The organism is Pseudoalteromonas luteoviolacea (assembly GCF_018100925.1).
Taxonomy (GTDB): domain Bacteria; phylum Pseudomonadota; class Gammaproteobacteria; order Enterobacterales; family Alteromonadaceae; genus Pseudoalteromonas; species Pseudoalteromonas obscura.
Genome location: NZ_JAGJEH010000013.1, coordinates 1 through 115,343, shown reverse-complemented (window position 1 = coordinate 115,343; position 115,343 = coordinate 1). Strand labels below are relative to the sequence as shown.

At 45.5% G+C, this 115,343-nt stretch carries 76 protein-coding genes and 1 tRNA gene (1 of these 77 running past the window's edge); 51 read left to right on the top strand and 26 right to left on the bottom strand.

The annotated features are described in order from the left end of the window. The 11 genes from J8M00_RS23385 to J8M00_RS23335 all read left to right on the top strand — a co-directional run. Positions 1–994: the final stretch of a Hint domain-containing protein gene (locus J8M00_RS23385; RefSeq protein ID WP_211012857.1), read on the top strand. Its footprint begins 1,031 nt before the window's first position; 994 of the gene's 2,025 nt are visible here — the last part of the coding sequence; the start codon falls outside the window, past its left edge; it ends in the stop codon at positions 992–994. 51 nt (positions 995–1,045) lie between these two features. After that, the gene (locus J8M00_RS23380; RefSeq protein WP_211012856.1) at positions 1,046–2,293 is read left to right on the top strand and encodes a hypothetical protein; all 1,248 of its coding nucleotides are present in this window, start codon (positions 1,046–1,048) and stop codon (positions 2,291–2,293) included. 10 nt (positions 2,294–2,303) lie between these two features. Further along, positions 2,304–3,176: a GEVED domain-containing protein gene (locus J8M00_RS23375; RefSeq protein ID WP_211012855.1), complete on the top strand. Its 873-nt coding sequence runs from the start codon at positions 2,304–2,306 to the stop codon at positions 3,174–3,176. A gap of 11 nt (positions 3,177–3,187) precedes the next feature. Further along, entirely contained in the window at positions 3,188–4,666 is a 1,479-nt protein-coding gene (locus J8M00_RS23370) for an internalin (protein ID WP_211012854.1), read from the top strand. A 57-nt stretch (positions 4,667–4,723) separates the two neighbouring features. After that, positions 4,724–5,791, top strand: a complete 1,068-nt coding sequence (locus tag J8M00_RS23365; RefSeq protein WP_211012853.1) for a hypothetical protein — start codon at positions 4,724–4,726, stop codon at positions 5,789–5,791. Positions 5,792–6,053: 262 nt separating this feature from the next. Further along, positions 6,054–6,764: a PKD domain-containing protein gene (locus J8M00_RS23360; RefSeq protein WP_211012852.1), complete on the top strand. Its 711-nt coding sequence runs from the start codon at positions 6,054–6,056 to the stop codon at positions 6,762–6,764. 402 nt (positions 6,765–7,166) lie between these two features. Continuing rightward, positions 7,167–8,714 (top strand): 2-isopropylmalate synthase, encoded by a 1,548-nt coding sequence (gene leuA / locus J8M00_RS23355; RefSeq protein WP_211012851.1) that lies wholly within the window; start codon positions 7,167–7,169, stop codon positions 8,712–8,714. Beyond that, positions 8,711–9,787 (top strand): 3-isopropylmalate dehydrogenase, encoded by a 1,077-nt coding sequence (gene leuB / locus J8M00_RS23350; RefSeq protein ID WP_211012850.1) that lies wholly within the window; start codon positions 8,711–8,713, stop codon positions 9,785–9,787. The genes leuA and leuB overlap by 4 nt, the downstream gene beginning before the upstream one ends. Positions 9,788–9,817: 30 nt before the next feature. After that, positions 9,818–11,221, top strand: a complete 1,404-nt coding sequence (gene leuC / locus J8M00_RS23345; protein ID WP_211012849.1) for a 3-isopropylmalate dehydratase large subunit — start codon at positions 9,818–9,820, stop codon at positions 11,219–11,221. Continuing rightward, positions 11,218–11,817 carry a 3-isopropylmalate dehydratase small subunit gene (gene leuD, locus J8M00_RS23340; protein WP_211012848.1) on the top strand — a complete coding sequence of 200 codons (600 nt, stop codon included), beginning with the start codon at positions 11,218–11,220 and terminating at the stop codon, positions 11,815–11,817. Before leuC ends, leuD begins: the two co-directional genes overlap by 4 nt. 91 nt (positions 11,818–11,908) lie before the next feature. After that, positions 11,909–12,511 (top strand): hypothetical protein, encoded by a 603-nt coding sequence (locus tag J8M00_RS23335; protein WP_211012847.1) that lies wholly within the window; start codon positions 11,909–11,911, stop codon positions 12,509–12,511. A gap of 49 nt (positions 12,512–12,560) precedes the next feature. Here J8M00_RS23335 and J8M00_RS23330 read toward each other — a convergent pair whose 3' ends face one another. Then, a complete protein-coding gene (locus tag J8M00_RS23330; RefSeq protein WP_247687527.1) occupies positions 12,561–12,902 on the bottom strand; it encodes a hypothetical protein in 342 nt (113 codons plus the stop codon). Positions 12,903–13,003: 101 nt separating this feature from the next. Between J8M00_RS23330 and J8M00_RS23325 the strand changes: the two genes are divergently transcribed. After that, positions 13,004–13,462, top strand: coding sequence for a TerB family tellurite resistance protein (locus J8M00_RS23325; protein ID WP_211012846.1), 459 nt, complete (start codon positions 13,004–13,006; stop codon positions 13,460–13,462). Here the strand turns inward: J8M00_RS23325 and J8M00_RS23320 are convergent. Beyond that, positions 13,459–13,980, bottom strand: coding sequence for an RNA polymerase sigma factor (locus tag J8M00_RS23320; protein ID WP_023401251.1), 522 nt, complete (start codon positions 13,978–13,980; stop codon positions 13,459–13,461). The two genes, J8M00_RS23325 and J8M00_RS23320, sit on opposite strands and share 4 nt — an antisense overlap. A gap of 282 nt (positions 13,981–14,262) precedes the next feature. On the opposite strand from J8M00_RS23320, the gene J8M00_RS23315 reads away from it, so the two are divergent. From J8M00_RS23315 to J8M00_RS23260, 12 genes are all read left to right on the top strand, one after another. Then, positions 14,263–16,695: a penicillin acylase family protein gene (locus J8M00_RS23315; protein WP_211012845.1), complete on the top strand. Its 2,433-nt coding sequence runs from the start codon at positions 14,263–14,265 to the stop codon at positions 16,693–16,695. A 56-nt stretch (positions 16,696–16,751) separates the two neighbouring features. Beyond that, a complete protein-coding gene (locus tag J8M00_RS23310) occupies positions 16,752–16,952 on the top strand; it encodes an MbtH family protein (RefSeq protein ID WP_211012844.1) in 201 nt (66 codons plus the stop codon). A 210-nt stretch (positions 16,953–17,162) separates the two neighbouring features. Continuing rightward, positions 17,163–22,409: a non-ribosomal peptide synthetase gene (locus J8M00_RS23305; RefSeq protein ID WP_211012843.1), complete on the top strand. Its 5,247-nt coding sequence runs from the start codon at positions 17,163–17,165 to the stop codon at positions 22,407–22,409. A gap of 2 nt (positions 22,410–22,411) precedes the next feature. Next, complete coding sequence (locus tag J8M00_RS23300; protein ID WP_211012842.1) at positions 22,412–26,782, top strand: type I polyketide synthase; 4,371 nt, start codon at positions 22,412–22,414, stop codon at positions 26,780–26,782. 335 nt (positions 26,783–27,117) lie between these two features. After that, positions 27,118–39,282, top strand: a complete 12,165-nt coding sequence (locus J8M00_RS23295; RefSeq protein ID WP_211012841.1) for an amino acid adenylation domain-containing protein — start codon at positions 27,118–27,120, stop codon at positions 39,280–39,282. Between the two features lie 296 nt (positions 39,283–39,578). Continuing rightward, entirely contained in the window at positions 39,579–42,746 is a 3,168-nt protein-coding gene (locus J8M00_RS23290; RefSeq protein WP_211012840.1) for an amino acid adenylation domain-containing protein, read from the top strand. Positions 42,747–42,813: 67 nt separating this feature from the next. Continuing rightward, on the top strand, positions 42,814–48,393 hold the full coding sequence (locus tag J8M00_RS23285) for a non-ribosomal peptide synthetase (protein ID WP_211012839.1): 5,580 nt from the start codon (positions 42,814–42,816) through the stop codon (positions 48,391–48,393). Further along, a complete protein-coding gene (locus J8M00_RS23280) occupies positions 48,390–52,202 on the top strand; it encodes a non-ribosomal peptide synthetase (protein WP_211012838.1) in 3,813 nt (1,270 codons plus the stop codon). The genes J8M00_RS23285 and J8M00_RS23280 overlap by 4 nt, the downstream gene beginning before the upstream one ends. Before the next feature lie 181 nt (positions 52,203–52,383). Next, complete coding sequence (locus tag J8M00_RS23275) at positions 52,384–53,916, top strand: PepSY-associated TM helix domain-containing protein (RefSeq protein WP_211012837.1); 1,533 nt, start codon at positions 52,384–52,386, stop codon at positions 53,914–53,916. After that, positions 53,900–54,208: a hypothetical protein gene (locus J8M00_RS23270; RefSeq protein WP_211012836.1), complete on the top strand. Its 309-nt coding sequence runs from the start codon at positions 53,900–53,902 to the stop codon at positions 54,206–54,208. The genes J8M00_RS23275 and J8M00_RS23270 overlap by 17 nt, the downstream gene beginning before the upstream one ends. Continuing rightward, the gene (locus J8M00_RS23265; RefSeq protein ID WP_211012835.1) at positions 54,208–54,480 is read left to right on the top strand and encodes a hypothetical protein; all 273 of its coding nucleotides are present in this window, start codon (positions 54,208–54,210) and stop codon (positions 54,478–54,480) included. Before J8M00_RS23270 ends, J8M00_RS23265 begins: the two co-directional genes overlap by 1 nt. Positions 54,481–54,683: 203 nt before the next feature. Beyond that, positions 54,684–56,771, top strand: coding sequence for a TonB-dependent siderophore receptor (locus J8M00_RS23260; protein ID WP_211012834.1), 2,088 nt, complete (start codon positions 54,684–54,686; stop codon positions 56,769–56,771). Between the two features lie 193 nt (positions 56,772–56,964). Here J8M00_RS23260 and dhbA read toward each other — a convergent pair whose 3' ends face one another. Genes dhbA through J8M00_RS23235 form a run of 5 tightly spaced genes read right to left on the bottom strand, consistent with a single transcriptional unit; the run spans position 56,965 to position 62,733 of the window. After that, on the bottom strand, positions 56,965–57,729 hold the full coding sequence (gene dhbA, locus J8M00_RS23255; protein WP_211012833.1) for a 2,3-dihydro-2,3-dihydroxybenzoate dehydrogenase: 765 nt from the start codon (positions 57,727–57,729) through the stop codon (positions 56,965–56,967). Positions 57,730–57,739: 10 nt separating this feature from the next. Continuing rightward, entirely contained in the window at positions 57,740–59,047 is a 1,308-nt protein-coding gene (locus tag J8M00_RS23250) for a condensation domain-containing protein (protein ID WP_211012832.1), read from the bottom strand. Then, the gene (locus tag J8M00_RS23245; protein WP_211012831.1) at positions 59,047–59,913 is read right to left on the bottom strand and encodes an isochorismatase family protein; all 867 of its coding nucleotides are present in this window, start codon (positions 59,911–59,913) and stop codon (positions 59,047–59,049) included. The genes J8M00_RS23250 and J8M00_RS23245 overlap by 1 nt, the downstream gene beginning before the upstream one ends. Positions 59,914–59,924: 11 nt before the next feature. Then, positions 59,925–61,523 carry a (2,3-dihydroxybenzoyl)adenylate synthase gene (locus tag J8M00_RS23240; protein WP_211012830.1) on the bottom strand — a complete coding sequence of 533 codons (1,599 nt, stop codon included), beginning with the start codon at positions 61,521–61,523 and terminating at the stop codon, positions 59,925–59,927. A gap of 4 nt (positions 61,524–61,527) precedes the next feature. Beyond that, entirely contained in the window at positions 61,528–62,733 is a 1,206-nt protein-coding gene (locus J8M00_RS23235; RefSeq protein ID WP_211012829.1) for an isochorismate synthase, read from the bottom strand. A gap of 289 nt (positions 62,734–63,022) precedes the next feature. Here J8M00_RS23235 and J8M00_RS23230 point away from each other — a divergent pair, with 289 nt between their 5' ends. Next, the gene (locus J8M00_RS23230; protein WP_211012828.1) at positions 63,023–64,648 is read left to right on the top strand and encodes a cyclic peptide export ABC transporter; all 1,626 of its coding nucleotides are present in this window, start codon (positions 63,023–63,025) and stop codon (positions 64,646–64,648) included. A 109-nt stretch (positions 64,649–64,757) separates the two neighbouring features. Further along, on the top strand, positions 64,758–64,955 hold the full coding sequence (locus tag J8M00_RS23225; protein ID WP_211012827.1) for a TonB-dependent receptor: 198 nt from the start codon (positions 64,758–64,760) through the stop codon (positions 64,953–64,955). A 60-nt stretch (positions 64,956–65,015) separates the two neighbouring features. On the opposite strand, the gene J8M00_RS23220 is transcribed toward J8M00_RS23225, so the two are convergent. The 5 genes from J8M00_RS23220 to J8M00_RS23200 form a co-directional block, all read right to left on the bottom strand. After that, positions 65,016–65,705, bottom strand: coding sequence for a 4'-phosphopantetheinyl transferase family protein (locus tag J8M00_RS23220; RefSeq protein ID WP_211012826.1), 690 nt, complete (start codon positions 65,703–65,705; stop codon positions 65,016–65,018). An 89-nt stretch (positions 65,706–65,794) separates the two neighbouring features. Next, positions 65,795–66,178, bottom strand: a complete 384-nt coding sequence (locus tag J8M00_RS23215; RefSeq protein WP_211012825.1) for a hypothetical protein — start codon at positions 66,176–66,178, stop codon at positions 65,795–65,797. Then, positions 66,179–67,801: a S41 family peptidase gene (locus tag J8M00_RS23210; protein ID WP_211012824.1), complete on the bottom strand. Its 1,623-nt coding sequence runs from the start codon at positions 67,799–67,801 to the stop codon at positions 66,179–66,181. Between the two features lie 187 nt (positions 67,802–67,988). After that, entirely contained in the window at positions 67,989–68,621 is a 633-nt protein-coding gene (locus J8M00_RS23205; RefSeq protein WP_211012823.1) for an endonuclease, read from the bottom strand. A gap of 66 nt (positions 68,622–68,687) precedes the next feature. Further along, positions 68,688–69,395, bottom strand: a complete 708-nt coding sequence (locus tag J8M00_RS23200) for a hypothetical protein (RefSeq protein WP_211012822.1) — start codon at positions 69,393–69,395, stop codon at positions 68,688–68,690. Positions 69,396–69,582: 187 nt separating this feature from the next. Here J8M00_RS23200 and J8M00_RS23195 point away from each other — a divergent pair, with 187 nt between their 5' ends. Then, complete coding sequence (locus J8M00_RS23195; protein ID WP_211012821.1) at positions 69,583–69,963, top strand: hypothetical protein; 381 nt, start codon at positions 69,583–69,585, stop codon at positions 69,961–69,963. Positions 69,964–70,393: 430 nt separating this feature from the next. Then, positions 70,394–71,578: a DUF3103 family protein gene (locus tag J8M00_RS23190; RefSeq protein WP_211012820.1), complete on the top strand. Its 1,185-nt coding sequence runs from the start codon at positions 70,394–70,396 to the stop codon at positions 71,576–71,578. 157 nt (positions 71,579–71,735) lie between these two features. On the opposite strand, the gene J8M00_RS23185 is transcribed toward J8M00_RS23190, so the two are convergent. Then, a complete protein-coding gene (locus J8M00_RS23185; protein WP_211012819.1) occupies positions 71,736–73,373 on the bottom strand; it encodes an endonuclease in 1,638 nt (545 codons plus the stop codon). A gap of 270 nt (positions 73,374–73,643) precedes the next feature. On the opposite strand from J8M00_RS23185, the gene J8M00_RS23180 reads away from it, so the two are divergent. The 4 genes from J8M00_RS23180 (at position 73,644) to J8M00_RS23165 (ending at position 78,715) form a co-directional block, all read left to right on the top strand. Further along, the gene (locus J8M00_RS23180) at positions 73,644–75,464 is read left to right on the top strand and encodes an assimilatory sulfite reductase (NADPH) flavoprotein subunit (RefSeq protein ID WP_211012818.1); all 1,821 of its coding nucleotides are present in this window, start codon (positions 73,644–73,646) and stop codon (positions 75,462–75,464) included. A gap of 51 nt (positions 75,465–75,515) precedes the next feature. Next, the gene (gene cysI / locus J8M00_RS23175) at positions 75,516–77,240 is read left to right on the top strand and encodes an assimilatory sulfite reductase (NADPH) hemoprotein subunit (protein ID WP_211012817.1); all 1,725 of its coding nucleotides are present in this window, start codon (positions 75,516–75,518) and stop codon (positions 77,238–77,240) included. Between the two features lie 38 nt (positions 77,241–77,278). After that, positions 77,279–78,019 carry a phosphoadenylyl-sulfate reductase gene (locus J8M00_RS23170; protein ID WP_023400611.1) on the top strand — a complete coding sequence of 247 codons (741 nt, stop codon included), beginning with the start codon at positions 77,279–77,281 and terminating at the stop codon, positions 78,017–78,019. Between the two features lie 186 nt (positions 78,020–78,205). Next, positions 78,206–78,715 (top strand): DUF4124 domain-containing protein, encoded by a 510-nt coding sequence (locus J8M00_RS23165; protein WP_211012816.1) that lies wholly within the window; start codon positions 78,206–78,208, stop codon positions 78,713–78,715. Positions 78,716–78,759: 44 nt separating this feature from the next. Here the strand turns inward: J8M00_RS23165 and J8M00_RS23160 are convergent, their stop codons facing one another. The 3 genes from J8M00_RS23160 to J8M00_RS23150 are packed head-to-tail and all read right to left on the bottom strand — an operon-like array spanning position 78,760 to position 80,732. Beyond that, the gene (locus tag J8M00_RS23160) at positions 78,760–79,863 is read right to left on the bottom strand and encodes an NAD(P)/FAD-dependent oxidoreductase (RefSeq protein ID WP_211012815.1); all 1,104 of its coding nucleotides are present in this window, start codon (positions 79,861–79,863) and stop codon (positions 78,760–78,762) included. A gap of 5 nt (positions 79,864–79,868) precedes the next feature. Beyond that, a complete protein-coding gene (locus tag J8M00_RS23155) occupies positions 79,869–80,327 on the bottom strand; it encodes a PaaI family thioesterase (RefSeq protein ID WP_211012814.1) in 459 nt (152 codons plus the stop codon). 18 nt (positions 80,328–80,345) lie between these two features. Next, the gene (locus J8M00_RS23150) at positions 80,346–80,732 is read right to left on the bottom strand and encodes an RNA-binding S4 domain-containing protein (protein WP_211012813.1); all 387 of its coding nucleotides are present in this window, start codon (positions 80,730–80,732) and stop codon (positions 80,346–80,348) included. 162 nt (positions 80,733–80,894) lie between these two features. On the opposite strand from J8M00_RS23150, the gene J8M00_RS23145 reads away from it, so the two are divergent. Beyond that, a complete protein-coding gene (locus J8M00_RS23145) occupies positions 80,895–81,167 on the top strand; it encodes a hypothetical protein (RefSeq protein ID WP_023400606.1) in 273 nt (90 codons plus the stop codon). Between the two features lie 82 nt (positions 81,168–81,249). Here the strand turns inward: J8M00_RS23145 and J8M00_RS23140 are convergent, their stop codons facing one another. Continuing rightward, the gene (locus J8M00_RS23140) at positions 81,250–82,239 is read right to left on the bottom strand and encodes an extracellular solute-binding protein (protein ID WP_211012812.1); all 990 of its coding nucleotides are present in this window, start codon (positions 82,237–82,239) and stop codon (positions 81,250–81,252) included. A 51-nt stretch (positions 82,240–82,290) separates the two neighbouring features. Here J8M00_RS23140 and J8M00_RS23135 point away from each other — a divergent pair, with 51 nt between their 5' ends. Continuing rightward, positions 82,291–85,014 (top strand): putative bifunctional diguanylate cyclase/phosphodiesterase, encoded by a 2,724-nt coding sequence (locus J8M00_RS23135; RefSeq protein WP_211012811.1) that lies wholly within the window; start codon positions 82,291–82,293, stop codon positions 85,012–85,014. Positions 85,015–85,084: 70 nt separating this feature from the next. Here J8M00_RS23135 and J8M00_RS23130 read toward each other — a convergent pair whose 3' ends face one another. Then, entirely contained in the window at positions 85,085–85,747 is a 663-nt protein-coding gene (locus J8M00_RS23130; RefSeq protein ID WP_211012810.1) for a DUF2959 domain-containing protein, read from the bottom strand. An 86-nt stretch (positions 85,748–85,833) separates the two neighbouring features. Between J8M00_RS23130 and J8M00_RS23125 the strand changes: the two genes are divergently transcribed. Genes J8M00_RS23125 through dtd form a run of 3 tightly spaced genes read left to right on the top strand, consistent with a single transcriptional unit; the run spans position 85,834 to position 88,105 of the window. Continuing rightward, complete coding sequence (locus J8M00_RS23125; RefSeq protein WP_023400602.1) at positions 85,834–86,706, top strand: virulence factor BrkB family protein; 873 nt, start codon at positions 85,834–85,836, stop codon at positions 86,704–86,706. A 9-nt stretch (positions 86,707–86,715) separates the two neighbouring features. Further along, positions 86,716–87,666 carry an alpha/beta fold hydrolase gene (locus J8M00_RS23120; protein ID WP_211012809.1) on the top strand — a complete coding sequence of 317 codons (951 nt, stop codon included), beginning with the start codon at positions 86,716–86,718 and terminating at the stop codon, positions 87,664–87,666. Position 87,667: 1 nt separating this feature from the next. Beyond that, on the top strand, positions 87,668–88,105 hold the full coding sequence (gene dtd / locus J8M00_RS23115) for a D-aminoacyl-tRNA deacylase (RefSeq protein WP_211012808.1): 438 nt from the start codon (positions 87,668–87,670) through the stop codon (positions 88,103–88,105). On the opposite strand, the gene J8M00_RS23110 is transcribed toward dtd, so the two are convergent. Then, entirely contained in the window at positions 88,102–88,797 is a 696-nt protein-coding gene (locus J8M00_RS23110) for a spermidine synthase (protein ID WP_211012807.1), read from the bottom strand. The genes dtd and J8M00_RS23110 overlap by 4 nt on opposite strands. Positions 88,798–88,960: 163 nt before the next feature. On the opposite strand from J8M00_RS23110, the gene J8M00_RS23105 reads away from it, so the two are divergent. Beyond that, on the top strand, positions 88,961–89,854 hold the full coding sequence (locus J8M00_RS23105) for a bifunctional GNAT family N-acetyltransferase/hotdog fold thioesterase (protein WP_211012806.1): 894 nt from the start codon (positions 88,961–88,963) through the stop codon (positions 89,852–89,854). 52 nt (positions 89,855–89,906) lie between these two features. Here J8M00_RS23105 and J8M00_RS23100 read toward each other — a convergent pair whose 3' ends face one another. The 7 genes from J8M00_RS23100 to cysG all read right to left on the bottom strand — a co-directional run bounded on the left by J8M00_RS23100 (position 89,907) and on the right by cysG (position 98,020). Then, the gene (locus J8M00_RS23100) at positions 89,907–90,926 is read right to left on the bottom strand and encodes a phospholipase A (RefSeq protein ID WP_211012805.1); all 1,020 of its coding nucleotides are present in this window, start codon (positions 90,924–90,926) and stop codon (positions 89,907–89,909) included. Positions 90,927–91,099: 173 nt separating this feature from the next. Next, a complete protein-coding gene (gene cysQ / locus J8M00_RS23095; RefSeq protein ID WP_211012804.1) occupies positions 91,100–91,870 on the bottom strand; it encodes a 3'(2'),5'-bisphosphate nucleotidase CysQ in 771 nt (256 codons plus the stop codon). A 12-nt stretch (positions 91,871–91,882) separates the two neighbouring features. Further along, entirely contained in the window at positions 91,883–92,479 is a 597-nt protein-coding gene (gene cysC / locus J8M00_RS23090) for an adenylyl-sulfate kinase (protein WP_211012803.1), read from the bottom strand. Positions 92,480–92,490: 11 nt separating this feature from the next. After that, positions 92,491–94,185 (bottom strand): SLC13 family permease, encoded by a 1,695-nt coding sequence (locus J8M00_RS23085; RefSeq protein ID WP_211012888.1) that lies wholly within the window; start codon positions 94,183–94,185, stop codon positions 92,491–92,493. 64 nt (positions 94,186–94,249) lie between these two features. Further along, a complete protein-coding gene (gene cysN / locus J8M00_RS23080; protein ID WP_211012802.1) occupies positions 94,250–95,665 on the bottom strand; it encodes a sulfate adenylyltransferase subunit CysN in 1,416 nt (471 codons plus the stop codon). Beyond that, positions 95,665–96,564: a sulfate adenylyltransferase subunit CysD gene (cysD, locus tag J8M00_RS23075; protein WP_023400592.1), complete on the bottom strand. Its 900-nt coding sequence runs from the start codon at positions 96,562–96,564 to the stop codon at positions 95,665–95,667. Before cysD ends, cysN begins: the two co-directional genes overlap by 1 nt. Before the next feature lie 34 nt (positions 96,565–96,598). Then, entirely contained in the window at positions 96,599–98,020 is a 1,422-nt protein-coding gene (gene cysG, locus J8M00_RS23070; protein ID WP_211012801.1) for a siroheme synthase CysG, read from the bottom strand. Between the two features lie 392 nt (positions 98,021–98,412). Between cysG and deoC the strand changes: the two genes are divergently transcribed. From deoC to fusA, 13 genes are all read left to right on the top strand, one after another. After that, complete coding sequence (gene deoC, locus J8M00_RS23065) at positions 98,413–99,171, top strand: deoxyribose-phosphate aldolase (RefSeq protein WP_211012800.1); 759 nt, start codon at positions 98,413–98,415, stop codon at positions 99,169–99,171. Between the two features lie 287 nt (positions 99,172–99,458). After that, positions 99,459–99,535: transfer RNA gene (locus tag J8M00_RS23060), tRNA-Trp, on the top strand. Between the two features lie 126 nt (positions 99,536–99,661). Then, positions 99,662–100,039: a preprotein translocase subunit SecE gene (gene secE / locus J8M00_RS23055; protein ID WP_023400589.1), complete on the top strand. Its 378-nt coding sequence runs from the start codon at positions 99,662–99,664 to the stop codon at positions 100,037–100,039. Positions 100,040–100,043: 4 nt separating this feature from the next. Continuing rightward, on the top strand, positions 100,044–100,601 hold the full coding sequence (gene nusG / locus J8M00_RS23050) for a transcription termination/antitermination protein NusG (RefSeq protein WP_023400588.1): 558 nt from the start codon (positions 100,044–100,046) through the stop codon (positions 100,599–100,601). A 186-nt stretch (positions 100,602–100,787) separates the two neighbouring features. Then, positions 100,788–101,216: a 50S ribosomal protein L11 gene (gene rplK / locus J8M00_RS23045; RefSeq protein ID WP_010387320.1), complete on the top strand. Its 429-nt coding sequence runs from the start codon at positions 100,788–100,790 to the stop codon at positions 101,214–101,216. Between the two features lie 6 nt (positions 101,217–101,222). Further along, positions 101,223–101,927, top strand: a complete 705-nt coding sequence (gene rplA, locus J8M00_RS23040) for a 50S ribosomal protein L1 (RefSeq protein WP_023400587.1) — start codon at positions 101,223–101,225, stop codon at positions 101,925–101,927. 337 nt (positions 101,928–102,264) lie between these two features. Beyond that, on the top strand, positions 102,265–102,759 hold the full coding sequence (gene rplJ, locus J8M00_RS23035; protein WP_023400586.1) for a 50S ribosomal protein L10: 495 nt from the start codon (positions 102,265–102,267) through the stop codon (positions 102,757–102,759). Between the two features lie 72 nt (positions 102,760–102,831). Next, positions 102,832–103,194, top strand: coding sequence for a 50S ribosomal protein L7/L12 (rplL, locus tag J8M00_RS23030; RefSeq protein ID WP_023400585.1), 363 nt, complete (start codon positions 102,832–102,834; stop codon positions 103,192–103,194). 264 nt (positions 103,195–103,458) lie between these two features. After that, entirely contained in the window at positions 103,459–107,484 is a 4,026-nt protein-coding gene (gene rpoB, locus J8M00_RS23025) for a DNA-directed RNA polymerase subunit beta (RefSeq protein WP_211012799.1), read from the top strand. Between the two features lie 104 nt (positions 107,485–107,588). Then, entirely contained in the window at positions 107,589–111,770 is a 4,182-nt protein-coding gene (gene rpoC, locus J8M00_RS23020; protein ID WP_211012798.1) for a DNA-directed RNA polymerase subunit beta', read from the top strand. A gap of 427 nt (positions 111,771–112,197) precedes the next feature. Continuing rightward, positions 112,198–112,572: a 30S ribosomal protein S12 gene (gene rpsL / locus J8M00_RS23015; protein ID WP_010387308.1), complete on the top strand. Its 375-nt coding sequence runs from the start codon at positions 112,198–112,200 to the stop codon at positions 112,570–112,572. Between the two features lie 101 nt (positions 112,573–112,673). After that, positions 112,674–113,144 (top strand): 30S ribosomal protein S7, encoded by a 471-nt coding sequence (rpsG, locus tag J8M00_RS23010; protein ID WP_023400582.1) that lies wholly within the window; start codon positions 112,674–112,676, stop codon positions 113,142–113,144. Between the two features lie 27 nt (positions 113,145–113,171). Beyond that, positions 113,172–115,286 carry an elongation factor G gene (gene fusA, locus J8M00_RS23005; protein ID WP_211012797.1) on the top strand — a complete coding sequence of 705 codons (2,115 nt, stop codon included), beginning with the start codon at positions 113,172–113,174 and terminating at the stop codon, positions 115,284–115,286. The last annotated feature ends 57 nt before the right edge of the window (positions 115,287–115,343 follow it).

The following is a 115,343-nucleotide window of genomic DNA, read 5'->3' as shown; positions in this document are numbered from 1 at the left end:
CTTTGACGACAATGGCAACCCAACTTATACCATTGATCCAAAAGGTGAAAGGCCGGTAGAGCTGTACCATGGTACTGAGATCTTTATCCAAACTAAAGAGCTTGGCGGTGCAACTGCACTCGGCGGTGGATATCAGGGCTCAAACCATTTGTTTTCTGATCATATTAACCTGAAATATTTTACCAAAAAAGTTGGTTCGATGACTTTTGATATGACGCGTATTTCGTGGAATATTCCTAGATCGAAAGGGATCTTTGGTGATGCGCGACTATATGGCCGTTATGAAGATGCACACTGGATCATGAACCTGTCAATTGAAAGTGAGGAGACAAGAGGGCCGCGCAAAATGACCAGAAGATATTCGTACGTTGTTGGTAGTGCGGATATGCCTGATGATCAGTCTTGGAAAGATATTGAGCATCCTCCGCTGCAAATGGTATTTAGCTGTTTGGCAAAAGGAACAATGATTAAGCTTGCCAACGGCAAAGAGCTAGCCATTGAGCAGTTGAGTGTTGGTGAAACAGTTTTAGGTGCTAGCCAGTTTGCGCCAAATGTTCATATACCGCTTGAAATTAAGGATATTTCCATCGGCTCTGAAAGTCAGCCAATGATCAAGCTAACGACTGAGTCTGGCAAAGAGTTATTACTCACTGAATCTCACCCAGTAGTTACACAGTCGGGTGTATCTTCATGGGCCAATAAAGTTCAAGTTGGTGATCGTATCCGCACGGCGTCAGGGCTGGAGTTGATCACTCAGGTTAAAGAACAGAAATACAATGAGCATGTATATAACTTGAAACTAGCCAGAACCGCAGATGACCCAAATCACAGTCCAGGTGAAACATTCTCAATGTTTGCAAATGGCCTACAGGTCGGTGATTTAGCAATGCAAACCGACAATGAATTTGAAGAGCTTGTTGAAACAGAGCAAGACGTCCTCAAGCGCATTCCTGAAGCATGGCACAAAGACTACCTTAATAGCCTCAACAAGTAGGACACAAACTAGCAGAGGCCTTATTCAGGCCTCTTCACGGAGTGAAAACAAATGAAAAAATACAATTTCATTAGCCTTGCGCTGGCTTTGTCAGCAGTTCCAGCCACTGCTCAAATATCTGAAACCCCAAAGACTTTAAGTGAATTGAAGGCGTTGTCTGGCGAGGCAAAGAGCATAGATCTAGTACCGCTCGGAACGGCATATCAAAGTAAAGGGGATGTTTTATTAGGCCTTCAGTCAGTTCAAGGAGTCGCAGTTGAACACCTTGGAAATACCAATATTGACTTTAGAGTCGGTGTTGATCTGAGTTATGAACAGGCACTTAAATTGATCGATGGTAAAGTGGATGCGGGCTTTAAGTTCCCCGCTGTACGCGTTGACGCTGGGGCAAATTACGCAAAAGATATCAGTGCTGATAGATATACGGGCACTTACAGTGTCTATTCGTCGGTAAAGCCTAAGTCTCGTATTTTGATGCCGACCGGCGATGCTGGCTATCAACCGACGCAAGCAGCCAAAGAGTTAGCTCAGGCTTATCCTGGAAACAAAGCGGCCAACTTGGGTGATGGTTTTGTGCAAGGTTTTGCATATGGGTCAAATGTTGTTATCAACATGAAGATAGAATATCGCAATGAGCAAGATAAGCGAAAAATTGGCGGTTATCTGAGTGTTGATTGGATCGGCAAAGTTAAGGTAGATGGACAGCTACAAAAAATTGATGAAGAAAAACGTCAATCGGTCAAAATCTCTATCAGTGGCTACCAAAGTGGTGGAGATCCTAACCGATTACTCAATATCATTCCAAATGGCATCATGCGCTGTACGCTGCTCAACCCTGAACCGTGTTTCAACCTATTTGAAGCGGCGGTCAACTACTTAAAAACTGACTACATTAATCAGTTTGACTCTTTAGATGATTACAACATCACTGAAAGCTATATCACTAAGTACTTAGATTCTGGTGCTGCGCTGCAGCAGTTGATCCCCGACGCGGGTTATACGCCAGTAAACTACCTAACGAAGTTGGTGATAAAAGAATTGACAGCACGTTGGATAGAAGAGCGCCTGACCTATCGCAGAGCGAAAAATCTACAGCGTTATTACGCTGCCCAATTCTCGCCAGAACAATTAAATCAACTCCAGCAAATCGAGAGCTCAAGCCGTGCAAACGCAAACTTGTTTGCAGATATGGTTGATTATTGCGAGCGCAATCCCGAGGGCAATTATTGCATCGACTATGAATCAGGCAATCTCGCTTACTATAGAGATTATAGTGCGATCAGCGATGTATTAAAGTAAGGACACCATTATGAAAAAGCTAACTAAGAGCAATTATGTTTCTTCAATTGCGCTTGCTTCATCGTTGCTCGCAGCAAGTGTACAAGCGCAAACTCCTGCGGACGAACTCATTGAAAATGCCAAGTACAGTGAGTTGGGCGATATGCTCACAACCACGGAGGCCCAAGGCCGGTTTGCTTGGATGAAAAAGTGTTATGACGGTCTGTTGGTTGAAATGTGGGAACAAATGTTTGATACCAGAGAGATCATTCCTAAAGAACAAAAGCTTCAACAGCTGCAACAGCTATGGCTATCTCAAACCAAGGTTGCCGCGGGCCAAGCGCAGTATGTGACCTTTGCCAACGAAGACTTTACTAACCCCTATGAGTGGACGGCAGGAACCAGCGAAAACCAAGCATGCACACTGATGCCGCCAGAGTATCAGGCGGTGGCTTTAAAAACAGCGGTTTTAAAACACAAATACTGCGCAAATACCAGCTTTGGTAGTGAGTGGGAGTGGATTGAAGGTGTCAAAATTGAAGAGTTTGAGCATATGTCAGGCTCTCACGAGCACACTGTGGTATCAGGAAAAGTCGTGACATTGCCTGCAAACCGGGCGGTAAAAGTAACCGTCATACCTGGCAATGTCATTCCTGAGTACCCTTCTTATGTTGCAGTTAGGCTTTGGGCTGATTGGAACCACAATGGTGAATTCGACAACAATGAATTAATGCATTCATCTGCGTCTGATGGGGTATTCCAGTTTGTGTTTAATGTGCCAAAGGATGTCCCAGAGGGCGTGACCTTGATGCGGGTCGCATTAGATGCTGGTGGTGGTTCCGATAATGCTTGTCGACGTATTCAGTATGGCGAAGTTGAAGACTACCTGATCACTGTTCGTTAAGGAAAGATGATATGAAACCTATTTATTTATCAGTTGTTGCGTTGGCACTAACTGGACAAAGTTTGGCAGCGCAAAGTGAAGCAACCGACGTTTCAAACTCAAATCTGTCAGGGTCGGTTATCTCGGGATTGATAAACGACCATGTTGCTATTGGCACTGCATATGATAGCCAAAAAAAGCGCTTTTTAAATGTGCAGCCTGTAGCAGGTGTAATTGATGAAACGTTTGGTAATACAGAGCTAAAATTTAAAACAGGCATTGATATGAGCTATGACGACATGCTCAATACCTTAAATGGCAGTGTTGATGTTGATGTGAATTTTCCAGTAGTACGTGTGTCTGCAGGCGCTTCTTTGGCAAAAGAAATGGCCTCTAGTACTTATTCGAGCTCCTATACATTCAGTGCCGCAAGCACGCCCAAAAAGCGTCTATTTTTGCCAAAAAGCCAAAACCAAGGCTATGTTCTATCACAAGTGGGCCAAGATATTGCCAATAACCATCAAACTAAATTACAAACTTTGGTGGGTGATGAGTTTGTAACGGGTGTTGAATACGGCGCAAACGTTCTCGTAAACCTCAAGATTGATTATGGCAGTAACAAGGACAAATCAGATATTGGCGGTTATTTAGATGTCGATTTATACGGTGGTGTGTTCAACGTGGGTGGGCAGCTTAGATACTTAAAGGACGAAACCAAATCTTCGGTAAAAATAACGGTTCGTGCAGTACAACAAGGTGGTGATCCTAAACAGCTACTGAGCATTATTCCAAATAATATCATTACCTGCTCACTGGACAACCCTAAACCGTGTTTTGATATGTTCTATGAAGCGGTCAAGTACGCGAAAACCGGATTTAATTCGCAGTTAAATAGTTTAAGTGACTACAATGTTGTTCGTTACTATACGACACGTTACGAAAACTCTTCGCTGGCGTTACGCAGTTTAGTTCCTGAGTATCAAATTGTACGCAATGCAACCAAATGGTTGATCAGTGAGCTTGAAGATGACTTTAAGCAAGCCATTCTCGATGAGCAGCGTGCTGACAAGTTGCTCAACAGCTATTATGCATATCTTCCAGAGCAGCAGCGAATTGCAGTCGAGCGGATCAAAAACCTTGCCTATGACAATGCATGGTTCTTCTTTAATGCGGCACAGTTCTGTCGTGATAACCCATTTGGTTATGCGTGTGAAAACAAAGTACAAGAGATGAAAAGTGCATGTGTTGAGCGCGGTAAAGCGTGCCCGGCTAGTTATAACGTCACGGATCTTCAGCTGCCTAGCACTGATAAACAAGACTGGAAGCAGTGTGAGTTAGCTAGACAAGAAGCTGTCAGAGCGGGAGTGGTCACAGAAGAGGAAAGTGCGCGATTCCGTAACTTAAGATGGGCACCAACTTTTATTGATGTTACAGCGCCTGCGCGTGGCATTTTAAATTGGCGTTTATGTGAAGGCGCATTGAGCACCTATGGCAACGCCTTTGCTCAATAACCTGAGTTTGGCCGCATAGTACTATCAGGTCGATGCGGCCTATTTCAAGGAGCGGATATGAAAATTTACTTGGCAGCCTTTGCCACGTTGTTGTCTTGTGTTGCTCATGGCAAGGTGTATTACAGTGAAAAAGCAAAAACAGCGGACTTAGGAAAGGCCTTTAATTTAAATACACACACAATTGAACAACCTTGTTTGCAAGGAGATGTTCAATATCATTCCAGCCTCTCAGGCAGTCTAAATTACTTTCAAAGAGTGGATGAAACTTTAATTCGTCGCCGTACATTTGGTGAAGTGCACGGTGGAATAAACTTATTCATTGTTGCCGGTAGTGTATCGACATCCATGACACACCGCAATGCGACGGATAGTTTGTCTTTGACTTCACAGCTGCATTTGAAATTTAACGAAGGATACAGCACGCTCGAAGAGCGAGCGCTGATCGATGGCGTGGATATTGGCAGCTGCGGGCACAGTTTTATTTATCAAGTGAATTATGGTCGAGATTTATTCGTAAATACTCGCCTGCACTTTAAAACCGTAGAAGATTACAAACGCTTTGTGATCAAGATAAAAATCCGTTTGCTGTTTTTCAAAAAAACCATCACTAAGGTAAAAGAAATCGAAAAGTATGCCGAGAATGCAGTATTCAGTGTTGATGTTAACTCTAATGGACCGTTACCTGAAAAGCTACAAAAGCAGTTAAATGAACGTCCAACCTATTGCCGGGGGAGCAACATAGGTCCTTGCCTAGAAACTCTACATGAATTGGTTGCGTATAGTTTTGATAGTAATGGGTTGGTGAAAGATTTGGCTGCACTGGATAAAGTACCTCGCAGTTTTGTCGTGAAAGGCTTTCGAGATTCTGGTCATTACGGCGCGCAGGATTGGGTAGCGTCACAGAGTAGTGGATATGACACCATTTGGCGCAGCGCTGACAGTCACTATGGTCAGGCAGTGCGTGACTTGGAACGCACTAAGGCATTTTTACAAGTAGCAACGGAATCTGAATATGAACTGGCAAAGCTTCGTTATGAACAGGCGCAGGCAAAGCTTGCTGATGCCGAGTTACTTAAATCTCGCTGTTTTTCGAAACCTTGGCTAGTAGAATGCAGCAGCCTTTAAACGTAGCACTTTAAGATTGGCCTTAAGGCTGATCTTTGTGTCTCTTCAATTAGGCTGGATAACATGCTGAGGATTACAGAAGGGACGTCTTTTTCTATATACGTACTAACTTTTGGAGTGTTAAGACAAAAAAATGATTATAAAGGATATTTTAGTTACTTATGTGCTTTTCTCGTAATGTTTTGTTAACTTTTGCGTAGGAGCTAAGATACACTCAACTTATCAACTGCACCGCTAAAAATACATATATCAAGGAACTGATATGAAAAAGCTATTACCTATTTTACTGTTCATGTTCGCCTCCCATTTAAGTGCTGCACAGCTTGATTACTTTTGGGACTTTGGTGATGGTACTATCTCCTATCTTGCAGAACCGGAACACCAGTATAAGGCTGCTGGAATTTATACCGTTAAGAGAGAAGTCTATCAAAATGGCATTTTGGTGATGGAAAGCGAGCAAATTGTCGATCTGGTAACGCCGAAGATAGTAGCGCTGGAAATTGCTTTGCCATCGCAAATAATTGCCAAACAAGGCACCGAGATATCCGCACTGTTAACAACCAGCGAGCCTATAGAGATGCTCAAATATCAATGGTTTTTAGATGAGGAATCACTCGGTGATGCCGTACAAGAAGCTGTCCTAGAACATGTATTTGAGAGATCAGGTAAGCATATGTTGAAGCTCCATGCACTTTGGGGCGCGACTATTGTAAAGTCGACAGAGATTGAGCTAGAGGTAGTTCGAGAAAGCGACAACATAGATCCGGGCGATGGTACTGACCCAGATGATGGAAATAAAGGGACAGATCCTGATGATGGTAACAACGTAACACCACCAGATAATGGCAATAAAGCACCTGACAATAGTGACAAGACACCAAACCATGGGGAAGGAGACAGTGGTGGAGGCGGGAGTTTAGGTATTGTGAGCTTATTTGGGCTGCTGTGTTTAATCAGTCGAAGACGTAAGTAAAAACAAAAAAACCGCCCTAATTGGCGGTTTTTTTACGTACAAAATTTAATTCAGATGTGACGTGATTTTGTAGTAAAGCACAGGTCCAAAAGGTCATTGCCTGCATTATTTAATCGTATTTGCGGTTTTATTGGGTGATTTTGTTTTTTGTTTTAGGTGTTTTACTTGGTTTGTTGAAATTTTTATGCTTGATCTGAGCTTTTTAGGCATGTTAAAACATATTTAATACATCAACAGGTACGATTGCTCTAAATGAAAAACATCATGTTACTGACAACTTTGCTTAACCTCTTACTGATTATTGTAGGTAAGGGCGGGGCTTAGTTGCGTGTTTTGAGCAACCAAATAGCAAACCCCGCCAACGAGCGGGGTTTTTTATTTTGCGCAAGCGAGGAAATAGGAATGCAGGACAAGGTTTGGATTTTTGATACAACGTTAAGAGATGGAGAGCAAGCTCTAAAAGCAAGCTTGACCGAAGAAGATAAGATTCAGCTGGCACACACCATAAGTCGACTTAACGTTGATGTGATGGAAGTGGGGTTTCCCGTGTCGAGTCCTGCTGATTTCAGAGCGGTACAACGCATTGCTCAAGAGGTAAAGGGACCCATTATTTGTGGTTTAGCCCGTGCTATGCCAAAAGACATTGAGGCCTGTGGACTCGCATTAAAAGGGGCTGAACGAGGGCGTATTCATACGTTTATTGCCACCAGCCCTTTGCATTTAGAGCACAAGTTACGTAAGTCCCTTGACGATGTTATCGAAATGGCTGAGCGCTCTATAAAACAAGCATTGCAGTACACCGATGATGTTGAATTTTCTTGTGAAGATGCTGGCCGTACGCCATACGCTGATCTATGCAAAGTTGTAGAGCGTGCAATTTCAGCTGGGGCGACAACAATAAATATCCCAGACACCGTTGGTTATACGACGCCAGATGAGTACGCGGCTATTATTCATCACTTGCGCAACACAGTACCAAACATTGATAAAGCAAGGTTGAGTGTGCACTGTCATAACGACCTTGGTTTAGCGGTTTCTAACTCTATCGCCGCTGTGCAGGCGGGGGCAAGACAGATCGAGTGTACAATCAATGGCATTGGAGAGCGCGCGGGAAATTGCTCATTGGAAGAAGTCGCCATGATCATGAAAATGCGTGAGGATCATCTAAAAGTACATACCGATATTCGCACTGAAGAAATTTATCGCGCCTCACGCCAAGTGGCAACAATTTGCAATATGCCAGTGCAACCAAATAAAGCCATTGTTGGTGAAAATGCGTTTGCACATAGCTCTGGTATTCACCAAGACGGTGTTTTAAAAGCGCAAAATACCTATGAAATTATGGCGCCTGAAATGGTTGGCGTGCCTAACAATCAATTGAATATGACGTCACGTTCTGGCCGTCATGTGATTGAACATCGTTTATCAGAGCTTGGTTATCAAGCTGAAGATTATGATATGGACCAGTTGTACAGCAGCTTTTTAGAGCTTGCAGACCAAAAAGGCACAGTCTACGACTATGACCTAGAAGCCATGATCTACTTTAATCAAATTGCGGAACCAGATGAGTTCTATCAATTGCAGTTTGTCAATGCATCATCAAACTCTCAGTCAATTGCCAGTGCAACTGTGGGCATGAGCTTAGGTGGTGACTTAGTGCAAGAAGCGGCAACCGGTAATGGTCCCGTTGAGGCTGCGTTTTTGGCAATAGAGCGTATCACAGGTCAAGCAGTCGAAATGATTGAATACAACTTGGAAGCCACAGGTCAAGGTGCAAGTTCGCTTGGTCAAGTAAATATTATCGCGAAATGTGACGGTCGCCAGTATCACGGTGCAGGCCTAGCGGCGGATGTTGTAGAAGCATCAGCTCGAGCAATGATCCGCGTTTACAATTTAATTGATAGGGCACGAAAGGTGTCTGATCTTAAACAACAAAGGAAAGCAGGATGAATCAAAAAAGTTATCAAGTTGCTGTATTGGCAGGAGATGGCATTGGTCCAGAAGTGATGGCGGCTGCGCAGCGCGTGCTTGAGCGCGTCAGTGAAGAATTTGCATTTAATTTAGACTTGGTTCATCAGGCAATTGGTGGTGCGGCCATCGACGAATTTGGACAGGCTCTACCAGCGCATACACTGGCGGCATGCGAGCAGGCGGACGCTATTTTATTTGGCTCAGTTGGTGGCCCAAAATGGGCAGATCTGCCACCAGAGCAGCAACCTGAGCGTGCATCTTTGTTGCCATTGAGAAAGCACTTTGGTCTATTTTGCAACCTTAGACCTGCCCAGCTGCTACCTGCATTGAGTGCGTCTTCTCCGCTGCGTGCAGATATCAGCGCACAGGGTTTTGACATTTTATGTGTACGCGAGCTAACTGGCGGCATCTATTTTGGTGAAAAAGGTCGAGATGGCAGCGGTGAAAATGAATTTGCCTTCGACACGCAAAAATACAGTCGCAAAGAGATTGAGCGGATCGCTCGCTTTGCTTTTGATGCTGCGCGGTTGCGCAACAATCACGTCACATCGGTTGACAAGTCAAATGTACTGGCATCGAGTGTACTTTGGCGTGAGGTAGTAATAGAAGTCAGCCAAGACTATCCAGATGTAACTCTGGAACACATTTATATTGATAACGCGGCAATGCAATTAGTGAAACAGCCAAGTCAATTTGATGTGCTACTTTGCGACAACTTATTTGGAGATATTTTGTCTGATGAGTGCGCCATGATCACAGGTTCCATGGGTCTTTTACCTTCGGCAAGCCTCAACCAATCGGGGTTCGGTTTATATGAGCCTGCTGGTGGTTCTGCCCCGGATATTGCCGGTAAAGGCATTGCTAACCCAATTGCACAAATCCTCAGCGCAGCATTGATGTTGCGCTATTCCCTAGGTGAGGATGAAGCCGCTCGACGCATCGAAAAAGCGGTGGCTGAAGCTGTTGCACAGGGGATTGGGACACCAGATATATACCCGCAAGCAGCTTATACCACGTTAGATGTGGCTCAGGCGATCGTAGATCGCATTTAATAGTTCGTGTTTAAAGGAAGGATGTAGCAAGTGGCACAGACTTTATACGATAAAATTTGGCAATCTCACGTGGTTGCCAAAATCAATGAACAAACAGACTTACTATATATCGACAGACACTTGGTGCATGAGGTCACATCACCGCAAGCGTTTGCTGGGTTGCGAGAGAAAAACCGTCAAGTGCGCTGTCCAGAAAAAACCTTTGCAACCATGGACCACAATGTGTCTACCAAAAGCCGCTCTATTGATGCGGCCAGCGAAGTGAGTAAAAACCAGCTTCAGGCACTGGCAAATAACTGTGCTGAGTTTGGTGTTCAACTCTATGATCTCGATTCTATCAATCAAGGTATTGTCCATGTAATGGGCCCTGAGCAAGGGATCACTTTACCTGGTACTACGATAGTATGTGGTGATAGTCATACCTCCACCCATGGCGCTTTTGGGGCATTAGCACATGGCATTGGTACATCTGAAGTGGAGCATGTATTGGCGACTCAGACGCTGCAACAGAAAAAAGCTAAGTCGCTTAAAATTCAAATTAATGGTCAGCTTCGTCCAACGGTTACGGCGAAAGATTTGATTATGGCAGTGATTGGTGAGCTCGGTACTGCAGGTGGTACAGGCTATGTTGCTGAGTTTTGCGGTACTGCCATTGAAGCGCTGTCCATGGAATCACGCATGACGCTGTGTAACATGAGTATCGAGATGGGTGCCAAAGCGGGCTTGATTGCGCCGGATGAGATTACCTACGCCTATCTTGAAGGCAGGCCTTTTGCGCCGAAAGGAGAAGATTTCGAGCAGGCCGTCGTTTATTGGAAAACATTACACTCGGATGACGGTGCGTCGTTTGACCGTGTAGTCGAAATGGATGCTGAAGACATTCAGCCGCAGGTCACATGGGGAACAAGCCCTGAGCAAGTCATCGGTATTGATGAACCGATCCCAAACCCTGATGAAGAACAGGACCTAATTAAAGCTGATTCAATGCGTTCTGCATTGAAATATATGGGACTTGAAGCGGGGCAGCGTTTGTCTGATGCCAAGGTAGATACGGTATTTATCGGTTCGTGTACGAATAGTCGTATTGAAGATTTACGCGCAGCGGCAAAAATTGTTGAGGGTAAAAAAGTAGCACAAGGCGTTGAAGCGCTTATCGTACCAGGGTCTGGATTAGTGAAGCAGCAGGCGGAACAAGAAGGTCTAGCGGACATTTTTGTCGCTGCAGGATTTGAATGGCGCGAGCCTGGCTGTTCTATGTGCCTTGCCATGAATGATGATAGATTAGGGGCAGGCAAGCGCTGTGCATCTACATCGAACCGCAATTTTGAAGGGCGCCAAGGTCGCGGTGGGCGCACCCATTTAGTTAGTCCAGCGATGGCCGCAGCGGCCGCGATTGCAGGTCGATTTACCGATATCCGAGGAGCGCAGGCATGAGTGTATACCACAGCGGATTAATGGCACCACTAGATAAAAACAATGTGGATACAGATCAAATCATCCCAAAGCAGTTTTTAACGTCGACTAGTCGAGATGGTTTTGATAAAGCGTTATTTTATGACTGGCGATACCTAGACAGTGGGGAACCTGATCCGAGTTTTGTCTTGAACTACGCACAGTATCAAGGTGCAACCGTCTTACTAACACGCGATAATTTTGGTTGTGGTTCATCGCGAGAGCATGCGCCGTGGGCATTGAAGCAATATGGTTTTAGCGTGATCTTAGCGGAGAGTTTTGCCGATATCTTTTTCAACAACTGCGGCAATAACCAGATGTTGTGCATTGCACTTGGCGCCGACATACTCGATAGTTTATTTGCAGTATGCGAGCGCCAGCCACAAGTGAAGATTGAAATAGATTTGGCACAGCAGGTTATTCGCAGCGATTATTTTGCAGATATCACATTCGAAGTGCGCTCAGATATTAAAGCGAGATTGTTGAGTGGGTTAGATTTTATTGGGGAAACTGAGCAGCTTAATCGTCATATTGATGCGTTTGAGCAGCAACTTAATGCCAATCGACCCTGGCAATAAATTTTCTGTCCACGACGCCAACCGTCGCATTTTTTTGCCATTAAGCCAAAGGCATTCTAGCCTTTGGCTTTTCATATTCAGGAACACAATAATGAACAAGCTTTCTGCTTCTTTGCTGGTTGCCGTAACCATGTTTGCTAGTAGTGCAGCCGTTGCACGCCCTGCGCCTTTAGTATCTATCCCTACTCACGATGCTTTTTTTGACAAGATCAAAGCACATTGTGGAAAAGCATACGAAGGCAAAGTCACGCTTGATAACCAAGGCCCGAGTGCATTTAGTGAAGCGCGTTTGGTAATGCATGTGCGTCGTTGCAATGAGCGCGAGTTGCAAGTGCCATTTCATGTGGGTAAAGATGCGTCACGTACTTGGATCATTACGAAAACGGGAAGCGGTCTAAGCTTGAAACATGACCACCGTCACAAAGACGGCAGTGATGATAAGTCGACAATGTACGGTGGTCACACGGTAGACGCTGGATTTAACAATGTGCAATCATTCCCTGCAGATCAGTACTCTAAAGAACTTTTTATTGCTCATCAGATACCTCAGTCCGCTGGTAATACGTGGCAAATGTTTATCTATGAAGATAAGTTCACATACCGTTTGGTACGTGAGGGTCGTGAATTTAGAGTTGACTTTGATCTAACTAAACCAGTCAAAGCACCAAAAGCGCCTTGGGGCTACCAAGATTAAGCTCCAAATAATGCCAGTATAAAGTTTACTTATACTGGCACGTTGCACGTTATTGCTGCTCTTTTACGCACTTTACTTCTACGCGGAGATCAGGCTGATAGGGGCGAGGAAAAGTCGGTAGACGATCAAAGCTTTGTACGCCTCCATGCAATAATAGCTGCGGTTTCACACCTTGGCAGAGGGACTGGCTGTGGCGTAATAAAAACACACTTTGTTGCAAAAAATGGGCGTAAGAATCTGCTTTTATCTGTAAATAATAATGGTCATCGCTATACTTTATTTGTTCGTAATGTACTTTATGATCAAAGTCATAGTATTTTTCTGTGACGCCTATTTTATTCGGTGTGAAGCTACATGCACTGAGCAGGACCAATGAGGCAATTGAAAGCATTCTCACTGTTTTTTTTCTCACTACTGAGGTTAGAAACGGCATAACTACATGAAACCAATTATCAGGTATTAATCTCCTAATTGTATCAAAAGGGGCGACAATTGTTAGAACGTATACGATTATTTTTGGCAAGCCTAGACACACAATCACAGGCACAAGCTCCGCTGGACTTTGCCACTGCATTGGGCGCATTGATGGTTGAGGTAATGAGAGCGGATAACGAAATCGCGCCTGACGAGCTCACAATGATTGCAAAACTATTGCGACAACACTGCCAACTATCTGAGCAAAGCAGTGAACTTATTCGTACTGAAGCTCAGCGATTGGTTGATGACGCGATAGATCTACATCGATTTGTCAAAGTAGTTAATGACCACACCGATGAAGAGGAGCGCATTGAAGTCATTGAGTTACTTTGGATGGTTGCCTTTGCTGACGGCAAATTAGACCCGCAAGAAGATTACACTGTGCGCAAGTTAGCAGGCCTTATGTATGTTGCGCATGGCGACTTTATCGCCGCCAAGCTCAATGTCAAAGAAGTGCTAGGTTTGGCAGATTAGTGCGTCACTGCCCCTGCTTTAAGTTCATTTTGACAAGATTGAATTGCCTCTTTGATCATAAAATTCACCAAGGTTGGAGAGATGTGGTACATCTTGGCGATTTCTTTTTGCTTTAAACGGCCATCGCGGTAAAAGCTGACAACGTTTTGGTGGCGTTTAGATAGCTTGCCAATGGTGTTATTCACTTTATCTGATAGTTGTGCATCGATATATTTTTCTTCGATATTTGAACTTTCGTCGTCAAACTGCTCTGTTTGAATAGACTCTAAATCGACAAGGGATTCGCGATTTTGCTTACGGATCATATCAATCGCGATGTTTCTAGCAACTTGATAGCAATAGCTTTTGGTGTTTTTCACTTGGCAATCTTGGCACTTTGACATACCAGATAAGCGTAGAAAAGTATCCTGTAAAGCGTCCTCAGCCAGATATGGGCAGCGTAGGATATTGTTCAAATAAGCCAATAATTTCGCTTCATTCTCAGCAATCACTTTAGACCACTTGTTGCACAGCTGCACTGTATTTACTCCTATTTGTCCTAAAAGTTTATCCGTAATAGATAATGCGAATAATTATCACTATTATGTTATTTTGATCTTCCATTAGCAGTCAAGTCTTTTGTGTGGTTTTACTAATTAAAAGCAAATTAACCACAGAGCAAAGAAGTGGTGGTTCTAGCAACTTTCGTTATCAAAAATGCAATAATTGGTTTTGTTATTTTCTTTGGTTTTTTGCGGTTTTATTCGTCTTGGGTGCACGGCATTAAATTTTTAACCGTGATTAAGAACTGAAGGAAAGTTATGAAGTTAAAATCTACATTAATACCTGTTATGGCTGCTTGCACCTTAGCAGGCGGTCATATCTCTGCTCACGAAAGTACTTCGACGATGAGCTTGAGCGAGGATGTTAAAATTACGCGCACCCAGCACGGTGTTCCGCACATTCAAGCTAAATCCCTATTTGGTTTAGGCTATGGTAATGCCTACGCACAGGCACAAGATCATGCATGTATTTTGGCGGATGGTTATGTACGTGTAAAAGGTGAGCGCGCCAAGTACCTAGGACCACATAAAAACGGTCAGGACAACTTTTTTGTAAGCCTAGATTTAGGCTATAAAATTATTGATTTACATGGTCGAGTGGAGCGGGAATATACCAACCTGTCGGCAGATACTCGTGCGTTAGCAGATGGATTTGCAGCAGGTTATAACCAGTATTTACAAGATGTGAATTCAGGTAAAGCTACATTGGCACCAGCCTGTAGTGGCCAAGCTTGGGTAAAACCTATCAGCGGTGTTGATGTGGTTGCATCCGTATTAGCCTCTGCGGTACAAAACAGCATTGGCCGCTTGTTAGTGCAAATCTTACAGGCGAATCCGGGTACTGGTAACGAGTGGCTGCCAACTATCGCCAAGCAGGAGAGCAAGCAATCACAGCCATGGCTCATGGCAAGCAATACCAACTACCAACCAAAACAGCTAACACAGGGTTCAAATGGTTGGGCAATGGGTCATGAAGTGACAGAGAATGGTCGCGGCTTGCTTTTGGCAAACCCACACTTCCCATTTAACGGTAATTTACGATTTTGGGCGAACCATGCAAGTGTTGAGGGGGACTTTAGTACCATGGGTGCCTCAGTGGTTGGCGTGCCTGGTATCGTCAATATTGGTTTCAATCAAGATTTGGCATGGACCCACACTTACTCTTCAGCCCGACATGAAGTCATTTATCAGCTAGAGTTAAATCCTGCAAACCCGCTGCAATACAAATTTGATGGTCAGTGGGTCGATATTGAAAAGCAGCAGGTCAATGTAGAAGTGTTGACGCCGATGGGTGTGTTAACCATGAAAAAAGATTACTTCACTACGCCAATTGGCTATGTTCTTGAAGATCAGCAAAACTTTAAATGGGATAGCAAAAATGCCTATGTAGTACGCGATACTAACCTCAATAATTTGGAGGGGATAGATCACTGGTTGGCTATGAATCGTGCATCAAATCTTGATGAGTTTATCGATACATTCAAAACACTCGATGGTTTGGCATTTAACAACACACTCGTGGCAGATAAACACGGCGAAGTATTTTATATCGATGATTCTAATGTACCTGATCTGCCTGCGGTGGGTGAAGAGCTACTGCGCTCTCATCCTGTGATTTCTGAAGTGTATAAGAAAACCCGTTTGGCTGTACTACCGGGGACCAGCAGTGCATTAGTATATCAGCAAGAAGTTCCTTACGAGCGTGCGCCTAAGTTGCGCCGCAACGACTATGTACTCAATGCCAATAACTCATACTGGCTGACAAACCTGAAGGAAAAGCTCAGAGGTTATTCTCCACTGTACGGTCACGTTGATTACAAGCAAACTCGTCGTACTCGCTACAATTTAAACTTGATGCGCTTTGCACGAGGTGCCGATGGTAAGTTTGACCGCCACGAGTTGGAAAGCATTGTAACGGGTACTAGTGCATCATTTGAGTTGTATAAACCAACTGTGATGGCAACGTGTGCTTTGTACGCAGGACAAACTATCGCCGTGACAGAGACATTGAGCATGCCTGTGGATCCCACCTGTAAGGCATTCGCAAAATGGGACGGTAAATTCAATGCAGACTCTGTATCAGCACCACTGGCGAAAGAGTTCTTTAGTTTATTAGAAGATGAAGATCTTTTAATTCAATTTAATTCTGCCTTCCCAGCCGTGACACCGAGCATTGTTAAAGCAGAAAAGTCGACACTGGTTAAGCTTCTCGCTGCCAGCAAGCAGCTAGAAAATGCAGGTTTTGCCATTGATGCGCCATTGGGTGAGTTACAGTACTTGCAAAAAGGTGAACGCCGCATTCCTTGGCCAGGTGCAGAGCATAACAGTGGTGGTTTCAATATTTACTCAACTACCAACGCCATGGATTTAACCTCGTTCGCACCACAATATGCTGCGCCAATGAAAGAAGTACTTAATGAAAACTGGACAATAAGTACAGGTTTAAGTACCGATGGTTACCCTATTAACTATGGTTCTAGCTGGATGATGGTTGTCGGTTTTGACGAGCATGGACCACAAGCACGTGGCCTGTTGACTTATTCGCAGAGTAATAATCCAAACTCGCCGCACTTCACAGATGCGAGTGATCATTATGCTGCGGGCAAAGGGTTAATTGATTTGCCGTATACCGATGCTCAGATCAAGCAAAATAAAGTCAGCGAAATCACACTTAGCGTGAAAAAAGACTAAAAATCCTAGACTGTCGCGCGTCACAGTGGCGACAGTCTAATTTTTGGAAAAATGTGATGAGTTTTGACAACGAAAACGGCACTTTTAAAGTAATCATTAACCACGAAGAACAATACTCTTTATGGCCGAGTTATAAGACGATCCCTGGTGGCTGGCAAGACACGGGCGTAAGCGGTGATAAAGCAACTTGTCTAGAGTATATCAAAACCCATTGGACGGATATGCGTCCTTTGAGTCTGCGCCAAGCGATGGCGTAAGCAATTAGGTTATTAAGTGATATTGGAACTGGCAATTAGGTGACATGGGATACCCATATCTCGGTAGGCTGGATTTCACTATCGCTTCATATCGTCACCAAGCGAGTTTCTACCTCAGAAACAATCACTATTTAAGCGCATCATACAACAGTTCAGCTACCGGGTATTAACCAATATGCGCACAGCTAGTTATATCTCATGGAGTAAATCATGACCGCCATTACCATCATGGATCATTTAGCGCAACATGCCGCGCATCAGCCGGATAAAACAGCGCTGGTATGTGTTGATAAAAAAGCACACACGCCATGGAGCTATGGAGAGCTTTACGCGCATAGCCTTATGGTTGCGAGCCATATTCAAAAACACGCCAAAGCGGGTGACAGAGCACTGATCTTGATGGATACAGGAATTGAGTATGTGGCGAGCTTTTTAGCCTGCCAATATCTCGGTGTAACGGCCATACCCAGCTTTCCACCTGAATCGACCAAAGCACAGCATATTGCGCGCACAGTAGGTATAGCTGAAGATTCAGAAGCCGCAGTGGTACTGACAACAGCACGTTTCACCGCGACTGTAGAGGCGTTAGTGGAGCAGGTTAGTGGCAGTAAGATGATGGTCATTGACGAGTGTTGTGAACAAGCAGAACAGGTAGAACGTCACCCTGCGCAATCTGACGAAATTGCATTTTTACAGTATACCTCTGGGTCTACAGCCAAACCCAAAGGAGTGATGGTCAGCCATGGCAATTTACTGGCCAATGAAAAAGCCATTGCCGAGGGGATGCAACTTACTGAGCAGGATGTATTGGTAAGTTGGTTGCCTCTATTTCATGATATGGGTCTCATTGGGGGGTTATTACAGCCAATTTATACAGGCTATAAGTTGGTGCTTTGCTCACCTCGTTATTTTATGGAGCGCCCTGCACGTTGGTTGCAACTCATTGATCAGTACCAAGCAACCATCAGTGGTGGGCCTGATTTCTCATATCGATTGTGCATCGAACGTATCAAAGATAAGCAAGTAGCTGACCTTAATCTCAGTAGTTTGCGTGCATTTTTCTCAGGTGCAGAGCCTATTCGTCATGACACGCTACTCAACTTTGCTGACAAATATGCCCCGTTGGGCTTTAAGGCAAGTGCCTTGTACCCTTGTTATGGTTTGGCGGAAGGCACGTTATTTGTCACCGGAAGTATTCCCTCTCAAGGTGCGGTTATCAAGGCGTTTGACAACCGCTCATTGGCGTCAGGTAAAGCTATTTTGCAACACGCACAAGATAGCAGAGATACACAAGATTACAGCCATCAAGTGAGCTGTGGTGTGGCAGCCAGTGAGCACCAAGTACGTATCACTTGCCCATCGAGTTACGATGAAGTTGCAGAAGGCGGAATTGGTGAAATCTGGGTCAGCGGCCCAAGCATCGCATTAGGTTATTGGCGAAACGAACAGGCCACACAAGAAACGTTTGTAGAACATATTGGTAAGCGCTGGTTAAGAACCGGTGACGTGGGTTACGTTTACGCTGGGCAGCTATATATATCGGGCCGTCAGAAAGATTTGATCATCATGAATGGCCACAATGTATATCCACAAGATATTGAGCGAGCGATAGAAGATGCGTTGAGTTTTGTGCGCCAGGGTCGTGTGTCGGCCTTTCCAGTGCCCAGTGAACAAAGTGGCGAGGGCATTGGCATTGCGATTGAAACGGCCAATGTGTATCGCAATGAGGTGCCAGCGGAGCAAACCGCGCTGATTGTCAGAGACTTTATCATTGAGCAATTTGGAAATTGTCCTGAGCTGGTATTGCTACTTGACCAAGGTGGGCTGCCAAAAACCTCAAGTGGTAAATTGCAGCGCAGTGCATGTATGAAGTTGTTGAACGACGATAAATTGGCAACTTATGGCGTCTTTACGCTTGCACACTTGCAGCAGTTATCAACTTGCCACGGTGGAGACGATCAAACAGAGTGGGATGAGCTAGCGCGCGGCTTAGCAGACATATGGCAAAACGTGCTGCGCTACCCAGTTAATCACAATGAGATAGACTTTTTTGCCCTAGGGGGCAGTTCAATAAAAGCGGCTTTATTGCTGGCAAAAGTGCAGGAAACGTATCATTGCCAAATAGATCCAACCGCCGTTTTTGCAGCGCATAAATTTGGCGATTTCTGCCAATTGGTACGTGACAGTATCGCCACGGGTGAGCAGCAACATGCTATCCCTGCACTGGCACAAAAAGCCTATCCACTCAGTGCCCAGCAGCAAAGACAATTATTCCTTTGGCAGCTTGAGCCGCTGAGCAGCGCCTATCATATTGGCGCAAGCTTAACGCTACATGGAGACATACATGAAGCGCACTTACAAGCCGCAGTTGCTCATGTTTTAGCGCAGCAAGGTGTATTGCGCCACGCATATGGAAAGGATGAGCACGGCCAGTGGCAGCAGCAAGTAACACCGCAAACGCTTAATTGGCAGTGTGTCGATCACAGTCAACAGCACGACTCAGCACAAACCAGTGTATGGCGCCAAGCTTTTTACCAGCAGCCATTTGCACTTGAGCGTGGTGAAAACTTCAGAACAGCACTGGTCAAGCAACCGGAAAACTGCTATCAGCTGGTATTAGTTATGCACCATATTGCCAGTGATGCGTGGAGTTTTGACTTGGTATTGGCTGATATCAGCCGTAACTATCAGTTGATATGTGAAGGTAAAGCACTGCCAACAGCATCTTCTCAAGTGAATTATGGTGATTTTTCTGCTTGGCAGCAGCAGTGGCTAACAAGCGTTGACGCGCAAAAGCAATTGACCTATTGGCAAGCGCAATTACAAAGCAACGACGATGAAGAGTTACTTGTTCCTCAACATCCAAGGCAAGCGAATGGACCTGCGCCAATGCAAAGCCAAACGGTGCAGCTATCATATCAAGAAGTTGAAAAGTTACAGGCACTTGCTCATAGTCACGGCGCGAGCTTGTTCATGTTATTGCTCAGTAGTTTACAGGTATTTTTCTACCGCTACACTGGTAAGCGCAAGCCGCGTATCGGTGTACCGGTTGCCAACCGTCGCAGTTCAGAATTGCACTCTTTGATGGGCTTTTTCATCAATACCTTGGTGCAGCGCAACGAGCTGTCGGCGCAGCAAAGTTTTATTGAGGTGTTGTCTGCAACCAAGGTGCATGCCATCAATGCACAAAAAAATCAGGACTTGCCATTTGAAAAGCTGGTCGAGGTGATAAACCCTGATCGCAGCCTCGGGCAGAATCCACTGTTTCAAGTGATGTTTAATCACCTTGAACAAGATGTGCAACAAGCACTGGATTTACCCGGTGTTGAGGTTGAAGAAGTGGTGGCGCTGCAAGATCAAGCGCAATTTGATCTAAGCATCGATTCACGCCTACTCAATAGCGGTGAGCTCATACTTGAGTTTCAGTACAATGCAGCGCTGTATAACACTGAGTATATGCAAGCCGTGACGTCGGCATTTGTTGTGCTATTGAACGAGATCGTGACTGCGCCACACAACGCAATTGGCAATTTGGCCATTCACTCTCAACAAGCAGCTGCCTTACAGTTGGGCCAAGGTGAAGAAATTAGCTTACCGGATGCATCTTGGCTGCAAAATATCAGTGATCTTGCACAGCGAGATCCCACGCGTACTGCTGTGATATTTAATGATCAACACTACAGCTTTGAATGGTTAGAGCATACGTCAAATCGTCTGGCTCATGGCTTAATTGAAAAAGGGTTAGGCTTTGAGTCCGTAGTTGGGGTAATGCAAAACCGTAAGCCATTGATGCTGGCGAGCACCTTAGCCTGCTTGAAAGCAGGTGCTGCGTATCTGCCACTGGATAAACAATTCCCAGCAGATAAATTACAGCACATGCTCAATGACAGTGGCTGCCAAGCTATTATCAGTGACGAAGCTCAATTGGCGGTTGCTTTCGAAGGCGCATTGTTATCACCGCAAACTCTCTTGAGTGAGCAGCACCAACACATATCACTCCCTGAGGTTGAGCATCATGCAAATCAAACTGCTTATTTAAATTATACCTCGGGCTCAACAGGCAAGGCGAAAGGTGTGGCAATCGAACTGGGTGCACTTGCGCACTATATCGAGTCAGCTAAGCGCTTTATTAATTTGCAAGCGAATGATGTGGTATTGCAATTTGCCACAGCAAACTTCGATGCATTCGTCGAGCAGTTATTCCCAACTTGGGCTGTGGGCGGTGCAGTATTGCTGCGTGGTGATGCGCTTTGGGATGCCGATACCCTTTACCAACAGGCACAAAAACATGATGTCGCTGTGATGGATTTAAGTGCTGCTTACTGGCGCAGCATCAGCGCGAGTTGGGCACGCAAAGCACAGCAGGCGGTATTGAGCTTGCCAAAACTACGTCAAGTTCACTCTGGAGGTGAAGCCATGTCTGTCGCGGGGATCCAAGATTGGCAAAACACCGGCTTGTCTCATGTGCGGTTATTAAACACTTATGGACCGACAGAAATCGTGGTAGAGGCTGCGATCCACCCCTGCCAAGACTTTACTGCACGCGAGGGTCAATCAGTGCCGCTAGGCCATGCTTTGGCGGGGCGTAAACTTTACGTATTGGATGACAACCTCGAAGTTGTTTCCAACGGGCAAATAGGTCAGTTGTATGTTGGTGGCGATATTTTAGCGCGCGGTTATTGGGCGCAGCCTGAGATGACGGCCACGCGTTTTATTGCAGATCCTTTCTGTGATGAGGGCGCACGTATGTATGCCACAGGTGATTTAGTCAGTTGGCAAGGCAATGACTTGATGTATCACGGTCGTAATGACCATCAGGTGAAAGTACGTGGCTTTAGAGTAGAGCTGGGCGAAATTGAACAGCACCTAAGCCAGTTGCCTGGGGTGGAGATGGCAGTCGTAGTCACTGAACAGCAAGCCCATGGCCTAGGATTGATAGCTTATATTCAAAGCGCCAAATTCGCAGATGACACATTCGCTGACAAGCTAAAAAGAGCGTTAAGTGAGCGCTTGCCAACCTATATGGTGCCGGGCGACATCATAGTGTTAGAAAAACTCCCAGTTAACGCCAGTGGCAAACTGGAGCGTCAGCAGTTACCAAAAGTAACGCGAGCCGCACAGCAGGTCGAGCTTGCCCAGAATGGAACCGAGCAGCTCATCGCGGATATTTGGCAAAAGCACCTTAAAACTGAAGATATCGACAGGCATGCCAACTTCTTTGATGTTGGCGGTCACTCGCTGCTGTTGATGGCCGTGTATGAAGAGTTGAAGCTTCAATACCCTAACTTACAAATGACGGAGCTGTTTGCCCATCCGAGCATAGCCAGTTTGGCCGTGTTACTCGGTGGAGCACAATCTAAATCAGCCTCGGTTACCACCAATAAACCAACTGGCGCGAAACAAAAACGCGGCATGGGCGCGATTGCAGCGCGTAAAAGAAAAGCAAGAGAATCATAACAATGTCAGAAAGTAATTATAGTGAACTAGATATTGCCATCGTCGGTATGGCAGGTCGTTTCCCGGATGCACAAAACGTCGATGCGCTGTGGGAAAATGTGCGTGACGGGCACTGTGCAGTGCAAGATTTAGACGACGAGACACTACGAGCGGCGGGCGTAAGCGAGGAAGATCTAGCACATCCTGATTATGTAAAACGCGGTATTCCATTTTCTGGCATGGCGCAATTTGATGCCGCATTTTTTGGTTATACGCCAAAAGAAGCGGCGCAGCTTGACCCACAGCAACGGGTATTTTTGCAAACTTGTTGGCATGCGTTGGAGCATGCAGGTATTACCACTGGGAACAGTAACTTCACTGGTGTGTTTGCCGGTTGTGGTGTGCCTGCGTACTTGTTACAGAACTTACTCGGGGATAGCCAACAAGACATCACTAGCTTGTTGGCGCTGACCAATGGCAATGATAAAGACTCTTTGGCAACTCGAGTGAGTTACGAACTGGATCTAACGGGCCCGGCTGTTACAGTACAAACTGCGTGTTCAACGTCTTTAGTCGCGGTGCATATGGCATGTCGCTCACTGCAAAACTATGAGTGTGATTCGGCATTGGCAGGTGGTGTTTGGCTCAATTTAAATCATCAACAAGGCTACCATGCCCCTGCGGGTGGGAGCTTATCACCATCTGGGCAGTTGAGCGCATTTGGTGAACACGCCGATGGGATCCTAATTGGTAGTGGCAGTGCGGCGGTTGTACTTAAGCGCGTTGAAGATGCGATTGAGCAAGGTGACAATATACTTGCGGTGATCAAAGGCTCAGCCATTAACAATGATGGTAAAGAAAAAGTAGGCTATACTGCGCCAAGTGTGACAGGTCAAGCTGGCGCCATTGAAGCGGCGCTCGAATTTGCTGATATTGAGCCAAGCTCGGTTGGCTATATTGAAACCCATGGCACAGGTACAACTTTAGGCGATCCCATCGAAATTGCCGCTTTGAGCCGAGCTTATGGGCAGTGTGGCAAGCAGCAAATCGCAATCGGTTCAATCAAAGCCAATATCGGTCACTTGGACTCGGCTGCGGGGGTTACTGGGCTTATCAAAGCAGTGCAAGCACTGCGTCACAAAACGTTACCTCCGAGTTTGCACTGCGAGCCTCTAAACAGCAAGATTGACTTTGCCAACAGTCCGTTTTACGTCAATACCCAGTTGCAGCCATGGCACAGTGACTCGGTACGCCGAGCGGCGGTCAGCTCATTGGGGATGGGTGGAACTAATGCCCATGTCATTTTAGAAGAATACAATGCACCTGCGGCTTCTTACGATCAATCAACGCCATGGCATATCTTACCGCTCTCTGGTAATGCGCAATCATCCCTTGAGGCACAGCGACAAGCCCTAGCGATTAAACTTCAACAAAGTTCAGATAACTTAGCGCTGATCGCAGCACAATTGCAGCATAATCGCACCGCACACACGGTTCGTCATGCGGTGGTTGCCGACAGCGCAGAGCAGGCACAGCAGTTATTGATGCGCGATATTCACGGTGACAAAACCTGCGCGGTTCAGGTGGCGTTGATGTTCTCCGGTCAAGGTTCACAATATGTCACGATGGCCCAGCCACTGTTAAAACATGTTCCAGAATTCAAACTTCAGTTTGACGCGGTTGTCGCATTATTTGATGCTGGTTTACAAGATGAGCTACGCCGTGTCTTTACCCCAAATGATGATGAGGTGCTAGCAGCTAATCAGTTACTTGGGCAAACCCGCGTGACGCAACCTGCATTATTTGTCGTGGCCTATGCGATGGCTAAGTGTTATCAGGGGCACGGCATCCATATTGAGGCTATGTTGGGACACAGTGTTGGCGAGTATGTGGCAGCGTGTTTGAGCGAAGTGATGAGCTTGGAAACAGCTGTAAAGCTAGTGACAGCCCGTGGTGAAGCGCTGCAAAAAATGGCGCCAGGAGCGATGCTTTCAGTGATGAGTGATGCGCCAAGTTTGCAGCCCTATTTAAATGATCAGTTAGATATTGCAGCTTGCAATAGTCCGAGTAATACGGTTGTAGCGGGCAGCAAAGAAGCCATAAAAGCGTTGCAAAGTGAGCTAAAAGCCGCTGATATCAGCGTGACGCGACTCCATGTGTCCCATGCTTTCCACAGTCACCTTACTGAGCCTGTGTTGGAAGAGTTTTCTGAGGTCCTCAAACAGGTGCAATTACATGCCCCACAAACACCGTTTGTTTCAAATGTTACAGGCACTTGGATCACACCAGAGCAAGCGACATCGCCTCAGTACTGGCTTGATCATATTCGCCAAGCGGTGAACTTTGTCGATGGCGTGAAAACCCTAGCCGCACAATGTAACGTGCTGATAGAAGCTGGCCCGGGAGATACCCTACAAAAGTTGGCTGCACAATCAGTGAATGAGGATGTCACGGTCTTAAATTCGATTGCTCATGCGCGAGATTTAAAAGCGCCAGTGCCTCCCTTTGTGAAAACGCTGGCAAAATTGTGGCAATTGGGCGTCGAGGTCAACTGGTCACAGGTTTCTGCACATCCACACAATACAGAAATCGCCTTTCCAGCATACCAGTTTGATACAACAGAGTACTGGGTTGATGCTAAAACTAATACGACATCGGCTGTATCTGTCAGCACCAGTGCTGGGCCTGAGCTGCTAGCACCAATTTGGCAGCAACAACTTAATTCTGCCGCATTGGCCCCGAACTTAGTGGGCGAAAAAGTGGTGATGATTGCCACCGACGCACCACTGTGTTCACTGATAAGTGCAGCACTGGTTGGCTCTGGTGCAGCAGTGACTGTGGTTTGGCAAGGCGAATCATTCAGTGCCCTTGAGCAGGGGCAATACCGTGTAAATTGCCAAGACCAAAGTCAGTTGAATGAGCTGCAGGAGCAACTTGGCGGCTTCGATCGCATAGTAGATTGCCGTTTGTTAGACGCGCAAAGCTGTGGTTATCAACTTCTTCTACCTCTTGCTAAGTGGTTACTGGGCCAAAGCACAATGCAGTGGACTGTGGTTGCGAGTGAGTTATTCAGTGTGCTGGGGGAAGAAACGGTATCGGCAGACAAGGCAACTGCACTGGGTATCACACGAGTGATAGGCATGGAACAGGCTGCCATTCGTTGTCAGTTGCGAGAAGTGTCTGCTGCACAGCGCGATGCAACACAATCAAATATTGCAATGCAGCTGGTTGAGGATCTGGGCAATGACGCAACCGAAGTTGCGTACCGTGGGCGCCAGCGCTTTATTCTGACTGAGCAAGTAGTGCCGAAAGCGGATGCTTTGGTAAACTCAGTATCGACGCCAGTGACCTTTATCACTGGTGGATTGGGCGGGGTTGGTCTGGTATTGGCTAACTTATTGGTGGCACAAGGCCACGCTGTTATCTTGCAAACTCGCGGTGAGTTTCCTGCAAGTGAGCGTTGGTCTGAACTATTGAGTGGCGATGACGTCGATGACAAGCTGGCGAACCAGATCCGTGCTTTACAATCACTTAAAGCCAATGGTGCGCGTGTCGCTGTCGTTACGGCGGATGTACTTGATATTGCCAGTTTAAATGTCGCAATTAGCCACGCGGAGCAGTCTCTTGGCCGTATCACTCAAGTGATCCACGCCGCAGGATTACCTGGTGGCGGGATGCTTGCTCAAGTATCCGCTGAGCAGGCTGCACAAAGTATGGCTGCGAAAACTCGCGGTACTGATAATTTGTTGGCTGCGTTTAAAGCTCACAGTCTTGAACGTATGATTTTGTGTTCATCACTGGCGTCAGTACTCGGCGCTATGGGTCAAAGTGACTATTGTGCAGCCAATAGTTACCTCGATGCCGTCGCGATGCAGTCACATCCTTTCTTAGTGCAGTCGATTAATTGGGATGCGTGGGCAAATATTGGTATGGCAGCAGGGCACAGTGTCGGTGAAGACTTTGGTATTAATGAGGCCGCAGCGCAAATTTTACTAGCGGGTATTGCGCAATCGAAAGCGTCGCAATTGTATGCGGCAAGTTTATCGTGGCAAGCGCGTGCAGATAAAGTTGCAGAACTAACGGAAAAGTTAATGCAAGCAACCACCTCAGTACCGAAAGGCCACAAACGCCCTGACTTAGATACGGAGTTTGAAGCACCAGAAAGCGAGTTAGAGTTACAACTTGCCGCGATATGGGGAGAGTTTTTAGGCTTTGATGAAATTGGCATTTTTGACAACCTATTCGAGTTAGGCGGCGACTCGCTTATCGCCATTCAAATGTTGGCGAAAGTTAAACAGCAGTTTGCGGTAGAAATCGAGCCTGCAACCTTTTTTGAAGATCCCAATTTAGATAATCTCACCTTCCTGATCGAAGAGCAGTTGCTCCAAGAGTAAGCGAGTATTCGCGACACATATGACACTTTTTTGGAGGCCTTTTTGGCCTCCTGCTTTATTTTTTTCCTTTCCCAACGTCTAGCTGGCATCGAGAGCAATTTTACCAACACATCAAAGCAAAATTCGATGTAACTACCACAGTCATCAATTCAAACTCATCAGCCCAAAAAGACAGCTTGTCTGTTTTTTGCCGCTGCATGTGGTTGTGGATGAGAGCAGGTATTTGGCCAAAACATATTGCAATACGGTTGAGTTAGAGCGCAGTGAGCCGCTCAACTTTGAGCGAATAAATCAAATTAGCAGTGCACAATAATAGATAGTCAGGTGGGATCAGCATGAGCGAGCAAAAGCGTAGAAGAAGACGCGAGCGCGGTGGCGCATTAACTGAAGAGCAGCAACTAAAATTAAAAGCTAAGTTGGCAGACAGTCAGGCAAGAGCGCAACAAAACCAGTTAGAGATCCGCCAAGACAGAGCTGCAAAGGTCCCGTTAACACCGGCTCAACAGAGATTGTGGACTGCGTGGCAGCTAGACCCTGAAGACAGTGTGTACAACTTAGCTGGTACACTGACTTTTCAAGGGCAATTAAATAAAGCTTGGGTGCAAGCTGGATTTACCCACTTGGTTGCAAAACACGGTATCTTGAATAGCCGATTTAGTGTTGAGCACGACACCACAGTGCAGCAGCTACAAAGCGAGAGCGCGTTTACCTTTGTTGATGTGCCTAGCCAATCGGATAGTGCACAACAGGCATTCGAAATTGCCGATCAACCTTTTGACTTGACTGCTGAGCCACTATTGCGAGTGGCGCTATTAGAGTCACAAGGGGAGTGCACTTTATTAGTGGTGATGCATCATATTGTGACTGATGGTACATCAATGCAGCAGCTGTTTAATGAATTTATTCAAGCCTATGCTTTATTGCAAAACCACCAAAGTTTACCTGAGGTTGAACCCAAAGCCGATTATTTAGATTATGCTTTATGGCTCGCCAAGCAGGATCACACTGAACTGCTTGAAAAGCAGTTGGCAGGTTGGCAATCGGCGCTTGGCGAAGACTTTGAACCTTTAAGGTTGCCCGCAAATAGCCTCGCAAGACAAGGTGGCAACTATCCGATCACGACACAGTCTCTCGCGTTGCCAACGGCGCTTTGGCAGCAAGTGCAAGCGCTCACCAAACAACACCAAGTGACGCCTTACCTTGTTTTGCTCAGTGCATTTCAATACTTGTTGCACCGCTATAGTGATCAAAGTGATGTTAAAGTTGGGGTGCCAATTGCCAACCGTCACCATGCACAAACACATGGATTAATTGGTTTTTTTATCAATACTCAAGTGGTGAGATTGGAAGTTGATCCGCAAGATAACTTTGCAACGTTACTGGAAAAAGCCAAGTCATTTTCACAATTTGCACAAGCAAATCAGGATTTGCCATTTGAACATTTGCTGGATGCTATCAAGCCGCCGCGTAGTACTGGCAGTCACCCATTATTTCAGGTCATGTTCAACTACTTAAAGCGTGATAAAGGTGCTATGGATGCACTGCAAGGGGTCTCGCTCAAAGATACCCAAGCGCTGCGTTTTTCGATGCCGTTTGACCTGCAATTGGATGTGATCGAGGAAGTGACAGGCGCAACCACCTTGCACCTGTATTACGCCAACACCTTATATAGCGAAGCGTTTGCTAAGCATTGTTTGGACGAACTAGCAGCCTTGCTCTTGGCGGTATCAAACCACCCGAGCGCTCCACTGCAATACTTAGACTGGTACCCACAGCATAGACAGCAATGTTTAGAGGCATTTTCCGAAGGTGCTGCGGCTTTTCCTTGGCAACACTCAATCCCTGACATCATCAGCGAGCAAGCGCGAAAAACGCCTCAGCACAGTGCTTTGATCTTCGCTGGCGAACACCTCAGTTACGCCAAATTTGAACGATATACCAATCAGTTAGCAAACTGGTTAATTGCTCAAGGTGTTGGCAGGGAAGATCAAATTGGGGTGTACTTTGACCGTAGTTTCGAAATGGTCATTGCCTTGATAGGAGTGATGAAAAGCGGCGCAGCGTATGTGCCTCTAGATCCTAATTTACCTGCCGACCGCGTTGACTATATTGCCCAAAATAGCACCTTTAAACTGGTACTGGGAAATCGGGATGGTGCACAGTTTAATGTACCCTATTTTAATTGGTCTGAACTTACAAAAACGCTGACATCTCAAGAGGATGCATATCCAAGTGTGACCATTTTACCTGAGCAAGCCGCTTACGTTATTTATACCTCTGGTTCGACTGGTAAACCAAAAGGCGTTATCAACAATCATCACGCACTATACAACCGTATCAGCTGGCAAGATCAAGCTTATCCAATTGGCAGTGAAGATCGCGTTTTGCAAAAAACACCTTATGGATTTGATGTGTCTGTGTGGGAGTTTTTCTGGCCATTAATGCGCGGCGCAACCCTCGTCGTAGCGGAGCCTGAAATACATAAAGAACCCCGCGAATTGGCATTGCTTATCAAAGCTCAGCAAGTCACTTTGTTGCACTTTGTTCCCTCAATGTTACAGGCCTTTATCAGCGAACCAAAGGCCTCACACTGCGACAGCATTCGCCATATAATTTGTAGTGGTGAAGCATTGCCAGCAGCACTACAGGCAGATGCTTTAAAGCTATTGCCTGACCTTGAAATTCACAATTTATATGGCCCTACTGAAGCTGCCATCGATGTCAGCTATTACGAATGTGACGGCCATGCCGATAAAGCTGTACCAATTGGTAAGCCTATCGCAGGGTGTGAACTTTGGGTGCTTGATCAGCAACTAAACTTAAGCCCGATCGGTGCTGTTGGTGAGTTGTACATCGGCGGTATCGGTTTGGCTCGAGGCTATGCAAACCGTCCAGATCTCAGCGCTGAGCGCTTTGTTGCCAATCCATTTGCGACAGATGGCAGTCGTTTGTATCGCAGTGGTGACTTAGTGCGTTGGAGTGAGCAGGGCGAGCTTGAATATCTAGGGCGAACCGATCATCAGGTTAAGATCCGTGGTCTGCGTATTGAGCTGGGGGAAATTGAAACCCAGCTGTTTGCACAGCCAGGAGTAAAAGAAGCGGTCGTGGTTGCTATCGAGGGTCCAAATGGTGGTGCTCGATTGGCTGCTTATGTAAGCGGTGAGTTACTGGATGACAGTCAATTACAACAGGGCTTGAGTGACGCATTACCAGATTACATGGTGCCAAGTAGCATTATGGTCATGGAGTCTCTACCACTGAGCAGCAATGGTAAGGTTGACCGAAAAGCGTTGCCTGAACCGATATTGCAAACACAAACAGCCTATCAGGCACCGCAAGGTGAGCGCGAGGAATTGCTGTGCCAAACTTGGCAGCAAGTGCTTGGGCAAAGCCCCATAGGTCGTGATGACAACTTCTTTGCACTGGGTGGTGATTCCATTCTCAGCCTACAAATTGTTGCTGCGATGCGCCAGCATGGTTTTGCTTTAAGTGCCAAGCAAGTCTTTGAGGCACCGACGATAGCGCAATTGGCCGTCGAACTGAGTGAACTCAGTGATGAAGATAAAATCCCGCAAATGGTCAGTGGTGCGGTACCACTGCTGCCCATTCAGCAGGCCTACTTTGCAAGACAGCCAAGCAATGTTAATCACTGGAACCAAGCAATCCGTTTGATACCGCCTGCGCCAATTACCTTGGCTGCACTCAATGAGAGTGTACAAGCTTTGATAAAACATCACGATAGCTTGCGTTTGCAATATCAACATCAAGGGACGTGGCAGCAGACATATCGCGACTATGACGAAGCTGATTATCGTGAAGTGGTGTGGTATCAAACCACCACCGACGAAGCATTTGACGCGTACTTAGCAAATGCTGCAGAGCAGGCCCAAAGCAGTTTAAACATTCAGCGCGCCGACTCACTACGGGTGCTGTATGTCCACAGTGAGAGTCGTCAGGCATTGATTTTAATTGCTCATCACCTAGTCATTGATGGTGTATCGTGGCGAATTTTAGTCGATGACTTGCTGCAAGGCATGGAGCAGGTGGCTGCTGGCAAGTCGATTGCGCTGCCATTAAAGAGCCATAGTTATCAATATTGGGCGCAGCAGATCCAAGCTTATCCAAGCAGCCACGACAGTGAATTTGAACTTTGGCAAAACCAGCACAGCGATGCGCTTGCATTGCCAAACTTTGTCGCTGAAGGCGATGACACCATGCACAGTGCCCAAACCATTCAAGTGGCATTGAGTGAAGAGCAAACCCAAGCGTTATTATCACAGGCGCAGCGTCCATATCGCACGCATATTGACGAATTATTGTTGGCGTCATTAAGTGTGGCCCTTAAACAATGGACCGGCAGCAACGAAGCACAGGTCTTTTTAGAAGGCCACGGCCGTGAACCGTGGCAATCTCAGCTTGATTTAAGCCGTACCTTGGGGTGGTTCACCGCACTATATCCGGTGAAATTGACCAACCACCATGAAATTGCAGACACCATTATTGCCGCCAAAGAGCGTTTACGTGCCATGCCAAACAAAGGCATTGGCTATGGTGCGTTCAAATATTATGGCAGCGATGCACAGCAACAAGCACTGCACATTGCGCGCAAGCCACAAATCGAATTTAACTATTTAGGCCAGCTTGATGCCAATTCACATGGGCAATTGGCGGATTGGCAAATGAGCACAGATGGCGTCGGCAGCAGCATTGCCGCGCAAAACCCACTCAGTTCGGATATCGCTATCAATGGCGCAATCCAAAAGGGGGTGCTGAACATGGCCATCACGTACAGTGGTGCCTGTTTAGAACAGTCTGATATGGCGGAGTTTGCCCAGCGCCTCAAGCAGGCGTTGACACAGGTGATTGCGCACTGCTGCGACGCCAATGCACGCTTGACTCCAGCGGATGTACCGCTGTTATCCTTGAGCCAAACAGAGCTAGATGCGCTGCCTATTGCACAGCAAACCGTGTCCAGCATTTATCCGCTCTCAGCCATGCAGCAGGGCATGATGTTCCACTCGATGGTTGAGCAAAGTGCCGCGTATTTAAATCAGTTGCGACTGGATATCAGTGGTCTTGATGTCACGCGCTTTAAAGCGGCATGGCAGCAAGTGGTAGATAGACATGATGCGCTGCGCACTGGGTTTATTTCCACCACATCGCAACAGTTACAATACGTGGTGGCGGGCCATCAAATTGCCTTTAATGAGCTGGATTGGCAGTCAGAGCCGACAAAGTCGACAGCGCCATTGGCTCATTCAATTTTAGAGCAAGGCTTTGCGGTGACCGAAGAAGTGGGCTTAATGTCGTTCACTCTAGTTCAGCAAGGGCCACAGCAGCATCACTTTATTTGGACCTATCACCATATGCTGCTCGATGGCTGGAGTAGCACCGCGGTGTTGGCTGAAGTCATGATGGCATATCAAGGCCAAGCCTTGCCACAGCCTGGGGGCCAGTATCAAGATTATCTTGCATATCTTGCCAAGCAAGATGACGCGGCGGGTGATGATTATTGGCAGACTAGACTCGCACAGTTAAACGACGCCTCTTATCTGAGTGAACTGCAAAATCGTGATGCATTGGATAGCAACCTAGGTTATGCGCAGCACACATTACAGCTTGATGAGCAGCAAGCGGCGCAATTACAGCGTTTTGCACAGCAACAGCAGATCACTGTCAACACCGTACTGCAGGGCGCGTGGTCACTGTTATTGGGTCGTATGTTGAATAAATCATCGGTGTGTTTTGGTGCGACGACATCAGGTCGACCGGCCGATCTTGCGGGCAGTGACAGCACGGTGGGGTTATTTATCAATACCCTGCCAGTGATCAGCACACTGGACAATGAACAGCTTGTTGGACACTGGCTCAAAGCCCGCCAACAAGACAGTATGCAAAGCCGCGAATTTGAGCATACACCTTTGTATCAAATTCAAAAACTGGCTGACGGACAAGTGAGCTTTGATCAGCAAGGCCTGTTTGACAGCTTATTAATTTTTGAAAACTATCCAATTTCAGAGACATTAGGTGCCAATAAGCTAGGTGGGACAGAGTTTTCTCTGGTTGAGAACCGCGAAGAAACCAATTATCCACTGACAGTATTTGTAGAAACGGCTCAAGGGCTGACGATTAACTTTGCTTACCAAGGTTGGCGTTTAAGCGCTGAGTTTGTGGTGCATCTTGCGAGCAATTTGGCGCGCCTACTTGAGGCACTGCAAACGCAAGTTGAACAACCTCTTGGGCACATTCAATTGCTCGATGACGCCACTCAAACTGAGGTGAAGCAACTCGGTGTTGGCTCAATACAACCCCTGCCTAGCAGCGATGCATTGGCAATGTTTGAAGCGCAGGCAAAGCAAACTCCTCAGGCAATTGCGGTACAAAATGAGCAAGGTCAGCAGCTCAGCTATGACGCACTGAATGGTCGAGCAAATCAATTGGCGCAGGTGTTAATCGCCGCAGGGCTGAGCACTGAAATGCCTGTGGCTGTCAGCATGACCCGTGGTATTGAGATGATTGTCGCGATACTAGCGGTAGGCAAAGCAGGTGGTGTGTATGTGCCAATCGCGGTGGAGCTGCCAGAAGAGCGCCGCGATTATATCTGCCAGCACAGTGGCGCTAAGTTTGCAATTACTAATACAGAGGTATTCTTTGCTGATGATGTGACCTGTTTAAACATCGCGGATCTGCCACTGGCATCATATGACAATGGCAACCTCGATGTGCAGCGTCATCACCATCAACTGGTATACACTCTCTATACCTCAGGTTCCACAGGTTTACCAAAAGGTGTGGCAATTAGTCACGGGAACCTGATTAATTTCTTGTTGGGCATGCAGCAGCAATTGGGCTTAGATAGCGCCCTCAATGCATTGGCATTAACCTCATTGTCATTTGATATCTCTGGGCTGGAAATTTATCTACCACTGATAAGTGGTGGTACGGTCACTGTGGCACAAAATGCCTCGACGCTGAGCTCTGCGTTATTGGCCGAGCAAGACTTAATACAAGCCACCCCAGCAGGTTGGCGCAGCTTGTTAGAGCTTAATTTATTAACTCATGTGTCAGGCAAATTGGCCTTGTGTGGCGGTGAAGCCTTGCCTGCAGAGTTGGTCAATGACGTGGCGGCAACGGGGGTCACACTTTGGAACATGTACGGACCGACGGAAACCACCATTTGGTCAAGTTGCTATCAAGTGACACAGACCCCAGTGTATTTAGGTGATGCCACTTTAAATACTCAACTTTATGTGCTGGATAACCAATTAAACCTGTGTCCACAACAGGTGGCTGGTGAGCTGTACATTGCCGGTCTCGGCCTTGCCCGTGGTTATTTATCTCGCCCTGAACTCAGCGCTGAGCGTTTTGTGGCAAACCCGTTTGCAGATGATGGCAGCCGTTTATATCGTACTGGCGATTTGGTGCGTTGGAATCATCAAGGTGAACTAGAATATCTAGGCCGTACTGATCATCAAGTGAAGATCCGCGGTTACCGCATTGAGTTGGGCGACATTGAAGCCCAGCTGTATCGCTGTGAAGGGGTCAGTGAAGCGGTTGTCGTTGATGACAACAGCACGGGCACAACACAGCTAGTAGGCTATGTGTCTGGTAAAGCGCTAGAGAGTGAAATTATTAAAACGACCATTGCCCAGTGGCTACCTGACTACATGGTACCAGCACTGGTGATGACGTTGGATGAAATGCCGCACAACAGCAATGGCAAAATAGATAGAAAAGCATTGCCGGCGCCGCACTGGCAGAAAACCCAGAGGTATGCCGCCCCACAGACAGAGACCGAGTCACGCTTAGCTGCTATTTGGCAGTCAGTATTAGCTGCGGAGCAAGTGGGTCGTGATGATAATTTCTTTGCATTAGGCGGAGATTCTATCAAAGCACTGAGCGTGGCTAGCCAAGGTAACCAATCAGGACTTAATTTTGAACTCCCTCAGCTACTGAGTACGGGCAGTCTTGCCCAATTAGCGGCTTTGATTGATGACAATGAGAACAGTACCAAGCCGGCGCTACTGCGTCAGACACAGAGGTACTCTGGGCTGTCGTTTGCCGAGCAGCGTCAGTGGTTCTTGTGGAAGCTATCACCACAGAGCAGTGCGTATCACATAAAAGGCGGCTTGATGTTGCAAGGGATACTCAATTCAGAGGCACTACAAAGTGCGTTGGACTTTGTCAGCAATCGCCATGATGCGCTGCGCACTGTGTATGTCGAAGATAAAGATGCGCAGGTATCACAGTTTATCGCACCGATTGGTCAATGTGCATATCATGAGTTTGATGCGTCCAATGACGCGGACAGTACTGCATGGCGTGCGGATTTCGTGGCACAGCCATTTGTGTTGACCCAAGGCAACCTGTTCAGAGTTGGCCTTATTAAGCACAGTGATACACAGCATGAACTCGTGGTTGTGATGCACCACATTATCTCTGATGCGTGGTCACTACAGATCATCATCGACGATTTTGCACAGGCATATCGCGATGCGCTATCTGGTAAGGTGTTATCTATCGACACTGCGAGCGTGCGCTACAGCGATTATGCACAGTGGCAGCGGGCTTGGTTAAATGATGAGGTTAAAGCTGAACAGCTCAGCTATTGGCATAGCGTCATTGGTGATGATTTATCTGCGTTGTGTCTGCCAAGCGATGTTTCGACGCAACAAAGTAGCTATCAAGCTGTTACTGAGCAAATTCAGTTAGATGATGCGTTAAAAGTAGCTTTGGCTGACTATGCTAAAGCTAACAACACCAGTTTGTTTAATGTATTAATGACGGCACTGAAGGTATTGTTGCATCGCTACAGTGGGCAATCAACCATTCGAGTGGGTATGCCAATTGCCAACCGCCATAAAGCGGGGACTGAATCTCTAGTTGGTTTCTTTGTGAATACCCAAGTGATCACCACGCACCTCTCAGGCGATGTGTTATTGAGTGATGCACTTGAGCAGGTGAAAACACAGTTATTGGGCGCACAAGCGCATCAAGATTTACCATTTGAGCAACTATTAGATAGCCTTGATTTAGACCGTGACCTAGAACAGCCTTTGTTCCAAGTGATGATCAACCATCAACGCGTCGATGGTGAGGCGCTGCTTGCGCTGCCTCAGTTAGATGTGAGTCCAGTATTGATTGCTGCCAGCGAAGCGCAGTTTGAATTGGTGCTAAACTGTTATGAAAACAGCGAAGGGCTCACCGATATTGAGTTTGAATTTGCCAAAGAGCGCTTTAGCCCGGCGCGCAGAGCCGAATTAGCCTGTGCGCTTAATTCGGTATTGTCTGCGTTAGTCGATAGGCAATCACAGCGCATTGCCGATCTCGTGTTACTCCCAGAAGTACAGCAAGTGCAGTTGCATGCTCTGAGTCAGGGGCAAGTGTATACGGCGGCAAATTTGGTCACGTCGCAATTAAGCACGATGACAAATCAATACCCGCACAATATCGCACTGAAATTTGCCGATACGGCATTGAGTTATCAGCAGCTCGCAGCGCGTAGTAACCGTTTGGCACATTATCTGTGTGCACAGTCTCATCCGGTTGTGGCGGTACGTTTTGCGCGTGGCATTGACATGGTGATTGCAGCTTTGGCTGTGCTGAAATCCGGTGCGACATACGTGCCGATTGACCCAAGTTTGCCGCTTGAGCGTCAGCAATATATTGCACAGCAAAGTGGCGCTGGTTTATTGCTGAGTGATGATATTTCCAGTGAGCTAATGGGTGTGCCTACCCATACATTGGATGAGTCTAAGCTCAGCGCTTATCCGACAACGGCACTCAGCAACACTATTTTACCGCAGCAAACGGCCTATATGATTTTCACGTCGGGTTCGACGGGGTTACCAAAAGGGGTCGCTGTATCTCATCAGGCTCTGGCAGATCATTGCTATGCCATGCAGCAGTATTATCACTATCAAGTAGGCGATCATGCTTTGCTATTCGCCTCAATGGGCTTTGATGCGGCGCTGGAGCAGTTGTTAATGCCATTGCAAAGTGGTGCACAGTTGAGTGTGGTGGACCCTAAATCTATGGGCCCAGATGTACTCGTCGAATTCGTTGAGGCTGAACAAGTCACCGTAGTGGACTTACCGCCTGCGTACTTACGTCATGTGTCAAAGTTGGACTCAGTGCGCCTATGTATTGTCGGTGGTGAAGGCTGGCATCAAGGTGACTTTAAGCTGGCTCAGCAAAGCTTGCCACAAGCGCAGTTTGTTAATGCCTATGGCCCAACCGAAGCCGTGGTGACACCAACGTTGTGGATGGGTGATGCCAAGTCTTCTGTTGATGGTCGCTACGTTCCGATCGGCAAGCCGGTCGGCAATCGAAACGTGTATGTGCTAGATAATGACCTGAATTTGTTGCCACACGGTGCAGTGGGTGAGCTGTATATTGGCGGCAGTTGTTTAGCTGAAGGCTATGTGCAGCAAGCTGATTTAACCGCCGAACGATTTGTGGCGGACCCGTTTAGTGACAATGGCACGCGACTGTATCGCACGGGTGATTTAGTGCGCTGGAATGCGCAGGCACAGCTGGAATACTTAGGCCGTGTTGACGATCAGATTAAAATTCGTGGTCACCGCATTGAGTTAGGTGAAATTGAGGCGCAGCTCAGCGCGCTCGATGGGGTGGCACAGGCGGTTGTTTTGGTGCAAACCCCGCAGGAGCAACCAGTGTTAGTGGCATTTGCAGTCAGTGATAAGCTGACAGGCAGTGCGCTGCAAGTTGCGCTACGCGAGCGGCTACCTGAATATATGATCCCGCAAGCCATTGAAATTGTGGCGCAGTTGCCGCTTAATCAAAATGGTAAGGTGGATCGTAAACGCTTACCGACACTTACACTTACCTCGGAGCAAGGTGCATTTGTGCCGCCACATGCGGGCCTTGAGCAGCAGGTAGCACAGATTTGGCAATCACTGTTAAATGCCCCGCAAGTGAGTCGACACGATAACTTCTTCGCATTGGGAGGAGACTCCATCAGTGCACTGCGTTTGGTGCCTAGAATTAACCAATTAGGTGATTACGGCATTGAAGTTAAAGATATTTTCAATGCACCGGATTTGGCGACTTTAGCCCAGTTGACTTCGCAGTCTGAGCAGGGGTCAGCGCGTTTAGCACTAGTGCCGGTCGAGCGAACACAGCTAATGCCGGTGTCAGCGGCGCAGCAAAGCTTGTGGCTGACGGATAGAATGAGTGATGCTGCGGATAAAGCGGCGTATAACATCGCGGGGGGCGTATCTCTAAGTGGTAAACTAGACATTCAGGCTCTTGAGCTGGCATTTAACCAGCTACTTGCTCGCCATGAAGTGCTGCGTACTCGCTTTGTGAATGTTGAGGGCGAGCCGCGCAGTGAAGTGCTTGAAAATGTACACTTCTCTATTGCTGTTGAGCAGGTTGAATGTGAGCAAATGGCGATGCAAATTCGCCGTGACTTTGAGCAGCTGTACTTTGATTTAAGCACAGCCCCATTGATGCGCGCAAAAGTGCTGCAAGTGGGGGCTGATAGCTATCAATTATTGGTGAGTATGCATCACATTGTCAGTGACGGATGGTCAATTGCCAACTTGGTACAAGAACTCGGTGTATTTTATGCAGAGCAGCTAGGTGACAGTAGTTTGGCAGAAGCGATGGCGCCGTTGGAAGTGCAGTACGCGGATTATGCCCACTGGCAAAATGCCCGTTTAGCATCCGACGAAGGAGCTCAAAACAACACATTCTGGCAGCAGCAGCTAGAGGCGGCACCACAGGTCACGACTTTACCGCTTCATTTCCCGCGCCCTGAGAAACCAAGCAGCCAAGGCGAACAGGTACGTTTTGATATTCAAGCTGATACAGCGTCGCAATTGCAAGCATTGAGCGAGGCGCATCAGGTTTCCTTATTTGCTTTATTAAAAGCCAGTTATATGGCGTTTTTGAGCCAGCAAACGGGGCAGCAAGACTTAGTGGTTGGCACGCCGATGGCAGGTCGAGGAACACTCTCGCTGGAGCCATTAATTGGCTATTTCATTAAGGTGATGCCACTGCGCGTAAAAGTCAGTGCAGATGATAGTCTTATCAGTTTGGCAAAGCAGGTTCAGCAGCAATTTTTAGCACTGCAAGATAACCAGCTACTGACGCTTGAGCGGATCATGCAATTGGTGGATACGCCGCGCCAAGCGGGCACTTCGCCAATCTTCCAGCAGTTATTTGTAATGCAAAATACACCACAGCCACGCTGGCCTGTTGAAGGCATGGAGATCACTGAGCTGCCAAGTGGTGAAGTGAGCAGTAAGTTTGACTCAGGCATCTTCATTGAGCCGAGTGAAACTGGGTTTAGTGGTAATCTGGTATTTAAAACAGATCTCTACCTGAAAGACAGAATGGCGACCTTGGTCACTCAGTGGTTGAGTTTGTTGGATACTTTGGCAGCCAATCCTGAGCAAGCCTTACCTAGGCCTAAACGCAGTAGCGGCGCTAAAAAACGCAAGTCTGCCAAGTTTGGTAAATTGAAAAAGTAAGCTTATTTATTTAAACCCAAAGCCAAGATCACATGATGAACTTGGCTTTTTCATCTTCTTACTAGCCTTATACCATCTCTTGGGCAGGTAAAGGCGTAATATTGCGTGTTTTCCTTAAAAAAAATCCTATTTTGCTCGTCATTAAAAGACATCCCTAGATTGTGGGCAAACAATGCCTATTGCAATGTACTGTTATGAGTACTGAGTCTGCCAACATGATTGGCTGAAAACACCTAGGGTAAGCACATTATTGGTTAATTCATAATGGGCTGTTTGGATACAACCCTGTGTGCCAAATGGCTCCAACTTTACTGCAAGAGACATTTGGCATGATGCAAAAGTATATTGATGCATATCCGCAGGGCCTAGGCCTGAGTGTTCAACAAAAACAACATCTATCAACACATGAGAACAGTACACCAGCGATGCATAGTGTATTGGTACCGATTGCGTCAGAATTAAACGTGTCAGTATTAAGTCAGCGAGCGAGAGCAATTGCCGAGCAACAGCTGGTATTACAGTTTGCATTTGTTCAAATCGAGGGGCAAGGCGAGATACATCAGATGCCTGTCGAATCTGTTTCGCCCTCTTGTGAGGTTGTAGACTGCGCTGCGGATTTATCGGCTGTTGAACATGCAAAGCTGATCCCGGTGTCTTTGAATGCAGCACAGGGGCTCAATATTCAATTGAGTCAGTTCGATGTTAATCAGCAATCCTACTTATTGGTACATGCCAATGCGCTGGTATTAGATATTGCCAGTGTTTACGAATATATTGATGCATTACTGCATGGTGTTGAATGTGATGGCGATGTTGTCCAATATCCTGATTTTTTAGCTTGGGTGCAAGATACAAACTCTGTGCCAGAGGCGGCTCAAGGGGCGGCTTATTGGCAGCAAGTGGGCAGCAAATTACAACCGTTAGATAAACATTTTCACTTGCCTTACCGCAAAGCGCCAGAAGTCAGTGATAGGCAGGCCCAGCAAAGTCAGACGTACACTTTGGACTCATCGTTATTGCAGCGCATTGATAACTTGGCCGAGCAACTTGAATTGGACGCTGATGTCATATTGCAGGCGACGTGGTGGTTATTGCTCGCTAGGATCAGTCAAAATAAGGGCTTTGTCGCTGGTCTTGGTTACGATGCCAGACAGATCAGCGAAGAGCTTGAGGGTACCCTGGGTGTGTATCAATTGCATTTACCGCTGGCCATTGAAGTGAACCCGACACAAACGCTCAGTGCTTGGTTGACTCACTTCGACTTTCAAAATGAGCAGCATGTTGAATGGGCTGAGTCCTTTGCTGGCCTCGCCGAATATGGCATAAACACTGCGCCGAGCTGTCTGATGCAGGTGTGGCATGGAGAGGTGCAGGGCCAGCTACTGCGCTTAGATGATGGCAGTGAGCTGCATTTGATGTGTGTGCTGCAAGAAGATGAGGCGGTGTTAACACTGCGTTATGATAGCCAAGCTTACAGTGGTGATGCTGTTCAGACATTGCTCGCGCAATATAAGCAGCTACTAATGCAATTGGATAGCCAGCTTCACACGCCAGTTGGTGCACTGCAAATTGCCACTGAACAAGAACAGCAGCGCTACTTGGGAATCAATCGCCCTGCCACTGATGTGCCTTTGCTATTTGAGAAAATCTCGCAGTTTGCGCAGCAAAATGATGTGTTGGCACTGACCGATGGGCAGCAAAGCCTTGATTACGCTGCATTAGATAACCGTTTGCTGCGCATTGCTCAGGTACTGAAAAATAAAGGCGTAGTCAGTAATGACATCGTCACAGTGGCTTTACCCCGCAGCTTTGAGCAAGTTTTGGTGATTTTAGCCATTCAACGTTTGGGTGCGGCATACTGTCCGGTTGATCCGGTCTGGCCCGAAGCACGCCAAGCACAGATCATCTCTGCGGCGGGCGCCTCGTGCCATATTAGCGAGCAAAGCAATGACCATGCTTTAGGTTTAGCGGCGCTACTCAGTGAAGCTGAACAACTTACTACCGTGGACACCATTGCTTTACCTAATGCCCAGCAAGCAGCCTATGTGTTGTTTACTTCAGGCTCTACGGGCACCCCCAAAGGCGTGGTGATTGAGCATGGCCAATTGGCCCATTATTGCTTTGGCTCCAGTGAGGCACTTAATTTGGGGGCTGAGCGTTATGGCTTGACTTCAACCGTGGCGGCGGACATTGGTAACACCTGTTTGTTTAACGCTTTTTATAATGGGGGCAGCCTCATCGTTGCGCCTGAGCAAGCGGTCAGAGAAGGACAGGCCTTTGCGCAATTTGTCACGGCGCATCAGGTTGAGGTGGTGAAAATTGTGCCTTCACATTTGCAAGCGTTATTGGAAGCTGAGCCCAAAGCACTGCCGCAAAAATTAGTTTTGGGTGGAGAGGCGAGTGCGCCGACTTTACTACAAAAAATTCATCAACTTAGCCCAAGCACAGAAATCTATAATCACTATGGCCCAACGGAGGCGACCGTCGGTGTGTTGTCTCACCAATATCATGACTTAACCAGCTTTGCTGGCACTGTCGCCAAGTTGAGCAAGGCGTTTTCCGGTACCTCGATTTACATTCTGAACGAGCAAGGCGCGCTTTGTGCCATGGGTGAGCAAGGTGAGTTACATATTGCGGGCACACAGTTGGCCCGTGGTTATCTTGGTAAAGGGGAGCACGAAGGCTTTATTACTGACAGTTCGTGGGCACCGCGTCTTTATCCTACAGGTGACGTTGCCAGATATATGCCGGATGGCAGCATAAGCTTATCTGGCCGTAAGGATGATCAGGTGCAAATTCGCGGTTTCCGTGTTGAGCCCAATGACGTTGCCGCTGCTGTGAGCCGCTGCCTTACTTCGGTAGGCTGTTATGTCACTGCCCATAAAGTGGCTGGTCAAACCGCGTTAGTGGCTTATCTGACAGGATTCAGCTATCAAGGCGAGGCAGCCTTAGGCTTATTGACTGGTGATGTGAATCAATACCTTCAAACCAGTTTGCGTGAACAGTTACCTGAAGCCATGGTGCCACAGTTTTTTGTGGCGCTTGAACAGTTGCCACTGCTGGCGAATGGCAAAGTTGATCGCAGTCAGCTGCCAGACGTTGCAAAATTACAAACTCGCCACTACGTTGCGCCCAACTCGCAATTAGAAACATGGTTAGCGGATGCGCTGGCAAACATTCTTGAAGTGGACAAAGTCAGTTGTGATGCAAGTTTCTTTGACCTTGGCGGTCATTCTCTGGCGGCCATTAAACTGGTGACGCGCATCAAGCAGCAGCTGCTGATGGATGTTGAGCCGACCTTGGTGTTTGATAATGCCACCATAGTGAAATTTGCAGCGGCTTTAAGCGCACAGCATAGCAATCCGCAAAAATTAGAAAAAATCGCCATGACGCAATTAAAACTGGCAACATTATCGCCCGAGCAGCGCAAAGCGCTGCAGCAAAAACTCGGCTTGGGCAGCTAGTACACGTAATCCATTCAACTTTGTATATGGGAGTCGATGACTCCCTTTTCCTTTTTTCGAGATACACATGAACAACGACGATATTCTTGATGTGCTTGCAGATGAACTGGACCTTGAATTACTTGGTGAGCTGTTTGCTGAGCAACCAGAGATTGATAACCAGATCCCAAAACACCCAGACACGTTTGGCAACTTATCTTTTCAACAGCAAAGGCTGTGGTTACAACAACAATTAACCCCGGAGTCGATTTCATACAATGTCCCCCGTGCCTTTTACATTGAGACGGCTTTGGACATCGACAAACTACAAGCAGCGCTGAACGCTTTGGTAAATACCCATCAGGCGCTGGCAACGCGCTTTAGCAATGACAATACACCAAGACAGTACTTGGTTGAAGATGCACAGGTGCCGTTGTCGATATTGACGTTAGATACATCGTTGCAGGTGTGCGCAGCGGTTGATGTGTTGGGCTCGAATATAGTAACGGATTGGTTTGCTCAGCCGTTTGACTTGAGTTGTGCGCCATTAATGCGCGCCGCTTGGATAGCGTACGGCAAAGGCGGGATTTTATTGTTAGATAACCATCATATTGCCAGTGATGGATGGTCATTGAATTTAACTTTACGAGATTTAGTGCGGGCCTATTTTGGTGAGCCACTATCACCAACTGGGTTGCGATATTTAGATTATGCCCAGTGGCAGCGCAATGCCCTTGAGTCTGAAATGGGACAGCAAGCGTGTTCATATTGGCAAGACTATGTGAATTTTGAGCCTCAACATCTTGCACTACCAAAAGCTGAGCAAGCGAGCGATGAGCGCTATGCTGTGGTGGCAAAAGCGCCATTATCTGCCGAGCAAACCTGTGCACTTAGGCAGCTATCTCAGCAATATAACTTGACGGTTTCATCGTTAACCATGGCGCTGTATCAGATAGTGTTGTCGCGCTTTAGCGACGCACAGCAGTTTTTATTGGGTGTGCCTACGGCTGCCAGAAATCATCCAGATATTAGCGAAATTGTTGGCTTTTTTGTTAATACGCAGCTGTATAAAAGTGAGGCGCTGCCCGAGCGTACCTTGGTGGAGGTTGCTCGAGCTGTACAACAGCATACTCTGACTGTGATTGAGCATCAGCTTATCCCATACGAATGGCTGGCTAGAGAGCTTGGCTGGCAGCAAACGGGTGAGCAAAGTCACTTCCAAGCCATGTACAACTTTTCAGAGTACAAGCCCAGCAGTGATGGCCCAATGCCACTGCCACTGACGCCCATTGTGGTTGATAAGTTTGAAGCCAAGTTCCCGCTCTCATTAGAAGTCATTGAGCAAGCCGATAGCTTATTGATCCAATTTGAAGGCGATCCAAAATACTATGATATGCAAGTGCTGGAGCGCTTGTTGGCATCCTTTATTGCATTTACCTCCAAGCTGGTCAGTTTGCCAGATGCCGCGCTTGGGAATGTGGCCGTAGAATCGGTGCCATTAAAAGCTGCACCAGTTGCGCCAGCCGCAGATTACATGTCTTTGTTAGTGCAGAACTTTGCCACACATCAAAACCACATTGCAGTATCTGATTTGCAAGGCACTTCATTGACATATGCCCAGCTTGATACACGCAGTGCGCAATTGGCTAATTATCTGTTGGCTGAGGGCTTGCAAAGCGAGCAAAAAGTCGCGCTGATGTATGAACGAGATGTGGATATGCTGGTGGCCATGTTGGCTGTATTACGTGCTGGTGGCGCTTATGTCCCTGTAGACCCCAAGTTACCTCAATCACGTATTGACTATATCCTCTTGCACAGTGGTACGCAGTTGGTGCTGCACAACCTCGCAATACCCTTGGAAACAGTGGTTGATCAGCGCAATACAGCGACTTTATCTTTGCAAGGTTATGCTGATAAAGCCCCGGCTATCACTATCCACCCCGCGCAATTGGCGTATGTGATTTATACCTCGGGGTCGACTGGTACACCAAAAGGGGTGGCTATTAGCCATCAAAACCTCAGCAACTTTTTAGCGGCAATGCAGGAGAAGTTTGCTTTACAGCGCAAAGACACTGTGTTGGCACTGACGTCTTTGTCGTTTGATATTTCAGGTCTTGAATTACATTTGCCGTTGTATGTCGGTGCGAAGGTATTAATTGCTCAACAGCAAAACCAGCTTAGCACCGCCATTTTGGCGGATGTATCTGTGATTCAAGCAACTCCGGCTGGGTGGCGTGCACTGCTTGCACAGAACTTAATCGAAAAACCAGTGCTAGGCCTATGTGGTGGTGAAGCACTTCCCGCGGAACTGGCAGCCGATTTACTCGAAAAACAAGTCACTCTGTGGAACATGTATGGACCGACGGAAACCACGATTTGGTCTTCTTGCCAGCAGGTTGAGGGTCCTCATATTCACCTTGGCCAAACGGTACGTGCTAATCAATTTTATGTGTTAGATGGCGCTTTGAATCAAGTGCCAGATGGTGTAGCAGGTGAGTTGTACATTGCGGGTGACGGCCTTGCTCGTGGTTATTTAAACCGCCCTGAACTCAGTGCTGAGCGTTTTATTGCTAATCCATTTTGCCATGCTGGCAGTCGTATATATCGCACTGGGGACTTAGTAAAATACAACTGCGCAGGCCAATTAGAATATTTAGGACGCACCGATCATCAGGTGAAAATTCGTGGTTTTAGAATTGAATTAGGGGAGATTGAAGCGCACCTTTACCAACAGTCAGCTGTGGCGGAAGCCGTGGTGGTAGCAGAAGAGTTACCAACAGGGACGCGTTTGGTGGCCTATGTGGCAGGGAATGGACTTGAAAGCAATACACTACAAGCACAGTTAGCAGAGCAGTTGCCACACTACATGGTGCCAAGTGTCATCATGGTCTTGGATAAATTACCACTTAATAACTCAGGCAAAATTGATAGGCATGCTTTGCCAAAAGCACAAGATGGCCAAATTGCAGGCTATGTTGAGCCTGAGAATGAGCAAGAGCAGCAATTGGTCGACATTTGGCAAACGGTCCTCAAGACGTCGCCGATTGGCCGTGAGGATGACTTTTTCACTTTAGGTGGAGACTCAATTAGCGCACTGCAATTGGCCAGTCGCATCAGTGAGACCCTAGAGTGCAACTGTGCGGTAAAAGATGTGTTTGATGCACCAAATGTGGCTGCTTTAGCCGCGTTGTTAAACAAAGCAGACAATACTCAGCTACCTCAACTGGTCAAAGTCGCTACCCAGCCTAGTTATGAATTAGCACCAGCGCAGTTGAGCTTGTGGCTATCTGATCAACTAGTAAAAGAGCAAGACAAACACGCGTTTAATATCTCGGGTGCTGTCACACTGCGTGGTGCATTAGATATTAACCTACTACAGCAAGCCTTTGACCTAGTGATAGCGCGCCATGCCTCTTTGCGCATGCGCTTTGTTGAGCATTTGGGTGAAGCCAGTATACAAGTCTGTGATCACCTTGATTTTAAACTGACTGTGACGGTACTGACGCATTTAAATGAAGGCGAGCGCACGGCGCAAAGCCAGCAATTGCAGCGCGAATTTGAAAATCAGCCGTTTGATTTAACTGAGGCGCCGCTGCTGCGCGCCATGCTTACTCAGCTCGATGAGAGAGAGTATCAACTGTCGGTCAGCACCCATCATATTATCTCCGATGGTTGGTCGATGAGCGTATTAATTGGTGACTTGGCAACGGCATATCAGGCACTGGCTAGCCAGCAGCCACCAAGTTGGTCGCCATTACAGTTCGATTATGTGGATTATGCCAACTGGCAGCAAACGCTGCTCAGCGGTGAATCAGGGGAGGCGCTGAGAGCCTATTGGCGTGACCATTTAGCAGCGGCACCTGCAAATAGTGCATTGCCAAACCACTACCCGCGCCCTGCGCAGTTAAGTAATGAAGGGGGTTTGGTGGTTGGCGCATTTGATGCAGATCAAACTAAGCGCTTAAAAGCGTTTGCCAATGAGCAGCGAATATCACTGAATGCCTTGCTGTTATCCGGTTATTTCTTGTTCTTACATGCCATAAACGATCAGCCAGATGTGGTGGTTGGCAGTGACTTTGCTGGGCGTGATAACCCGGCGCTTGAGGCCTTGATTGGTTTTTTTGTACGAGTATTACCACAGCGCAGTCAGCTTGATGAAAATGCTTTAATTATTGATTTTATTAGACAAACTCAAGAGTTGTCGCTGCAGGTGATGGCCCATCAAGCACTTGGTTTGGAGTCATTGACCGAGTTATTGGATACCCCTAGGGTGAACAATCTTCAACCACTCGTACAGCAGTTATTTGTCATGCAAAACACGCCACAACAGCAGTGGATGATGGATGAAATTAGCCTTGAACCTGCCGACAGCCTCAGTGCGATTAGCAGTAAATTTGACAGTGCGCTTTTCGTCATTGAGGCGGATGAGTTGCAATGCCAGTGGGTGTTTAGAAAACAACTTTACAACCCAGAGAGTATGCAGCAATGGTTGGGGCGTTGGCAGCAATGCGTATTGCAACTCATGGAGATGAGCGAACAGCCTGTTCGCAATGTAATTTCGCCAATGATTCAGGAATTTAAAACTATGCAAAAAGCCGCCCGCGGAAATTCATTTTCAGGATTAAAGAAAGGTCTTAAAAAACGTGCAAAGGCACCTGCTGCGCCGATAAAAACGTATTTTTTACCAGACACTGAGCAGTTTCCCATTCTCGTAGAGCCGACGTCCCCTGACCTTGACCCAATCAACTGGGCAAGTAATAACCGTGATGTAATCGACAGTTATTTAAAGCAGTACGGCGGCATTATATTTAGAAACTTCGCGCTGCAATCACCGCAAGAGTTTGAGTCATTTGCCGATGCGATTCAGCCGGGGCTATATGGCCAATATGGCGACTTGCCGAAAAAAGAAGGTGGTAAGAAAACATATAAGTCGACGCCTTACCCTGAGCGCCAAATGATTTTGTATCACAATGAGAGTTCTCACTTAGATAAGTGGCCGCGCAAGCAATGGTTCTTCTGTGAGTTGCCATCCGTGGTTGGCGGTGCGACGCCGATTGTGGATTGCCGTCGTATGCTCAAAGAGTTACCGCAAGAGTTGGTTGCAAAAATTAAAGAAAAAGAACTACTTTATGTTCGTAACTTTATTCCGAATCTTGATGTCGCTTGGCAGGATTTTTACAAAACTGACGACAAAGCGGAAGTTGAAGCACGGCTGACCGCCAGCAATACCGAATTCCGTTGGCTAGATAATGGTGGCTTGCAAACTCGCACTAAAACCCATGGTGTGATTAAGCACCACCTCACGGGCGAAGACTCTTTCTTTAACCAGGTACAGTTACACCATGAATCTTGCTTAGAAGAAAGCGTGCGCAAGGACCTGATAGAGATGGTTGGCCACGAATATTTACCGCGCAATGTGTTCTTTGGAGATGGCTCACCTATCAGCTATGAAGAAATGACTCTTATTGGCGAAGCCTATGAGCGCTGTGCGGTTCGATTCGCTTGGCAAAAAGGCGACGTGGTGATGCTCGACAACATGTTAGCAGCCCATGCTCGTGACCCTTATGAAGAGCCGAGAAAAATCGTTGTTGCTATGGGTGATATGGTATCTCAACAACAATTAGCTGAAGCGAATACAGCACAAGCAGAGCAGGAGTGTTTAGCATGATCACAGAGTACATCGAAGAATATCAACAAGGTGTCGTACTGACTGCAAACCAGCAGAGCTTTGTGGCAGAGGGCGAAAACACGTCAACATTGGTGCAGTTATTAGTGCCTTGTTCAGCGAGTTTGCAAGAGATCCAGCGTTGCGGCGACGAACTAGTGCAATCTCATCTTAGTTTGGCTTCAAACTATCAGCAGGTCGAAGGTTTTAAAGGACTGCGTGCCGTACCAAGCCGTGACGCCAGAATAAAGGTGGATAGTGCTGAGTGGACAAAGGCCGATGCACCGAGTTTGGCTCAACTGGCGATGATCTCTCCAGTTGAAATTGCGCCTAATGCAGGCTGCAATCTGCATCTGACTCGCATCCATACCCCAGAGCAGAGCTATTTGGCGCTGCGTGGTTTTGCTGGTGCTTTGGATTTACCATCATTGGAAATCATTGCCACCATCATTAGTGGTCAGCCAGATGATGAAGAGGCATTGCAATTTCCTGATTTTGTCGCCTGGCAGCAAGAGATGTTGCATGATGAAGATGGTTTAGCGGGCCAAGTATACTGGCAAAATTATTTAACGGGTGATATCCCGACACCATTGCAACTGCCCTATAATATGGGCACGGTCAGTGAAGGTGAACGCAGCCATACGCAAATTCACTATGATATTGATGCTGCACTGTGGCAGGGTGTCTCGCAGTTTGCCGGTACATTAGATACTTCAGCGCAGAACATTGCACAATATGCATGGTGGTGGTTGATGGCGCGCTTAGCAACAACACCACGCTTTTTGACTACACTGCATTATGATCCACGTCTTGAAGACGAGGCATTTGAAGGAGCTTTGGGCCGATATGCGAAAAGCTTACCGCTCATTGTGGAATATCAGCCAGAACAGAGCTTGCACAGCTGGTTAGGAGCGTTAAACGAGCAGTGTGAAAATCATCGTCAGGTGGCGCAAAGCATTTCTTTGGCACAGCTCAATACCACAATCAATGCAACAGACGCAGTAATTCCACTGCGCAGCGCGCAGCCTGATTGGCAGGTGAATCAGCACCAAGCACTAAACTTGGCCGTTTCTCAACAAGGCGCTTTGACATTAAATTACTGCCAAAACAGTTTTTCTGCTGCTGCGGTGGGTAGTTTGCTTGCGCAGCTGGCTCAGGTGTTGCGTGTTATTCAATCAGCAGAGGTTCATACCCAATCTTCTGATATCAGCATTTTAAGTGACGTACATAAATCACAGCTATTGGCCATCAATGGTGCTCAATTAGCAACACCTGCCGAAACGGTGGTCAAGCGTGTTGCGGGCTTTGCCAATACCAACGCTGACACTGTGGCACTTACTGATGTAAACAGCACACTCACTTATGGCCAGCTATGGCAACAAGTTGAACTCACTGCAAAGGGGCTTATGGCCAGACAGCCTGATTCAACGCAGCCGGTATTATTATTTTTACCAAGAAGTACTGACCTAATCGTGGCGATGCTCGCCAGTATGCGTGCAGGCTTTGGCTTTGTGCCATTAGATCCAGGCTGGCCGCAGGCGCGTGTCGATAAGGTCGTCGCCCAGTTTGATAATGCCACCATGATAGCGCAATCAACGCAATTTGGTGTGACATTGGCGACATTGCAGGTAGAGAGTGATGCAGAGTTGCCACCACTGGCGTCACTTGAAACCAGTCTGGCCTACAGTATTTTCACCTCTGGCTCGACGGGCACACCAAAGGGCGTACGTATCGGCCAGCAACAGCTGAGTGCGTATTGTGCGGCTTCGTGTGACGCTCTCGATTTGTCTGAGCAAAATAATTTTGCGCTGACAGCGACTGTGGCGGCAGATTTGGGTTATACCTGCTTATTTAATGCCTTATATCTCGGTAAGCGACTATACATTGCCAGTGAAAAGCAAAGTATGGACAGCACTGCGTTTGAGGCGTTTTTATCAGAGTATCAGATTGACTGTATTAAAATTGTGCCTTCTCATCTACAGGCTCTGTGCGACTTAAAAGCGCTGCCTTATTTCCCGCAAAAAATTATACTTGGTGGTGAAGCGTGTCCAAACACCTTCTTGCGTTCACTACAGCAGTGGGCGCCGCACAGTGAAATTTATAATCACTATGGGCCAAGTGAAGCTACCATTGGGGTGATGTGTCATCGCTATGTGGCTGGCGATGGTGGTGTGGCTAAGCTCAGTAAGGTCTTTGCTGGCACGAATACGTATGTGTTCAATCAAGTGGGACAGCTATGTAGTTATGGTGAAGTGGGCGAGCTATTTATTGCGGGTGCGCAATTGAGTGAAGGGTATTTGGGTCAGCCAGAGCACCCAGCTTTTACGGTACACAGTGAATTTAATCAACGCGTTTACGCCACAGGCGATCTCGCTCGTTACATGCCTGACAACGCGGTGATGATTCTAGGGCGTAAAGATGACCAAGTAAAAGTACGTGGTTTTAGGATTGAACTGGGTGAAGTTGCGGCGTGTATTGAGCAATTAGAGGGCATTGACCATGCGCTTGTGGTTGCTGATAAAATGGATGGACAGGTGAGCTTAAATGCCTACCTCATTGCTAATCATTATGCGGATGGGGCACTGGGTAGTGAAGCGACGCAAGCGCTGCAAAATGCGTTGTCGCGGGATTTACCAGACGCGATGATCCCATCGGCATTTATGGTGGTGGCACAGTGGCCACGGTTGGGTAACGGCAAAGTTGATCGCAAGGCTCTGCCTTCATTCTCGAGTCAGACATTGGCCTATGAAGCGCCGCAAGGGGAGTTGGAAGAAAAACTCGCAGCAGTCTTTGCACAAGTACTGGAGCTGGATAAAGTCAGCCGCAGCGCCTCGTTTTTCCAATTAGGTGGACACTCTATTGCGGCGATCAAACTGGTTAAGCGCTGGGCGGATAGAGAGGCCTCGGAGCTGCACTTTGATTTAGGGACTTTATTCCAAGCACCGAGCGTTGCTAAATTGGCGGACGTACTCAGCACAGAGGCAGCTGAGCAGATCATACCATTGAATAGCCACAAAGCAGGTAATCGTCAGGTTATTTGCTGCCATGATGGCTTGGGATTGACCCTGAGTTATCGCGCTCTGTCAGAGCAGTTGAATGAGCAGGTCAACTTATTTGCCCTTGAGCCAAATAATGCTGATCTTGCCGTGGATGACTTTGATGCATTGGCTCAAAGTTACGCGGACAAAATCATCGCGCAATTTGCTGGGCAGCATATCGAGTTGTTGGGCTGGTCTATGGGCGGCTTACTAGCAGCAAAAGTGGCAACCTTGTTGGATGCAGCTGGACAGCATGTCACGCAATTGTACTTGGCTGATTCGTGGATCCCAACCGCACACACACGCAACCTCTCTCAGTTAGATGCGGTCAGCGAATTTTTAACGCTGGTGGTTGATAACGGCGGTGAGACATGGACAAAACGCATAGACAGTTATTTTGCGCCGCTACTTGCTGATAACGAGCTGGAAAGTGGTACATTGAGCACGCATTTGCAGGCATTTTGGCAATCTGTTGTTGACGAGTTGCCGCTGCCTTACAATGCGATCTCCGCACAGCAATTGGCGGATACCTTTACCAAGAGTGAGCGTTTAAAGGCATTGCGTGCTGTGAAGTGCACTTTACCAAACCTGCCAGAAACATTGCTAACTCATGTCTTGTGGTCTGCAGAGCGTTTGGCCAGTGACATTGATGGTTACAGTGCGCAATTGGCGAGCCATGGCGCGTCAATGGTGGTTGAACAGCTCGATGTTGGACACCAAGAAGTGGTGCGTCATCCGCAGTTATTTAATGCGGTTGCTACTCAAATTAGCTAACGCTATCCGTCGAAAAATAGGCTGGTTTATAGGGGCGTTTGGGTAACAAACGCCCCTTTTAATGCTTTTTGTCTTATTTTTCTAAATTTTTATCAACGCTTCTCGTCCTGCCTGATGGTGTGGTTTTGGCTGTCAAAAACCGAATTTAAGTGGACAGCCTGAAATAAACAGGAGGGAGTTTATGGATAAAAAAACGCTAACCCGGCTAACCAAACAGCATTCCGTTTTAGGGGCAATCAGCGCCTGTATTCTCACTATTATTTTTGTCTGTGGTAGCTTACTTTTTTTCCGAGGGCAATTGTTAAACTGGCAATTTGCATGGCATCAAGATCAACACGTTGAGCGTGATATGTCTTGGCAAAGCGCAGTCACTGATATGATGGCAAAAATTCCTAGTTTTGCCGAGCAACGGATTACCTTAACAACCGACCCTCAGCACCATCACTTATTTCAAATTTACATTGGCCACGACGATCGTCTGCTCTATAACAATCAAACTCAACAGCTTTTTGGTCAAGACAGTGCGCAACAGCAAGCTGCGGCAGATTTTCTGTATTTTTGGCATATTAATTTTATGACGCATATTGGCACAGATATCATAGCGTTAGCCTGTATTTTCTTGATTATGGTAACCATTAGCGGCATTTGGATCCGCTGGCGTGATTTGGTAAAGAAGTTTCATCAATATCGCGCCAATGGGAAATCTCGCGATGTGTTTAAAGACAGCCATGTGTTATTAGGCCTGGGTGTGCTGCTGTTTATGTTGATGTACGGATGGAGCAGCGCCTTATTTAATGTCGGTTATGAGATAAATGCGCCGATATATCATAAATATGCTGATAAAAGCGGTGAAAACTATTGGGATGAATTGGGCTTTCCACGTAAACCGGACAATTATGATATGGATGCTAAACTGAGCGCAGAGCGTATCAATCAAGTGATCTCTGACTATCAACAGGCATATCCTGACATGCGGATTGCACGCTTTGATATTTACCCTGGTCCTTGGATCCGATTGCGTGTTAGCGGCGAATCAGATCGCAGTTTTGAGTTTGTCACTGCCTTTTATGATGTGCATGGCAACTTACTTTATGAACCATATCGATCACCTGTCAATGATGTCTATAACATCATGATTCAGTTGCATGAAGGACATTTACTCGGCAAGTCCTCACACTTGCTGTATTTCATTCTGTCTTTGATGGCGATTGCAGCCATGCTAATTGGTAATTTGTACTGGTTGGCCATTAGAGAGCCCAAACGTGCTGGACAAGGTTTATTTCGATTACAGCGCGCTTGCCTAGAAGCAGGGACCTGCGGTGCATTACTAGCAATTGCATTACTCTTGGTTTGTACTCGACTATTTAGCCAAGGCGAGCCGTTAACTGTGCTGGCAAATCAGTTGATTGTGATTGTCAGCTTGCTCGGCTGCGGTTTATTGACGTGTTACTTTAAGCAGGCAAAAGAGTCTGCCCATATGGTATTACAGATAGCCGGTGTGTTGTTTTTAATCTTACCTTGTATTGATGTGATACGCCTGCTGCTAGGGCACGAGATTTATAGCTTTGTTCATAAAGATTTGCTCACCGCGAATATCGCATTTATTGCGCTGTCCGGTTTGAGCTTTGGATTAGCAACGATTGTGGTGCGAGTCACAGACAAAGTGAAAAAACGCACAATTGACTTGGAGCCTGCTAATGATCGCCTTGCTTAGTTTTTTACTGATAGGGTTGGTGCTGTTTGCGAATTCTAAGTATTGGCCTTATGGCAAAACAGCCGGAATTGTACAGATTTCCGACTATGTAAGGTCTTCGCGTATTTTAACAATGAGTGTCATTGCGCTGGGTATTTTTTATTACGTTGAATTAGGTCTGATCGCAGCACTATTTTTGGTGTTTTTTGCGTTGAGCATTGGTTTGCCTTTAGTGGTAATGGTGGGCCATCACCGCGGTACAGCCCCAATACTGATATTACTCATTTTAGCTGCTTTTGGTGGAGTAATGTGATGCGAGTATTAAATGTTGCTGTTTTATTTGGACTATGTGTTGGCTGGCTACTGGTACGCGGCGGGATATGGTTGAGCCTAGATTTATTTGGTTTGGATTTTCATACCGTGATCACGGTCACTGAACTAATGAGTATTATCGTGATTGCAGGTGTGGCATTTCACTTTTCAATGCAAGCTAATTACAGGGCTATCTGTCTGCTTACTGCCAAGTATTTAACGCCCATGGTTGGGCTGTTTATTTTATTATTTAGCATAAACTTAATTCGCTAAATTCTGATAAATATCAGCAATATAAATATTGTCATAAATATTTAAAAACTGTAAATAATTGATATTTATGCACTTATTGTGTGAACGGTATTTTTGTAATAATAAATGACACAAACTCGCTAAATTTTTTTAGTATTGCTTCGTCTGCCCTTGAGTAAATCAGCATTTTTTATCTCGACTAGGATAAGGGAGTCAAACGGCGTATGAAGCAATATTCTATGATTGCAAAAGCGGTGTGTATTGGACTACTAGCAAGTAGTTCTTCAGTAGTATTAGCAGACGATGCTAAATTAGATATGGAACGAATTGAGGTGGTTGGTAAACACCACCGCGATGTAGGGGCAACTGGACTGCCACTTGCAATCGGCGATACGCCGCAGTCAATCTCCGTGATTGACCGTGAGTTCATGGATTTTCATGATATTAACTCTATTGGCGACGCTCTTACTCACAGTGCCGGTGTATACTCAGAGACGTCATTAGATAGCCGTGAGCGCTTTGTCTTCGCTCGTGGTTTCGAAATGAATCGCTTCTTGATCGATGGTATGGGCACTGCTGCTCGTCCTCTACAAGCAACTCTGTTAGATACCAGTATATTTGAAACGGTGGAAGTGATCCGCGGTTCAACAGGTATGCTACAAGAAGTTGGTCAACCTTCTGGTACTGTTAACCTAGTTCAAAAGCGTGCATATAATGGCACCGGTGGTTATGTTACAGCAGAGTATGGTTCATGGGATAAGATGCGAACTGAGGCGGATTTTAATACCACATTGACTGACAGTGGCTCAGTGCGTGCGCGTGCCGTTGTTGCATTAGAAGATACGGACTCATTTGTTGATCGCTACAATGCCGACCGCAAGACCTTCTATACAACACTAAGTGCAGATATCACCGATGCGTTACAAGTATCTGTTTTTGCAAGTTATCAAGATGATGGTCAAAGTGCTAAATCAGATGGTTTGCCACTGCAATTTGCTAATGGCGACCCTATTCAAATTGGTATTGAAGCCAACATTTACCCTGATTGGGGCACCCAAGACTCAACACAAGAAAACCTAACGGGTGAACTGCGATATGAAGTAAATGATGATTGGTCTGTCGTGGCTAAGTTGCACCATTCAAATCTCGATGAACAGAAAGTGTACGCTGGCCTAGATTGGCACCCAGCTCCTACTGGTGATTATGCACTATTTACCTACGAAACTGATTCTGATTTTGAAACAGACCGTGCAGAGCTTGGTGTGAATGGTCAGTTTGATTTATTTGGCCAAACTCATACAGTTAACTTTACCCTAGCGGATACCAACTTTGAAGAATTGGGTCATACGTTCAGACCGCTTTCTAGAGTGACTGGAAATTTAGCCGCTGAGCATAGAAGTGAATCGCCAGAGCCAAAACCGGCAAAGCCTGATTATAACTATGCACAGCCGCAAGTGCGCAGCGCTGAGATTGGTTCACAAAGCGCGCGTGTTGCACTTAATCTTCAATTGCTAGATAACTTCAACATGCTGTTGGGTGCAAATCGCAAAGATATTGATTCATACAGTTCTAATAACGGTACAGTTACAGACGAAACGTTCTCTGATACAAGCTTATACTATGGCGGTGTATATAAGATAAACGAGCAAACAGTTGTTTATGCAAGCTATACAGATATTTTTGACCAACCTCAACAGTATAATAAAGAAGGTGCTTTGTTAGATCCGCTCAGAGGTGAGAACAAAGAAATAGGCTTTAGATATTCTAATACTGATAATACGTTGAGCTTGGATTTAGCTTATTTCAATATTACTCAAGAAAATTATGGTGTTGTTGCTGGCAAGCACTCTGATGGCAATGTGTACTATATTGGTCAAAGTGGCATTGAATCTGAAGGTTATGAAGTTGAAGTGTCTGGCTATGTTACTGATCAGTGGTTCGCATCTTTATCATTCTCTGACACCGATGTAACGAATCCGAATGAACTAGCGGGTCGTGTATCACGTGTCGTACCTGACAAAATCGCAAGTTTCAGTACTTTTTATGAGTTTGATAATCTGAGAGTAGGTGGCTACATCAATTATGCTGGTGAGCGTGAGGGCTTTATTGGTTTAGGTCCGTACGAATACGTACCGGTAGATTCGCATGTTCTGGCTGGCTTCTCGGCCTATTATGAGTTTAATGAATCATTGAGTGCTAAATTCAATATTCATAACCTGTTTGACAAAGAATACGATGCGAAAATTGCCTTTATTTCAGTTCGCCCAGGCGACCCTCGCAATTTCTCTGCGCAAGTGACTTATACGTTCTAATACGCGATATGAAGTGCTCTCGGGCACTTTATGTGTATATTCGCAGCACAAAGCCTCACAAATGTGGGGCTTTTTTGTGGACTACAGAAGCCTGATGCAAAGTGTTTTGAGCGTAATTAGAGATTAAAGCTAGTTAGCAAGATAAATGAGAAAAAAGCCACCCGCTAAGGGGAGGTGGCTTTGGTTAGTGTGGTCAAAAAGTGGCGCCACCATCAATGGTAAGAACCTGCATTGTGGTGTGCGAAGATACGTTAGAGGCGAGGAATACGACACTGCTGGCGACCTCCTCTGGGGTGGCAATCTTTCTCAGTGGAATCCCCAATTTATATTGCTCTGAAAATCCGTCTATCACGCGCTGTGCACCTTGATCATCTTGCCACATGCCAGTTTGCATCGGAGTCAAAGTAGAGCCGGGCGCGATGACGTTACAGCGGATACCGTAATTTGCCCACTCAATTCCTGCGGTGAGCGTAAGCTGCGTTGCAGCAGCTTTAGAAGCGCAGTAGGCGGCCATTTGCTGACGTGGTGTACTGGCTGCATTGGAGCCAACCGTGACTAGGCTGCCGCGACCAACTTGCTTGAAGTGTGCACCGCACTGCTGAATAAATACAAACAGACTGGCTGCATTGACGTTGTGGCAATGTTGCCACTGCTGGAAGTCGAGTGTATCTAGTTCCCCCATTTCCAATACGCCGGCGACGTAGATTAGGTTATAGGGTGCAAGCCCATGTTGGATCAGCTCGTTAAGTACTGGCATGAGTTGCTCAGGGTGTGATAAATCACACACGACGTGCTTATAGAGCATGCTGGTATCGGTAAATTGGCGGTCAAAGCCAATCACTTTTGCCCCCAAGGCTGCAAATTGTTCTGCGACTGCCAATCCAATGCCTTGCCCTGCACCTGTTACCCAGACGATTTGCTGATCATATTCACGGGATAATGACTGTTGATAATCCATAAATAGCGCCTTATACCGTGTTCTGACAAAGTTGCTCGCAGAGCGATTTTAGAGATAATTTAGGCTGAGTTGCCCACAATTTTGCGGCACTAAATATGCGCTCTTGAATTGACTCTACTGCCGCTATGTCATAACGCGCGGTATTGCTGTCAAAGTCTATGGTAGCGGGCGCATCGCCGAGGAGGTGAATTTGCAACATAATGTCATCGGTGGTACCTGCGCTTAAAATATGGCTGCACGTGTCAACCCCTGCATATTTCGGGCTGCTGGCAAAAGGCAATAAGTTAATCGTGGGTCCGATGATCGATAGGGACTTACCTTGCTTCTGACGGTCGCGCTTGAGTGATTCAACCCGATAGCTTTGCACTTGCTTCAATGCTTTGATCTGTTGGTTAATGAGTATAGCCACCGTGCTTAAGTCAGCATCCTCATCCAATTGCAGCGGTAGAGGCAACACATTGCTTTGCACGCAGGGACTGTTTAGCTCGGGCATTGCTTGGCGATTCATCATGACCAATCCGAGCGTCACATGGTATTGCTGATGCTGTGCAACCAAGGTTGCAGCAATGGCGGCGAGTAAAATCTCACTGCTGGTGGTGTGCGTTACTTGGGCGGCAGATTGAATGGTGTGCCACACTGACTGCGAAAAAGTCGTGGTGAGGCGGTGATTTGGCTCAGAGACATCGGCTTTGGAAGTGCTGTAGGTGAGGGCCTTAGGTATATCATCAAGCCATTGATTTAATGTGGTTTGTGCTTTTTTCTGCTGTGCAAGGTAGTCGTCGCTTTGATGCAATTCAAGGAGCTGCTGTTGCTGTGTAAAGCGTAATTTAGGTAACGATTTGCCTTTACTTAAGGCGTTGTAACAGCGGTTGAGTGATTGCGAGAACAAACCAAACCCATAGCCATCCAATAATAGGTGATGAGCGACAATGATGAGGTAATCTTGTTCTGGGCCACGCAGCAGAAACAACTTCATGAGTGCTTCTGTATTGAAATCAAATGGTTTTGCTAAATAGGGCTTGGCAAAGTTTTGTGCAAACGCCAGTACATTTTCTGGATCTTGCTCGAGATCTTGAACAAGAATTTTTACAACAGTGCTGTCGGTATGGAGCTTAGGAGTATAGTTGTCATCGCTGATAAAGCGACAAGCAAGCATATCGCTTGCCTGCCATACGTGCTGCAACGATTGTTGCAGCCAACTTGCCGAAATTTTACCTTTAAATTCTAGGCACTCGGCAACATTGAATAGCTCACCTCGACCACTGATGGTATGCAGCAACCACATGGCGTGCTGCGAATCAGTTAGTGGCAGAGTCATTAGTCTTCCTTACGCTCTTCAAGTAATTCTACCCAAGCTGCAAGCGTCGGGATCTGAGCTAGCTCGATAAAGTTGGTTTCGATCCCTTGCTGTTGCCAGAGGGAGATCAAGTTCATCACTTGGACAGAATCTAAGCCGTAATCGATCAAGCTTTCGTGTTCGTCAAACTCCTCCTCTTCACACTCGATCAGCGTCAATATGTGTGCCTTGAGCCCTGCAAAAGAGGTTAGATCTTGAGTTTGTGTGCCAAGGATCTCTGACATTGAAACTACTTTACCACAGCGTTTGGCAACAAAGTTGAGCGCCATCATATGCTCTTCTTTGCTAAAGTCCGCAATGGCATCGGCGACCAAAAATGGTTCTATGTCACGCATAAAGGCATCGACTGCAGTGGTCATCACGCCGATATGACCATAGATCCCAACAATCACCAGCTGATCTCGCTGTTGTTCACGAAGTTGCTGCTCGAAATCGCACTTTTGAAATGCACTATAGCGCCACTTAGTTAAAACCACATCTTTGTCAGTCGGCGCCAGTGCGTCAACGATCGGCTGTTGTGCTGGATCTTGTAATCCAGGACCCCACATATCAGAGAGCAGGCCGCGTTCATGTTTGCCTTGTTTGATTGGCTGTGCGGTGTAATAAACAGGGATATTGTGTTCATAACAGTAAGCTTTTAGCGCTTGGATATTTCGGATCATTGAATTGATCAACGGGTTATCTTCGCCATAAAAACCAACAAAGTAATGTTGTACATCATGGATCAACAAAGCGGCGCGGTTTGAATCAAGTTGCCAATCAACTCGGTTTTCTGGCAGCTCAGCGTCGCGTGGTAACGGATAGTGGTTTAACTTTGGAATGCTCATGGTTTTCTCTGTTATTCGAACGTGGCACGCAAGGCTTTTTTATCGACTTTGCCTACGGCGGTTAACGGTAGTTGGGTTACAAATTTAAATTTATCGGGCACTTTATAGTCGGCAATACCAAGCTGACGTAGGTATTTTCGTAAGATCAGGGTAGTCAGTTTAATATCCTGATCTGCCACGACAAATGCACAACTCTTTTCACCTAATGTGTCATCAGGCATAGAGACAATTGCGACTTGTTGAATGTGTTCGTGGCCAAGTAAATGGTTCTCAACTTCTTCAGCGGCGATCTTCTCACCACCGCGGTTAATTTGATCTTTATCTCGCCCTTCAACGACTAAATGCCCTGAGGGCAATTGCTTAACAATGTCACCTGAGCTGTAAAATCCAGCATCGTCGAATGCTGAGGCGTTGTGAGTTGGCGACTTATAATAACCTCGGAAAGTATAGGGACCACGCGTCATTAGGCGGCCTGACTCTCCTTGTGCAACCTCTTGTCCGTGTTCATCAACAATTTTAATCTCATCAAGTTCGCTGATAGGTCGGCCTTGTGTCGTGAGAATTAGCTCGGGATCATCGTTGTAGCGGGTGTAATTAACGAGGCCCTCGGCCATGCCAAAAACTTGCTGTAACTGACAGCCTAAAACCGGTGTCACCTGCTCAGCAACACTGCGGCTGAGCTTTGCACCGCCTACTTGGATCACTTGCAAGCTATTTAGATCATGTTGACTAGCAGGCGCATGCTGTAACCACAATTGCAGCGCTGGCGGCACAAGTGCCGTATGAGTAATGGCATAGTGCTCAATTAGGCCAAAACACACCGCAGGACTGGGATCACTGGCTAAGATCACGGTACCACCCGCAATAAATACGCCCAGTGCGCCTGGTGAACTCAAAGGGAAGTTATGAGGTGCAGGCAGGGCACACAAGTAGCGTGTATCACCATCGAGTTCACAGATGTCTTTACTTGCAACCACTGAATAGAGGTAGTCGTTATGTGTACGCGGGATCAGCTTGGGTGTACCTGTACTGCCGCCTGAAAGTTGAAAAAAAGCGACTTCTTCAGGGTTGAGATCTGGTGCTGTAAAAGCGTGTTTATTGAGATAGCCCTGTTTTAATTCACTATTGCCTTTACTGTGATCTATGATGATGTTGTTTAAACAGCCGAAGCGATTAAACAACGCTTGAGTAAATTGTTCATCCGTGAATAAAGCGTGCGCGGAAGAAACGATCATGGCTTTGGGTTGCAAGATCTCACAGTAACTTTGCAGTTCAGTGCGCTGATGGTTGAATAGTGCACAAACAGGTGCGACGCCCAGCTTTAACAGAGCAAAATAAGTGATGTAAAACTCGAGGCAGTTTGGCAATTGCACAATGGCGGTGTCGCCTTGTTGCAGGCCTTGTTGGTTGAGGTAACCAGCAAGGTTGTCACTATAAGTATTTAGCTCAGCATAGCTTAGCTGACGTTGCCCATCAGCGACGGCAATGCCTTGGCTATTGGTATTGAGTTGCTCAGACAAAATGCTCGTCAGAGGCTTATCTTGCCAATAACCCTTGGCGCGGTATTGTTCGGCCAGCTCAGCTGGCCAAGGAGTATATTCGATACGCATAATGTTACTTATTAAACTGAGTATAAGCTTGCTGGACTGAGAGTGCGTTCAGCATGGTTTTGAGTTTGGCTTCGGTTTCTAACCATTCAGAGCTGGGGTCTGAAGCGGCGACGATCCCCGCACCGGCAAATAACTTAGCAACGTGTGCTTTGAGTTCTCCACATCGGATCACGACTACCCACTCACCGTTGCCTTGTTGATCACACCAGCCGATGATCCCGGAAAATAGATCGCGGCCATGGCCTTCTAGATCCAAGATATGTTGATATGCAGGCTTGGTTGGTTTGCCGCATAATGCCGGTGTCGGGTGAAGTTGATTGGCCAATGCCAAAATATGGGTGCTCGGATCTTTCAAGTGACCTGAGATCACAGTAGACAGATGCCACATGGTGGCAGTATGTAATAGTGATGGCTCAGCAGGAATGGCGAGGTTGTCGCATACAGGTTCGAGCAGTTGACGCATATCGTCAATCACTACGGCATGTTCGTATCTGTCTTTTTTTGAACTGAATAATGCCGCACGGTGCTGCGCCTCAACCTTGCTACAGGGATCTCTTGGGATCGACCCCGCTAACGGGTTACTGGTGACTGTTTCACCTTCTTTTCGCAGCAATAATTCGGGGCTAACGCCCATTAACACAGACTCGCTTTCGGTCGGAAATGCGAAGTGATACCCCGACTGACTCTGCGTGAGTAGTTGATTTAGCACATGCTTGCGATTGATTGCGTGTTCAAACTCTAGCTCCACCTGCTTGCTGAGTACGATTTTGTCTAGCAGCGCTTTGTCGAACAGCTCTTTGGCTTGCTGCACTGTATGCTCAAAATGTACTCTGTCTTGTAAGTAGTTAACTGCTTTGAGCGGGTTTTCGGTATGGCTTCCCTCTGTGATTTGGGTATTGAGCCACTGACTAAAGACCTTTTTGTCCCACCGAGCGACCTGCTCAGGGATGATAAATTGCGCCATTTCATATTTGCAAAAAGGCAGTACACCAAAAGCGATGGTATTGTCATTTTCTCCTTGGTGATTGCGCAACTGTGTTTGCAGCTCGCTCACTAGGTAGTCAGTATTGGCAATGGGCAATTTAAACCTGTGTTTGACCCCTTGCCCCAATAAACAGCTGTCACCAGACACGAAAAGACAATCTTGATCTAATAGAAACTCACCTAAAGACTGAGCCTGCGCTAAGTTAGATATTTCGCCAGCATGCATAATTTAACCTTTTTGCGTTGTCACTTAACTGCTGCCAAATCGTCGGTCAGCCGTGAATGTGTGTTAAAGACGTGTCAATCACGAAAAGATTTAGTGTTCTATGCAATGATATTTTTAACTCAGTTGCAAAGCGGGGGAATACGGAGCTCGATGAGCTATTACTGGCTAGGTGTCGGTGGTGTGACTCGGCTCAGAAAGACATCTGCTTGCATTTTAAATAGTGAATTTTTTGTGGGCATTCTCGTCCTATATCTAGTCCTAAATTTGAATTAACAAAAAGAGAAGTAACGTGCTCGCTAATCTAATCCGCGCCACATGGTGGCGATTTCTTGCAACAGCCATCACTAGTACCTTATTTGGCCTAGCCAGTGTGGCCTTAGTTGCACTGATCAATGAAATCATTAACAGTTCGCCAGATGCGCGGTCTGAGCAATTTACTTATTTTGCCGTGTTGGCAGTTTCAGGTGTCATTTTGCAGTTATGCTCAAAAGTTTTTGCTGAACAGCTAACTGAGCAAAGTCAGGCGACTGTGCGTAGTCAAGTCGCTGAACATGTTGTTAATGCTGAGTTTGATGATGTCGAAGCGCAAGGGGCTGGAAAAATTAAATCTTGTTTAACTGAGCACAGTCTACGAGTGTCTGAGTTTTTTCAACGCCTACCGGGGATCTTGACCAATGCAATGATAGTACTTGGCAGCTTTGCATATATGGCTTGGCTGGACTGGCGAGTGTTTATTTTTGCGGTACTGACTTTATTGGTAGGCTCTGTGGGGTATAGTTTGGCCAACGCCACGGCATTTAAAAAGGTGACAGAAGCGGCCAAAGTTCAAGACTCTTTATACGATCAATTTGATGCTATATACGATGGTGCTAAAGAACTGAAATTACATAAATCCAAGCGCCGTATTTTTGTTGAACAAGTCATTGGTGACACGATTACTTTGCTACGTACCCGTCGCGTACAAGGTGCAACCATTTATCACTATGCTGCCTCTTGGGGGGGGTTTAGTATTTTTGCCTTCATTGGTGGCGCATTGTATTTTCTATCCGGTCAAGGTGCAGATACGACGAAAGTGATGTCTGGTTTTGCACTTTTATTTTTGTATATGCTTACGCCACTTGAAGTAATGTTGGCGGCTATTCCAAAGGCCGCAGCAGCAAAGGCATCAGCCAATACGATCACAGAAATGACCTCTCAAATGCGCTTGATTGCACAGCAACCTCAGGCGCAAAGGACTGAGTTTGAACGTATTGAACTAAAAGCGCTGAGCCATGGTTATTATCATGAGCAAAGTGACGAAGTATTTGCGCTCACACCCATTGATTTAACCCTTAAACAGGGCGAGATCATTTATTTAGTCGGCGGTAATGGTAGCGGAAAAACTACATTTGCTAAGTTGTTGTGTGGACTGTATCCGGCTAAGGAAGGTGATTTATATGTGGACGGTGAACACATTACCGCGGCACACCTTGACAGTTATCGTCAGTTATTCAGTGCGGTGTTCAGTGATTTCCACCTATTTGATAGGTTGCTTGACTGTCAAGATAAAGTGCTACAGGAAAAAGGTAATGCATTGATCAAAAAACTCAATTTGCATCATAAAGTGGCGATTAAAGATGGTGCGTTTACTACTCAAAAGCTGTCTCAGGGACAACGCAAACGGTTGGCATTGGTGGTGACTTATCTAGAGGATAGACCGTTTTATATCTTTGATGAATGGGCCGCAGATCAAGACCCAGTATTCAAAGATGTCTTTTATACGGAGCTATTACCTGAGTTGAGTGCAAAGGGGAAAACCGTGTTTGTGATCACCCATGATGATAAATACTTCCATCTGGCGGATCGTTTACTACGAATGGAAAATGGTTGTCTAACCGAGCGCAAAAATGGGCTCGCAAACCAGCTTGCCATTTAATTTTTTCATCTAATTCAACAATATGATCGCAGGCGCGATCATATTGTTACTTTCAAAATTTAATATCACGCACCGCACCTGATACCTTGACCTCCATGAACAGAGAGTATTGGACTATCTTGAGATCCCAAGCCGCACTATTGTGAACGCTCGAGTTGGCTATCAACCTGAAAACTGGGGTGTGTTCTTGAGTGTGAACAACTTATTGGACAAAGACTATCTCAATTCAAAAGGCAGCCGTCGTTGGAACTATGTAGAGCTGGATCAGGAGCGAGAAGTGGCATTGCAGTTAGAATATTGTTTCTAAAGGACGCAATACCACGTAAATAAAAAACGATGCCCTTGGCATCGTTTTTTGTATTTGGAGTTAAGAAGCTTGCTGGTGCATACACTCAGTAAGTACCATTTCATCATTGTACTGGTAAAAAACACTGACTTTTGTACCCTTGGTTAAATCAGGGTGTAAGTCAGCTGTCAGCGTGAAGTGCAACTGCTGCGAGTCATGTCCAATTAACTTGGCGGCGTCAAAGCCAAAGAACTTTTGTACTTGTCCATAGAGTGCTTTGTATATGCTTTCTTTTGCTGAAAAAACCAGTGTCAATGGCCTATGATGAGATTGACCAAGGGACTCGAACGCGTCGGCTTCGTCCTCTCTTAAAATTTGACTACGCAATTCCAATTCTTGCCTGTCTGACATCAAATGTTCTATGTCGATACCCAGACCTAATACGTTTGAATTATCAGTAACTACTGCCATCGCAATACCTTTACTGTGTGTGATAGCGCCCCGAATACCTTGTGGCCAAATTGGCGCGCGGTCGTCGTCAGTTTGCACTACGTGATGGGGTAATCCTAACTGTTGCATGGCCTGTGCGGCACAAACGCGACCCGCTAGGTATTCGGCTTTTCGCTTTGCCACTGCACGCTGTAGTTTGCTTGGTAGAGGCTGATTAAAATACGCAAAATCGCTGTCTTGGTATACATCTGGACTGAATGCCATACTGCGATAGATATAAGGTAGTTGCGGCTGAAATGGTGACACGGGGGTGATGTGCATATATGACTCCTTGGCTGAACCGCCCTAGTGTGTCCTATCCCTTTTATGGATGCAAGTTAGGTAATTAAGTGGCATTCCTAAATTGTTTCTTATTTACTGGTATCTATATAGGGTGTACAGGTGGCGTAGTGCAGCGGCACAAATTTATTGGCTTTTGGGTAATAGAGCACACAGGTATTTGAGCGTAGCTGTAGTTCAAAGGTACTAATGGGCAGTGCTGATAAGGCCGTATTTTCCATCCCGCCATTTGACTGGCCTTGCGTTAAAATTAGCTGAGGTGATTGAGTAAATACGTTGTGTGCAAGGGTCGGGGCTGTCCCCCCTTTTAATGCTACGACAGCAGAACCTATCTCAGCGACAATCGAGGGTGTCACAGTTTGCAGCAGAGCGAGTTGGCTCTGCGGTTGGCTGTGGCTCTGGCAGGCACTCAAAAGGAGTGCCGCCAGAGTGCAAATACTTTGCTTAAAGGTCATTTAATTACCTTGTGTGATAGTGGTGTATACCGCCCCATGTTTTAAAGGCTGGAAAGGCAAATCGAATGGTGCGACATTACCAGTATCCATTAAGGTCTGAGCAGCGCGGGCTTGTCGTGCAACACTATTGGCTGGGCAGGTGCCAGTAGATATATGGTGCAATGCACCTGCAAATAGTCCTTCTGTTTTGTCACCTAGCTCTTTACTGAAGTCATCGCTGAGCACACAGCCTGGTACGTTGGCATCTAAGCCAATTTCACCAATGATGTTTGCTTGAGGCGTGACGATAAACCCGTCTTCATAGTCACCAAACCCCTTTTCATTGGCAGATTTGGTTTGAATTGTATAGTACACAGTGCCACAGTTTTGCTCAGGTAAAAAGCCATATGGTTTTCCACGAGTATTGCCACCAATCAAGATGACTTCTACGTCTATTCCACGCAATGCATTGATGACGCTTTCACTGGCTGAAGCTGTATCACTTGTGGTCAACATATATACTCGATTCATCTGTGCTGAGGGCAGTTGATCATCATTGTATTCAAGCGTAGTCCAGTTTATCGATTGATTTACAAATCCGAGCGGTTCGTTTTTACTGCTCTGCTTGTCATTATGTGTTTTAACTGAATAGGTACGATTGTTAGATTGGCTTCCGGCAATCATATAACTGAGCTGAGATGCTTGGAATACCAGCCCACCACCGTTGTAACGCATATCGAGTACCAGCTCGTCGACGTTACCTTGGCTAAATTGATTAAATGCCGCAATCAAATCGGCCTGCCCACTGGCGACAAACTGATTAAATTGTACGTAGCCGATCTGCTTGCCTTCGAACTCGAAGACTTGACTATTTTTGACAGGAACAAGGGCCAAATCTTTTGCGGTCAATGATACGATCTTTTCTTGTCCATCACGACCTAGCAACGTCAATGTTACGGTTTGATCTTTTTGCGGTATAAAGGCTGTGAGAACTTGGTTGTATTGCGCAGTATCTCGGCTATTAAAGGTCGCAAAGTCAATATCGCCGACTTTGAGTAATCTGTCACCTCGTTGTACTCCAGCATCGGCGGCTGGCGTATTGTCATCGATATATCCGACATAGGCCATACGTGCTTGCGGTATAGTCCAGTTGATACCAAAACTAGCAGATACGCCGTCTTGTGATTCTTTTTTGAAGTCTTCGTAGCTTTCACTGAAGTGAAACTCATCTTTATCTCGACCACTGTCAGTTGTTTCAAATGTTTTTAACTGATCAAAATAAGCGGCGACGGTCGCAAAGCCATTGGGGTCATTATCGATGATTTCATCATACCAAAGGTAGGTTTCGTGGCTGAATGAGCGCAACCACATTTTCTCATGCATGGCTGTACCGGCAACATCAGGGTACGCCTCATTCTCGAATGGATCGATACCACTGCGTGGCTCAGCACAGCGGTTGGCAAATAGAGTCGATGAATCAAATCTACCTGCTTGCCAGGTTGGCGCTGTTGTATTTGGCACAGCCGGCGTAGTTGGTGTCGGTGTCACATTAGTTGCTCCACCACTAGAGCCGCCGCAACCTGCGAGTAAGGTAGTTGTAAATGCCATACCAAGTGCTAGGTACAATTTGTTATTCAATCTCATATTCCATTCCTAAGCATTGCCAGATGGTCTCATTGAGTAGACCTGTATCAATGGGTGATGCTTTCAGTTGTGCGTCCAAAATCAATACTAGAGTCAAATTATCAATTGCTGATGTAGATTACAATCAAATTAGCCACTGTTACCATTTTTTATACAGGGCATGAAAAAATTCATGTATTTGGCAGTTTTATTGATTTAAATTAGCCCAAACTTGGAACAGCTTCTGCTGTTTTTCGGCGATTTTTAAGCCATATGTTTTTTGCATGTAAAAGTACGCCTCGGCGATTTGTTTTCGAGCGTATACAGGTGGCTCAATAACCCGCTGTTTAAAATCAATTTTGACCGCACATGCGCCATGTTTGTATGGTGTGTTTGGCAGCATGCCGAAACGATAGTTACTGCGATCTCCATTTATTTCGCCTATCGCAGGCGCTAGATTTCGAATATCTGCTTCCATGCGCCGAAACTGGGCACTGACTTTACGGCAATGCGCTCTGCCGCCAGATTGCCAGCATTGTAACTGATGGCCAAACTCCCATGCTGGTACTATATGCTCCCACTCTATCCGGGTCGCTCGACTATTTGGTTTACCACTTCGCGTGATGGGCTTTCGCGGTTGATAGCCGCATTTAGACGGATCAGGTACCAGCTTTTTCCCTTGCCGGGTTATATCACAACCGCAGTAAAGTGTTTTAACGGATCTACTGAGTTGTTGAGACAAGTGCTTTTTTGCCTGATAAAAACTCGTAAATGGCTGCGCGTTTGCAAGTGTGCTAAAAAAAAGGGAAAGCAGTAGAATAACAGCGGGGACAAAGGGCATGTCTCTCACCTAAGGTGAACTTCGAAACTGCCCTCAGATTATCCTATTTATGTAATTAATAATAGCTTATTTAAACTGAGTTCGTCGGCGTCGCCACGGCGGAGATTGAAATAGAAGTATGATACCGGATATACAGAATAGAACGCTGGTAGCAGAAAAAGATATCAACAGAGGGTTGTTAAAATCATCTCTTTCATCATAATCCATAATATGTAACATCCAGAAAAAATCAAAAATGCGCCAAAGCGTACTGCGCACTGTGATCACATGACCACTGTCGTGGGTTAAATAAACCGTGGTACTCAGGGCATCATCAAATATGACGCGCCAAATATTTTTTCGATACTGTACTTCTCTGGGTCCCGTTGCCATGAGTGTGACGTGGGCAATTTCGCTGTCACCGAGGTAATGTGCTTTGGCTTGCCGCTCTATGGCAGCTTGAGCTGGCGCTTGAAACCGTTGACCAGTAACGCCGTGAAAATAGGCATCAGTATCGCCACTTAATTTGATCAAGGGTGTATTGAGAAAATGTTTGAACTCAATGCTGCGTAGCCCACTTACTTGTTGGGTTAATTGATCCAAACTTGCTGTGTAATGAGTGGAGTTAAATGGATTCTCTAATTGTCGGTTAGCCAGGTGTTTACCGTGGACCATTTCTAACGGAATGGCACTCATAACAAGTCCACCGAGCAGCCATGCAAAGAGTTGCAATGCCAGTAAGTAACCAAGGTATTTATGTATTTTTCTGGCTGGTTTTAATGCGGTTTTAATCATTGCTCTGTTTTTTAATCAAAATTGCTGATAGCTTATTGAAATTGGCGTAAAATCCACAGTGACAAATTGTCGCACCCAAAAGTATGACTTTAATAGCGTAAGCTAGTTACGTGGCACTTTAGTGGTGAACAGTGTATAAACAATTGAGACCTTCGGTCCTATCATAAAGCAAGGTAACGCATTCACAATGTCAGAAATCCAATTTTTAAATGTCGACCTAGAGTTAGAATCCAAACATGATATCTCCGCTTTGGTTGAGGACCTGAAGCGTAATGCGATTGTACTTCATTATGATAAAGACGATTATCGAGAACTGGCGCGCATTGAATCAAGTACTGAAGTCAACAGCCCCAACAAAGCCATCAACCACCTATGTGAGTTGATAGAGTCATGCTCTAAGACTGCACTAAAGCAGTGGTTAGGATGTAAAAAGCGTACGTTTGACATAGGCTTTGTCTCAGGTGAAACGCCAAAGTGTTATTCTCAAGCCATTGATGTCGATACTTTATTGCGTATATCTGCGATTGGTGCAGGCATAGAGATCACACTGTACCCCGCGGAAAAATAGGGTTGTAAGAAAAGGGTTATGATACATATAGCCCTTTATCGCCAGCACACGACCTAATGATACTTCCATGATTTTACCTGCCTTTTAATTCCTTAGTGCAAATGACATTACCAACTGATATCAACAAGCTATTCTTGCTTGTTTTATAGGCAAGCGGTTTGTTTGCTTCGTTATATGCTATTCATGTTGCAAGCTAGTTAATTATTTAAGCAAAATAGATTGTTGCGTAAATGGTGATTGTTTTACAATCTAGGAAACGCCCATATTATTTATATATTTCATTGTGATAGAGAAAAGTTGAAAATTTTTATGTTAATTCATTATTAATATCTTGATAAATTTAGTGTGCTGTTTTATCTTGGCTATGCGAATGAACACCGATTTACTGGTTTTTTATTCGTAAACACACGGATTATTTCAAGGATATGTTATGAACAAGTTACTAAAATTGGCGACGCTGACAGCCGCCATTTCAGTTTTCAGCGGCCAAGCGAATGCGCAGCCGGCAGAAGTAGGCGGTGGTTTCAATACTTCACTGCAATCAATAGACAGGTTTAACCCTGCGAGTTTCCAAGTAACAGATATTAAACGCGTGGTCGCAAAAGCGGTTGCACGTGATATCGCAGTTAATGAGCAAAGTTGGATTAAGCAATTAAACAGTTTTAATAAGCTTAATTTAGCGCAAGCTACTTTGTCTTCTGATGCATCCATGTTAGGTGCTCAGGCGAGTCGATTGACACGTCAATTAAAAGGGCTAACAGAGCACAGCCAACAAGTCTACCAATTGCGTTTGGCCGATAGTGCTATGCTTGCAGCATGGCAGCAAGGGCAGTCTCCACTGGTGGCATTTGCGCCAAAAGGAGAAGATACAGAGTGGGTACATGTTGAAGCATTTGATCAATATGGTGAAGTGCATTTACTTGATGCACAGCAGATGCCTAAGCGCCCAGTGTTAATCGTTGAACTAGATAAACAGATAGTGCATCGCGAAGGTATTGCCGTGATGCAAAAAACTTTTCAACAACACAGTGGATTGGCTTTGGCGAAGACTGAAAACAAATGGTCTAACACAGCTGAAGCTCCTGCGAGTGCTTCTATTTCGACATCAGTGATTAATCGCATCCGATTGAGTGACGACAAAGAGCCTTGGATCTCTGGGGCAGCTGAAGTCTATGCAGTCGTAAATGGGGTTAATCCGAGTCGAGATGAGCCTGCACTTGATGTGGTTGATCTACCTTATTTAGACCATGATGGACAAGACTACACGCCCAATCAAATCCTAATTCATTGGGAACGCTACCGCTGGCAAGCGGCCGATGTTTTATTTATGGAGCATGATGACAATACTAATTATCAAGAGCTTGCATCAACCTTTTTAAACATCGTCACACAGGCAATGAGATTAATCCCAGATCCCAATGTCCAGGGTTATGCCATCATTCCTCAGTTGACCAATGAATTGATAAAGGCGATGCCAAGCCATTGGTTTAGCAATGACGATGACTATGTTGATGTATTTTATACACTGTTTGAAAATCGTAGGTACACAAATTTAATGGGTGCCAGTAACAATGCCAAAATGACTTTATCTCCCTTAACGATAGAGCCTAGGTAAGTGCACTTTTAAATCGCTGCGGTGGTGGAAGATCGAATCGATTTATCAGTTAGGAATACAGTTACCTTACCTACTTTAACACTCACGTAGACTCTGCGCTGAGTATGTTATGCGGCCCAATGGATTGGGCCGCTTTTTTATTTTACGACTCTATTAACTACCAGATCTGTTCGACAAACTCAGGGTGGTCGACAAACGGGTTGCGATTACCTTGATATTCGTAAGCAGCTTGGTTACGAGCACGTTCGATGGCATCAACAGGATCTTGCTGGTGCCAGCGCTTAAGCATGGCTATTACCCAAGGCTCAAATACCAGCCCTGAGGTACCATTGAGCACATCACTACCGTAGCTTGATTTGTTGTGCCACCCGGCAATGACATTTTCATAACGAGTCGCCATGTAAAAGTAAATGCGGGCAAAGTCACCTTTAAAGGCATCGATGGGCTCGAATACGGTACCGCTATAGTTAATCCCTGATGCACCGCCTAACTTACTGCCATTTGAAGAAGTGTAACTGGCGCTGCCAACCTCACCAAAGGGGAAGCTATTGCGTTTCGCATTGACGAAGCCGTCTGATGCAACAATATGGTGTACATCTGAGTTCATTGGCTCTACCTTGCCGCCAAACCAACTTTTAGGAAATGAATGCTCGCGATTGTAGCAATCTCCCTCAGCACGGTAGCTACCGCATTGACCACTGACAGCAACAAAGTTAATGGTGTCTGCGCTACTGGGTTTCTCAGAATAGCGATCCAGTACGGAGTTATCTTGCTCAAAATAGCGGTCGCGTTCATGCTGATCAATAAAGGACCACAGCGCGCCATAGCCTTGGTTGTTGTGGTTTTTTATGATTGCATGAAGCTCGGACTTAAGTGCAAGCCCAGTAAGTCCAGCTGCGCTAGCATAGTATCCTGTGGGGTCTTGACCATTGCCGCCATCGTTGCCTAATGTAAATTGTTTTTGCTCTTGGGCGGTGAATTGTCCGCCTGAAATTAATATTTGACCATTGTGGCTAAACTCATAACGTCCGTTACCCTGTGAACAACAAATACCATCGCCGTAGCTGTCTGAAATGGTAAAAGTATAGGTATCGTCTGTTAAGCACAGCGTGTCTGAAATCGTTTGGTTATTACTGTATCCACTGCCACTTTTGATGACTTGTCCTGCTTTGTTCTCCAACTGCCAGCTGGTTTCACTGCCATAATTGTCTGTCAATAAACTAAAGGCAACTGTGTTGTGCTGACAGCCTGTTGGTGGCGGGGGAGGAGGAGGTGGTGGATTGACGTCTGTGCCGGTAGAAAAGTTATCAACGTATACAACTTCGCTGCCATCAAATCCGGTAACATCATAAAATCGTAAACCGATTTCAATGTTTTTCGAGGTACTGGCCTTGTATTGATAAGTCAGCTGTTGCCATTGCCCTGTTTGCTGTGCATTGGAATATCCGTGATAACCATCAATATATATCCGTGACTTAACGCCGCCTTCGGTATGGTAAACCCAAGTGCTAAAGTCATAGGTTTGTCCTGCAACCACGGCAATGCTTTGGCGTATATCCGTATTGCCCTGCGTTGGTGTATTCACGGTGATAGCGGCGGCGTTTTGGCCGTGCTGTACTGGGGTGTTAACAGGTGATGTCGTGATCCCTGAATCAATGGTAGTCCAACTACTTGGGGTGTTTTGTTGCCATTGTTCAAAGCTACCATTGTCAACTTGTGTGTGGCCTGATGAGCTGTAAATACCTGCTAAAATCGCAATTTGTATATACGCCCGGTTTTTGATGTTTCGTTTCATTTTGTTCTCTTGTTATTTTGATCTGATAAAACACGGGCGCTAAAACTCCACACCCGTTATTAAAATGCTAATAAAAATTAGATCAAAAAATAAACATTTCTTTTAATCTGTTTTCGTTGGTGTTTTTTTCTTTTCATAACTAAAAGGAATAACAAAGCAGATACTGTTCTTTTTGTTAAGAGATAGGAACAGTATCCTGCATGCTATTAAATGACCTGCACACTAAAGTGCCAGAGCAAGTAAAACGAAATGGGTTACGGGGAATAGACAATGTTGTTAAGTCAACTGAGTGCTGCGGCAAGTCCGCTTTCACAAGAACAACTGCAAAAGTTACAGGGGTTAGTGGCAGAACTAAACCCAATTCAACAAGCTTGGGTGAGTGGTTACTTGGCTGCAAATGCCAATACTGCGGCGCTTGGTGGCGTGCTTGGTCAAGCAACTGCGCCAGCGCAAGATGCTGCTCCATTGACTATTTTATATGGTTCGCAAACGGGTAATGCCAAAGGTGTTGCAGCGCAGCTTGAAGCACAAGCTAAGTCGCGAGGCTTAGATGTCAAGCTAGTTAACATGGCGGACTACAAGTCTGGCAACTTAAAGAAAGAAAAATTTATTGCCGTTGCGGTCTCGACATACGGTGAGGGTGAGCCACCAGAAGATGCTGAAAATTTACATGAATTCTTAGTTGGTAAAAAAGCACCTAAGTTAGACGGCGTTAAAATTGCGGTATTAGGTTTAGGTGATTCAAGCTACGAGTTCTTCTGTCAAACAGCGATTGATTTTGAAGAGCGCTTACAGAAGCTGGGTGCCGAAAGTGTCGTTGCCCGCGCTGATTTAGATGTCGATTACGAAGAACAGGCTGAAGCGTGGATCGCTTCAGCGCTAGATGCATTTGAGCCGGAGCTTAAAGCACAGCAAGCTGCAGGTGGTGCCACGAATGTAGTGAGTGCCCCTTTTGGCGCACCGCAAGCTGCACATAGCCAGTATACAAAGCAAAACCCATTTACAGCTGAAATTGCGACCGCAGTGAAAATCACTGGTCGTGATTCAACCAAAGATGTGCGCCATATAGAGATTGACCTGGAAGGCTCTGACATCAGTTATCAACCAGGTGATGCATTAGGGGTTTACTTCTTAAATGATGAAGTGCTGGTTGATGAAGTATTAAAAGCATTAAATATTGCACCAGAAAGTGAAGTAACGCTGGGCAATGACACCTTGAGTGTTCGCGATGCACTAATTGAAAAGCTCGAACTGACTCAGTCATATCCCGGGTTTGTAGAGAAGTATGCAACAGCCACTGGGAATGAGGACTTGGCGAAGCTAGTTGCAGACAAGGCGGCACTGCGTGAGTATTTGGAAGCGCGTCAGATATTTGATGTGATCAAACAAAATCCGAGCGAGATTGCAGCCCAAACACTTGTAGAGTGTTGCCGTAAACAACAAGCGCGTTTGTACTCTATTGCATCGAGTCAATCTGAGGTAGAAGAAGAAGTTCACCTCACGGTGGGTTTAGTTGAGTTTGAGGCGTTTGGTGAGCAGCATTTTGGAGGGTGTTCTGGATTCTTAGCGCATCGCGTAGAGGAAGGAACCAAGGTTAAAGTGTTCAGTGAGCACAATGACAACTTCCGTTTACCAAGTGATGATAATACACCTGTGATCATGGTTGGTCCAGGTACAGGTATCGCGCCATTTAGAGCGTTTTTGCAAGAGCGTGATGCCCGTGAGGCTGAAGGGGATAACTGGTTGTTCTTCGGTAACCCTCACTTTACACAAGACTTCTTATACCAAGTAGAAATTCAAGGGTATGTGAAGTCAGGATTGCTAAACCGAGTGGATTTAGCATTTAGCCGGGATCAGGCAGAAAAAATTTACGTTCAAGACCGCTTACGTGAAAAGGGCGAAGAAGTTTTTGCTTGGTTAGAAAAAGGTGCGCATTTCTATGTGTGTGGTGATGCTACACGCATGGCCAAAGATGTGCACCAGGCGCTGCTAGACATCGTTAAGACCCATGGTGGTAAAGATGATGAGCAGGCCGAGCAGTATTTGAAAGAGTTGCGTAGTGCTAACCGTTATCAAAAAGACGTCTATTAATAGGCGTCATCACGCACTTTTACCGTCACTGTATAGAATTTAGGAAAAACCATGAGCAATCAAGATTACAAGCCCAATAGTAAGCACGATCCTGCGGCTAAATTTGCTGACAACGAGCGTTTAAAAACAGAGAGTCAGCACCTTCGCGGTACCATTGAAACCGATTTAGGTGACCAATTAACTGGTGGCTTTACTAAGGACAACTTCCAACTGATCCGTTTCCATGGCATGTATCAGCAGGATGACCGAGATATTCGTGCTGAGCGTGCTAAGCAAAAGCTTGAGCCACTGCATAACGTGATGCTACGTGCGCGTATGCCGGGTGGTATTATTCAGCCAGATCAGTGGTTAGCCATTGATAGGTTTGCTGAAGAGAAAACCTCTTATGGCAGTATTCGTCTGACAACACGTCAAACATTTCAGTTTCACGGTGTATTAAAGCCACATATCAAAGAAATGCACTTAACTTTGCATGATGTGGGTATCGACTCAATCGCAACAGCGGGTGACGTTAACCGAAATGTACTGTGTACAACGAACCCTGTTGAGTCAGCACTTCACCAAGAGGCGTATGAGTGGGCAGCGAAGATCTCTGAGCACTTACTACCAAAAACACGTGCCTATTTAGAAATTTGGCTAAATGGTGAGCGTAAGGACTCGACTGAGCTAGAGCCTATTTTAGGTTCTACTTACCTACCGCGTAAGTTTAAAACCACAGTGACTATTCCACCGAATAATGAAGTGGATGTACACGCCAATGACTTGAACTTCGTGGCTATTGCTGAAGAGGGCAAATTGGTTGGTTTCAATGTCCTTGTGGGTGGTGGTCTTGCGATGACTCACGGCGATGTAAATACCTATCCGCGCCGTGCAGATGATTTTGGTTTTATTCCACTTGAGCATACATTGGCAGTAGCGGAGCATGTTGTCAGTGTGCAGCGTGACTGGGGTAACCGTGTAAATCGTAAAAACGCAAAAACTAAGTATACGTTAGATGCATTCGGTATTGACGCGTTTAAAGAAGAAGTTGAAAAGCGCGCAGGTGTTAAGTTTGAAGAAAGTCGTCCATACGAATTTACTCATCGTGGTGATCGCTTCGGCTGGGTTGAAGGCATCGATGGTAAACATCACCTGACTTTATTCTTGCAAAGTGGTCGTATTTTAGACTATCCAGGTCAACCTCTGAAAACGGGTTGCCGCAAAATTGCAGAGATCCACAAGGGTGATTTCCGCATGACTGCGAACCAAAACCTGATCATTGCTGGTGTTGCAGAAGAAGACAAAGCTGAGATTGAAAAAATTGCCCGTGAGCACGGCTTAATCGATGACTCACATACCGAGCAGCGCAAGAGCTCAATGGCATGTGTCGCACTGCCTACTTGTCCATTGGCGATGGCTGAAGCGGAGCGTTATTTACCTGAATTGGTAGAGAAAACAGAAGCGCTACTGGTAAAACACAGCATTCCAAATGATGACATTATCATGCGTGTTGTGGGTTGTCCAAATGGCTGTGGCCGCGCGATGTTGGCGGAAGTGGGCTTTGTCGGTAAAGGTCCTGGTAAATACAATGTATATCTTGGTGGTAACCGTGAAGGCACGCGAGTTCCTAAGCTTTATCTAGAAAACGTCAGTGAAGATGTTTATCTGCCTGCACTAGATGAGTTAATCGGTCAGTGGGCTGGCGAGCGTCAAGAGCAAGAGTGCTTTGGTGATTTTGTGATCCGCAAAGGCATTGTTGCGGAAGTAAAAGTTTCAAAAACGGATTTCCACGCTTAATAACAAGGGCCCGATAGGGCCCCATAATAGGACAAGCTATGAGCGAATTTAAGCAAATATTAACCCTAGATAAAGCAACACAGCAGGCACTACTTGCCGATGCGAATGGCATGTTGGCACAGAAAAGTGTTGAAGAACGTGTTGCTTGGGCGCTTGAGAATCTGCCTGACACCCATATGCTGTCGTCAAGTTTTGGTATTCAAGCAGCGGTGATGCTGCACCTCGTATCACAGCAGAAGAATGATATTCCTGTGGTCTTAACTGACACCGGTTACCTATTTCCAGAAACATACCAGTTTGTGGATGAGTTGACTGAAAGGCTGAAGTTAAACCTTAAAATTTACCGCAGTGAATACAGCCCAGCTTGGCAAGAGGCTAAATTTGGTAAGCTTTGGGAGCAAGGTGAAGCGGGTATTAAACAGTACAATACTCTGAATAAAGTCGAGCCAATGACCCGCGCATTGAAAGAGCTGAATGTTGGTACTTGGTTCAGTGGCTTGCGTCGTCAACAGTCTTCATCGCGCTCTGACAAACAAATTTTGGAAATTAGCCGCGGTAGTGTAAAGGTTTATCCTATTATTGATTGGCACAACCGAGATGTTTATCAGTATTTAACCAAACATGACTTACCTTATCACCCGCTTTGGGAGCAAGGGTATGTGTCTATGGGTGATGTGCATACGACACGTAAATTAGAGCCTGGTATGACAGAAGAAGAAACTCGCTTCTTTGGCCTTAACCGCGAATGTGGTTTACATATTGACGGTGATGGCATCTAATTTTTGAATTGAGTCGCACACTTAGGTGGCGACTCAAAATCTTTCCTTTTATCTTTTTTTACCCGCTTTGCTTTCCTGCCATTTCGTGCGCTTTTTGTATTGATAATTTTCTGCCCAATTGTCAAACTGTACGCAATACCAAGCTATACTGTAAGAGTGTGGCCTCAAGCAAAAAGGAGTGCCGAAATGAAATCTGCAAGTTATCTGTTAATCATGATGATGCTGGTTGGATTGGCATCGCTTTTTATTATTAAGCGCCCAGATGGTAAACCTTATCTAAGCGTCGATATGATCTTTGGCGAAGCTCAGCAGCAAGCAAATTCATTGTTAGACAAATCAAAACGTGAACTCAACAATGTTGTTGATTCCGCAAAAAGTGCGCTGGGTGATGAGACGCAAAGTAAATCACAAGCCACCATATATAAATGGCAAGATGCAAAAGGTAATTGGCATTATTCGGACAGACCTAATAGCCGAGTTAATAGTCAAGTACACACCTTGGATCCGACTAAAATCACCATTATGGCAGCTGAAAATACAGACATACTCAAGGAAAAAGCTGAACAAGGGGATCAGTTAGATGACAAAGGTGGTATTAATGGCATGAAGCCAAGTGAAGTGAAAAAACTGGTCAAAGATGCGCAAAATGTCCAAAAGCTGATGGATCAAAGAGCTAAACAGCTTGATGATACATAACAGTGACTAATCGGCATGAAAAAGGCGACCGAGTGTCGCCTTTTTCATTCTGATGGCTCAAGCTGTTCTGTCACTAACTTGGCAATAGATAAGCAGGCAGTTAACCCTGGAGATTCTATACCAAATAAATTGATCAGCCCTTTGATGCCATGTTGTACTTCACAATCGATGACAAAATCTTGTGGACCAGTTGTTTGCAGCTTAGGGCGGATCCCTGCGTAGTCGATTTGTAGCTTGCTTTTGTCAACGCTTGGCCAATATCGCTGTATCGCTTGATAAAATGATTCTAACGCACTGGAGTCTGTCGTGTAGTCTAGTGACTCGATGAACTGAGTATCTGGCCCAAAGCGCAGTTGGCCCGCAAGATCAAGCGTCGCATGTATGCCCAGTCCATGTTGTTGAGGTACAGGATAGATCAAATGCTTAAATGGGTGCTTGCCTTGATAGCTAAAATATTGTCCACGGCAATAATGAAGTGGTGGGATATGTGTATGGTTCAATCCTGCAATTTTAGCTGCATTTTGCTGAGCAAATAAGCCGCCTGCATTGATCAAATTTGTACAACTCAGTTGAAAGATCTCGCCTCCACAATTGAGCTCGACAGCAAACCCTTGTGGTGTTGAGTGAGCGGCCACAAACTCTGTGTTTGGCACGAACTGGCCCTGATTACGCTCAAGCTGCGCAATTAAAGAGAGCATCAATTGGTGACTATCTACTATGCCTGTGGAAGGCGAAAATAGGCCTTCTCGAGCGTGGACTTGTGGTGCTTTAGCTTGTAACTCCGCTTTACTGAGCCAATATAGATCGGTGACCCCATTGTGTTTGGCTTGTTGAAATAGCACCTCGAGCGTTTGTGCTTCATCAGCCGTTTGTGCCGTGATCACTTTACCTAGTTGCGCAAAAGGCACACCGTACTCTTTACAGTGTTGGTAAAGCAGTGTTTTACCTTCAACACAATGTTGGGCTTTACCACTGTTACTCGGGTAGTAAATGCCAGCATGGATCACTTCGCTATTGCGGCTGCTGGTATGCTCGCCAAAGTGTGAACCTTGCTCAATTACTATGACGTCTTGGTTTTGGCTGAGTTTGGCTGCCGTCGCTAAGCCGACGACACCTGCGCCAATCACGAGTGTATCGATATGTTCCATGGTATCTATCGGCTCGATTTTTTATCTGGGCGCTCAATTACGGCCGCTGTCATTCTCGATACGCAACACAGCTCACCTTTGGCATTGGTTATTTTAACCTCCCAAACCGAAGTGCGTTTACCAAGATGGAGCGGTTTGGCTGTTGCACTTAAAATGCCATTACGAGATGCTTTGAGGTGATTGGCATTGATCTCCTGACCAACACAATAAAAACGTTCAAAGTCGACGACAAAATTTGCCGCATAGCTGGCAACGGTTTCCGCTAAAGCGACATTGGCACCTCCGTGCACCATACCGATGGGGTTGTGGTGGTGTGGCGTTGCCGGCATGGTGGCAACTAGGTAGTCATCGCCAATTTCGCTTATCTCAATGCCGAGTGTAGCCATCAATGAACCTTTGCCATGTATGCCTTTATCTAGAGATTGACAAAGCTCTTTGGTAACTGGCTTAAACCAAATGCTCATAGACTATCTGCTCCTCGCCTAACCAAATGAAATTGGTCTACGGCCTGTTTTGCTATCTACCGAAGGTTGTTTTTTGCGTTTTTTATTGGACGTTTTATTTTTTGTCGGTTTACTGGCTGACGTCTTGGGTGCCGGTGGACGAGGTGCTTCTGGTGCTGGGCGCGGGTTGGGCTGTGCGTCCTCAGACAGGGTTAATTTAAACACCTCACCGTCAAATTGCAGGGTGTCACCCGAATATATTTTTTTACGCTTTTGTGTGCAAAGTTCATCATTCACAGCCACATACCCTAGTGTAATTAGCTGCTTAGCTTGTCCGCCCGTTTCTGCGAAATCGAGCACTTTAAGCAGGTTACACAGTTCTATTGGCTCTTCTTCCAGTTCAATTTCAATGTATTCTTGATTCATATCACAACTCTCAATGCGACTTTGCGACAGTATACCGCGCAGTTAAGATGAATGACGAAACTTTTTCGTGATTGTGGTGGTCTTTAATGTAAATGCAGCATTTGGTGTGTATTTTGCTTGCAGTTTGATTGATTCCATTATGACAACACAGGGAGATCGACTATGGGTATTCGCTCTGCTTTAAAAAAAGAGCTAATGAACTTAGACGCACTAGGTTTGATGACCGCAGATGACGTGCGCGCTTACCTGAACGTCCACCTTAAAATTGCGCGCGATAAACTTTCGCTGATCTCGCGTTTTAACACGCATCACAGCCAAGTTCAGGCGGGTTTACCCAGTACTGAAAAGGCATTGAAATTTGAGCGACATAGACTGTTTAAAGACGTCGTTTACCCCAAAGCAGCTGTGCAAAAGTGGCTCTCTCAAGCGAGTTAACACTTTAATCACCAGCCTTAAAGAGTGCACTATAGTAGGACGCTAGGTGCACCACTTGTGTAAATTATCGCAATATTTTTAATTACAAAGACAAAATGTCATGGGCATTTTGTGTGTAATCTAAGCCTAAATTGATGTTTTTTAGTGCCGGTTCAAAAGGCAGCTGATAGCCATCAATAGCCACTACTGGAAATTCATTGAGTAATTGCGCATACATTTTTTGTGTTTGTGGCTGCAATAGAAAATCAATGAAAGCGAGAGCGTTTTTTTTGTTTGGTGCATGTTTAGCGATAGCGGCTGTGGTGGTTGAAACAGGCGTTTGTCCGTTGGCCATTTGCAAAAAGTGCATTGCAAGTTGCGAAGCGAGTTTGACATCTTGTTTGTTGTTTGACTGTTTCATCATGTGCCAGTAGTAGTGATTGGCTAAAGCATAGTGACACTGACCTTTAGCGAGTGCACGCAATTGATCTCGGTCGCCACCCGTTGGACGTTTAGCCAAGAGTTGATTCGCTTTTGCCATCCATTGAGTATCTTGCGGGTTTTTACCTGATAACAGACTTGCGAAGAGCGTTTTATTATAGCTATGACGCCAATCTCTGACACAAAACTTACCTTGTACCTTTGATTCGTTAAATTGGGCAAATCGAGTTGGAACGAATGTATTTTTATGACTTCCAGCACCTTTGCGAGTAAATAATGCTCGGGTGCGCATAGACAGACTTATCCAACGTTGATTTGGATCTTTAAATACACTGGGTAAAATCGACCAGCCTTTTAATTCTGTCATAGGTTGTAACAGATCACGATGGGCGCTCAGTTGGGCTAAATCAGAGCTTAATATGACATCTGCCCGAGACTCAGTTCCGTCAGCTTTGAGTCGCGACAATAAGAAAGTAGATTTACCGTTGACTAGGTTGACCTTTACGCCACTGTGTTGCTCAAATGCTTGTAGCATAGGTTTGATAAGTTCATATTTGCGAAATGAATAGACGTTTAATTCATCGTCACTGGCTAAAACTTGGGTACTTAGTAGCAGAATCGGGTAAAAACAACAAAGTTTACTTTTAATCATCGCAAATAAGAATTATTATCAAGTAGTGCAATGGTACAGTGTTATGAGCGGATGTCTAGAGTAAAAAAGTGGGAAAAATTCTTTCAGTCATCGATTAAGTTCGGTGGTTGGATATACAGCGCATACTTGTGTGCTATCTGTTATATGGCCGTGGTTTTTCACGACCATTACACACAGCGTAGCCACCACCAACTCGAGCAACAAGTTGCGCAATATCAATCTAGAATGAGCGAGCAGTTACAGCGTTTTGCCCATTTGCTCTATTCGATAGAAGCTTATCTGCGGGCAACGCCTGAAATCACTCCCGAGCAATTTTATCACCTTGCACAATCTCAATTGGCAGGCTTAGAACTTGAACTGAGCTTGGAGTCCTATGCCATCATTGAAGGTTCGCAGGTAGAAGCATTGGAACGTCAATATCGCGACTTAGGCTTTTTTGATTTTACTGTGCATTTACCCGAGACTGAAAGTAAGCGTTATTTGACGACAGTTAAGGCGGCACCTGTATCAGAGTTTGGTCATTTGCTCGGTAGCTCAGTTGTGATTTCGGAGGCATCGTCTGGGCGATTACAAAAAAGCGAACTGCAAGCCATTAACTGGCCGGATTCTCATCGTTGGAGTGTGGTAATTGAACAGTTTCAAAGAGATGGCCTTGCAAAGGCATTGGGTATTGGTTTCCAGTTACAGCATTTGTTAGAAGGGCTATTTAGTCAATTCTATCAAGACAATGGCCATCAAGTACGGGTGCTATCTGAGCGTCAGCTGCTATTTACTTCGGACTGGCAAAGTAGTTATGGGCTAGCTGAAATACAACCTGGAATTGTTGAAACCATGGATTTCTTTGGTCAACCAATTGCCATTCATCTGTATACCCAAGAGCAGCTGACACCTTCGTTACTGAATAATTACACCTTGATCATTGTGATGGTGGTGGTGATTGCGGCTGCACTTGGTTTAATGGTGTTATTTCAAGTGCGGTACCTATCCAGACAACATCAAACCATTAATACCATAGTGGAAGAGCGAACCGCCAGTTTGGCACAGGCCAATCAACAGCTACAGCATGCTTCAAATAAGCGTTTGTCATCGCTACAACAGCAAATTGTTGCGGAAAGAAAATATAAAAGCCTGTTTGTGAATAGCAGTGAAGGTTTATTTGTGTTGGACAAACAAGGTGTGCTGGTCGATGCCAACCCGGCATTTAAAACCCTACTTATTGGTGAAGGACAGCGACTCAACTCTTTGAAGCTCAGTGATCTTATGTTGGAGGGGGAGTTTGCTGCCAAGTGGCGCAAAATGGTGACCGCATTTGAACAACATGAGGAATTGGAGTGGTTGGCGGGATCTGAGCAATGCAACGGTGTTTGGCTGCGCCAAACCGGCTCTTGGATCTGCCATAGTCACGACACCATTTATGAAGGCAGAGTAACGGATATTACGCAAATCAAGTTATTCAATGAACAACTTAAATACAAAGCACAGCATGATAGTTTGACAGATCTGCTCAACAGGCAAACATTCTTACAGCTCGTTGAAAAGAGCCGACAGGGTGATTCAGGTCATTTTATTCTGTTGTACATCGATTTAGACCGTTTTAAGCTGATCAATGACACATTGGGCCACCTTGCCGGTGATACGTTACTGGTCGAGTTTGCCATGCGTATGCGTGAATTGGTCGGCAGCTTTGCAGATATAGCGCGACTAGGCGGTGATGAATTTGCCATACTTTTTGAACAGGCATCGCTTGGTGAGCCATTGGAGCTGCTATTAGAAGATATTCTCGTGGCGATCCGTGAGCCATTTAATTATCAAGGGGCCAAACATTCTGTGAGTGGAAGCGTCGGAGTAAGGCGTTTTACTGCGCCCTGTCACAACTATGAGGCGGAAAAGTTGTTACACGATGCTGATGTGGCCATGTATGAAGCAAAAAAGCGCGGCAAAAATGACTATCATATTTTTACCTCAGCAATAGCAAGTGAGGCTTCTCGCCGGCTTTTAATAGAGAGAGAGCTGCAAACCCTCGATATGGATAAGGAGCTATCACTGCGTTTTCAACCGATATATTGCCAGCTAGGCGAGACCATTATTGGTTTTGAGGCGCTGCTGAGATGGCATAGTCCGAAGCTGGGTATCGTGAGCCCTGCTGAATTCATTCCCATCGCGGAAGAGTGTGCGCAAATTGTCAAACTAGGTCACTGGGTTTTCCAGCACGCGATGCAGTGTGCTCAACGTTTTCCACATAGGCATATTTTTATGAGCGTTAACGTGTCGCCTTTGCAATTGCAACACAAGGGGTTTATGCACTGGTTAGTAGAACAGTTTGAAGTAAAAGGATTGAACGCGTCACAGTTTAAGATTGAATTGACGGAATCGGCTATGATGACACAAGAAAACAGCTTAATCGCACCACTACAAAAATTGTATAGTATGGGTTTTGGTATTTATATAGACGACTTCGGTACTGGCTATAGTAGCTTATCTCGACTCAATATACTGCCTGTTGATGGCTTGAAAATTGATCGTGCGTTTATTGATGGCATCGAAAAAGCAGGTAACCCTCGGCAATTGATCGAAGCTATCTGTGCGATTGCAAAGAGCTTCAATTTAACAGTGACTGCGGAGGGCATAGAGCAACCCGCGCAGCTAGCTGTTTTATCTGCATTATATTGCCAGCAAACACAGGGGTACTTGATGAGCAAGCCATTGCTTGAAGAAGATGCGCTGTATTTGTTGCAGCAAAATTTGCAAAAGCACATTACAGAGCATGCCAGCTGAACCTCAGCCCATCAGTGTTTGCAGACTATCTTGAGTACCGCACTAAATACGCTTAGTGCGGATACAAATACTAGTCTTTGTTCATTTGTTCAATAAATCTGGTAGAGTCAGCTATCGAGCGGTTCATATCGGTGATTAAACTCTGTATATCACGTTTTAAGCTGCTAAACTCACCTTTGATAGCGGCGATAGCCTGTGCATTTAGGTTGTGCTTAAGATATAAGACATTGTCTTTCATAGAGTCTAAGACCGGTTGCATTTTTGCCTCACTTTTACGCATTGAGCGAAGCAGCTTATTATATTGCTGTTGGGTCTGGAGCAATGTTTTTTCACTACTGCGTCTAAGTTTTGGGTTAGTAAATTGCTCTAGCTCAGCTTGCCACTCTTCGAAAAGGGCATCGGCAACGGATTCTACTTTGTTTATGTTATCACTCACAGATTCGGCTGCTTTGAGGCTCGCTTCGTAATCGCTATTCAATTGCTCATAAACGTTTTTAAGCTCACCCCCGTCGAAATCAATGAGCACAGATAAGCGCTCTAACGCATTTTGAAACTCTTGCTGAGAGGCTTGTTGAGACGCTTGGGTATCCTCAACGCGATCTACCAGAATGTCACGCTTGTGCACGCCAACTTGCTCCCATGCAGAATAGTAAGCATTTTGTGCGCTTTTACAGCCACCAAGGATGACACAAGCGACAAGTAAAACATAAACTTTTAGGTATTTTAGAGGCATACTTTATCCTTTTACTTTAAATGGCTACTTTAAATTATGAAGTGGATTGGTAAGATGTGCAAAGCAATCATTATGTATGAATTATTATGAAACAGCATTGGCCACAATTAAAAGTTCGAGCAAAAGCGGTGTTAGACGCACAGCCAAGTTGGTGGCGGCGATTTTTCGAACGCTGTAAAGAGGACCAGTTAACCATCAATGCAGGGTATCTTGCCTATGTTACTTTGCTGTCCTTGGTTCCGCTTATTGCTGTTGGTGTTGCCATATTCACGGCTTTTCCCGGGTTTGAAAATACGCGCTTGGCAATAGAAAACTTCATCTTTAATAATTTTGTGCCTACTTCAACAGACACGATTAAAGCACATATCAGCGCTTTTGCAGGCAATGCCAACCAAATGACCGCAGTGGGGATCAGCTTTTTAGCGGCGGTTGCATTATTGCTGATCCGCAATGTAGATAGCGCCTTGAATCGAATTTGGCGAGTCGAAAGTAAGCGGCCCTTGATGATTTCATTCGCAATTTACTGGATGGTTTTAACTTTAGGTCCGGTGCTGTTGGGCGCAAGTATCGGTGTGACCTCCTATATAGTGTCTTTGGTATCATTTGCCGATCAGGGGATCCCTGGGTTCAGTGGTTTGTTGTTGAAGTTACTTCCTTATGTAATTTCAATGGCTGGCTTTATTATGCTCTATACTTTAGTACCAAATACACGTGTGTCGTTCAAAGCCGCGATACCGGGCGCGTTGTTTGCTGCTTTTTTATTTGAGCTGACGAAAAGAGGGTTTGCGATGTATATCAGCCACTTTCCGTCCTATGAGGTCATATACGGTGCGTTGGCAACTATCCCAATTTTATTTGTTTGGGTGTATTTATCATGGATGGTAGTGTTATTAGGCGCTGAGTTTACAGCTTGTTTAGCCGAACACCATAAAGAGGAGAATGACACACCTCAACAATGAGGTAAGTCCATGACCTTACTGTATCAGCCTACGGATCCGCTGCGCAGTTTTCACCTACCAGTTTCCCATGGTCATCAATTGCAAATTGAGGAATATGGAAACCCAACTGGTATACCTGTGTTGATATTGCATGGTGGCCCCGGTATGGGGTTGCAAAAAATGACACAGAGCTATTTTAACCCCCAGCGCTATCGCATTATTTTGTATAGCCAAAGGGGGTGTGGCAACTCCTCACCGCAATCACTTGAATACAATCACACTGCGTTACTTATCGAAGACATCATTGCGCTGTTGAATTATTTGGATATTCCGCGATGTGTAATTGCGGGTGGCTCATGGGGAGCGACTCTGGCTGTTTTATTTGCGCAGCAATATAAAGAGCGTGTTTCAGGGCTGATCATATGGGCAAGCTTTTTTGCAATGAATTCAGATTTTGCTTGGCTATATGGTTCTACGGGAGCTGGGGCGCAGTTCTATCCAGAGCGTTTTATCCAGTTTTCTCAACATTTGACAGCGCATCAGCAAATTTTATCGCTATATCATGAACAGTTATTTGGTGAAGATGAGCTACAGCAGCATAAAGCAGCACAGCTGTGGCACGATTGGGAAACTCAGTTAAGTGTAGATACTCAGTTACACAGGTATCAACTGCCTTGCTGCGCGCATTTGGTTTCGCAGGCGAAACTGATGGTGCATTACATGTCGAACCAGTGCTTTTTAGAAGAGGGGGTTCTGTTTAACAACGCCGGTGACTTACAGTCGCTCCCAATATGGATGATTCACAGCAGGAATGACTTAGTTTGTCGGTTTGCCCCTGCGCAAAGGTTCGCAGAGTTGGTTCAAGCGAGGTTACTTATTTTAGAAGGCGTTGGGCACTGTACGTCAAATCAAGTATATTCGGAGGCTATTCGCAGAGCGGCAGATTTACTGCTGTGCAAAATAGATAAAAACAGAGGTTAAAGTGCAAGGATTAATTCAAAGAGTCAAGTTTGCCAAAGTGGAAGTTGGTGGCGAAGTGGTAGGTGAAATTCAACAAGGCATTTTGGTATTACTTGGAGTTGAAAAACTTGATGATGAGCAAAAGGCTGATAAGTTACTGCATAAAGTGAGTAATTATCGCATTTTTACCGATGAAGCGGGGAAAATGAATTTAAGTTTGAGGGACATCAGTGGGGAGTTACTGGTGGTTTCTCAATTTACGTTGGCGGCGGATACCAAAAAAGGGATGCGCCCTAGTTTCTCTTCTGCAGGTACACCAGATCAGGCAAAGGAGCTTTATGAATACTTTGTTTCTCAAGCAAGGGAGTCCGGCCTGACAGTCGCTACAGGTCAATTCGGTGCCGATATGCAGGTAAGTTTATGTAATGACGGTCCAGTGACTTTTAACCTGTCTGTTTAGCGTTCAATTGCAATAATATGATTTGCATAGCCGGGTACTTGATGTATATACGGCTTTTTCCCAAAATTGATGATCAGCAGATGCTCTAGCTGTTTCAATTGTGACTCGTGTTCTGCAATAAAGTTGATAAATAGCACGCCCTGTTCCGTTAATGCATTGCGTAGCAGGGTGTAAAACTTGTGCTGATACAAAAAGCGTGGCGCATCTAACTCACTAAATAGGTCTAAGATAATCCAATTAAATGGCTGGGCATTATCCAGTTCTAATACCTTGTATGCGTCATTGCAATTGACTTCACTGATATGATCTCCACCGAAATAGCGTTTGTAGCAGTGGATGATGTCAGGGTTATTTTCTACAGAGATCACTTGGCAATCTTGATGGATACTGTGCAAGTAATCTCGGATCGCACCGCCTCCAAGCCCTAGTTCAAGTACTCGTTGTGGAGCAGGGTATTTTTGCCACAGGCCATCCAACACTTGCAGATGGGGAAAAAGCAAGTGCTCTGGGTGATTCAGTTCAACGATTGACTGTAACGTATTATTTATCAATAGCCAACGGAGCGTTTTTTCTTGTCTAACTTGTATGCTCGTCTTACCGTGCTTATGCCAATATAACAAGTGACCAAGCTGGTGGCTTTGGGCTACAAAATCGTTGCTGACGGTTCCTGATTCAGTCAAAAAATCTTGCATAGTTCCATCAGCATAGACAAGGATTGAGGTAATTCCACTGTGTTTAGATGATTTTACACAATTAGTCGATGATTTTACCTTGAACATTTCCTGTTCAGTCTTTTTCTTGTAAGGTAGAACACAAAAATAGCACACACATGAGTGTGCATGAAAAGGAGTAAATATGTTTCCAGTCATTTCGCCACAAAGTAGCCAAGATTGGCAAGATTATTATCAATTACGCTGGCAAGTACTCAGAGCACCATGGGATCAACCGAGGGGATCAGAGCAAGATGATTTAGAACAAGATGCGGAACACCGATACATTAAAAATAATGAGGGTGAAGTCCTAGCGGTTGCGCGTTTGCACTTTAATAATCACCTTCAAGCTCAGGTGCGTTATATGGCCGTTGCTGAAGGGCACCGGGGACAGCATTTAGGTAGCCGGCTGCTTCATGAACTGGAAAAAATTGCCTGGACACAGGACGCACAAGAGCTGGTACTCTTTGCCCGAGAACGCGCACTGGCATTTTACGAGCGCCACGGTTACGAGGTGGTAGAAAAAGCCCACCTAGCTTACGGTGATGTACAGCATTGGAAAATGGTTAAGCAAAAACCTTCCGAGCCAGGTTGGTTTAGACATCCAGATTGGACGCAAGTTCTGCAAGACACATGGCGTGAGTCAATTCCGATCAGTGACGCTATGGGTATCAAGGTTGAAAGCTATACCGATTGGCAGTTCTCAACCAAGGCAGATTTAAAAGCTAATTTGAATTTACATAATTCAATGTTTGCAGGTTCTGTGTATAGCATGGCCACTTTGACTGGTTGGGGAGCGACTTACTTAGCACTTAAAGAGCTTAATTTAGAAGGGGATATTGTACTCGCGGATGCTGAGATAAAATATCTTAAGCCATTAACTACAGCGCCTGGTGCGACGGTAACTCTGTCAGAGTGTAGCGGTGAACTAAGCGAACTCGAAACACAAGGCAAAGCGAAATACACAGTACCTGTCAATGTCTACGATGGTGATGTCTTGGTAGCCAAGTTCTGCGGTGTATTTTTCGTTAAACGTTAAATCGCTGTATGTCCATTATCCGGCCAAACATATGTTGGCCGGATAGCAAGCTTTACAGCAAATCAGTGATGGCAATACCGAGTCCAAGTCGCTGAATATGGGCGTTGTAGTCAATTAAACTTTCACCGTAACCGTTAAAGTACTGTGCGTAGCCGCGCACTCTTCCAGTAATTGGGAATGACCAGTCTAGTTGCACGGCACCCCGGTTATCGCCGCCAGCATTGTTGCGTAACATCATGCCTACTTCGTGGTCGTTGCTGAAGCGATAAGCGCCACTGAGCTCAAAATACCCCATGTATTTGTGAATATCTGGGTTGTCATCACCTTTAGCTGCATTGGCATCTGGTTTCTCATCTTCCGGCAGCCGATACCAAGGTTTAAAGCTAAATACAAAGCCATTGTATTCCCAAATGAAATTGGCATAAATGCGATTCCAAGAGCGTGAATTTGGCTGACTTCTGCCGTTGGACTGATGGGAAATACCCAATACAAAGGCCATTTCGTCGCCCCAAAGCACATTTTCATCATCTAAAAAATTGACCCAAAAAATTTCGGGTTCATAGTTTGTTTCTCGAAAGGGTGATGAAATATCTTTGTTATATACTTGCCAATAAGACTGCAAAGTTACGCCCATATATATTGCTTGGTCTTTATCTTCAAAATCGTGATAGATGGGAAGCTTCAATGAGATCTGATATTTTGCTTCTACATTATCTAGTGGCTCGCCATCTTTCTCTGTTTTATCCATAAAGCCATCAAACGGACGATTGTTTGGGTTCTTGATATAAGAAACTGGCAAGATGTAATTGCGGTGATGCGGTGTCAAAACATTGCGATTTTCTTCTGTGACGCGCTCCCTTGCCATACGTTTATCTAGTTGGCTTAAAGCCCCTATTTGCTGCTCACAATATTGGCGCACTTGTTTCACGGTTCGAGTGTCATCGCCTGAAATTGATTGATTCAAAATACATTGATTGAGCGCTGAAATTTCGTCTTTAGAGGGACTTTTCGCAGCTGCACTATGTGCAGGTAAAGCAAAGAGCAATGCCAAAGTAAGCTTGTTAAAATCCATATTTTATTCCAAACAGGTAAGAAAATGTTCAAACAATGGGTGACAGGTAGCGAAGCTACGACTACCAAGTCATCAGGGCGCTATAGTATAAGTAAGTGATGAAAAAGCCCAGCAGAATCAAGAGAAAGGTGGAGTGGGTTTTAAAAGTGCCCAAGCTGGGCACTTTTAAAATATTAAGCTTTGAGTCTAGAAACCACAAAATATGGGTTGAGGTATGACTCTTTTTGATTATATGTCAGTGGTGAACCATCAATCTGAGTGACGGTGGCGCCTGCAATTTTTGCTACTGCATGACCTGCGCCTGTGTCCCATTCGCTCGTTGGGCCAAGACGTGGATATACGTCAGCTTCCCCTTCAGCGACTAAACACAGTTTCAATGAACTGCCTTTAGGTACCATTTCAACATCATCAAATTGAGCTAAATAATCAGCCAGTTCAGGGGAAGGATGAGAGCGAGAGCCAACCACTTTTATTGTTCCCTGTTGTGCTTTTTGAGTTACTTTTAGCTCAATACGGGCTTCATCACACTCTCTGAACGCGCCGATGCTTTGCGCTGCTAAATAGCAAATGTTTAGCGCAGGTGCATACACCACACCCATAGTCGGTGTGCCTTGCTCAATCAACGCAATATTGACGGTGAACTCGCCATTTTTTTTGATGAATTCTTTGGTGCCGTCAATTGGGTCTACAAGCCAGTATCGCTGCCAAGTTTGGCGTTCTTGCCAGCTGATATCTGCACTTTCCTCACTTAAAATTGGGATCTCAGGTGTTAGACGCTGTAGACCTGCGGTGATAACTCTATTTGCTGCAAGATCAGCTTCTGTCACTGGACTGTCATCATTCTTAAACTCTATGGCAAAGTCTTTGGCATAGATCTGCATTATTTCGTCGCCTGCGAGGCGAGCAAGTTCGACAAGTTCTTCGAGCAGGTCTGTATCATTCATAGGTAATCCTTGCTACTGGATGATGTTTTTATCTTTCAAATAATCAATTAATTGTTGTACGGACTGCTCAAGAGAATTCTCACCTGTATTAAGTCTTATTTCTGGCGCAACAGGGGGCTGATAGTCAGAATCAATTCCCGTGAAATTCTTAATTTCACCAGCGCGCGCTTTTTTGTATAGGCCTTTAGGGTCTCGTTGCTCACATATTTCAAGAGGCGTGTCTAAAAACACTTCTATAAACTCGCCTTCACCTACTAGGTTTCTAACCATGTCTCTTTCTGCTTGGAATGGAGAAATAAATGCGGTTAAAACCACCAGTCCGGCATCCACCATGAGCTTGCTTAACTCACCAACTCGACGAATATTCTCAACGCGATCGGCATCACTGAAACCGAGATCTTTGCACAGTCCATGTCTAACATTATCACCATCGAGCAAGTAAGTATGCACGCCACTTTGATGTAGCGCACTTTCTAGTGCATTGGCCACTGTGCTTTTCCCTGAGCCAGAAAAGCCCGTAAACCAGAGGATCACAGGCTTATGGCCTTTGAGCTCACTACGATGTGTTTTTTCCACGGCATAATTATGCCAAACAATATTTTTATCCATGAAGCTATCCATTAAAAGGGAAAGACCAATGGGATCAAGGTCAGGACGGTAATAGAGTATATAATTGAAAGCGGAACGCCTACCGTGACGTAATCTTTGATCCGGTAGTTTCCTGCACTATATACCATCAAGTTTGTTTGATAACCAAAGGGTGAAATAAAGCTTGCTGACGCACCAAAAGCAACAGCCATAATAAAGGGGAGTGGATCGACACCAAATCCAACCGCTAAAGCATAGGCAACTGGAAATGACAGTGCTGCAGCGGCGTTATTAGTGATAAGTTCGGTAAATACCACGGTCATTACAAAGATGGCAATAAAAGCGCCATAAGGTCCAAAATCACCGAGCAACAGAAACAGCGCATCGGACAGTTGTGTCGCCAAACCCGTTTCAATCATTAATTTGGCAAGACCAATGGCGCTGCCGACAATGGCTAGCAACTCGATTGGAAAACGACGTTTCATTTCGTTGACTTTAATTGTACCGAGGGCTACTAACCCAAGTAGCAGAACCATAAGGCCTTTGACTAAAGGGACGATATCAAAGATACCTAAACCAATCACCGCAGCAAAACCCAATAAAACATGACCCGATTGTTGTTTTGTTAGGTGAGTTTGTAAATCCAATCCAGAGATATAAACAAATTCACGCTTTAGATCAGGTAAATTATAAAAATCGCTGCCTGGGGCTAAAATTAATGAGTCACCCGCTTGCAGTTTCACTTTTCCAAGGCCACCTTGCAGTCTGTCATGTCCGCGTCGAATAGCGATTACAGCTGCGTGAAACTGTTCGCGAAAACGGATCTCTTTGATGGTTTTACCGATGTATTTTGAAGACTGACTAACGACCACTTCAACTAGATGCTCCACGTCTTTTTCGTGTTTATCATGTACCACCTGAAGGCCATCAAAGCGACGCAATAAAGGCACAGATTTGATGTCACCAACAAACAATAAAACATCGCCTTGGCAAATTTCCTGCTGCGGAGTTACAGCGCAGATTCGGCGCTCTCCGCGAATAATTTCTGCTAAGAATAGGTCCTTAAGATCTCTAAGACCGTTCTCTTCAACGGTGCGACCAACTAACTTTGAATCGGCTGATACCTTGCCTTCCAAGTAAAATGGCACGACTTCTTGGTCTTCAGTTCCATGGTCGGGCAAGAATTTCAAGAGTAATAAAATTGTCAGCAAGCCAACAATTAGAGCGCCGGCACCAACCAAAGTAAAGTCAAAAAAGCCCAGTGGGGCCATACCTGCATCAACGGCAAAGCCATTGACGATTAAATTCGTAGACGTGCCAATTAAGGTTAAGGTGCCTCCCAATATGGCTGTGTAGGATAAAGGCAGCAATAACTTGGAGGGCGAATGTGTTTGGCTCTCTTTAATGGTGCTGATCAGAGATGCGACAACCGCGGTGTTATTAGTAAATGATGACAAGAAGGCCGTAGAGAGGCCAAGTTTCATTACTGACTTAGACAAGCTACCACTGGCAAGTGTACTGGCAAGCTTTTGTACCAGTGTTGTTTTTTCTATTGCGATAGAAACTAAGATCAATAACACAAGGGTGATCAAAGACGGGTTGGCATAGTTCACCAACATAGATTCCAGCTCGATTAAACCAGTCAGATAGCTCACGCCAATGGCGCTGACAAATAACCAAGCCGGGTTGAGTCGTGTGCCAAATAAGCACACGACTAAAGCGAGCATAATGCCTGTTAAGATGATTTGATCAACTAGCACGTTTTTCTCCCAATAACAGGCATAAATCCACTTACTTCAACTTGCTGATATCAAGCGCTTGCCAGTGTGGGAAGTGCTTACGTACCAAGGCGTTGAATTCAAGTTCAAAGGCACTGAATTCAGAGGTTGTCGCAGACTCTTCAGCAAGCAGTGCTTCGATCATACCAGCACCGATGGTGAGGTTACTGATGCGATCAATCAGGATAAATGAACCTGTTTCATGGTTGCTGCGATAGATATCAGCCACGATGCTCTCGGTCAACTCAAGGGTGACAATGGCAATTTCATTCAATTGCAATTGGTCTGCTTGACCTTGCTCTAACGTGTTTACATCAATGGTGTGGTCAATCTTACGTACAATGGCTGATGTACTTTTACTGCCCAACTTGAAGTTGTAGTTTTTGCCTAACACAAGCGGCTCTTCGTGCATCCACACAAGCTTTGCTTGAATAAGGTTGGTAGCAGCCGCAGTAGAGTCCGCTGGAACGATGACATCACCACGGCTGACATCAATTTCGTCTGCTAATGTGATAGTAAATGCTTGACCTGTTTGCGCTTGCTCAAGGTTACCATCAAAAGTCACAAGCTCTTTGATCGTTGAAGATTTGCCTGAAGGCAGCACTTTAACCGCTTGACCAGCACTCAATGAACCTGAAGTGAGCGTACCTTGGAAACCGCGGAAGTCTAAGTTTGGACGCACTACATACTGTACAGGGAAACGCGCTTCAAACGCATGGTTTGCTTCAGCAGCAGGCGAGTCTTCTAGTAGTTCAAGTAGCGGCTTATCTGTGTAGTAAGGAGTCTTTTCAGAACGAGTTACTACGTTGTCACCTTTAAGCGCTGACATAGGAATAAACTTGATGTCTGATACGTTAAGCTGCTCTGCAAACTGTAAGTAATCTGCTTTGATCTTCTCAAACACAGCTTCGTCAAAGTCAACGATGTCCATTTTGTTGATAGCAACAACAAATTGCTTAATACCTAAAGAGTCACAAATAAAGCTGTGACGTTTAGTCTGTACCTGTACACCGTAACGAGCATCAACCAAGATGATAGCGAGGTCACTCGTCGAAGCACCAGTTACCATATTACGGGTATACTGTTCGTGACCAGGCGTGTCAGCAATGATGAACTTACGCTTTGCTGTTGAAAAGTAACGATATGCAACGTCAATCGTGATGCCCTGCTCACGCTCGGCTTGCAGGCCGTCAACAAGTAGTGCTAAATCTAGCTCTTCACCTGCATTACCAACTTTTTCGTTATCTTTATGCAGTGCAGCAAGTTGATCTTCGTAAATTTGGTGGCTGTCATGTAGTAGACGTCCGATCAATGTCGACTTACCGTCATCAACGCTACCACAGGTCATCATGCGTAATAAGCTTTTATCTTGTTGGCGAGATAGGTAGGCTTCAATACCCAGTTCTCTTACTTCATTCGCTGTCGACATTAGAAATACCCCTCGCGTTTTTTCTTCTCCATAGAGCCAGCTGAATCGTGATCAATAACACGGCCTTCACGCTCTGATGATGTGGATAACAGCATTTCTTCGATAATGCCGGTTAATGTATTGGCTTCAGATTCCACTGCACCTGTCAGTGGGTAACAACCAAGCGTACGGAAACGTACAGATTTCATTTCTGGTACTTCGCCTTCCTCTAGTGGCATACGTTCGTCATCAACCATGATAAGGGTACCATCACGCTCAACAACTGGGCGTTTCTCCGATAAGTACAGAGGTACAATTTCGATGTTTTCTTGGTAGATATATTGCCAAATATCAAGCTCTGTCCAGTTAGACAATGGGAATACACGAATACTTTCACCCGGGTTTACTTGGCTGTTGTAGGTATTCCAAAGCTCTGGGCGCTGATTTTTAGGATCCCAGCGATGGTGTTTGTCGCGGAAAGAATAAACACGCTCTTTAGCTCGTGATTTCTCTTCGTCGCGACGTGCGCCACCGAATGCTGCGTCAAAACCGTATTTATCAAGCGCTTGTTTCAAGCCCTGTGTTTTCATCACGTCAGTGTGTTTAGCTGAACCATGTGTAAACGGGCCGACGCCCATGGCAATGCCTTCAGGGTTCTTATGAACAATCAGGTCAAAGTTATATTCTTGTGCCAAGCGATCACGAAACTCAATCATTTCACGGAATTTCCAATCTGTGTCTACATGTAGTAGTGGGAAAGGAATTTTTGCTGGGTAAAATGCTTTACGAGCCAAATGCAGTAACACTGAAGAGTCTTTACCAATTGAGTAAAGCATCACTGGGTTATCGAACTCTGCAGCGACTTCGCGAATAATCTTTATACTTTCAGCTTCAAGTTGCTGAAGGTGGGTTAAAGCCATTGTTCGTCGTCCTACTGTTAATTAAATTAATACGTTAAGCTACTTGGGTAATGGGTTGTGCAAAGCTACTTACTTGCTCTGATTGCCCAAACCACGCTAATTCTTCATGTAATGCAGCCACTTCACCAATGATCAAAAGTGCTGGCGATTGAATATCGTGCTGCTCTATTTTTTCTGCCAATTCGCTCAGTGTGCCTCTAACAACACGCTGTGATTGACGTGTGCCATTTTCAACAATGGCAATAGGGGTTTCAGGCGCTCTACCATGCTCTAAAAGTTTGGCTTGGATATGAGGGGATTTAATCACCCCCATATATACAGCCAAAGTCTGATTTGGTTGAGCTAAACCACGCCAATCAAGCTCTTGGCCATCTTTCTTGCAATGACCCGTTACAAACTGAATTGCCTGTGCATGATCTCTGTGCGTGAGCGGTATGCCTGAATAAGCGCTACACCCTGCGGCTGCTGTGATACCCGGCACTATTTGGTACTTGACGCCATGTTGCGCCAACACCTGAACTTCTTCACCACCTCGACCGTAAATAAATGGATCACCGCCTTTAATTCGGCAAACTTTTTTACCTTGTTTGGCAAAGTTGACCAGCATTTGGTTGGTATCTTCTTGTTTTACACTGTGATTGCCAGCCCTTTTACCAACGCAGACAAGGTCGGCATCACGCCTCACTAAATCCATGATTTCGTCTGATACAAGGTAATCATAAACGACAACGTCTGCCTGCTGCATTAGTTGTAATGCCTTGATTGTTAGTAGCTCTGGATCGCCAGGGCCCGCACCGACTACATAAACTTCGCCTTCGAGTTTGCTCGGTTGAGTAAGCATCTCAGTCAGTTGTTGTTGTGCGCCTTGTTCATCACCAGTTTGTACTTTACTAACAACACTTGAATCGAACACGCGTTCCCAAAATTGACGACGGTCTGAAAAGCTTTTAAATCGCGCTTTAACTTGATCTCTAAAGTCACCGGCAAGACGTGCTAACTTGCCGGTATGATGTGGAATAACTGTTTCGAGTTTTTCTCTAATTCTACGTGCTAATACAGGTGCTGTACCTGCACTTGAAATCGCAATGGTGATTGGATCTCTGTCGACAATCGATGGAAAGATAAACCCGCACTTAGGCTGGTCATCTACCACGTTCACAAAGATATTCTGTGCGTTTGCTGCGTCGAATACCGCTTGATTAACAGCTTCATTGTCAGTTGCTGCAATGACCAGCATCATACCTAGTACGTGGTGAGTGTCGAAGTACTCTTTTACTAAGGTTAACTTCTCTTGTGCTGCTAATTCAGTAAGCTCAGTACAAAATTCAGGAGCGACAACGGTCACCTGTGCGCGGGCTTTCAAAAATGCCTGACATTTTCGTAAAGCTACATCTCCACCGCCGACAACTAGCACTGGCCTATCGTCTAACTTAGTAAATATCGGTAAATATTGCACTGTACTCGCCCCTAAATGCATAACCTTGATTTAAGCCAACTAAAATGACTTAGTAGGAGGGCAGAATATATCGGCCTTTAAATACAAAAAAATAATATTAACCCAAAATATATAACTAAAAGTTATATACAGGCTTTGATTTTGGTTTAAGGCTTATATTTCAAGGTCTAGAGAGCAAAATGTATCCATATTAGCAACTTATAGCGATTGGTTATGAGATATAATGGAACATGAAAATAACACAGTGCTGAGTGTGAAGAGGTCAAAGCTGCATCGGGGCGGACAAATGTCCTGTAGGGAGGCCAAATAATCCATTTAACTTGAACACACTGTAAATGGATAAGATTGATAGTGACGAACCTATTCGATGGTTTGCGTCCTAAGGAGATCTCATGAGTACAAATAATCAAGTCACTGCCGCTGTTGCAAAGCACGTGCTTGAACTAATGGATTTAACTTCGCTCAATGAAGATGATACAGAAAAAAGTATCTTAGAGATGCTTGATAGTATAGATGAAGACGTCGCATTGCCAGCTGCTGTGTGTGTTTATCCTCAATTTGTGGCGCTGTGTAAAAAGCACCTGTCATCGCGGGGGTGGTATAGCGTTAAAGTGGCAACAGTGACTAACTTTCCTTGTGGTGAACAGCCCCTTTCACAAGTATTAGCGCAGACTCAGCAAGCCATTGATGACGGCGCTGATGAAATTGACTTAGTAATGCCATATAACCAAGTTATCGCCGGAGATCCTGATACACCGTGGCAATATGTTCGCTCGAGTAAGGAAGTATGTGGCAGCTCCGTGCAGTTAAAAGTGATCATTGAAAGTGGTGTGCTAGATACGCCAGAATTGATCGCACAAGCCAGTGATATCGCGATATTAGCTGGGGCCGATTTTATCAAAACCAGTACCGGTAAGGTAGCTGTTAACGCAACTTTGGCAGCGACTCAGGTGATGTTAGAGCGTATTAAAATTAACGGCAAACCCGTTGGTTTTAAAGCCGCGGGCGGGGTGAAAACGGTTGCACAGGCGTGCCCTTACCTCGACGTTGCCTGCCAGATTATGGGAAGAGGGTGGGTTGAAAAAGCCAATTTCAGGTTTGGTGCATCTAGTTTGCTCGCCGATGTAAAAGGAGTTGTTGCTCGAGGCTAATGCCTTTGAACCAATAAATGTAAACAGAAAACGTGACTTTTAATCCACTTCATAACTCACTTTGTACCTAGGCCTTGATATTTTCTGTCATGTACCCAATATTGGTTGTATTGTGTTGAATCAAAGCGGCTGAATTATTCGGTTTTGGGCTTTAAGACGACAAAAAGTGATGCCGTAACGTACTTGTGAATAACTGATTGAAAAACAAAAGTTGTGAAAATCACACGATGTATAACTTTTACACTTGTTTTCAGATTGTTCGTCAGTATAATGGGCATCCACTTTGCAGGGGCGTAGTTCCAATTGGTAGAACAGCGGTCTCCAAAACCGATGGTTGCGGGTTCGAGTCCTGCCGCCCCTGCCACTCAATACTTTTTAGTCCCAATTTAAAATAATGTGCAGTTTAAGTCGCTTATTTATAAATTTGGATTTAATGGATTAACCCTGTCTTAGACAGGGTTGTTGTGTCTGTATTTAAGGTAAAACAATTATGAGCACTAATGTTGAAAACCCGTCTAGCTCGATGGACACGGTAAAATGGCTAGTTGCAGTTGTACTACTCACTGGCGCAGTAGTTGGTAACTATATGTATGCAGACATGTCTGCGTTGGTTCGCGCCGTCGGTGTTGTAGTTGCAGTGGGTGCCGCTTTAGGTATCGCAGCGACAACTGAAAAAGGTCGTACTTTTATTGCATTTGCAAAAGAGTCTCGTATTGAGGTTCGTAAAGTTGTATGGCCTACGCGTCAAGAAGCAACACATACTACAATTATCGTGATGGCAGCAACAGTAGTGATGGCACTTATCCTTTGGGGATTAGATGGCTTGCTATTCCGTGCTGTTGGCTTTTTAACTGGATTGGAGATCTGATCCCATGTCGGATGAGAACAAAGAAAAGAAATTACGTTGGTACGTAATTCAGGCGTTTTCTGGTTTTGAAAAGCGCGTTGCTCAAACAATTATCGAGCACATTAAAATTGAAGGCTTAGAAGAAGACTTCGGTGAAGTACTAGTACCTACAGAAGAAGTTGTAGAGATGCGTGCTGGTCAAAAGCGCAAGTCTGAGCGTAAATTCTTCCCAGGTTACGTCCTTGTTCAAATGGTGATGAACGACGCAACTTGGCACTTGGTGAATAGCACACCACGTGTAATGGGCTTTGTTGGCGGTACATCTGATCGTCCTGCACCAATTAGTCAGCGTGAAGCTGATCGCATTCTTAACCGTCTTCAAGAGAACGCAGAAGCGCCTAAGCCTGCGACGCTATTTGAGCCGGGTGAAGTGGTTCGTGTTATCGATGGTCCATTTGCAGACTTCAACGGTGTTGTTGAAGAAGTGGATTACGAAAAGAGCCGCTTAAAAGTGTCTGTACTTATCTTTGGTCGTTCAACACCTGTTGATTTAGAGTTTGGCCAAGTAGAGCAAGACACCTAATTTGCATTATTTTTGTACTATTGCAAAAAGTAATTGAAAAAGGCCGCTGATTAAACTATAATCAGCGGCCTTTTTGTAGCTAGCTCAATGCTAACTACAAAAAGTACGAATTTTTTAATCGGGAAGCCGTTTGAGTACGCGTCCTCGCGCGCACAAGGCTAAGACCCATTTAACGAGGTTATTAACATGGCTAAAAAAGTTGAAGCTTTAATCAAGCTACAAGTTGCTGCTGGTATGGCTAACCCTAGTCCTCCAGTAGGTCCTGCACTAGGTCAACACGGTGTAAACATCATGGAATTCTGTAAAGCGTTCAACGCACGTACAGAGTCTATCGAAAAAGGTGCACCAGTTCCTGTAATCATTTCTGTTTACAACGACCGTTCATTCACTTTTGATATGAAAACGCCACCTGCATCTTACCTTCTTAAGAAGGCTGCAGGTATCAAGTCTGGTTCTGGCCGTCCAAACACTGAGAAAGTTGGTACTGTAACACGTGCACAACTAGAAGAGATTGTTGAGACTAAACGTCCTGACCTTACTGCTGCTGATATGGACGCAGCTGTACGCACGATTGCAGGTTCTGCACGTGCAATGGGCTTGAATGTAGAAGGGTAATTGAGAATGGCTAAATTAACTAAGCGTATGCGCGTAATCCGCGAAAAAGTTGACGTAACTAAAGAGTACGAAATCAACGAAGCTGTTGCTCTTCTTAAAGAACTAGCTACTGCTAAATTCACTGAAAGTGTTGACGTTGCTGTAAACCTTGGCATCGATGCTCGTAAATCAGACCAAAACGTACGTGGTGCAACTGTACTACCACACGGTACTGGTCGTGAAGTGCGCGTTGCTGTATTCACTCAAGGTGCTAACGCTGACGCTGCTAAAGAAGCTGGTGCTGATTTAGTAGGTATGGAAGACCTTGCTGAACAGGTTAAGAAAGGCGAAATGAACTTTGACGTTGTTGTTGCTTCTCCAGATGCAATGCGCGTTGTTGGTCAACTAGGTCAAATCCTAGGTCCACGTGGTCTTATGCCTAACCCTAAAACTGGTACTGTAACACCTAACGTTGCAGAAGCAGTTAAAAACGCAAAAGCTGGTCAGGTTCGTTACCGTAACGACAAGAACGGTATCATCCACACTACAATCGGTAAGGTTGACTTCGACGCTAACCAGCTTCAAGAAAACCTTGAAGCACTTATCGTTGCTCTTAAGAAGGCTAAGCCTTCTCAAGCGAAAGGTACTTACTTGAAGAAAGTAAGCATCTCAACGACTATGGGCGCGGGTGTTGCTGTAGACCAAGCTACTCTAAACACGCAACTAGCGTAATTTAGATTTTAGCGTTTACATGGCGTAAAAATTAGACTATAATTTTGCGCCATTTCGTTGAGAAGTCACTTCCAACGAAGCAAAGAATTCGGGTTGAAGCGCATAATTTCGAACTGTTGTTTATCAAATTTGGTCTACAATAAAATCGATAAATTGCGTTTCCGTCCAAGACCGTAGGTGTAACTTTGTTACTTAATCTCCCTACGTAGACGGTGTGAATCCCAGCTAGATTTTTCCTAATCTTCTGGTTCTCGCCGTAAAAAGCAGCTCATAGCCAGTTGGCTGTGAGTAAAGTAGAACTGGGGACTTGTTCCCATATTAACCAGGAGTAACACCCATGGCTTTAAATCTTCAAGACAAAAAAGCAATTGTTGCTGAAGTCAACGAAGCTGCCAAAGGTGCTCTATCTGCAGTAGTTGCAGATTCTCGTGGTGTAACAGTAGATGCTATCACTGCGCTTCGTAAAGAAGCTCGTGAAGCAGGCGTATGGATGAAAGTTGTCCGTAACACGCTTGCAAAACGCGCTGTTGAAGGTACTGATTATGAGTGCCTTAACGAATCGCTAGTAGGCCCAAGCCTAATCGCTTTCTCTTCAGAGCACCCAGGTGCTGCTGCTCGTATCTTTGCTGATTTCGCAAAGAAAAACGAGTTGTTCGAACTGAAAGCGGCTGCATTTGAAGGCAATGTTGTTGACGTAGATATGCTTGCTAAGCTACCTACTTACGACGAAGCTGTTGCACGCTTAATGAGCGCTATGAAAGAAGCGTCAGCTGGTAAATTGGTTAAAACAATTGAAGCTGTACGTGTTCAGAAAGCTGAAGAAGCTGCTTAATCGCACCTTTTACACTTTCATCAATAAATTTTTTTGAACCTCATGGGTTCGTGATTAATTAGGAAACTTAAAATGTCTGTAACTAAAGACCAAATCCTTGACGCGATTGCTGAAATGTCAGTAATGGAAGTTGTTGAACTAGTTGAAGCAATGGAAGAAAAATTCGGCGTAACTGCAGCTGCTGCTGTTGTTGCTGCTGGTCCTGCTGAAGCTGCTGAAGAGAAGACTGAGTTCGACGTAATCCTAGCTGGCGCTGGCGGTAACAAAGTTGCTGCTATCAAAGCTGTACGTGGTGCAACTGGTCTTGGCCTTAAAGAAGCAAAAGCTCTTGTTGAGTCTGCTCCTGCGCCAATCAAAGAAGCTGTTTCTAAAGAAGAAGCTGAAGCACTTAAGAAAGATCTTGAAGAAGCTGGTGCTGAAGTTGAGATCAAGTAATCTAGCATACGCTAGGTTCGCTGCCTGAGAAATCAGGCAAGGGCTGGTGATTTTTTAATCACCGGCCCTTTTGCGCTCTAGAGCGAAAGTATTACTATTGCGCAATAAAAACCTAAATTCTTCAAGTTTTTCAATAATTTAAACCTTTTGGGAAACTGTTGGGTTTAGGTAGACAATTTAGATGTTGTTATCATGGCTTAGATGCCAATGAATGCTGTTCTGCATGAACAGGTTGGGTCAAAGATCAGCAAGCTGAGGAACCCCATGGCTTACTCTTATTCTGAAAAGAAACGTATCCGTAAGGATTTTGGTAAACGTCCACAAGTTTTGGATATACCTTTCCTTTTGCAAACGCAGTTGGAATCGTTTAAAAAATTCATTACGCCGGACGCGGATGGCGATACTGGATTGGAAGCTGCATTCCGTTCTGTATTCCCTATCAAAAGCTACTCGGGCAATTCTGAACTTCAATACGTGAGTTACCGTATCGGAGAACCAGTATTCGATGTAAAAGAATGTCAAATTCGCGGCGTGACTTATTCTGCTCCACTTCGCGTTAAATTACGTCTTGTACTTATGGACAAAGAAGCTCCAGGTACAGTCAAAGACATTAAAGAGCAAGAAGTTTACATGGGCGAGATCCCGCTCATGACAGACACAGGTACTTTCGTAATCAACGGTACCGAGCGTGTTATCGTTTCTCAGCTACACCGTTCACCTGGTGTATTCTTTGATAACGACCGCGGTAAATCTCATTCATCGGGTAAAGTGCTTTATAATGCACGTGTTATCCCTTACCGTGGTTCATGGTTAGATTTTGAATTTGATGTAAAAGATAACCTTTTCGTTCGTATTGACCGTCGTCGTAAGTTACCGGCTTCAATCATTTTACGCGCACTAGAATTCACAACTGAAGAAATTCTAGCGCTATTCTTTGAAACAACTGGTTTCGAAGTTGTAAACGGTAAAGTGATGATGGAACTAGTACCATCTCGCCTACGCGGTGAGACGGCTGCATTTGATATCAAAGATGCAGACGGTGAAGTATTGGTTGAACAGGGCCGTCGTATCACAGCTCGTCATATCAAAAACATCGAGAAAAAAGGCATCACGCAACTTGAAGTACCACATGAGTACATCATTGGTCGCGTAGTTGCCAAAAACTACATCGATGAGTCAACAGGTGAGATCATCGCTGAAGCGAACGCTGAATTGTCGCTTGAGTTGATGGCTGAGCTTGTGAAAGCGGGTCACACTAAGATCGATACGCTTTACATCAATGAAGTAGACAGCGGTGCGTACATGTCAGAGACTGTTCGTATTGACTCTTCTTCAAACCGCCTTGAAGCATTGGTAGAAATCTACCGTATGATGCGTCCTGGTGAGCCACCAACGAAAGAAGCTGCTGAAGCTTTATTCGATAACCTATTCTTCTCTGACGAACGTTATGATCTATCAACTGTAGGTCGTATGAAGTTCAATAGCCGTGTTGGTTATGATTCAGATACAGGCCCAGGTACACTGAGCAAAGAAGACATCGTTTCTGTTATGAAGGTTCTTATCGACATTCGTAATGGTAAGGGTGAAGTGGATGATATCGACCACTTAGGTAACCGTCGTATTCGTTCTGTTGGTGAAATGGCTGAAAACCAATTCCGTGTTGGTCTAGTACGTGTTGAACGTGCTGTACGTGAGCGTTTAAGTCTAGGTGATCTAGATAACGTGATGCCACAAGATTTGATCAACGCTAAGCCGATTTCTGCAGCTGTTAAAGAGTTCTTTGGTTCTTCTCAGTTGTCACAGTTCATGGACCAAAACAACCCGCTTTCAGAAGTTACGCACAAACGTCGTATTTCTGCGTTAGGTCCGGGTGGTTTGACACGTGAACGCGCAGGCTTCGAAGTTCGAGACGTACACGTAACGCACTACGGTCGTGTTTGTCCAATCGAAACGCCTGAAGGTCCAAACATCGGTCTAATCAACTCATTATCGACGTACGCACGTACAAATGATTACGGTTTCTTGGAAACACCTTACCGTAAAGTTGTTGACGGCGTAGTGACTGACGAAGTTGATTACTTATCTGCAATCGAAGAAGGTCAATTCGTAATCGCACAGGCGAATACAAACTTGACTGAAGCGAACCAATTTGCAGAAGAGTTAATTCCATGTCGTCATAAAGGTGAATCGACCTTTATGCCTAGCGACAGCATCCAATATATGGATGTATCTCCACAGCAGGTTATCTCTGTGGCAGCGGCACTTATCCCATTCCTTGAACACGATGATGCGAACCGTGCATTGATGGGATCGAACATGCAACGTCAAGCAGTACCAACACTACGCGCTGATAAGCCGTTAGTAGGTACAGGTATCGAGCGTACACTTGCAAAAGATTCAGGTGTAACAATCGTAGCTAAGCGTGGCGGTGTGGTTAAGTACGCTGACGCGAGCCGTATCGTTGTTAACGTTAATGAAGATGAGCGTGTTCCGGGTGAAGCGGGCATCGACATTTACAATCTAACTAAATACACGCGTTCGAACCAAAACACATGTATTAACCAAAAACCAACTTGTATGGTTGGTGAGCCAGTTGTACGCGGTGACGTACTTGCTGATGGTCCTTCAACGGACTTAGGTGACTTGGCACTTGGTCAAAACTTACGTGTTGCGTTCATGCCTTGGAATGGTTACAACTTCGAGGATTCAATCCTACTTTCAGAGCGAGTTGTACAAGAAGATCGTCTAACAACGATCCACATCCAAGAGCTTCAGTGTATTGCACGTGATACTAAGCTAGGTCCAGAAGAAATCACTGCTGATATCCCTAATGTAGGTGAGTCTGCACTTGGTAAACTGGATGAGTCAGGTGTTGTATACATCGGTGCCGAAGTGAAAGGCGGCGATATCCTAGTAGGTAAAGTAACGCCTAAAGGTGAAACACAGCTTACGCCTGAAGAAAAGCTACTACGTGCAATCTTCGGTGAGAAAGCTTCTGACGTTAAAGATAGCTCTCTACGAGTGCCTAACTCAGTTTCTGGTACAGTTATCGACGTTCAAGTGTTTACACGCGATGGCGTTGAAAAAGACAAGCGCGCACTTGAAGTTGAAGAAATGCAGCTTCGCGAAGCGAAGAAAGACTTCAACGAAGAATTCAAGATCCTTGAAGGCGGCATTTTAACTCGTGCTCGTAAACTACTTGTTGAATCTGGTCAAAATGAAGATGCAATTGCACTTCTAAATGCTGAAAAGCTACTGACTCAGAGCCTAGCTGACGAAGCACAACAAGCTGAACTTGAGCAGTTAGCTGCGCAGTACGATGAACTGAAAGCTGAATACGACAAAAAGTTTGAGAACAAGCGTCGCAAGATCACACAAGGTGATGACTTAGCGCCGGGCGTACTTAAGATTGTTAAAGTTTACTTAGCTGTTAAACGTCGTATCCAACCGGGTGATAAGATGGCTGGTCGTCACGGTAACAAAGGTGTTATCTCGACAATCGTACCAGTAGAAGATATGCCATATGACGAAAGAGGTCGTACGGTAGACATCGTTCTTAACCCGCTAGGTGTACCATCACGTATGAACATCGGTCAGATCCTTGAAACACACATGGGTCTTGCTGCACGTGGTATCGGTGAGCGCATCGAAGATATGATGAAAGAGCAAGCGGAGCTACATGAGCTGCGTGATTTCATCAAGAAAGCGTACGATCTTGGCGACTGTCGTCAAGAAGTAGACATTGCTACATTCTCAGATGACGAAGTTCGTCGCCTAGCAAATAACCTTAAAGGTGGTCTACCAATCGCAACGCCGGCATTCGATGGTGCTAAAGAAAGCGAAATCAAAGAACTACTAGAGCTTGGTGGTTACCCATCAAGTGGTCAGGTAACGCTTTATGATGGCCGTACTGGTGATGCGTTTGAGCGTAAAGTAACTGTTGGTTACATGTACATGCTGAAACTAAACCACCTAGTAGACGACAAGATGCACGCGCGTTCAACGGGTTCTTACAGCCTAGTTACTCAGCAGCCGTTGGGTGGTAAAGCACAGTTCGGTGGACAGCGTTTCGGTGAGATGGAGGTATGGGCATTAGAAGCATACGGTGCTGCCTATACACTACAGGAAATGTTGACAGTTAAGTCGGATGACGTAAATGGTCGTACTAAGATGTATAAGAACATCGTAGACGGTAACCACAAGATGGAACCGGGTATGCCAGAGTCATTCAACGTATTGTTGAAAGAAATCCGCTCGCTAGGTATCAACATCGAGTTGGAAGAAAGTTAATCCGACCGGCAGCTCAGTTGAGCTGCCAACCCGGACTGTAACTGTAAAGAATGAAGGGGTGAGCGCAGCTCGCCCTCAAGATTAACTCCGACAGGAGAGCTAAGGTGAAAGACTTACTTAAGTTTCTGAAGCAACAAAATAAGACCGAAGAATTCGATGCAATTCGCATTGGTCTTTCTTCTCCAGACATGGTTCGTTCATGGTCATACGGTGAAGTAAAGAAACCTGAGACAATCAACTACCGTACTTTCAAGCCTGAGCGTGATGGCTTATTCTGTGCACGTATTTTCGGCCCAGTAAAAGATTACGAATGTTTGTGTGGTAAATACAAGCGACTAAAACACCGCGGTGTTATCTGTGAGAAGTGTGGCGTTGAAGTTACACTTACTAAAGTGCGTCGTGACCGCATGGGTCACATTGAGCTTGCGAGCCCAGTAGCGCACATTTGGTTCCTTAAATCATTACCGTCTCGTATCGGCTTAATGCTTGATATGACTCTTCGTGACATCGAGCGCGTACTTTACTTCGAATCATTCGTAGTAACAGAGCCTGGTATGACAACGCTTGAGCGTGGTCAGCTATTAGGTGAAGAAGAGTACCTAGATGCACTAGAAGAGCACGGCGATGAGTTTGAAGCGAAGATGGGTGCAGAAGCTGTACTTGATCTACTTCGCGAACTAGACCTTGGTCAGTTAATCGCAGAAATGCGTGAAGAGTTACCAACAATTAACTCTGAGACTAAGCGTAAGAAAATTACTAAGCGTCTTAAGCTTATGGAATCGTTCCACCAATCAGGTAACAACCCTGAGTGGATGATCATGAGCGTACTACCTGTACTTCCACCAGATCTACGCCCACTAGTACCACTAGATGGCGGTCGTTTTGCGACTTCAGATCTGAACGACTTATACCGTCGTGTTATCAACCGTAACAACCGTCTGAAGCGTCTACTTGACCTAGCTGCACCAGACATCATCGTACGCAACGAAAAGCGTATGTTACAAGAAGCGGTAGATGCACTACTTGATAACGGTCGTCGCGGTCGTGCGATCACAGGTTCTAACAAGCGTCCTCTTAAGTCGCTTGCAGACATGATCAAAGGTAAACAAGGTCGTTTCCGTCAAAACCTTCTAGGTAAGCGTGTTGACTACTCAGGCCGTTCTGTAATCACAGTTGGTCCAACGCTTAAACTTCACCAGTGTGGTCTTCCGAAGAAGATGGCACTAGAGCTATTCAAGCCATTTATCTACGGTAAGCTAGAGCGCCGTGGTATGGCTACTACTATCAAAGCTGCGAAGAAGATGGTAGAGCGTGAAGTACCAGAGGTTTGGGACGTACTTGATGAAGTGATCCGTGAACACCCAGTTCTATTGAACCGTGCTCCTACACTTCACAGACTTGGTATCCAAGCATTTGAACCAGTTCTAATCGAAGGTAAAGCAATCCACCTACACCCGTTGGTGTGTGCGGCGTATAACGCTGACTTCGATGGTGACCAAATGGCGGTACACGTACCGTTAACATTAGAAGCACAGCTAGAAGCTCGTGCACTAATGATGTCTACAAACAACATCCTTTCACCTGCAAGTGGTGAGCCTATCATCGTACCTTCACAGGACGTTGTATTAGGTCTTTACTACATGACGCGTGACCGCATCAATGCAAAAGGTGAAGGCATTGCGTTTAAAGACCCGAAAGAAGCTGAAAAAGCATACCGTACAGGTACAGCAGAGCTTCACGCACGTGTTAAAGTTCGTCTAACAGAAACCATTGTTGACGAAGAAACTGGCGAGCGTTCGGAGATAACTCACATTGTTGATACAACAGTAGGTCGTGCGATCCTTTCATTGATCATGCCAAAAGGTCTACCATTTGAACTTATCAACAGAGCACTAGGTAAGAAGCAGATTTCTGGTCTTCTTAACGAGTGTTACCGTCGCCTAGGTCTAAAAGACACAGTTGTGTTTGCTGACCAAGTGATGTACACAGGTTTCCACTACGCGATGAAGTCAGGTGTATCTATCGGTATTAACGATATGGTTATTCCACCTACGAAGACTGAAATCATCGAGCGTGCAGAAGCTGAAGTTGCAGAGATTAACCAACAGTTCCAATCAGGTCTTGTAACTGCGGGTGAAAAGTACAACAAAGTTATTGATATCTGGTCACGTGTTAACGAAAACCTATCACGTGAAATGATGGCGAACTTATCGAAAGATACAGTTGTGAATGCACAGGGTGAAGAAGAGCAGCAAGACTCTTTCAACTCAGTATTCATGATGGCCGACTCTGGTGCTCGTGGTAGTGCCGCTCAGATCCGTCAGCTAGCAGGTATGCGTGGTCTAATGGCACGTCCAGATGGTTCAATCATCGAGACGCCAATCACGGCAAACTTCCGTGAAGGTCTAAACGTACTTCAGTACTTCATCTCGACGCACGGTGCACGTAAAGGTCTTGCCGATACCGCACTTAAGACAGCGAACTCGGGTTACCTAACACGTCGTCTAGTAGACGTTGCGCAAGATTTGGTTATCAATGAATCAGATTGTGGCACGTTAGAAGGCCTAGTAATGAAGCCGCTTATCGAAGGTGGTGACGTTGTAGAGCCGCTTCGCGAGCGAGTTCTAGGTCGTGTTGTTGCAGAAGACGTATGTAAGCCAGGTACTGATGAAGTACTGGTCGAGCGTAATGTGATGCTTGACGAAAAACTGTGTGACCTTTTAGAAGAGCACTCAGTAGATGAAGTTAAAGTTCGCTCTGTAATCACGTGTGACAATGACTTTGGTGTATGTGCTAACTGTTACGGTCGTGACCTTGCACGTGGCCATATCATCAATCCAGGTGAGGCAGTCGGTGTAATTGCAGCTCAGTCAATCGGTGAGCCAGGTACACAGCTTACGATGCGTACATTCCACATCGGTGGTGCGGCATCTCGAGCGTCTGCAGAAAACAGCGTACAAGTTAAAAACAACGGTAGCATGAAGTTACATAACGCCAAGTTTGTAATTAATACTGACGGCAAGATCGTTGTAACTTCACGTTCTACAGAAATTACGGTTATTGATGAGCAAGGCCGTGAGAAAGAGCGTTATAAAGTGCCTTACGGTGCTGTACTTACTGTTCAAGATGGTGCAGAGGTTAAAGGTAGCGATATCGTTGCTAACTGGGACCCGCATAGTCACCCAATCGTTATCGAGCACCAGTCAAAGGTATCGTTCAGCGATATTGATGACTCAAACACAGAAGCTCAGACTGATGAACTAACTGGTCTAACACGTGTTGTAGTTAAAGATCTAGCTAAGGTAAATGCAAAAGAGCCTAAGTTAATCATCGAAAACGAAGAGCGTGGCCTACAGGAAATCCGTTTACCTTCATTCACCACGATTGAAGTGACAGATGGTGCAACTGTTCAGCCGGGTGACGTATTAGCGCGTATCCCACAAGAAGGTTCGAAGACTCGTGATATCACCGGTGGTCTACCTCGAGTTGCTGACTTATTCGAAGCGCGTAAGCCAAAAGATCCTGCCATCCTTGCAGAGATCACTGGTACTGTAAGCTTCGGTAAAGAGACTAAAGGTAAGAAACGTCTAGTTATCACACCAGATCAAGGTGATGCATACGAAGAGATGATCCCGAAATGGCGTCAGCTTAACGTGTTCGAAGGTGAGCAGGTTGCTAAAGGTGAAGTTATTGCCGATGGTCCTGAATCTCCGCATGACATCCTACGTCTACGTGGTGTAACTGATGTTTCTAACTACATCACCAATGAAGTTCAGGAAGTTTACCGTCTTCAGGGTGTAAAGATTAACGATAAGCACATCGAAACAATTGTTCGCCAAATGCTACGTAAGTGCATCATCCTTGACGGTGGTGACACTGAGTTCTTAGCTGGTGAGCAAGCGGAAGTTGCACGCGTTAACATTGCAAACCGTGAGCTTGAGAAGCAAGGTAAGATCCCAGCTAAATTCGAAATTCAGCTGATGGGTATTACTAAAGCATCACTTGCAACTGAATCGTTCATCTCAGCAGCGTCGTTCCAGGAAACAACACGTGTCCTAACTGAAGCAGCTGTAAACGGTAAGAGCGACGAGCTTCGTGGTCTGAAAGAAAACGTTATCGTTGGTCGTTTGATCCCAGCTGGTACTGGTTTTGCGTATCACCAAGAGCGCATTAACCGTCGTAAAGAAAGCGAGCTACCAGTGGAAGAGCAAACGGTTAGTGCTGAAGAAGCGTCACAAGCGCTTACAGATGCACTTAACGCTGACCTTTTAGGCGGTAATGAGTAAGCTTTAAACGCTACATACTCATTATTAAAAGGCCGCCTATAGGGCGGCCTTTTTGATCTGTGCACATTTTACGAGTTTGAAGATGGTACATCCTGTCATGGTGGTGTCTTAATCGGGTGTCAGTATTTGTGGCTTCAGTAAATTTCTGATAAAGGTACGAAGTGCATAAGATGATATCTTTCTTATGATGTGACATATAACTGTTTTACAAATCAGGATAAGTCATAAAAAGTCTACGAGCTAAAAGTACGGCCTCAAAAACGACAAATTCGACGAAAAATACCGCTGTAAAATGGATTTTTATTGACAGGTTAATCTTTGCTCATTAAAATTCGGCCACCCATTTATTCGTTCCATTAAAATGGAAGGAAAATTTGGGTCGATTTTATTTTTTCAGTAGTAATTTTAACTAATCAGGAGCTATTTAATGGCAACTATTAACCAGCTAGTACGTAAGCCACGTCGCAGCAAGGTTACAAAGAGCAACTCTGCTGCTCTTAAAGCTTGTCCACAAAAGCGTGGTGTATGTACTCGTGTATATACAACTACACCAAAGAAACCAAACTCTGCACTACGTAAAGTAGCGCGTGTTCGTCTTACGAACGGTTTCGAAGTAACTTCTTACATTGGCGGTGAAGGTCACAACCTTCAGGAGCACAGTGTAATCCTTATCCGTGGTGGTCGTGTTAAAGACTTACCAGGTGTGCGTTTCCACACAGTTCGTGGTGCGCTTGACTGTGCGGGTGTTAACGATCGTAAACAAGGTCGTTCTAAGTACGGTGCAAAACGTCCTAAGGGCTAATGGTTCTCCGTTAGTAAGGCCAAGCACTTAAGTTTTAATATTGAATAATTTGTTTTGGGTATTCGTTTAAAAAACGAACCTGAAGATATCGGAGAGATAAAATGCCTAGAAGACGCGTAATAGGTCAACGTAAAATTCTTCCAGATCCGAAGTTCGGATCAGAACTTCTTGCTAAATTCGTTAACGTAGTAATGTTAGACGGCAAGAAATCTACTGCTGAAAAAATCGTATACGGTGCGCTAGACGTGGCTGCTGATAAATCAGGCAAGTCGCACCTAGAAATCTTTGAAGCTGCACTTGAAAATGTACGCCCTGCGGTTGAGGTTAAATCTCGCCGTGTTGGTGGTTCTACATACCAAGTACCAGTTGAAGTACGTCCAGTTCGTCGCAACGCATTAGGTATGCGTTGGTTAGTTGACTCTGCACGTAAGCGTGGCGAGAAGTCAATGGGTCTTCGTCTTGCACAAGAGATCCTTGACGCTGCGGAAAACAAAGGCACTGCGGTTAAGAAACGTGAAGACGTTCACCGTATGGCTGAAGCGAACAAAGCATTCGCTCACTACCGTTGGTAATCTGCCCAAGACCTTTAAGAGGATATTATGGCACGTACTACTCCAATTGAGCGCTATCGTAACATCGGTATTTGTGCTCACGTAGATGCAGGTAAAACCACCACTACAGAGCGTGTACTTTATTACACGGGTCTGTCTCACAAAATTGGTGAGGTACATGATGGTGCTGCAACTATGGACTGGATGGAGCAGGAGCAGGAGCGTGGTATTACCATTACTTCTGCTGCGACAACGTGTTTCTGGAAAGGTATGGATGCTCAGTTCCCTGAGCATCGCATCAATATCATTGATACTCCAGGACACGTAGACTTTACTATCGAAGTAGAACGCTCATTGCGTGTACTTGATGGTGCAGTTGTTGTTCTTTGTGCTTCATCAGGCGTACAACCACAAACAGAAACTGTTTGGCGTCAAGCCAATAAATACGAAGTTCCTCGTATGATCTTCGTTAACAAGATGGACCGTACTGGTGCAGATTTCTTGGCAGTTGTGGATCAGGTGAAAGACCGTCTTGGTGCGACACCTGTGCCTATTCAGCTACCTATTGGTGCTGAAGATGAATTTAAAGGTGTTATCGATCTCATCAAAATGAAAGCCATTAACTGGAACGAAGATGACCAGGGTATGACTTTCACATACGAAGAGATCCCGGCAGACCTTCAGGATTTAGCTGAAGAGTGGCACTCTCACTTAGTTGAAAGTGCAGCGGAAGCGACTGAAGAGCTAATGGACAAATATTTAGAAGAAGGTGAGTTGAGCGAAGAGGAGATTAAATCTGCGATTCGTCAACTGACATTGAGTAATGAAATTGTACCAATGTCTTGTGGTAGTGCATTCAAAAACAAAGGTGTTCAAGCTGTGCTTGATGCGGTTATTGAATTCATGCCTTCACCAACTGAGGTTAAAGAGATTCAGGGTATCCTTGAGGATGATTCTGAAGCTACTCGTCCAGCTAGCGACGACGCGCCGTTTTCGGCGTTGGCGTTTAAAATTGCGACGGACCCATTTGTTGGTACACTGACTTTCTTCCGAGTTTATTCTGGTACAGTAGGTCAAGGTGACTCTGTTTATAACCCTGTAAAGGGTAAAAAAGAGCGTTTTGGTCGTATTGTTCAGATGCACTCAAATTCGCGCGAAGAAATTAAAGAAGTTCGCGCTGGTGATATTGCTGCTGCGATTGGACTTAAAGACGTTACCACTGGTGACACGCTTTGTTCTCAAGATTCAGTGATCACATTAGAGCGTATGGAATTTCCAGAGCCTGTGATCTCAGTAGCGGTAGAGCCGAAAACAGTCGCAGATCAGGAAAAAATGGGTATTGCACTAGGTAAACTAGCGGCAGAAGATCCGTCTTTCCGTGTTGAAACTGACGAAGAGTCAGGTCAAACGATCATCTCTGGTATGGGTGAGCTTCACCTAGATATCATTGTTGACCGTATGAAACGTGAGTTCAACGTTGTTTGTAACGTTGGTAAGCCGCAGGTGGCATACAGAGAAACCATCCGTGGTTCTGTAGAAGCCGAAGGTAAGTTCGTACGTCAATCAGGTGGTCGTGGTCAATATGGTCACGTATGGCTGAAATTGGAACCAATGGATTTTTCTGATGAAGACGCACCAACATACGAATTCGTTAATGAAATCGTAGGTGGTACGGTTCCTAAGGAATACATCCCAGCGGTTGATAAAGGTATTCAAGAGCAAATGAAACAAGGTGTGCTTGCGGGCTACCCTCTGTTAGGTGTGAAAGCGACGTTATTCGACGGCTCTTTCCACGACGTTGACTCAAATGAAATGGCCTTTAAGATCGCCGGTTCAATGGGCTTCAGAAATGGTGCTTTAGAAGCGCAACCAGTGCTTTTAGAACCTGTTATGAAAGTTGAAGTCACTACCCCTGAAGAAAACATGGGTGATGTAGTAGGCGACTTAAACCGTCGTCGCGGCATGATCGAAGGTATGGAAGACGCTTTTGGTGGTCTTAAACTTGTCAATGCGCAAGTTCCACTGTCTGAAATGTTTGGTTATGCAACCGATTTACGTTCTGCAACGCAAGGTCGTGCCTCGTACTCAATGGAATTTTCCAAGTACGCAGAAGCGGCGAAAAACGTTGCCGACGCAATAATTGCAGCTCGCGCTGTTAAGTAATTTTAGTTCGGTCCGGTCTTAGGACTGGACTTTAATTTCTTTATAGGAAATTTTAAA

Excerpts from the sequence above, each read along its gene's own strand:
- rpsL (WP_010387308.1), top strand. The coding sequence starts at position 112,198 with ATGGCAACTATTAACCAGCTAGTACGTAAGCCACGTCGCAGCAAGGTT.
- cysC (WP_211012803.1), bottom strand. The coding sequence starts at position 92,479 with ATGGATAAAAATATTGTTTGGCATAATTATGCCGTGGAAAAAACACAT.
- cysN (WP_211012802.1), bottom strand. The coding sequence starts at position 95,665 with ATGTCGACAGCGAATGAAGTAAGAGAACTGGGTATTGAAGCCTACCTA.
- J8M00_RS23250 (WP_211012832.1), bottom strand. The coding sequence starts at position 59,047 with ATGACTCTGCCACTAACTGATTCGCAGCACGCCATGTGGTTGCTGCAT.
- J8M00_RS23100 (WP_211012805.1), bottom strand. The coding sequence starts at position 90,926 with ATGGATTTTAACAAGCTTACTTTGGCATTGCTCTTTGCTTTACCTGCA.
- J8M00_RS23210 (WP_211012824.1), bottom strand. The coding sequence starts at position 67,801 with ATGAGATTGAATAACAAATTGTACCTAGCACTTGGTATGGCATTTACA.
- J8M00_RS23315 (WP_211012845.1), top strand. The coding sequence starts at position 14,263 with ATGAAGTTAAAATCTACATTAATACCTGTTATGGCTGCTTGCACCTTA.
- J8M00_RS23185 (WP_211012819.1), bottom strand. The coding sequence starts at position 73,373 with ATGAAACGAAACATCAAAAACCGGGCGTATATACAAATTGCGATTTTA.
- J8M00_RS23180 (WP_211012818.1), top strand. The coding sequence starts at position 73,644 with ATGTTGTTAAGTCAACTGAGTGCTGCGGCAAGTCCGCTTTCACAAGAA.
- J8M00_RS23245 (WP_211012831.1), bottom strand. The coding sequence starts at position 59,913 with ATGAGCATTCCAAAGTTAAACCACTATCCGTTACCACGCGACGCTGAG.
- deoC (WP_211012800.1), top strand. The coding sequence starts at position 98,413 with ATGAGTACAAATAATCAAGTCACTGCCGCTGTTGCAAAGCACGTGCTT.
- J8M00_RS23120 (WP_211012809.1), top strand. The coding sequence starts at position 86,716 with ATGACCTTACTGTATCAGCCTACGGATCCGCTGCGCAGTTTTCACCTA.
- J8M00_RS23085 (WP_211012888.1), bottom strand. The coding sequence starts at position 94,185 with ATGCTCGCTTTAGTCGTGTGCTTATTTGGCACACGACTCAACCCGGCT.
- cysQ (WP_211012804.1), bottom strand. The coding sequence starts at position 91,870 with ATGAATGATACAGACCTGCTCGAAGAACTTGTCGAACTTGCTCGCCTC.
- J8M00_RS23280 (WP_211012838.1), top strand. The coding sequence starts at position 48,390 with ATGATCACAGAGTACATCGAAGAATATCAACAAGGTGTCGTACTGACT.
- rpoB (WP_211012799.1), top strand. The coding sequence starts at position 103,459 with ATGGCTTACTCTTATTCTGAAAAGAAACGTATCCGTAAGGATTTTGGT.
- J8M00_RS23105 (WP_211012806.1), top strand. The coding sequence starts at position 88,961 with ATGTTTCCAGTCATTTCGCCACAAAGTAGCCAAGATTGGCAAGATTAT.
- J8M00_RS23155 (WP_211012814.1), bottom strand. The coding sequence starts at position 80,327 with ATGAGCATTTGGTTTAAGCCAGTTACCAAAGAGCTTTGTCAATCTCTA.
- J8M00_RS23195 (WP_211012821.1), top strand. The coding sequence starts at position 69,583 with ATGTCAGAAATCCAATTTTTAAATGTCGACCTAGAGTTAGAATCCAAA.
- J8M00_RS23165 (WP_211012816.1), top strand. The coding sequence starts at position 78,206 with ATGAAATCTGCAAGTTATCTGTTAATCATGATGATGCTGGTTGGATTG.
- rplJ (WP_023400586.1), top strand. The coding sequence starts at position 102,265 with ATGGCTTTAAATCTTCAAGACAAAAAAGCAATTGTTGCTGAAGTCAAC.
- J8M00_RS23135 (WP_211012811.1), top strand. The coding sequence starts at position 82,291 with ATGTCTAGAGTAAAAAAGTGGGAAAAATTCTTTCAGTCATCGATTAAG.
- J8M00_RS23170 (WP_023400611.1), top strand. The coding sequence starts at position 77,279 with ATGAGCGAATTTAAGCAAATATTAACCCTAGATAAAGCAACACAGCAG.
- J8M00_RS23160 (WP_211012815.1), bottom strand. The coding sequence starts at position 79,863 with ATGGAACATATCGATACACTCGTGATTGGCGCAGGTGTCGTCGGCTTA.
- leuB (WP_211012850.1), top strand. The coding sequence starts at position 8,711 with ATGAATCAAAAAAGTTATCAAGTTGCTGTATTGGCAGGAGATGGCATT.
- J8M00_RS23110 (WP_211012807.1), bottom strand. The coding sequence starts at position 88,797 with ATGCAAGATTTTTTGACTGAATCAGGAACCGTCAGCAACGATTTTGTA.
- J8M00_RS23240 (WP_211012830.1), bottom strand. The coding sequence starts at position 61,523 with ATGCGTATCGAATATACTCCTTGGCCAGCTGAGCTGGCCGAACAATAC.
- J8M00_RS23335 (WP_211012847.1), top strand. The coding sequence starts at position 11,909 with ATGAACAAGCTTTCTGCTTCTTTGCTGGTTGCCGTAACCATGTTTGCT.
- J8M00_RS23140 (WP_211012812.1), bottom strand. The coding sequence starts at position 82,239 with ATGATTAAAAGTAAACTTTGTTGTTTTTACCCGATTCTGCTACTAAGT.
- dhbA (WP_211012833.1), bottom strand. The coding sequence starts at position 57,729 with ATGGATTATCAACAGTCATTATCCCGTGAATATGATCAGCAAATCGTC.
- J8M00_RS23360 (WP_211012852.1), top strand. The coding sequence starts at position 6,054 with ATGAAAAAGCTATTACCTATTTTACTGTTCATGTTCGCCTCCCATTTA.
- J8M00_RS23375 (WP_211012855.1), top strand. The coding sequence starts at position 2,304 with ATGAAAAAGCTAACTAAGAGCAATTATGTTTCTTCAATTGCGCTTGCT.
- leuA (WP_211012851.1), top strand. The coding sequence starts at position 7,167 with ATGCAGGACAAGGTTTGGATTTTTGATACAACGTTAAGAGATGGAGAG.
- J8M00_RS23200 (WP_211012822.1), bottom strand. The coding sequence starts at position 69,395 with ATGATTAAAACCGCATTAAAACCAGCCAGAAAAATACATAAATACCTT.
- rplK (WP_010387320.1), top strand. The coding sequence starts at position 100,788 with ATGGCTAAAAAAGTTGAAGCTTTAATCAAGCTACAAGTTGCTGCTGGT.
- J8M00_RS23125 (WP_023400602.1), top strand. The coding sequence starts at position 85,834 with ATGAAACAGCATTGGCCACAATTAAAAGTTCGAGCAAAAGCGGTGTTA.
- J8M00_RS23305 (WP_211012843.1), top strand. The coding sequence starts at position 17,163 with ATGACCGCCATTACCATCATGGATCATTTAGCGCAACATGCCGCGCAT.
- J8M00_RS23380 (WP_211012856.1), top strand. The coding sequence starts at position 1,046 with ATGAAAAAATACAATTTCATTAGCCTTGCGCTGGCTTTGTCAGCAGTT.
- J8M00_RS23215 (WP_211012825.1), bottom strand. The coding sequence starts at position 66,178 with ATGACCTTTAAGCAAAGTATTTGCACTCTGGCGGCACTCCTTTTGAGT.
- cysD (WP_023400592.1), bottom strand. The coding sequence starts at position 96,564 with ATGGCTTTAACCCACCTTCAGCAACTTGAAGCTGAAAGTATAAAGATT.
- nusG (WP_023400588.1), top strand. The coding sequence starts at position 100,044 with ATGTCGGATGAGAACAAAGAAAAGAAATTACGTTGGTACGTAATTCAG.
- rplL (WP_023400585.1), top strand. The coding sequence starts at position 102,832 with ATGTCTGTAACTAAAGACCAAATCCTTGACGCGATTGCTGAAATGTCA.
- J8M00_RS23275 (WP_211012837.1), top strand. The coding sequence starts at position 52,384 with ATGGATAAAAAAACGCTAACCCGGCTAACCAAACAGCATTCCGTTTTA.
- J8M00_RS23295 (WP_211012841.1), top strand. The coding sequence starts at position 27,118 with ATGAGCGAGCAAAAGCGTAGAAGAAGACGCGAGCGCGGTGGCGCATTA.
- cysI (WP_211012817.1), top strand. The coding sequence starts at position 75,516 with ATGAGCAATCAAGATTACAAGCCCAATAGTAAGCACGATCCTGCGGCT.
- J8M00_RS23260 (WP_211012834.1), top strand. The coding sequence starts at position 54,684 with ATGAAGCAATATTCTATGATTGCAAAAGCGGTGTGTATTGGACTACTA.
- J8M00_RS23270 (WP_211012836.1), top strand. The coding sequence starts at position 53,900 with ATGATCGCCTTGCTTAGTTTTTTACTGATAGGGTTGGTGCTGTTTGCG.
- J8M00_RS23220 (WP_211012826.1), bottom strand. The coding sequence starts at position 65,705 with ATGCACATCACCCCCGTGTCACCATTTCAGCCGCAACTACCTTATATC.
- J8M00_RS23145 (WP_023400606.1), top strand. The coding sequence starts at position 80,895 with ATGGGTATTCGCTCTGCTTTAAAAAAAGAGCTAATGAACTTAGACGCA.
- J8M00_RS23290 (WP_211012840.1), top strand. The coding sequence starts at position 39,579 with ATGGCTCCAACTTTACTGCAAGAGACATTTGGCATGATGCAAAAGTAT.
- J8M00_RS23265 (WP_211012835.1), top strand. The coding sequence starts at position 54,208 with ATGCGAGTATTAAATGTTGCTGTTTTATTTGGACTATGTGTTGGCTGG.
- rplA (WP_023400587.1), top strand. The coding sequence starts at position 101,223 with ATGGCTAAATTAACTAAGCGTATGCGCGTAATCCGCGAAAAAGTTGAC.
- J8M00_RS23285 (WP_211012839.1), top strand. The coding sequence starts at position 42,814 with ATGAACAACGACGATATTCTTGATGTGCTTGCAGATGAACTGGACCTT.
- J8M00_RS23330 (WP_247687527.1), bottom strand. The coding sequence starts at position 12,902 with ATGCTTTCAATTGCCTCATTGGTCCTGCTCAGTGCATGTAGCTTCACA.
- leuD (WP_211012848.1), top strand. The coding sequence starts at position 11,218 with ATGAGTGTATACCACAGCGGATTAATGGCACCACTAGATAAAAACAAT.
- J8M00_RS23235 (WP_211012829.1), bottom strand. The coding sequence starts at position 62,733 with ATGCATGCTGGCGAAATATCTAACTTAGCGCAGGCTCAGTCTTTAGGT.
- J8M00_RS23300 (WP_211012842.1), top strand. The coding sequence starts at position 22,412 with ATGTCAGAAAGTAATTATAGTGAACTAGATATTGCCATCGTCGGTATG.
- J8M00_RS23150 (WP_211012813.1), bottom strand. The coding sequence starts at position 80,732 with ATGAATCAAGAATACATTGAAATTGAACTGGAAGAAGAGCCAATAGAA.
- rpsG (WP_023400582.1), top strand. The coding sequence starts at position 112,674 with ATGCCTAGAAGACGCGTAATAGGTCAACGTAAAATTCTTCCAGATCCG.
- J8M00_RS23190 (WP_211012820.1), top strand. The coding sequence starts at position 70,394 with ATGAACAAGTTACTAAAATTGGCGACGCTGACAGCCGCCATTTCAGTT.
- secE (WP_023400589.1), top strand. The coding sequence starts at position 99,662 with ATGAGCACTAATGTTGAAAACCCGTCTAGCTCGATGGACACGGTAAAA.
- J8M00_RS23310 (WP_211012844.1), top strand. The coding sequence starts at position 16,752 with ATGAGTTTTGACAACGAAAACGGCACTTTTAAAGTAATCATTAACCAC.
- J8M00_RS23370 (WP_211012854.1), top strand. The coding sequence starts at position 3,188 with ATGAAACCTATTTATTTATCAGTTGTTGCGTTGGCACTAACTGGACAA.
- J8M00_RS23205 (WP_211012823.1), bottom strand. The coding sequence starts at position 68,621 with ATGCCCTTTGTCCCCGCTGTTATTCTACTGCTTTCCCTTTTTTTTAGC.
- J8M00_RS23365 (WP_211012853.1), top strand. The coding sequence starts at position 4,724 with ATGAAAATTTACTTGGCAGCCTTTGCCACGTTGTTGTCTTGTGTTGCT.
- J8M00_RS23130 (WP_211012810.1), bottom strand. The coding sequence starts at position 85,747 with ATGCCTCTAAAATACCTAAAAGTTTATGTTTTACTTGTCGCTTGTGTC.
- fusA (WP_211012797.1), top strand. The coding sequence starts at position 113,172 with ATGGCACGTACTACTCCAATTGAGCGCTATCGTAACATCGGTATTTGT.